Here is a 115343-nt window from a genome sequence, read left to right as displayed (position 1 = left end):
GGCATACACCATTGTGAGAAATACTCTGGTCGATTTTCAACTCATTCACAAACGAACACTTAAATGTAAAGTGTATATTCTCCTGGTCTTTCACCAGTGCTACCAAAGTAGCATATTCTTCTACGATTCCAGAAAACATAATTCTATTTACTATTTACGATTTTACAATTGAAAGTACTCTCTTAATGCAAGGGTCAAAGATACGAATAAGGAAGCAGCTTAGAAAATAAGAGCAAAAAAAAATGGGGCTTTTCACAAAGCTCCATTTTTCAGTTTTCAATAGGTATTAGTTTTTTTTTAAGGTAAAAAGATTGTTTTCAGGATAACGGTGCAAATATAGGCGGTTTTACCGATACTATCCAAATTATAAAACATGTCATATAACATCTTTTTGAAAATTCTTTGGATTTATTATCATTTGAAGCAAAATCTCCTGTAACTTGTCCGTTACAGGAGACAAATATAAGATAATTTTTTAAGGAGCCCTAATTTCTGTTTAAAAATCGGCAGAAAATTACTTTTCCGGGTAATTTTCATCGGTTTTTCCACGATGTTTTAACACTTTGGCATCAATGAAGAATACAATCTCCTCGGCAATGTTGGTAATATGATCTCCCGAACGTTCCAGTTTACGGAACACGCTGACCAAATCTACGCAAGTATGTACAGCTTCCGGATGTTCGATAATATAGTCTGAAAGAATTCCTGTCGCATCCGCATTGATTTCATCCAGCAAATTATCCTTAGCAAACACTCCTGCCGCCAAATCATTACTCTCTTCATTCAAGGCACGTTTTGCCAGTTCCAGCATCGACAACACCTCTGCCTGCATCTCTGCCAGGCGGAGACGAGACAACAGCTCTGCATCCAATACCGGTTCTTTGCAACGAAGTACAAAACGGGCGATCCCTTCCGCAAAGTCACCCAAACGTTCCAAGTTCGTATTGATTTTCAACATAGCCAACACAAAACGAAGATCAATCGCCACCGGATTATACAATGCGATAATATCTTCCACATCACTATCTATCTTCAATTCAAAAGCATTCACCCTGCGCTCGCGAACCATCACCTGTTGAGCCAGCTCCTTGTCAAGGGTCAACACAGCCTCTCCGGCACGGTCAAGCTGGTTGTACACCAAGGTCCACATTTCATCAATTTCCTTCTTCAATAGGATGAGTTCCGATTCTATAAACTTTACCATAGTCTATTATATATAAATGATTAATATTCTATCAATTGGGTTCCAGATACCCGGATTACCCAAAACGTCCCGTTATGTAATTCTGGGTAGCCTCTTTCTCCGGATTGGTGAATATCTTTTTCGTCTGATCGAACTCCACCATTTCTCCCATATAGAAAAACGCCGTCTTATCACTGACACGGGCCGCCTGCTGCATATTATGCGTAACGATTACAATCGTATAATCCTTCTTCAGTTCATGAATCAACTCCTCCACTTTCGCCGTAGAAATAGGATCGAGCGCAGACGCAGGTTCATCCATCAGCAATACCGAAGGAGAGACAGCCATCGCACGGGCGATACAAAGACGCTGCTGCTGTCCGCCGGACAGTGCATAAGCCGATTCCTTCAACTTATCTTTCACCTCATCCCAAAGAGCCGCTCCTTTCAATGTTTCCTCCACACGCTGGCGAATGAAAGCATTATCTTTTATTCCGTTCACACGAAGTCCGTAAGCCACATTCTCGAATATGCTTTTCGGGAAAGGATTGGGACGCTGGAACACCATTCCCACATTCTTGCGGAGTTCGTCCACTTCCACGCCTTTCGCATAGATATTATGTCCGTCGATACGGATTTCTCCCTCCAGACGGGTAGCAGGAATCAAATCATTCATCCGGTTGAAAAGCCGGAGGAAAGTAGATTTGCCACAACCGGACGGTCCGATAAAAGCAACAACCGATTTTTCCTCAATCTGCATGCTGATGCCCTTCAATGCATGAAAGTCCCCATACCAGAAGTTCACATCACGCGCATCTATTTTCACTGTATCCATATACTAATTTAGTTCGTTTTTACTCTTTTCTCAAAATACTTTCTCAAGGCATTAGCCAGCAGATTCACCAACAGGATAATCATAATCAATACCAATGCCGTGCCATAAGCCAGCGGCAGTTGTGCCTCCATATCCGTTCCACTGGTGGAAATCACATACAAATGGTAAGGCAAGGCCATACACTGATCCAAAATACCGGTAGGAAGTTGCGGCAGGAAGTATGCGGCACAAGTAAACAGAATCGGCGCCGTCTCTCCCGAAACACGTCCCAAGGCGAGAATCAACCCAGTGATAATGTTCGGCATACCCATCGGCAGAATAACGTGCCATATCGTCTGCAACTTCGTCGCTCCCAATGCCCGGCTACCTTCACGCATACTGTCGGGAATGGCTTTCAAGGCTTCCTCCGTTGTCCGGATGACCAAAGGTACGCAAAGCAAACCTAATGTCAAAGAACCTGCCAGAATACTATCACCAAACCCCATATAATTGACAAACAGCGCCATACCGAACAATCCGAATACGATGGAAGGAATACCGCTCAAGTTATTGGTCATCACCCGGATAAAGCGTACCAACCTGCCTTTCGGCGCATACTCATTCATATAAATCCCACTCATCACCCCTATCGGAAATGCAAACAGCGCACTTCCCACCATCAGGTAGAAGGTACCGACAATAGCCGGCCAGATACCGCCACCTGTCATTCCGTCCGTAGGAGCCGAAGTGATAAAATCCCAACTGATAGCACCGATTCCCTTATAGATGATAAATCCCAGAATCGCAAACAATATCAATACAATGCAAAGACTCAACAACCGGAAAATCCCGAAAGCAAATTTCTGCGAACGGTGTTTAGCTTTATTATTACTCCGTATTTCCATCTTATTTACTACGTTTTAATCCTTTAGAAGAAATATATTCCACACTAAAGTTGATAATCAATGTAATGAAGAACAGTACGACACCCAACAGGAACAATGCCTGATAGTGCGGACCACCTGCAGGAGCCTCTCCCAGTTCGGCGGCAATCGTAGCCGGAATGGTACGTAAAGGCTCAAGAATAGTTGTCGGAATCACAGCCGCATTACCGGTCACCATCAATACCGCCATCGTCTCTCCGATAGCACGTCCGATGCCAAGTACCACGCCGGATGTAATACCCGAAATAGAATAAGGAATTACGACCTTATATATAGTCTGCCATTGAGAAGCCCCCAACGCCAGACTCGCTTCCCGCATTGCACGCGGACAGTTACGCATCGCATCTTCCGTCACCGTTATGATGGTAGGCAATGCCATAATGGCCAGTACGATACTCCCTGCCAGGCCGCTCTCTCCCACCGGAAGATTAAACAACTTCTGAATCAACGGAACGATGACAATCAACCCGAAAAAGCCATAGACCACGGAAGGAATACCGCTCAACAGTTCGATAATCGGTTTCAGCCAGTTCCGCACTTTCGGGTTTGCCACTTCAGACATATAGATAGAAACCGAAAGCCCGAACGGCAAAGCAAAAAGAATGGCGAACAGACTCACCCACAACGTACCGGTAATCAACGGCAGGAAGCCGAATTGAGCTGCCGGAGTGGCCGTAGGAAACCATTCGGCACCCGCAAATACATCTTTCACGGAAATGGTGTTATCCTCTATGAAATGCACCGCGTCCGGATGAACAATAAACTTCTGCGGAACAAAAGCTACGATACCCGGTGTTTTCTCTACCAGTTCCGTAATCTTGTCGCCTGCATATTCATAAGCAGGTCCCAGCTCCTCCTCCGTATAATACTGCGTTATATCCTCCAAACGAAAAACCCGGATAGGGAGATCTTCCCCACCGAGTTCCTTCCAGTTTGTGATCTCCTCATCAAAAACATTTTTTATCTGTGCAGGGCTCAACACACTAACTTTGTTGCTCTTATTCAGCGCCAACACATATCCCTCTTCAATCACCTTACTCTTGAACAGCCCGAAAGCTTCCGTGAAAAGGAAGAGTACAATCAGCAGAATAGTAATACTTGTCACGAAACCGCTACAAGTCAACATTCCTTCTATAATCCTTTCAAATACCTTTTTCATACCTACTATGATTTCTGATGCAAAGAAAGCGTCTCTTTATTAAGGAGGTGTGACTAACGTTTGAAGGAAATGTTTCAATCATGTTACGTTTGTGTTACAAGTATCATTTCCATTCCGGATGAAATGGAAATGTAATATCCGATTGCTTAATTTGCAAAGTCAATAAAAAGAAGAAATATGAAAGTGAGAAGAAACTTATTAATCGCCCTTTCCTTACTCTCGCTCGGTGCCAACGCACAACGTATAAAAGGTAGCGACACGGTACTGCCTGTCGCACAACAGACAGCAGAGCGGTTTATGAACCAGCATCCGGATGCCCGTGTCACTGTAACCGGTGGCGGAACCGGTGTGGGTATCTCCGCTTTAATGGATAATACAACGGACATTGCAATGGCTTCCCGCCCGATCAAGTTCAGCGAGAAGATGAAAATTAAAGCGGCGGGAGAAGAAGTAAACGAAGTGATTGTTGCCTACGACGCCCTCGCCGTGGTGGTACATCCCTCTAATCCGGTGAAACAGCTGACCCGCCAACAACTGGAGGATATTTTCCGGGGGAAGATAACCAACTGGAAACAGGTAGGCGGAGACAACCGAAAAATAGTAGTCTACTCGCGTGAAACATCGTCCGGTACTTACGAATTTTTCAAAGAGAGCGTACTGAAAAATAAAAACTACATGGCAAGCAGCCTTTCCATGCCGGCAACAGGTGCTATTATCCAGTCTGTCAGCCAGACCAAAGGAGCTATCGGATATGTAGGACTGGCCTACGTGTCTCCCCGTGTCAAAACGCTTTCCGTGTCTTATGACGGAAGCCACTACGCCACCCCTACGGTAGAGAATGCCACCAACAAAACCTACCCTATCGTCCGGCCGCTTTACTACTATTACAATGTAAAAAATAAGGAACAAGTTAGCCCCCTGATTCAGTTTATTCTTTCATCCGACGGACAGGACATTATAAAAAAGAGCGGTTATATTCCGGTTAAATAAAAAAAATGTCCTACTTTTGTAACCTAAATACAGATAACATTAACCGTTATGACAGATATTAAAAACGAAGAAGCAGGCGAAAAGAAAAGCTTGAACTTTATTGAACAGGCAGTAGAGAAAGACTTGAAAGAAGGTAAAAATGGTGGAAAAGTGCAGACGCGTTTCCCGCCCGAGCCCAACGGCTATCTTCACATCGGCCATGCCAAAGCTATTTGCCTTGATTTCGGCATCGCAGAAAAACACGGCGGTGTATGTAACCTTCGTTTCGACGACACAAACCCTACCAAGGAAGATGTGGAATATGTAGAAGCTATCAAAGAAGATATCCAATGGCTAGGCTACCAGTGGGGAAATGAATATTATGCTTCCGACTATTTCCAGCAATTATGGGATTTCGCTATCCGCCTGATCCAGGAGGGAAAAGCATATATCGACGAACAGAGTTCCGAACTGATTGCACAGCAGAAAGGTACTCCTACCCAAGCGGGTGTGGAGAGTCCTTACCGGAACCGTCCTATCGAAGAGAGCCTCGAACTTTTTAAGAAAATGAATAGCGGCGAGATCGAAGAAGGCGCTATGGTGCTCCGTGCCAAGATTGACATGGCTAATCCGAATATGCACTTCCGCGATCCGATTATTTACCGTGTAGTGAAACACCCGCACCACCGTACGGGCACTACCTGGAAAGCTTATCCGATGTATGACTTCGCCCACGGACAGAGTGACTTCTTCGAAGGAGTGACTCATTCTCTGTGCACACTTGAATTTGTGGTACACCGTCCGCTTTACGACCTCTTCATTGATTGGTTGAAAGAAGGAAAAGACCTGAACGACAACCGTCCCCGTCAGACTGAATTCAACAAACTGAATCTAAGTTACACCCTGATGAGCAAACGTAACCTGCTCACACTGGTGAAAGAAGGATTGGTAAACGGATGGGACGACCCTCGTATGCCGACTATCTGCGGTTTCCGCCGTCGCGGTTATTCACCGGAGTCCATTCATAAGTTTATCGATAAAATCGGATATACCACTTACGATGCCCTGAACGACATCGCCCTGTTGGAAAGCTCTGTCCGGGATGATTTGAACAGCCGTGCTACCCGTATATCTGCAGTAATCAACCCGGTTAAACTGATTATCACCAACTATCCGGAAGGACAGGTTGAAGAACTGGAAGCAATCAACAATCCGGAAGATCCGGAAGCAGGAAGTCACTTGATCGAGTTCAGCCGCGAATTGTGGATGGAGCGCGAAGACTTCATGGAAGACGCTCCCAAGAAATATTTCCGCATGACACCGGGACAAGAAGTACGTCTCAAAAATGCTTATATCGTGAAATGTACCGGTTGCAAGAAAGACGAAAACGGTGTAATCACAGAAGTATATTGCGAATATGACGCAAATACCCGCAGTGGCATGCCGGATGCGAACCGCAAGGTGAAAGGTACGCTCCACTGGGTAAGCTGCAACCACTGCCTGCAAGCAGAAGTACGTTTGTACGACCGTCTGTGGAAAGTGGAAAATCCACGTGACGAACTGGCCGCCATCCGCGAAGCAAAAAAATGCGAAGCACTGGAAGCCATGAAAGAAATCATTAATCCGGATTCATTGAAAGTTCTGCCCAACTGCTACATAGAGAAGTTCGCAGCTACCCTGCCTCCACTCTCCTATCTGCAGTTCCAACGGATCGGTTACTTTAATATCGACAAAGAATCAACCCCGGATAAACTAATCTTCAACCGTACAGTAGGGTTGAAAGACACATGGGGTAAGATTAATAAATAACTAAGCTTTCAAGCTTAACTTTACAATGGGGCTGTGTCAAAAGGATCATCATCTGAACTTTTGCAACAGCCCCATCTTAGCAATTAAAAATCTAAAAGTAAAATGGGTAGAAAAAATTCGCCATCAGCAAAAAAGGAACTAGTCACACTAATCACAAACTACGAAGAAGCAAAAGCAGAAAACCGACAACTTTATCTGGATGCTGACCAATTGGCCGACATCGCCGACTGGTATGCCTCCGAGCGAAAATTTGAAGAAGCACAAGAAGTAATCACTTATGGACTTAAAATACATCCGGGAAACACAGATTTGCTTATAGAACAAGCATATCTTTACCTGGATACCCAAAAGCTGCAAAAAGCAAAAAAAGTAGCGGATTCGATTACCGAAGAATTTGATTCCGAAGTGAAACTGCTGAAAGCCGAACTATTGCTGAATGGAGGAAAACTGGAGGAAGCTCAATGGCTGTTAAGCACAATAGCGGATGCCGACGAGCTGGAAACAATCATTGATGTTGTATTTCTCTATCTGGACATGGGATACCCGGACGCAGCCAAAGAATGGCTCGACAGAGGTAAATCCCGTTATGCCGAAGATGAAGAATACATGGCTCTCACAGCCGATTATCTGGCATCGACCCATCAGGTAGAATCAGCCATCATCTATTACAATAAACTCATTGACAAATCTCCATTCAACCCTTCCTACTGGATGGGACTGGTGAAATGTTACTTTGTCCAGGAACAAATAGACAAAGCCATCGAAGCCTGTGATTTCGCATTGGCAGCCGACGATCAGTACGGGGAAGCTTATGCCTACAAGGCACATTGTTTCTTCTATCTGAACAATTCGGATGATGCCATCGAGAATTACCAAAAGGCGATTGAGCTCAAAGCCATTCCCCCCGAACTGGGTTACATGTTTATGGGAATATCCTACGGTAATAAAGAAGAATGGCAAAAAGCCGATGACTATTACGACAAAGTGATCGAACGTTTTGAAGAAGACGGAGACAAGCAGTCTATTTTATTGATAGACACCTATACCAGCAAAGCATTCGCCCTCTCTCACCTGGAAAGGTATAAAGAGGCGCATGAGTTATGCGAGAAAGCCAAAGAGATAAACCCGAACGAGGGATTGATTTATCTGACAGAAGGAAAACTATACCTGGCAGAGGAACTGGAAGACGAAGCTGCCATCTCTTTCGAAAAAGCGATAGAGATCAATCCGAACATAGAAATGTGGTATATGATTGCCTCTGCTTATTCGGAAAGTGACTATCTGATCGAAGCGAAAGAATACTTTGAAAAAGTGTACCAGATAAATCCGAAATACGAAGATGTGACGGAGAAATTGAGTGTTCTTTGCCTCATGCACGGTGAAATCGACAACTTCTTTAAATATAACAAGGAATGTGAACATCCACTGGAAGAAGACATGATCCTGGATCTGTTGAACAGTCCCGAACACAGAGAAGAAGACGAAAGAACTCTCAAAGAAGTGTGGGAACGCATGAAAAAAGAGAATAAGAAAAAAACAAAAGGAAAAAAATAAATCAATTTATAAATTCTATCCTCAAAAAACATGGAATCAGTAGCAGAACTTCTTAAATGGGTATTAGAAAACTTGAACTATTGGGTAGTCACTATTTTTATGGCTATCGAAAGCTCTTTTATTCCCTTCCCCTCGGAAGCCGTAGTACCCCCTGCCGCATGGAAAGCTATGGCAGACGACAGTATGAATATCTTTCTCGTTGTCCTATTTGCAACTATAGGAGCAGATATCGGTGCATTAGTTAATTATTACCTGGCACGTTGGTTGGGTCGTCCTATTATCTATAAATTCGCTAACAGCCGTTTAGGGCACATGTGCCTTATTGACGAAGAGAAAATACACCATGCAGAAGAATATTTCAGAAAGCACGGTGCAGCCTCTACTTTCTTTGGCCGTCTTATTCCGGCTGTACGCCAACTTATCAGTATTCCCGCAGGGTTAGCCGGCATGAAAATAGGTCCTTTCCTGCTTTATACAACTCTCGGCGCTGCTATATGGAACAGCATATTAGCTTTGCTCGGATACCTGATTTACCGTTTTACAGACCTCAAAACGACTAACGATGTCTATGTAATGGCCACCGAATACAGTCACGAAATCGGCTATGTCATTATAGCAGTGGTGGTAATTGTAATCGTTTTTTTGGCTTATAAAGGGCTGAAAAAAAGAAAATAAGTAGTAAAATACTCATTGCAAAGCCACAGAGGACGCAGAGAACACAAAGCAAGAACATAGAGTTACCGGGGCATCCATTATTGTAAATCGGCTATTACCCGTTAAATTCTTACTTCTTTGTGTATTCTACGTCCTCTGTGGTTTATTTTTTGTGGTAGATAAGAGCTAATTAGAAATTAAACTGAACTCCTACTCCCAATATCTCTTTAAATTGCACACGAGCACCTTTTGTACCATCCTTTTGCACGATTTTCACATCATCGTCATACATCAGGTTAGTAGTAAGTGTGGTTGAGAACCATTTATTGATAATCATATTTACTTGTACTTCCCAGTTCACATCTATATTCAGCGGCTTATGCAGATAATCGGAATATAGATCCAAACGTGAATATACCGTCATATTTTTCAAGAATTCATATTTGGCTTCTCCTTTCAAGTTAGCACCGAAGCTGGATAATAGATGTTTGCCCGGATCCACTCCATAAGCTCCTTCGTCAGAGAGACGGTCATTGAGTACAAATGTTCCGCGCCACGCAGCAGGAGACAATACAACGGTAAATATCTTACCCGGATCATACGTAAAGCCCAAACCGGTAGTCAAATAGGCAGGAGCCATAAATTCGGAGATAGCAATGTCTTTATTGACGGAGTAGTCATATCCTGGAGAAAACTGTGTCTGGAAAGTGGCGAACGCACTGGCATACCAACTTTTGGCAATAGCATAGCCATAATTCGTATTCAAATAGATTTTATCATTTGCTTTCCTGGTTCCGTCGTCACCGGTCTTATTTAATCCATAAGCCAGTTCGATACGATTATTCCACAGATGTTTTCCTTTCTTATAATTAATCTGATAAGTGCCCTGCAAGTCAAAGGCAACGGAGTTATCACCTCCGGCAGCCCAATTAGTGAGGCTCACTTGCGTTAGTTTCAGTCCGGCAAATCCTTCTTTTGTCCAGGGAGAAATTTGTGTACTATCGGCAGTTTGGGCCGACAAGGTTCCAACGCCCATACATAACAGGGCGATGAATAGAGTTTTCATTTTGTTCATGATAGTTGAGGTTTAGTGTAGAAAAAACACAACCTAACAAGAACGGAGCCTTGGCAGTTTACCAAGCCTTTTTACCAGTTCCCATTAGGTCAAAATCTTTAAGATAAGTAGCAGGCTTAAGTATTAAGTATTAGCCATATTCGTTTATTAGCTGCAACTAATAGTTAATACCTAATACTTAATACTCCATATTCTATATTACTTTACAGCAGCTAAGGCTTTGTCATAATCAGGCTCCTGGGTGATTTCAGGAACAAGTTCCGTATATGCAATTTTGCCATCTTTGCCAATCACAACTACCGCACGCGCCAAAAGTCCTGCTAACGGACCATCTGCCATACGCACTCCGTAACTTTCGTCGAAATCAGAGAAGCGGAAATCAGACAATGGAATTACATTTTCAATACCTTCTGTCGTACAGAAACGGCCGTGTGCAAAAGGAAGATCCTTAGAAATAGCCAATACTACCGTATCTTTCAATCCGGCAGCCATTTTATTAAACTTACGTACAGAAGTTGCACATACGCTGGTATCCAGACTAGGGAAAATATTTAAAATCACATTTTTACCATTTAAATCTTTCAGAGAGAAAGAAGATAAATCTGTTTTTACCAGCTCGAAGTCAGGAGCTACCTTACCTACTTGTATAAATTCACCGATCAGTTTCACCGGTTGTCCTTTGAAATTTGTTGTTGCCATAATGCATGTATATTTAAAATTTACTTTATATAGGAAACAACTATTCCCCCAAATATGTTCACGGAAAACCTTTTCTAAATTCAATTTGTTATTCCTCAACGAAATCACTCTAGTGTTCAATTTAAAATATAAAATGTATGGAAACTGTATTCAATGAGATTCAACATTCAGTAAAAAATTGGTGGACTTCTCTTCTTTTGGGAATCGTGTATATCATTGTAGCCCTTTGGCTCATGTTCTCACCCGTAAGCACCTATGTAGCTCTAAGTATCATTTTCAGTGTATCGATGCTGATAAGCGGTATTCTGGAAATCATCTTTGCTCTTAGCAACCGGAAAGGTGTCCCGAGCTGGGGATGGTATATCGTAGGAGGACTCATCGACCTCGTTCTGGGTATTTACCTGATTGCCTATCCGATGGTCAGCATGGAAGTTATCCCTTTCATCATAGCCTTCTGGCTTATGTTCCGAGGGTTCTCCTCCACCGGCTATTCCATCGACCTGAAACGTTACGGAACCCGCGACTGGGGCTGGTACATGGCTTTCGGTATTCTTGCCATCCTGTGCTCTCTTTTAATATTATGGCAACCCGCCATAGGAGCGCTCTACGCAGTGTATATGATTTCTTTTGCTTTCCTCATCATCGGACTTTTCCGTGTCATGCTTTCATTTGAATTAAAGAATCTGCATAAAAGAAAATAAAAAGCTTTCGGCACTTACTTTGGGATTTTGTTTATCTTTGTAGGCAATTTACATAAATCAATTAATTAAAAAAGAAGAAAATTATGGCAATGCATACATGGTTTGAGTGCAAGATCCGTTATGAAAAAGTAATGGAAAACGGAATGCAGAAGAAAGTAACTGAACCTTATCTTGTTGACGCACTCAGTTTTACAGAAGCAGAAGCACGGATTATTGAAGAAATGACTCCGTTTATCTCCGGAGAATTTACCGTTTCGGATATTAAACGTGCCAACTATAGCGAACTTTTCCCTAGCGACGAAGAAAGTGCCGACCGCTGGTTCAAATGCAAACTTATTTTCATCACTCTGGATGAAAAAAGCGGTGCTGAAAAAAAGACTTCCACCCAAGTACTGGTACAAGCTGCCGACTTGCGCGACGCAGTCAAGAAGCTGGATGAAGGAATGAAAGGAACCATGGCAGATTATCAGATCGGTATGGTATCCGAGACTCCGCTCATGGATGTATATCCTTACAGCGCCGAACCGAATGACAAACCGGAATTTGATCCATCAAAAGCATAAGTAACAATGAGTATTGCTGACAATTTAAAGCAAGTGCTGGCCGAACTCCCTCAAGGAGTCCGGCTGGTTGCTGTCTCAAAATTCCATCCCAATGAAGCGATAGAAGAAGCATATCAGGCGGGACAGCGTATTTTTGGAGAAAGCAAAGTGCAGGAAATGACAGCTAAATACGAAAGTTTGCCCAAAGACATTGAATGGCATTTCATCGGACACCTGCAGACGAACAAAATCAAATACATGATACCATACGTAGCGATGATTCATGGAATTGATAGTTATAAACTGCTGGCCGAAGTCAACAAACAAGCTGTCAAAGCGGGACGTACAGTGAACTGCCTGTTGCAGATTCACGTTGCGCAGGAAGAAACCAAATTTGGTTTCAGTCCCGAAGAATGTAAGGAGATGTTGAATGCCGGAGAATGGAAAGAGCTGACTCATGTACGCATCTGCGGATTAATGGGGATGGCCAGCAACACCGATTGCATTGAACAAATCAACCGGGAATTTGGTTTACTAAATAGGCTCTTTAACGAGATAAAAACAACTTGGTTCATCCACTCCGATACTTTCTGCGAGCTGTCGATGGGAATGTCACATGACTACCACGAAGCCATTGCCGCAGGAAGTACGCTGGTACGGGTAGGAAGCAAGATTTTCGGAGAACGAATTTATTAATCAGGAGTAAAAAACATATTGCTATGACCGATTTAAAAACTACTTTCGCAGGGCTTTCCCTTAGAAACCCTATCATTATCAGTAGCTCGGGGCTGACCAACAGTGCCGGCAAAAACAAAAAATTGGCCGAAGATGGTGCCGGTGCAATTGTTCTGAAATCACTGTTTGAGGAACAGATCATGCTGGAAGCAGACCAACTGAAAGATCCGGCTTTCTATCCGGAAGCCAGTGACTATCTGGAAGAATATATCCGTGAGCACAAGCTATCCGAATACCTGACTTTAATAAAAGAAAGTAAGAAGGTATGCCCCATTCCTATCATTGCCAGCATCAACTGCTACACTGATTCCGAATGGATTGACTTTGCAAAGATGATTGAAGAAGCCGGTGCCGACGCATTGGAAATCAATATCCTTGCCCTGCAATCGGAAGTGCAATATACATACGGTTCATTCGAACAACGCCACATCGATATTCTCCGCCACATTAAAAAAACAATCAAGATACCTGTAATCATGAAACTGGGTGATAACCTGACAAATCCTGTGGCATTAATCGATCAGTTGTATGCCAACGGTGCAGCAGCAGTTGTTCTCTTCAACCGTTTCTATCAGCCGGACATCAATATCGAAAAGATGGAGCATATTTCAGGCGAAATATTCAGCAATGCTTCCGACCTCGCCATTCCGCTTCGTTGGATCGGAATTGCGTCTGCAGTAGTAGACAAGATCGACTATGCAGCTTCCGGTGGTGTTGCCAATGCAGAATCAGTAGTGAAAGCTATCCTTGCCGGTGCTTCGGCTGTAGAAGTTTGTAGCGCAGTCTATCTAAATACAAATGCATTCATCGGAGAAGCCAACCGCTTCCTCTCTGCATGGATGGAACGCAAAGGGTTCAGGAATATAGCTCAATTCAAAGGCAAACTGAATATTAAGGATGTTCAGGGTGTTAATACATTCGAACGTACACAGTTCCTGAAATATTTCGGAAAGAAAGAATAAGGAAAAAGTATACTAAATCAATAAAGAAAACGGTGAACAAATTGTGCTATTTGCAACAGGATGTTCACCGTTTACTTTTTTAATCACTTATTAATTTATCTCGCTTAGCAGAGAAATCTGTTATAACAGGTTGCTTGCCAGTTCACTCAATTCACTTCGTTCACCTTTCAGCAAATTGACGTGTGCAAAGATATTCTGGTCTTTCATACGATCAATCATATATACCAAGCCATTGGACTGACTATCCAGATAAGGTTGGTCAATCTGCTGGATATCTCCCGTAAATACCATCTTCGTACCTTCGCCTGCACGGGTGATGATTGTCTTTATTTCATTCGGGGTCAGATTCTGCGCTTCGTCAATGATGCAATACATTTCGCTCAAACTACGACCACGGATAAATGCCAGAGCTTCAATCACCAGCTGCTCGCTTTTCTGCATATCTTCTATGCGCTTCACTTCGGTAGAGTTTGTAGCAAACTGACGTTTTATGACGTTCAGGTTATCAAACAACGGCTGCATATAAGGAGCTACTTTTTCCTGTGCGTCTCCCGGAAGGAAACCGATATCCTTATTGGAAAGCGCCACAACGGGACGTGCCAGCAAAATCTGTTTGTAATCCGTCAGCTTGCCCAAAGCAGCAGCCAAAGCCAGCAAAGTCTTACCTGTTCCCGCTTTTCCTGTCAGAGCCACCAGTTTGATGTTCGGGTCATTCAGAATCTCAAAAGCAAAACTCTGTTCCGCATTCCGTGGTTCGATTCCATAATTCTTACCCTTCATCACACGGATAATAGAATGGGTAAAAGGATTGTAGCGTGCCAATACACTATTCCGGTCACTCTTCAATACAAAACATTCATTGGGATGAATCAAATCCTTAAAGTCAAATTCACTCAAGTCAATGCCTTCCTTTGAAGAATAAATACGGTCGATCAATGCCGGATCTACATTTTCAAAAATCTCATTAGATTTCTCGAACACATCTACATTTACCACCTTATCCGTAATATAATCTTCGCAAAGCAGACCGATTGAACGGGCTTTCATGCGCAGATTCACATCTTTGGTCACTAAGATAGATTTCATTTTCGGATACTTGTCGGTCAAGTATTCGGTTGCCGCCAAAATCAAATGATCGGGTTTCTTTATAGGAAACGATTCCCACACTTTGGCAGCCGGCACATTACTTGTCACGACAAACAGACGTCCCAATCCTTCGCCAAGCTTCACTCCGTCGGAGAAAAGCTCGTCGCTTGTCAGCACATCCAATTCGCGCACGAACTCACGAGCATTGAAATTTATCTGCTCGTTTCCTTTTTTGAACTTATCCAGTTCTTCGAGTACAACAAGAGGGAGGTAAATATCATTTTCCTGAAAATTCTTCAAGCAATTGTAGTCGTGAAGAATAACATTTGTGTCTAGCACAAAATTTTTCTTAGTTCCCATGATTTCTTAGATTTAAATGTTGATATTTGCAATCTCATTCGCCAATCCCCCATTTATAGTCAGATTGACGGTTCTAAAGATAAACAAATTAGTGGGCAATAAAGATTGCCCGACGTTAAATATTATAAAACATGGACTATCAGAACACTTTAAAGTACTTATATGAGAGTGCGCCAATGTTTCAACAAATAGGAGGCAAAGCATATAAGCCGGGTTTAGAGACCACACACAAATTGGACGAACATTTTGGGCATCCTCATCAACAATTCAAGACGATACATATCGCCGGAACCAATGGAAAAGGATCCTGTTCACATACCATCGCAGCCGTATTGCAGTGCGCCGGTTACCGGGTAGGACTATTCACCTCCCCTCATTTAATCGACTTCCGCGAACGTATCCGTATCAACGGTGAGATGATACCGGAAGAGTATGTAGTCAATTTCGTAGAAGAGCATCGCTCTTTCTTCGAGCCGCTGCACCCTTCATTCTTCGAACTGACCACCGCTATGGCATTCCGTTATTTTGCCGACCAGAAAGTAGATGTAGCAGTTATCGAAGTAGGCATGGGCGGAAGATTGGACTGTACGAATATCATCCATCCGGATTTGTGTGTTATCACCAACATAGGCCTCGACCACACCCAATATCTGGGTGACACGCTGACGAAGATTGCCAAAGAGAAAGCCGGAATTATCAAAGAAGGAGTTCCGGTCGTTATCGGCAGAGCCCAAGGGGCAGTGAAACGTGTATTTACCATGAAAGCTAAAGAAAAGAATGCGCCTATCGAATATGCCCGTGAAAATGCCCGGTACTGGGACATGGAAATAGTTCCTTATTCGAAATTGCAAGAAATAAGACCGATGATGGACAACACAATTCAGAGCATGCACGAAATGATCGAAGCAATGGACGAACAATCAGAAGAAGAGGCAAACCAGATGCGGCAAGCATTACTCATGTTAGACCTGTCAGACAGTCTACGTACGCTAGACCAGATACTCGACAAAAGAAAAGATGCTATCAAAATCCACAATGAGATGTTTCCTTTCGGACTTTTCACAGAGTTGAGCGGAGCTTACCAATTCGAAAATATGTTTACCATCCTAAAAGCCCTTGCGACACTGACCCGTCTGAACTACAACATCAGATCCCAGGACTATCGCGCAGGTCTTGCAAACGTATGTCAGCTCACCGGTCTGATGGGGCGTTGGCAGAAAGTACACAGCTATCCGGATATTATCTGTGACACGGGACATAATGTTGATGGAATCGAATATATCCATGTACAGCTCAATGCCATTCACAAAACCTTCGATCAGGAGATCCATATTGTATTCGGCATGGTCAATGACAAAGACATCCGGGGGGTTCTGCGAGCATTGCCGAAATATGCCACCTATTATTTTACCAAAGCAAGCGTTAAACGCGCGCTTCCGGAAAATGAACTACTGGCATTGGCAGAAGAAGCCGGATTGAAAGGTACCACCTACCCCACTGTTGTAGAAGCTGTACAGGCGGCAAAAAAGAACTGCCCCCCCAAAGATCTGATCTTTGTAGGAGGCAGCAGTTTCATTGTCGCAGATTTGTTAGCGAACCGCGATACACTCAATCTCTACTAACGCATCCTTTGGCAGAGCTTTTACGGCAACCGCCGAACGTGCCGGAAAGGCTCCGTCAAAATACGTGGCATACACACCGTTCATCCCTGCAAACAGGGACATATCCTGAAGAAAGACAGTGGTTTTGGCAATGTTTCCCATTGTCAATCCTGCTTCTTCAAGAATGTGTTTGATATTCTCCAACGACTGGCGAGCCTGTCCTTCTATCCCTTCAGCCATCTGTCCCGTAGCGGCATCAATAGGCAACTGACCGGACACAAATACCATACCATTGGCTTCTATCGCCTGACTATAAGGGCCGATAGCCCCCGGAGCTTTCTCACTGCAAATTACTTTTTTCATATATATTTCTTTTTTCTGTTTACCGAATTTCAAAGATAAAAATAAATTTCGAGTAAGATTGACAAATCTGTTTCTTTTTATTATCTTAGCAGCTGATGAGCAAGCATAATTACGACATATTCATAAGTTACCGTAAAAGATGTTCGGGCGACAAGCCTGAAATGCTGCAACTGATGCTGGAAGAATCCGGATTCCGCAAAAGGGTGAGCTTTGATAAAGACAATTTAAACGGTCGGTTTGATGTTGAGTTGATTCGCCGTATTGATGAGTGCAAAGACTTCATTATGTTTATGGTGCCGGAGACGTTTACAACGATCCGCCCGCTCAATGAAGAAGCGGTCGAGACAGGCGAAAAAGCAACATGGGACATGGAAGAAGTGGCTTTCTACGAACGGATGGCATCCTTGACCTATGAAGAGTTTGAAACGGAAATTAAGCAGATCAGCCATACCGGAGAAATCGATTTTGTCCGGATAGAATTAGGCCGTGCGTTACACCGCCGGAGTAGAAACCCCAAACAGATAAATATCATTCCGATTGCTCCGCAGGAAAGTGAAAGCTATGATTTCGCCACCCTGCAACTACCACCGGACATTAGCGGATTAAAAGATTTTCAAGCTGTATTTTACAGTAACTCACGAGTAGCCCGATTCAAAGATATAAAGGGTGACCTCCTGAAACAAATGTTATCAAAACCTTCTTATGTATCTGCCAAATGGCTTGTGATGACTTTCATTGCTCTATCATTAATAGTAGCAGGAAGCAAAACTTATACTTCCATCCAAAGAACGGCAGAACAAAAACTGGAATTCAAGGATTGCCGCACTTATGACGATTATAGTAGTTTCATAAAGAAACACCCGGACAGTTCTTTGAAATCTACATGCGACTCCATCCTGCATGAATTCAATGCACTCCGGAATGACGGACGCGCTTCCGTAAACAACACCGGAAACAGGGATATAAAAGACAGAGAGAAAGAATGGGTAGACGTAAAATGGAATCCCACAATCACACTGCCCCAGCTCCGCTCCCTGGTGGACATGATGAATAATATGCTGCTGATTCCGGCCAAAAACAAAGAATTCATCATGGGGAAAACTATGGGAAAAGGATATGACTCACCGCAGCACACCGTTGTATTAAGTTCCGATTATTATATGTGTAAATACGAAGTAACACGTTCGTTGTGGTATGCCATTATGAATGACTCCATTGTTACGGAAGAAGGCATGCTGCCTATGACACATATAACGTGGAATGATGCAGAGGCCTTCACCAAGAAACTGAACAAGCTCACAGGTTTACCTTTTTCCCTCCCTACGGAGGCGCAATGGGAGTATGCAGCCGCCGGAGGCGAAAGCTATCCTTATGCCGGTTCAGACAACATTCGTGATGTAGCCTACTATGCCTCCAATGCCAATGAACGCCTGCATCCCGTTGGCGAGAAACGCGAAAACGGATTCGATTTATACGACATGTCAGGCAACGCCGCCGAATGGTGTACAGACTGGATGAGCCGGTATGAAAATACACGGGTCACAGATCCCCAAGGTCCGGCAGAGAATCCCGGACACCATAAAAAGATAGTGAGAGGAGGCAGCTACCTGGCCAACGAACGTGATATGGACATTCGCCATCGTAGCGTACAGACTTACGATACATCAGAACCACATATCGGATTTCGTGTGGTACTTAATCCTATTCAATAACACTATGAATGCAGAATAAAAATGAGCAGGAAAACTATTTTCAGAGTATTCATCCTCCTGTTTTTTTCCATCGGAGGGCAAATGAGTGCCAATGCACAGACAACGACACCCTTTGAAACGGTGTTCGACGCCTGTAAGAAAGCATGTGAAGCATTGGACGGCGGCTTTGCCAGTGGCGAACAACTGCTGGCAGTAAGCAAAACGCTGCGTGATGCAGCCCCTATCCCATTAACCGTCAAACAAACCAAGGGCGATGTCTTGAGCCTGAAAGGACATCTGGTATTTGACTACGAATTCATTCAAGCCTGCGTTGATAATGAAACAATCTATGAAATTGCGGACAAGTATGCAGCAGAAGCGAGGACGAGAGGCGATAAGGACTCCGCCAACAAAGTAAGATTAGATACCAAAATGGTGGCTGCCGGTCAGACCTGTACTTTCGAGATTCCGAGCTGTTCGGGAACCTCGCAGATAGGCTGTGTGGCAGAGGTGAATCGCTCTTTCAGTTGGAAAATAAAGACAATCGGTTATCAATCGAAAAGTGAACGGGAATACAAATGTAATGACAGCGTCCGGAAAGGTCTTCCCTTCCGAAAAGAAAAGGTTAGCTCGGATGAACGATATAAAATCATCGTCTCGATCACCAATAAAAGCAAGAGAGACGGGAGCTTTGCCTTGATCTTATTTTAATCCACTAAAATCTCTATTATATGCGACAATTCATTCTATCTCTATTAGCCTGTCTATGTCTGACAGCCTACTCACAGACTACAAGCCAAGCCGACCTACTAGTTGAAGAAGCTCAAAAACTAGAAAGTAAACAAGATTACCCAACCGCCATTACCAAACTGAAACAAGCGGACGAATTATATGTCAAAACGGGAAAGACACAGAGTGCGGAACGTGCTACCTGCCTGCACATTCTCGGCCGCTGTTATCTGAATCTGGAACGTCCCGAAGGACTAACCTATACACAAATGGCAGCAGATATGCGCAAGACCATACTGGGCGAAACAAATATCAAATACATTTCCTCCCTGAACAACACAGGACTCTACTACCTGACTGTTGCAAAAGACTATCCTAAAGCAGCAGAAATTCATGGCAAGACATGGGAACTGTGCAGTCGCATTCAGCCCCGTCCTGAACAGGCATTCATGTTTCATATCAATCTCGCCCGCTGCTACATAGCTTTAGGAGAAATGGACAAAGCAAGTGCCATCGTAGAAGAGGAAATAGCCATCAGTAAAAAGATGTATGGCGAAAAGTCCCTTTCAGTTGCCCGTCAACTCCAGCAGATAGGTTCGTTGTACTACCTGTCGGGACGTAAAGATGTAGGAGTCACTTATTATGAGCAGGCCTTCAACATCTTTCCTGACGATTCAAAAGAATACGAGCAACTTCTCGATTGGATATCATCCATCTACGTGGAACTGAACAATCAGCCGAAAGTATTAGAATACATGAAATTGGTAGAAGCTCACAATAAAAAAGAATTGGAAAAGCCTTGCGACGAACCTGATTGCCTGACCGAGCGTGCCCAGTATTTTGCCAGCATAGGTGACAACGATAAGGCAAGGGCACATTTTCTGGATGCTTTAAAGAAATGCGATGTGAATACTGATAAGGAGATTGTTTTTAAAGTACGCCACAACTATGCGCAATTTCTTTCCGGAATACAAGATCACGCATCTGCCGGCGAATACTACGAACTGGCAGCAGACATCCTTCGCAACAATCCTGCCGAACAGGCTAAATTTGCATTGGAATCTTATCTGGGCGGACTCAATTATAGCATTGCCGCCAAGTATGAGGCCTCCAATCGTATGCTCAACCAGGCACTGTCGGTTTATGCACAGATGTTGCCGGACAGACTGGACAAATATGTAGACGCCTCCGTTGCATTGTGCCGTAACTACGGATTCACCAAGGAGTACGGAAAAGCCCTCGAAATACTCACAAAAGCCGAAAAACTGCTTCCGACGGGTGATAAGTCAGATAAGATGGGGGAAATTCTGCGTTCCAGAGGCAGTATCTTATACCGACAAAAACAATATGCAGAAGCAGCAGCAAACTACCAACAGGCTGCAGACATTTACAAAATTCTTCCCGGCAGTGATGTAAAATATCAGGATGCACTTAGCAGTCTGAATCGTTGCCACACCATGATGGGCAATGAGACAGCAGCCAGGCAGACAGAACAGGATGCCGAACGTCAACGAATGGCGGTTTTAAACAGGCTATTGAAAGAGAATCTTGAACAATTGGACGCTTATCGCCTGCAATGGGGAGAAGACGGTTTGATGTATGTCTCCGCATTAGGGACTATCGCTGACATCTACTATACCCAAGGACAGACCGACAAGGCATTAGCCTATATGGAACCTTTCCTCTCCGGCGAAACAACCGCGCTGCGTAATCTTTTCCGTCTCTCGAAAGCCGATGAACGCCTGGCATTCTGGAAGGATATCCGTTCCTCACTGGACAGTATTCCCCTCCGTGCAGCCAATATCGCCGCAACAGGTACACCTGAACAAAAACAACGTTTTGCCCGGTTAGGTTACGATGCATTATTGTTTTCGAAAGGTATTATGCTCAATTCGTCTATTGAACTGGAGTCTCTGATCCGCGCTTCGGGAGATAAATCCCTGCTCGGCCAATACAACAAGGCTACCCTTATGGCGGAACAAATTTTATCCATGCAAAGTGAACTCCCGAATGCAACCAATCAGACGGAAGGACGGAAAAATATCATCCGCCAGAAAGAGGAGTATGAACAGTTGCAACTGGACTTGATGCGAAAATCTACTGATTTCGGCGACTATACCCGTTATCTTTCTGTCAAATGGCAAGACGTACAAAAGCATCTACATGGAAACTCCATCGCCATAGAATTTGCTCTCATAGACGATGAACTACTAGCTCCGGACAAACACCTGGCCGCTTTCGTACTTCGTCCGGGCGACACGTCTCCCACCGCAATCAAGTTAATGAGTCAGAAATTGCTATCGAAAGAGATGCAATCGCCTACGGCTTTCACCACAACCGAAAACGGGGCACATTTCTGGAAAGCGCTGGATGAATATATCAGCAAAGCGGATACTATTTATTTTTCACCTGACGGGATACTTCATCAGTTACCTGTAGAATATCTTCCGTATGGAGCGGGTAACCTGCCGTTAGCATTCCAGAAAGCCGTCTATCGTTTATCGTCAACAAAAGAAATCGCACTCGACAAAGCTTCACTGAACTACTCATCAGCCGCACTTTTCGGAGGATTAGACTACGAAATGGCTTCAACCAAAGTTCGCAATATTGTTTCTACAGATCATAACTCCGGGAAATTCCGTAACGGACAGAATGGGTATCATGAGTTACCATATACGCTCAATGAAGTAAATAACGTAAATTCCCTATTGAAAGAAAAGAAGATTAAAACCAATCTATTCGTAGGTGAAAACGGAACGGAAAAGCAGTTCCGGGCACTCGACGGCAAAGCTGTTTCGTTGATTCACATAGCTACTCACGGAGACTATAAAGAATTGAAGCAACGTGAAGCCGATGATGCGATGAAGCATTGCTTCCTGATTATGTCCGGCGCCAATGCCACGGAAGAGAATAACGACGGACTGCTCCGTGCAGATGAAATCAGTACACTAAACCTCCGCGGTTGTCGTATGGTTGTTCTTTCTGCCTGCAACACCGGTCAAGGTACTCTTGGTGCGGATGGTCTTTTCGGTCTTCAACGAGGCTTTAAGAATGCAGGAGTACAAACCATCCTCATGACACTTTCAGCTGTTGACGACCAGGCCTCCATGCTTCTCATGACTAAATTCTATGAGAACATCATTTCAGGATTATCCGAACGACAGGCTCTTATCAAAGCACAACAGTACCTTCGTGAGAACGGATATGCAGACAGTAAATATTGGGCACCATTTATCTTGTTGGATGCAGGCAGATCGCCTATTCCTCATCCTTCGAAATCTTGAACCCTAGTTTCATAATCAGTTTCAAGGTTTCCACCGAAGAATTTCTGTCGTACACCTTTTCTTCTTCAGGTAATTCTTCATACGGAACCAGGCACGGATGCTGCTTCAACACATCATCCCGCTTTTTTCCATACGTCCAACCTTGTTCTATTCTGGTTTTCGACCAGACTTCATGAACATTCTTAGCCATCTCTTCTACCAAATATTCCAACTCCTTCGGGAGTTGGATATGTCCTGTATCCACCGGATTGGGAATATACTCTTTCATTTTATGATTCATTATTTATATATTAGCGGAACAATTTCCAATCTATCTTTTTACCACAATGACTGCAATAGATTTGGTCCATAAAAATAGACGCACCACATTCACAGACTTTGGCATCACCTTCATTCTTCAATTTTCTCATCAGCTCATTATGAAGAGCCGTATCGCCCTGTTTGATAATACTATACCCCAGCTTTTTCATCAGCTTGATCGTATCAAACGCCATACGTCGATCATATTCTTTTTCCGAATAAGGAAGCATGGAATAAGGCACCATGTCCGGAGTCTCTTTCTTCTCGTCATCCCTCTGCGGTCCATAAGTCCATCCCTCTTCCTGGCGCTGGTCGGCCCAGACTTCGTGCGCATTTTCAGCAATGGCTTCACGCAATTCAATCAAATCAGTGCTCAATTCAACATCTTCCAGATCAATAGGCCGCGGATTATAATCCAGATCAGGCACTTTCACCCTCGCAAGATACGCTTTTGCATCATTCCATGCCGCAATAAAGTGATCCTTGGGATAGGCCGTACTTTCCTCTCCTGTTGCAGGATCATAAAGCATCACTTCCTCTTCATTTACGTCAAGCACTACTGCTGCATGATAAGCAATTTCCTCCTCACTATTTCCCGGCAACCGGCAACTATTTACCACAACAATCGCATCATGTCCGGCCTTGAGGGCACGTATGACACTGTCAATACTGGAACCATAACTGCGCATCACAATCAATCCGTGTTGTTCGAGCAGGCGGCCTACACTATGCAAAGGAGTTCCCCTCTCCCTCAACCAACTGTTATTCCTGGCCTCCTCCGAGAGTTCGTCCGAATTATATTCAATCTTTCTACGTTTCAAAATAAACTGTTCACACTGGAAATCACAAAGATTACCTTCCGATTTGGCTGCCATCTGCGCCATTGGCAGGAAGTCCGTTTCTTCATCATCAGCTCCCATCATGGCATCCAACTGTTGAGACAAGATAAATTCCTCTTGCAAACTTTCATCAGTCGCCAGATATTCAAGTACCAAAGCTGTTTCTTCAGCATTCGTCTTACCTTCTTCAAAAGCAGCCAACAATTCTTCGGTTATCATATTTTTATCTTTTGTTTTCATACTTCTTCTTATCATTCATAGCTAAGTGAGCCAATGCTGCCAGCGCACGCTTTTTAATATTGTACAGATTAGCAACAGTTATTCCCATAGATAATGCTAAAAATTCAGGTTCGACCTCTTTGAGTACTAATTCCCTGATGACCATCACATACCGCTTATTCGACATCAGATCGAACAAACGTTCCAAATCAATCTTTGCGGCTATTTTCGATTCAGAGTCGTCTATTTCTTCTTCATGATTCTGCTCATAAAGAGGCTCTTTACTCTCGTCTTCTATCATCTGTTCACGTTTTTTCTGTTCCCGGAAAAAACGGATTGCCACAATCTTAATCCATGTTCCAATGGTGCTACGTCCCTCAAAATTACGAAGAACGGCAGCATCATTCTTCATTAGATGATAGTAGAGTTCGCTGATACATTCATCGTAATCAACCTGGTAATCAAATATCAGCTTAATTACATTGATAAACAACGGACGATATTTTATGTTGAAAAACCAATCGGTGATTTTTTCATCCCGATTGATTAATCCGTCGACTATTTCCTGATCTGTCATATAGTTAGTTCTTTTTCAATCTAAAACTTAGCTCAACCACACACTGGTCATAAGGGATGGTTTCCGGATATTTACTTCTTAAAATATCATTATCGACGATGCATTTATGCTTCTTCTGCTGAAAGTCTTTATCTCCGTCACACGTTACAAATCCTTGCAGTTCCATACATGCATTCCAACGCAAATGTTCGCACTTACTCAAATTATCAAATAATGTACTGGAAACAACGTCACAAACCTTAGAATAGTTCAATGTATGGGCATCACGCTGCGTCAGCTCAACCATCTCTTTCAATCTTTCCTTATTATCTTTGCCATCCTCTCCCATGGCCCCAGCTAAAAACTTTTTGGTATCAATATGCCATACATTAGCCCTATCCTGCTCTTCCTGATAAGCCAATTTAATTTGTGCATCCAAGCTATGCTTGTCCTGCAATGCCTCTCTACGCGCATTCCATTCTTCTTCCGCTGTTTGCTTCAGGCTTTCCTTCGCTTTCTTCTTCTCTTCAATTTCCTTCTCATTCGTTTCAGGCATTGCGTCAATCATAATTTTCTGATATGCATAATAAAATTCCTTTGCCAATACTTCAAGCACATCTGTCGATACCACATCGTACGAGAATATTTCTTCCTGCGCTCCAAAAGTTATGATTACATCCCGGGTATTGCCATAAATATTAAAATACTCTTTTATTTGCTTCAGCTGAATGGTGTTGCAACTTCCATTGACGCGCAGATAAATCCTAAAATCATTGAAACAATCCTTTCTATATCGATAGGCATATTCGTAGAGATCAATCGCCAATGCCATCCCTTCATTATCATTTCCTATAGCAATTACAACATAGTTTAGATCATGAATGATTTCAGAAAATTTTTCCCAAAAACGTTCGGAATGGATAGACATTTCTTCACACCATTCCAACTCATTTTTCCTCTCCTTCAAGGCAGGTGCTTTCATTAAAAAATCACCTTTCAATTCATCTATATGTTCATCAACCACATATATTTTTTGAGGGTTCCTATTGCCATTTACATCGATCAATGCCCCAAACTCATATAGAAAACGAAATGCATCACGTCCGGTTTCTCCAAAGCCAATAATCATCGACGTAAAAGGTTTCTTTACACAAGCCTTCGATGTATCGACATCTACAAAATTCACGGGGTGATTCCTCACATTCTTTTTTAATTGCAATACAGCAAGATTAGACGAGTCGATGATATGAATCTGATGTTTCAACCCATCACATATTTCCAACTTCTGGTTCTGGTTGTTCTTACGCGCATGGCAATAAATCTGAACCTGATTATGGACTCTATCTTCTTTACATTTCGCTATTTCCTTAAAAACAGACACCGCCTCCAGATTCAGTTCTTCATTGGGAGACAAGAAATAGAAAGTTGCCTGCGGGTACTTCTTGATTAGGTTTCCCAATCTCCTCAATCCGAGATATTTGTATAAATCAAATTCCGATTTGACTTTATCTATAACCCGGCCTGTGATTCCAAATTTAGAGTTAACCAGTATGCCGTCAAGCTCTTCTATCTTTTCTATGAATTTTTCAGTTCCGTCATGAGACGAATTAAAGAAATGACTGAATGTGAACCGGCCATGAGAACTGCTTTCATTAGCAGAAAGCAACCTCACGAAAATGAACTTACAATTCTCCCATCCTTCTTCATTCTTCCCCTTTGGCTCTGCCGCTTTTTTTCTTATACTGTTAGCCAGCAATATCGCATTATCATTGACACCCCAGAAAATAAACAGCCGGCATTTCTTCTTTCTTGAAAGATTCGCCATACATAACCGCACCCATGAGATGAATCTGAATCCTAACAGTTTGATGATAAAAACCGCACTCACTATAACGGCCAGGAAATGTATCACAGAAAATATCGTCATGTAGAAAGGATCATGATGCAGATCTTCAGGAACCTCCAAAAGATCGGAATGCGAAGCGAACATTTCCATAGAAGACAGAGCAGACCTAAACGCCAACGCTATCGAATTACTGTCACTCCCTCCCTCATTAAAAGCGTACCAATATATCAGGAAACCTGCAATAAATACTGTACCTGCAATCCATTTCAGGTTATCCACTAAGAATTTCCGCTTCTTAAAAAGCAGGTATACTAAACCTATCCCGATAATGATTAACAAAAGGGTAGAATATCCCCATTGATTTAAAAAACAAGGGTCTGTCGCGTGCTGTGCATTGCATTCACCAGTTTGAGAGATTACTGTGCTTAACATATACATATTCGATAGATTGATTATTTATTCTACAAATTTATACAAAATATTGAATAACAAACAGATTAGTAACAAAAAACCTCCTGCAAAACGAATTTTGCAAGAGGCTTTCTTATTTCTTCTTTAATAAGATTATTCAGCTTTTTCTTTATTCTCCTCCGCTGGAGCTTCTGCAGGTGCGGGAGCATCCTCCACCGGCTTGTCAACTTTCACCTCTTCTCTTGAAACGTTTACAGTCACATTTACAGAAGCAGGCTGTGCCTGATATGGCATACGGTTTTTCGGATCTGCTCCGTAAGGATTAGGACCTACCGTACCATCTGCAAACAACATATACAATGCAAAAATCCAACCAATGATAGGCACACAGCACAACAAAATCAGCCAACCGGATTTGTTTAAGTCGTGCAGACGTTTCACACCCTGTGCCAAAGAGAACCAAATGGAAGCAATCATAGCAGCAAGACCGATCAATAAACCAAATACTGATCCACCGGCCGATCCGCTGGCAGCACCCAAAATAAATGTACCTACACCAAGTGCCCATGCAATACTGGAAACTATACCACCGATAATGCCCGACAGGAAATATTCAATTCTACGAATACGCCCGTCAAATGAGAAAGGAGCTTTGAACATAATTTATTAAATTTATATGAATAAATAAGTGAGTTTTTATCCGTGTTTCTCAATATGAAAGCAAAGATATAAAAAAAATTAAATAAAGAAAGAAATCGGGCAAAAAGATTGAAAAAATGCCCTATTTTCTGTAGAAATCACAATTTCACTCCATCCCAATGCATCACTGCCACCCATTCTGTCGGCTGACAAGTTCCGCAAGAACGATGCGGAACCGTAGCGACCACCAAGTCACAATGGGAAGACAGTACGATTCTTAACTCCTTCAGCAACATATCCAGCTGAATAATCAAATGAAGATATTTCGTCATACACCGGATCACCCGTACATACTGATAAATGCACATATCCTCTCCCCGCCTTATCTCCCCTAATGTTTTAGGAGAGATAGCGAATTCGCTTATGAAAAAACTGTTACTGAAAATACGATCCATATCCATTAAAGCCAATACCAAATTGCTTAAAAACTCATAAGGTTCCTGTTTTTCTTTTGCCATGTCATTCTATGATTAATAAATTATAATATTTCATTTTTTATTTGCTTTATCAAGTGCTATCCACATAGGGAAGCAACCCTATTTTTAATATCCCGACCTTTGTTCCCGTTATCTGATAGTCAGGTAGCTCAATCTTACAAAAACAATTTTATATGAAAGTTTTAGAAGAAATCAAAGTCTCGGTTTACGAAAATGTGTATTCAAAAAAGCCCCGAGTCATGTCTTTCCTTGAAGTCATTATTATGTGCATTCATCCGATCTATGCCTCCATCATAAACGCTATTCGGCGGTACTATGCAGAAGGAGACCATGCCGCGGCACAGAAGCTGAAAAACCAACTCCCCTGCTTCACTCCGGCAGGCACATTCGACGGAGCGCACGCTATCAAAAACTTTCTTCTCCCCAGCCATATTGTCGGACTTGATTACGATCATGTAAAAGATCGTCTTCAAGTCATCCAACGTTGTGCGGCAGATCCCCACACAGTAGCGGCAATAGAAAGCCCTACCGACGGAGTGAAAGTTTTCGCCTATGTAGAAGGTATCGAAAACCGCCATCGTGAAGGGCAGCAACTAGTGAGCCGCTACTACAATCAACTGCTGGGATTGGAGAGTGACCCGGCATGCAAGGACGAAAGTCGCATGTGTTATTTCAGTTATTCCCCCAACGGATATGTTGCGGCGCTCTATCAGGCATTTGTGTTGGAGCCACTTATAAAAGAAGAAACAAACACTTTCTCTGAAAATGAAGTGCTTCCTCCCTTTCCCCTTCAGGATAATACTCCGGAAAACGTGTCTGAAGAAGAAATCGCCCAATTTATTTCGTCCTATATTTTCTTTCATCCGCTAACAGCCGGTCAGCGCCATTCCAACGTCTTCAAACTTGCCTGCGAAGCCTGCCGCCGACACTATCCCCAGAAAAGCATATTACGCGAACTTACTGTATTTTTCGAGCACACGGATTTTCGTCCCGAAGAACTAACAAAGGTTTTATCGTCTGGATATAAACAAGTTAATGAACATGCACCCGCTTCCTCTCCGGCCAGCGCCCCTTCTTTTCAAAAGGACATAAGGACAAAAAGACAATATAGTACTGCAGAAAATTCCGATACCGACGACGAAGCCTATTGGCTGGGAGAAGAATTCCGAAAAGGAACTCCTTTATTTCCCCGCAGTTTGTACAATAATCTTCCCGACCTATTAAATGACTGTATCATTGAAGACGGAAGCGAACGCGAACAAGATGTCGCTCTCCTTTCCGATCTCACGGCCTTGAGCGCAGCACTTCCGCAGACTTTCGGAATTTATAATCATAAAAAATACTCCACGCATATATTCAGTGTCATACTTTCGCCTGCCGCCAGTGGTAAAAGCATCGCCCAAACCGGACGATACCTGTTGGAAGAAATACATTCAGAAATCCTGTCTACCAGTGAATCTATGATGAAAAACTACCAAACTGTACATAATAACTGGCAATCAGAATATCAAAAACAGAAAAAGAAAGGAGAAGCATGCTCCGAAGAACCGCAACGACCTCCTTTCAAAATGCTATTCATTCCTGCTACTACCAGCTATACCCGCATGCAAATGCAGATGCAGGACAACGGTCCACAGGGAAGTATCATTTTCGACACGGAGGCACAAACGCTATCCACAGCCAATCATCTGGATTGTGGCAATTTCGACGATATGCTCCGCAAGGCTTTTGAGCACGAAAATATAGATTCTTCCTACAAAGCCAACGGCCTCATTCCGATCTATATACGCCATCCCAAATTGGCTTTGTTGCTGACGGGTACTCCCGGACAAATAGACGGCCTATTGAGCAGCTACGAAAACGGATTGCCCAGCCGCACCCTGATTTACACTTTCCGCGAAGCTCCGCACTGGAAAGAAATGGGCGACGACTGCGTCTCACTGGAAGATTCTTTCAAACCGATTGCGCATCGTGTCTCCGAATTATATCACTTCTGTCTGGCTCATCCGGTTCTTTTTCATTTCAACCGCCTGCAATGGAACCGTCTGAATGAGATTTTCTCACGTATGCTGTCCGAGGTGGCATTGGAAGGCAACGATGACCTCCAAGCCGTAGTGAAACGCTATGCTTTTCTGGTGATGCGTATCAGTATGATCCAGACCCGTATCCGGCAATTTGAAGCAACCGATCTTTCTCCCGAGATTTATTGCACGGACGCTGATTTTGAGCGTTCTCTTCAAATCGTTCTATGTTGTTACGAGCATAGCCGGTTGTTGCACTCATCCATGCCGTCTCCTTCGGTCCGTCCACTGAAGAATCCGGACACTATTCGTAATTTTGTTCAAGAGTTGCCCGACAGTTTCACGACAGATGAAGCGATTCAGATTGGCGCAAAATACGATTTCAACCATCGTAAGGTAACACGTCTGCTAAAATCGCTTAATGGAGTAAAGATCAATAAGATATCCCATGGTTCCTATACCAAGATGAATGAGCAATAGTCACATCTGTCCTTTTTGTCCTTTTGTCCTTTTGGAGGGCCCGGAAAAACATCGGGAGATTTGAAAAAAACATCTCAATGATTGAAATCAAACATTGGGAAGTTTCGATACAAATCTCCCGATGTTTTTTCTTTTTATCTGTGCGCCTGTGTGCGTCATTATGCGTCATGCCGCTTTCCCGATGTAGTACTTTTGTCATGTAATCGATTACAAGGCAATTAAACAATTAAAAATTAATGATTTAAAATTAAAAGTTATGGCACAGAATTACACTCTCATGGCTCGTAAGAACCTGTTGAAACCTAGTGAAACTCCGAAATTTTATGCAGTGGCGCGTAGCGGTCGTAAAGTGACGGTCAAGGAAGTTTGTAAACGTATCACTGAACGCTCTTCTTATTCCAAAGGGGAACTGGAAGGTTGTATCGGTGAGTTTTTGCTCGAAATCGTCAATGTACTGGATGAAGGAAATATCGTCCAGATGGGTGACCTGGGTAATTTCCGTATGAGTATCAAGACCGGTACTCCTACCGATACGGCAAAGGAATTCAAGGCATCATGCATTGATAAGGGCAAAGTGCTCTTCTATCCGGGTAGTGATCTCCGCAAGTTGTGTAAGACATTGGATTATACATTGTATAAAAGTGATTCTTCCACTGATTCGGATAAAGATCCGCTTCCTGATGATGGCGGTGATGATAATCAGGGAGGTTCCGGCAGCGGGGAAGCTCCGGACCCGGCAGCTTAATCAACCGGTTGTTGACTGGTTCTTGAGTTCATAATGTATCAGTAGTATTTATTCTTTAATTCAAATTTATATGAAAAAGCAACTTTGGAAAAACATTCTCCAGTTTATTGTAACTATCGCGACTTCGATCATTTCGGCTATCGGTGTAACGTCCTGCGTGGGACATTAATCTCCTGCTGACCGATATGGAAAATTCAGAAGAAAACTATCTCCCACGTGAGATTAAGTTGTTGGTGATTCATTGCAGCGCGACGCGCTGCAATGTTTCCTTCACCGTAGAGCAGCTTCGACAATGTCACCTGCAACGAGGTTTCAAGGACATAGGGTATCATTTTTACATCACCCGTAATGGGGAACTTCACCATTGTCGCCCGGTATCAGAGCCCGGTGCACATTGCCGCGGTTTCAACCGGCATAGTATTGGAATTTGCTATGAAGGCGGGTTGGATGAAGCAGGTCGTCCGGCGGATACAAGAACACAGGCGCAGCGCTTCGCGCTACTTGACTTGTTGACGATTCTCAAACATCAATATCCGGATGCGCAAATCCTGGGACATTATCAGCTTAGTGCTTCGATTCATAAGGCTTGCCCCTGTTTTGACAGTCGAAAAGAGTATATGAATATATAAAAAGAACTACGGGAGCTCGCGAAAGTGCAGTCTCCCGTAGTTCTTTTTTATGTTTATATCATTTACAGTTCCCCCGGCTTTCCCAAGTAATAGGTAATAAGCCGCACTTCTCTCACAGAAAATGCCTTTGTCTTCGGATGAAAGTCAGTAGATAGTATTTCATTCATCAACGGCTTGCATCTCCTCATCCACCTCCGAAGTTTATTGACCGAAGCACGAATCGTCAGATCAGGAAAATACATCTGGGCTAACTCTTGTTTATTATAACATTTCACTACAAAGTCTGAATGTTCCATTGTTTCTTTATTACTGTTTTCTATGCTATAAAGTTACAAATATTTCAACATATAAACAAAGAAAACTGATATTATTATCCAGTATAATGAGAGTAAAAAATATCAACGATCTTCACAGACAGTTGATATAGTGGGAAATTCACATCGGCTTTAACCTCCGATGTCAGGGCGTAGATCAGAAATGTACCGTCGTACGATTTCCAATCCACAATGTAGGAGAATCATGCCCTTACAGCATGAAGCTAGGGACCTACATTTTTTTCATCTCACATACGAAACACTCACGTGTTTATTACATCTCAACATTTTATTTTATACCATTTCTTATTGCCATATCATTTAAATCTAAAATTTTCACATCTTCATACATAATTATAAAACGACATTGTAATCTTCCAACACGACACACCCTATATACAGTTAGCAATCAACCATAACTGATAAAAGCATATATGAGTACATTGAATTAGCTCATATTTATTGTAGATTCTACCACAAATTAGAGTGAGTTATTACATATTGAAAATTATTTATACTATAAAAACAAACTACCAACTTGCTAGTATACAAATACTTCCCCATCAAAACATAATTCTGTCTCTACTAAATAGACATCATATGAGTGCCTTTTATATAGTTCTCTCCTCCCTATGTACCTTTAATTCTCCTTTTACATGATTTTCATAGAATTATGCAAAAGGATCTTTATAACGCCCCAATAATTGCTTAGCAAAGTAGTAAAAGAAACAAACATCATCTATAAAATAACGTCTAAAAAGGCGTTTCGGTTCTCTTAGAAAACGATAAAACCACTCCATTGCCATTTTTTGGAATAAAATAGGAGCACGTTTTATATTACCAGCTTCAAAGTCGATAGTTGCTCCAAGAGCCATAAAAAGTTTTATATTGAACATCTGACTACGATATTTAGCTATCCACTTTTCTTGTTTTGGAGCACCAACTCCCACTAATAATACAGTTGCACCGGAAGCATTTATTATATCAATCAATTCCATGCATTCTTTTTCATTCTTCTCAAATCCAAAAGACGGAGAATGAGTACCAACAACAATCTGCCTCCCTACTTTCCTGTTTATATTTTCCATTGCTTTATTAGCAACTCCTTTAGCAGCACCCAATAAAAAGATTCTGCAATCAGGATCATTGGCATGATAATTGTAAAATGCCGGAAAGAAACTTGAACCAGGAATAGCTTCAGGTATCGGATGTTTTAACAGTTTGGATATCCAATACAAAATCCGACTGTCGGACACCACCCAATCCGCTTGCCGATAGCTCTCATAAAATTCCCGATCATGTTGAAGCTTTACTAAGTGGTCAATATTGGGAGTATAAAGAACTCCCTCATTCAACTCACACAAAAGTCTATTTTGTGTAAAAGGCTGAATATCAATATTTAAAAAACAGATTCTATTTTCAGCTATCATTTGCTTTGATTTTTCTTTTATCTTCAAATAATCTTTATTCTTTTCAAAATCAAGTGATATAGAAAAGCTATAAAATATGAAAGGACTAGTGAGATAATAGCTATTATCACGGTAGACATTCCAAACTGATGCATATAATAAGAAGTACAACTAAAGACCAATATATGCACTAAATACCATTCGTAAGAAATTTTGTTTGTGAATATAAATACATTATTAATGAACTTGATCTTTAGTTTGTAGATAATCAGTAATACAGATAAATATCCCATCATAGAAGGAACATCATTATATAGTTTCCATATTCCTCCTTTTAGCCCAGCAAATCCCGTAAGAATTATACCTATCATACAAATTGGAATCAACACCTTAAAGCTCGGTATACAAAATTTCGCCGAGTTAGATTTATAATATGTAGCCAAATGTATGCCTAAAACAAATTCCCATAAATACTGCAAGAAAAAACTGTTCCACACACGTATCTCATTCTTTCCCAATACCGCCACAATCGTAGCCCATGCCAGACTTACTAACAATGCGTATATCACACCCTTGGGCCTATTAAATAATTTCAACACCCAAAACCATACTATATAAAACTGAAAGAGTGTTGAAATGAACCACATTTGACCTCCTAAAGAACTCTCTAAGTCATTAAAAAACATCTTGAAAAAAAACAGATGGCTTAGTACTTGAAGTATTTTATTCGGTGATGTATCGTAAAATGGAATCATAGCACTTACCAATACAACAATCAGGTATGGCAAATACACTTTAGTAAATCGCCGTTTTATAAATTGGGAATATGTAAGCGGTTTGTTCAAATATGATAGACAAAGCCCAAACCCACTACATAAAATAAATATATGTACTCCCGCCCCTCCAAAAGAGGAAGCCTTCATGAAAAGAGGATTAATTGGATAGCTCTGTAGCAAGTGCATTAATACAATGGTAAAAATAGAAAAGCCTCGTAGAAAATCAATAATTTCTAACCGTTGTTTCATATTCTACTATTTATATCTAACTTAAACTTACTAATTGACTTAAAACACTTTAGATATACCATAAATTGATCCATCAATCCGCAAAAATATTTTACATTATTATTTAACAATAAATACTCATCTCTTATTTTACAATCCTTTTTTTCATTTGGCAATCAACATGCTTATATCTCTTTCATTTTACTTATCAACATTCGTGAGATTTCATCAGAGTCATATTGATGAGCAGTCTTTACAGCCTGTATTCTCATTGTATTTCGTTGTTCATCAGTAAGTTTATAAAAATAAGTAATCCTTTCCGCCAACTCATGACTATTGCCAGACTCAAATAAGAAACCTGTTATTCCATCCTTAATATATTCGGGTAAACAACCTATATTAGAACCAATTACAGGACACCCGCAAGCCATAGCTTCTATTCCTACAAGACCCAAACTTTCATAAAGCATTGTAGGAAATATCATTACATCAGATTGGTTATATAATTCATTTAACTCTTGATGTGTTTTAGGACCGAGATAACAACAGCAATCTGATAAATTAAACTCTTTAATCTTTTTATTTAAAAGTTCTGTTTGGCCCCCATAACCAACAAATAAAACTCTTTTTCCCGAGATTTCTCCACTCAATTTCAATTCCCCAATAGCATCAACTAAAACATCCCATCCTTTTCCTGCATCTATTCTTGATACATAAACAATTGTCCCTATTGACATTATATGACTATTTAAGCAAGTAAATACATTTTTATCTACACCTCCGGATGCACTCACAAACAATTGATTCAAAGAAATTCCCGGAATCTTATTTAAAACAATATTCTTGAAATATTCCGATGGTACTACTATCAAGTCGGAATTAATAAGCAGCGGAAATGCAAGGCTTAATAGCTTCTCTGATGTTTTATCAATCGTGACGATATCCCCCCCATGGATATTCATAACCAGTTTAAATTTCCTAAAGCACCTACAGAATCGTAATGCTGGAGCGGAATGTGTTATTTGATGATTATAAATAAAATCATATTTCGTAAAAAGCGTCTTATAGATGATGGCAAAATAAAAAATAATATACTTATATACTTTAACTATAAAGCTATTAGAACGACCTCGAATAAAACAGCAATCAAAAACGATATCATTCGTGTTATGTTCTATACTCTCCTTAAACATCTTTACAAATGTTCCATATGTTTTATCCTTTTCTGAAGGATACATATTTGAGATCAATAAAATTTTCATTGTTTCTTAAACATAGATGCCAATTTTACATAAATCAAAGCGATATAGTAATTAGGTAATTTTAATAATATTCTAAAAGGTAAAGGAAGACTTACAAAATACTTCCTATCCATTTTTTCTACCATTCCACGTGTAAAATAATAATATTCTTTATATCCCAGTCTGCAACACTTCACTAAATCACGCGCATAAATTTCCGCCTTAGAAAAGTTTAATGCATCTACATATTCAATACCCTTATCTTGGAAAAATTGCTCTAAGAGGTTCACAGAGATCATCACTTGTTCTGCAAGTTTAGGAGAATATGTAGCTGTATATGAATTATTATTTGTACAATTATAATGGTATAGTGCATCATTTATACTGCATACTTTTTGAGCATAAAAAGTTAACCTAGGCATCTGTTGATAATCTTCAGCATTATTTATTCCTTCAAGAGATTGAACATCATTATCAATATATAAGCATAGTCGTATAAGTCTTGCCCAAACACTTACTGGCACTTTTTTTCTTAATAACTGCAAAGTCATCTCTTTAGGAGTATTATATATAGGAGAAAACATTGTGGAGAATTTCCCTTTAGGCAGATGAACAATTGTATTGCATGTAACAATGTCAGCATCGTTTTGTCGTTGTGCACTAACAAGTTTTTCTACCATATCCAACTCTACAAAATCATCTGAATCTACCCACATTACAAATTCTCCAGACATCATACTAACAGCCTTATTTCTTACTGCTGACGAACCAACATTTACAGGTTGCCTTACTATTTTAACCTGCTGCATCCTAGCAGGATAATCCTCTAAAGTAGCTTTAAGTATACCAATACTATCATCTGGAGAATTATCATCAATAAATATATATTCTATATGAACATAAGTTTGTTCAAAAAGACTCCGGGCACAACGTTCAATATAGGACTCAACATTATATATCGGTACACCGATAGATACTAATGGATTCATAAATAAATTCTATTACAATGAAAGCCAAGAAGGAGGAAATATTTCAGGAATTTCATCTCCAATCCATTTCTTTGGCTTAATAACTAATTCTTTTTTATTTCCTAACATTGCCCCCCAAAAACTAAATGTGCTGTTGGCTATAATACTAGCCGTACATAAGGACATTAAATACATATCCAAATAACTATTCTCCTTCTTATTCCAATCTATATAATAAGCATTAGGTATATTCAGATTCACCTTAACCCACGGAATATCATCAGAAAACACAAAAAACACAGGTTTTTGGAACTTCTCTTTCATTACACTTATAGCCGACTCATAATATTGAGGCGTACAAGACTGTAAGAATAAGTCTTTACGACAACTATCGCAATAATCTCCTCTTCTCACATGCACTGATACTGAGTTCGTATTTCGTATCAAAGAGAGTATATCATCATTTTTCTTATTTAGAAATCCCTCTCTGAATCTCATTTTATCTACATTATTCTGGAAGTATTCTTTGTTTTGCCAATATCCGTCAAAGTAAACTTTCCAAGGCGAAAGTTGATCCTTCCCTATAAAATATTTTAATCCAAGCCCTCCCAAGGCTCTAATAAAAAAGGCAGAAGCATCACTTATAACAGTATGGGGCGGAAGTTGAATATCAAAAACCTTATCAACCTCAAGCCCATTATGTTTGTTGAGAATATTTCTGTTGTAATATCCATAAATATTTTGATTAGGATAGTTATCTCGAAGATATAAATAAAATAAATATTGAAACATCTGATTTCCGAGTCCAGGAGTAAATAAAACAATTTTCATGAGTGAATTTTATATTTATTATCGAAGCTAATTCCTACAATTACAATACCTGTTCTCCATATTACTTGCAGCTTGCATTTTTGGACTAAATATCAATGCATTCATCAAGGCAAATGGAATCCCCATAAGACCAGAGAACAGAAGATGTCCAGCGAAACATGATGCTGCAAGTATAAAAATATCCATTCCGAAAACAAACTTGGCATATTGACTTTTCTCCCTGTACCTAAAAGCTTTTACAATGAGAGAAAAATAAAATGAATAAACAATAATTAATCCAACGATTCCATAGTTGAGTAACGTATCCGCTTGATCCATTTCTACAGTTCTAGCTCCCCCCATTCCAAATAGTTTAACTACAATATTCCCTTCTTCCCACTCTACTCTCTCTTCCTCCCAAAAAGTATCACGTGAAGAATAGATGGCATTTACCCCATCTTTATCAAAGAAATACGTCCAACGATCAATTGCACCGCTATACTCAAGCAATGCATAACCACAGTATGATACCACGCATATTATAGAAAGTAAGACGATTAGCTTTATTTTTGACATTTTCAAGAAAGAACGAAAAATGCCATATTTCATGTGTACAAATGGAACTAGAATCAAACTTGTCAAAACAAGAAGTATGCCCGCCTTTGTTGTAACCAATAGAGCCGCTATTAAAAAAAGCAGGTTAACAACCAAAAGAATAATCTTCTTCGTAACATACCTATTATAAATAAAATAATAAGAAACACCATATAGAACAGCTTGCATTCCAGACATCTCATTGTGAGCATACATAAATCCCTTACACCCCCAACCTTCACCATAGGCATAATATCCTACTCCCAACAACCCACTATAAATATTCAACAAAAGTACAATAGAATTTATATAGAATATCACTTGTATATCCTTTTCTTGTATACTTTCCGATTTAAACACAACAACTGCAGCATAATATATAAAAACAACATTTACAAATTTCAGTAAATGGTTTATGGTTGGAACTATTTGAGAATCCGTATTAAGAATGACAAGTAATAAAAAAGCAGGAATATAAATTACAGTAAAAAACAGTAATCCTTTGAATCTTGGCGATGAACATAATATTTTAAAAGCAACTGACAAAATAAACGCCTTAAAAATAATGCCAATGGAAGATTCCATTCCCTTATTAAGAAAAAATCCGTTTATAGTATCCACTATAACCAAAAAGAATAATGGCTTCACTAGTAATTTACTGTCACATTTTATACTCATTATTCGTTCAATTCATTTTATTTTCTCTCGAAAAGACAACATCTTTTTCCAACAATATTACACACCCAATCAGTCATCTTATCAAAAACAGCATCCAACAAGTATCTCCTTATTAATTCAATATAAAAGTGACTAGAAGCATGATGATGGAATACAACAAAGTTCCAATCAAGTTCTTAAACATTTTTTTGCTCAACAAATTAACGAATTTATGAATATAAGGAGATATAAAGAAAATAATACTAACTATTAGCGCATGACAGCAGAAAGCATTTTACGTAAAACTTTCTTCATCCATTCAGGTAATATTGCTATAAGCTCCGACTTAACATTAAGAGGATATGTCAGAACCGTTTTAAAGAACGACTCCAAATCTTTTTCATCTAAACGCTTATATATTATATCACGCATATCGGGCCTTGGTGTGGGGGCAACCAAGTTTCTCTGGAATTTCATTACATCATTTAATGACACTTCTTCCATATCAAACAGACTCTTAAACATAGGTATAAGTGCCATGACATTAGGAGTGTTTAAAATAAGACAGGATACTCCTTTCTTTGAAAAAAAATCAGGAAGTATCGACTCTATACCCCAAAAATCACCAATTGTTACATCTCCTACACGCTCTGGTCTGCTATACGAACAACGGTAACAACATTCACGATATGTATCACCTTTAAGAAAATGATAATAATAAGGGTCTATGACACAACTTCTCGTTTTTGTTTTTGTTTTCGTTTTTATTTTAACATTTAATCCCCAGCCCGAACTTTTATCACGAAAATTAAAATCAATTATCGGCTCTCCATATCTATGCTCGAGCCATTGAATATAACTTTTGAAAAGTTTAATACTAGGAACCCCGTGGCATATCAGATCAATAGTCAACAGATTAGATTTGTCTACATTTCCTAAAAAAGAGTTCAATCCTGCGATTTGACATGGTGTACCACTATATAACACTTTAATCCCTTGACTTAAAAGACAACGAACCTCTGAATAAGTATGCAATGTATCGCTTTGAACATATTTTGAACTTTGAAGCGAAGGGAGATCATCCAAGCTCCTAATAATTTTATGCCCAACATTCCATCCTTTATAATAAGATGCTCCAACACATACTCCATTTTGTTCCAAAAAATATCGTGCCAATGCTGCAAATGCTCCTCCTGATGCACTTTTATAAAGCTCTTTATCATTTTTAGATTTTACAGCAAAAACCTTTTCGGATAGTGGGTAAACTTTCAAATTATTTTGTGGACAACGTCTTTGGCATAATCCACAATCCACACACTGATCTAAATCGATAAAAGGCTCAAGAAACCCTTCAGACGAAAATTTCATTGAAATGCAAGACTTCGGACATACTTGTTCACATGTTCTACATCCTGTACAAAATTCTGTTATATTCTCCATTATTCAATAGCTCTATAAAGAAAGTCATCCCCTATTCTTCTGTATCTCGCAAAAATAGCATTCACTTCTTCCCAATTGATAGGATCGTTCCCCATTACACGCCAATCTTCAGAGTTTATTACATGTAGCCGTTCGAGATTAGTTAATTTCAATAAGTCTTCTATAGCATGAAAAGAATCAGTTATCACATAATCTGCAAAAGCAATATAAGATGGAAAATCAAATGGTTCTGGCAAGAAAAGCAATTTTCCGCTTTTAAATATCTGATGGACATTAGCACCAAAACGAATCAACTTCAAACCTTTTTGGCGGGCGAAAGATTCTGCAAAGTCATTAAACCAAGGATGTTTATTCAATTGATAAACCAATACATAATGTTCTTCGGAAGGCTTTCGTATATACCTATGCCAAAAAGCAGCATCTAATTGTAATGTAGGATCCAAAACATGAACAGATCCTGAAATACCCAACTCCTCTATGATTTTCACCCCACTTTCTTCACGTAGTGAAATAGCAGCATATCTTAATAAATATTTTCGTATTTCTTCTTTTTCAGAATCTTCCAAAGATGTTTTTCCAAAACTGGCTGCGTATGATATCTTTTTAATATTATCCGGGCAAAAAGTCAAAAAATATGATTTCAAAATTCTCCCATACCATCCACTATTCCATGTCTGATCACTGCCGGTACAATAAATATCCGCATCTATCTGTAATTTATCAAAATCATCCTCACAATTTAACACAGGACCTCGAGAAGAAATATTATCATTACGAAACTGTCCAAAAACTTTATCCTGACGCCATAAATAAAAGAAATATAGTATCGATTTTATTGCCTTTTTAGCTAGACTGTCATTCCTGGTTGCCATCTGGACTCTTTTCCACAAACTAACAGAAGAAAGACGTCTATAATCAATAATATTAGTAATCAATCCCAGTCTCTTAAAAATTTCTTGAGTTGCAAATGTTTGAAGAACAGAACCATAATTAGGCACATCATGCAATGTTAAAATTGATATTCTTTTCTGAATCGACATAATAAAAATTTAAGTTCTATCTATAATGTTATATTAAACAATCTCGCCAATTTACACAAAAACAAATCTTTTAAAGTGTACTTCATTGGGTATATTGTTTCCGGTAACGACATTTTTTCAATCACAGAGCTATATGAGTCTATTTTATTAACCTCATTTGCAATGAGATTGAACATATTGTATTTATCCAATACCAAATTTCTTGCTACAGAGACAGCTTCTTTAGATGCTGAAAAGAGATCCTGATCTATTATTTTTTTAATAGCGCTTATCGTTTTTTCATAGTCTCTTATATCAACTTTCAGCATACTATCCTGCTTAAAATAATCGCTAATATTTGGACAACCATAATATATAGGATAACAACCCGCTAAATAAGAATCTGCCAATTTTTCTGTCCAATAATCCATACATTGCCCATTTTCAATAGCCAGCACATATTTATATTTAGACATCACTTCCAATTTGTCATCAACAGGATTATAACCATTGCCATATACATCAATAAAATCAATATGATTCTTTAATATTTTATTAGCAAAATTTACTCTATCTCGATGTCCCTTAGTAAACTTTTTATTTGACGTTATGAAACATACTTTATCTAATCGAGATTCTTTCGCTTCATAGTGTTTAAAATCCTGATAGGACATAAATGTATCAGGATCATCTTTAAAGACATTAGCTCCTATTTTACAACCTGCCATCCAAGCAAGAGTAGGCATTAATCTTCGCATAAGGCCTTTGTTAATCATCTTAGGCTGGCATCCAAAAACATAACCAAATTGTTCTCGAAACGCTTTAGGATATCGTTTCACATACGGCGGCTCTCCCAAAAAGCACAATCTTTTTTCTTTTGGACACAATGTTGGTAATTCTTTTTCAAGTCCCCATACAACAAGATAATCATATTCTTTAGGTTCTTCAAAATAAAATTCACAATTTCCCCATATACACCGCTTAGAATCAGGGAATTGACGCCAAATAGGAATAGAAAATGGTCCAGGAATATAAATTTTTATCATAATAATATTATAACTGTTTCTTTTGCTTAAAAACAAATTAATTCTGAAAGTTTATTGTTATTGTTTCATTATTGTATAAATCATTTCTCACTTATATTCTCTATTTATCTTGCAATAAAAATATTTTACCATATTTTTCACATATTCCTTTTCTATCATTTCCATTACAAAGAACCAAACACAAAATATGAAAACTATTAAAACGATAATTATTGTAATACAAATACTTAATGTGCTATTCCCCAATAAAGAACGGACTAATACCCCTAAAGCAACGGAAAACAAAAACGTTATATATGGTCTTTTTACATATCCATTAAAAAATGTTCTGATATTTAATCGACATATTTTTCTTGCAAAATATACAGTTTTTAGTTCATATATTATTCCCCATACAAAGAATGAAACAACAATATATGCCATAGGAGAATACCCCATATAAAATAATAAGATTAATAGAAGCAAGGGAAACATGTTGATTAATGAACTGTAGAAGCTGTTTCCTTTTATTTTTCCTGTAGCACCAATACTTGTCTCTAAAGGAAGTAATAAGCACTCATTCAAAGTTCTAAGAATCCCAACTAATGTCATGAGGTAAGCCCACTGTGGTACATTTACTAACCACCATACTAACAATTTATCAAGACATACCAATGCAGGAGCAGCAAAAAGAGCGAATATCAAAAAAGAATATTTACAACTATACATTGAAACCTGAAGCATATTTTCTCTATTATTCTCCCCTTCAGATTTTACAATAACAGGATTAACAGCTTTAATCATATTATTCGAGAATGCTTGTAACTGAGATATCACTTGACTTGCTATTGATATTGCTGCATTAATGACTGCTCCAAAATAATGGTTCATTAATAAACCCGCACCATAATTTCCTACCATACTTGTAAACTGTGTGGATAGTTTCCATGATGCAAAAGATGCCATCTGTTTCATTTTTTTCTTCGAAAAATATGTTACTGGCTTAAAAACACATTCAGGATAATGCTTATGGCAATATATTTGCATAGCCATCATAACAGCAATAGATAATGCCGCCATTAAAATACCGTATACAATCAATTTATCTCCAGATACAAATGTTGTAATATAAACCGCGATTGTTAGCTTTCCAAAAGAATCTATTATACCCACTATTGAATAGTATAACATATTTTCATGAGAATTAATTACAGCATCATATGGCACAGATAATACTGTAATTACTACACTAAACACCATAGAATAATAAACCACTTTTGCTGCATACAGCCTTTCAATAGGAATATTTATTATCTTATCAAAAAATAGATATGAAAAGGAACAAAGCAATATACACGCACAAACAGCAATAATAAAATGCAACATCATACTTACATTAAACACCTGTTTTTTATCTTCAAAATTACCAGATCCTTCTGAATAACTCATAAATCGTTGAGTAGTAGCCGCCATAGACGCAGACAAAAAGCCAAGCATATTAACTGCCCCACCAATCACTCCAAAGATACCATAATCCACGACTCCTAATGATTTCAGAACTAAGCGAGTGGTATAAAGTGTAAAAAATATAGTAATACACATCTTTCCATAAAGAAAAAATGTATTTTTAACTATTTTATTGGGATTACGGCTCATATTCTAATTGTAAAATTCACTCATCGATCAACAATGTCTAAAAATAGCAAGATTTATTAACATTGGATTTCTTTCATTATTAGTAATATAATTCGATATGGAAAGTAAAACTAGATTTCTGACAATCATAACATAATATGCTTCATAAACGCAAAGCCAAATAATTCATAATTTGTCCAATCCTGCTCTCATAATAATATTTGTAATTGGTTTGTAATTTCTTCTCTGGCAAACGATTTTGTTCATCATAAATAAGCTTTTCATGTTCCAATGTTTCCTCAACAGTAAATCTAAAGCCAATAATCTTAGCAGGATTACCAACCACAATACTATATGGTGGAATATTTTGGTCTCGTACAACTGTCCCTGCACCAATTATAGCACCACGACCAATATGTGCACCTGATAACAACATAACACCAGCACCAATCCAGACATCCTCCTCTACTATAATATCTTTCTCTAATAAATTACTGTTCCCAGCTTTACCAAATACTTCCCCTATTTTCGATTGATGTTGACCTGTTATAGCAGTTAACCCTTCAGCAACAATAGAATTTTCTTTTATTACCAATTTACCACCAGTAATATACAAAACACTACGGTAATCAATATATGCATAATCATGCAAAAAAATATTCTCTCTTTTACCCAAAAGAGTAGGAGGCAAATAATGTGAGTTTACTCCACATTTCCCCAAACAATCATTACGTGTCGAAAAATATTCATAATTAAGGATTCTCAACCCTCTAATGATTGCATTCCATTTTCCTATAATTTTTTTAAGCATAGACTTACAATCTTTTCTTCTTAAATCTTTCAGAATACTCCGATTCGGTCATTAAAATTACTTTAGCAGGAATTTTATATCTATCAAGTTTACCATTACAAAACTGTACTATTTGCTTTTTTGCCTCTGAAGGCTTCAATGGCTCCTTAAAAAGAACTTTTGCAACTACTATCATTCCTGTAATAAAGTTTTTTTCACCATAAACAATACAATCTACTAAATTCGGTATTTGAAATAATACTGACTCTACTTCAGAAGGCAAAACTTTCTCTCCACCAACATTGATTAACTCTTTGCTACGTCCAACTATTTTTATATAACCATCACTTGCTTCTTCTACCAAATCTCCTGTCTTAAACCATCCATCCTCGGTAAATCGTTCCATTGATGAATTTAGATATCCCATGACTTGAGTTTTACTACGAATCCATAGTTCACCTTTGACTATTTTTATTTCAGTATTTGGATCATCTATTTTTAAAAATGTACTATCAGATGATCTACTTGTAGTTTGACTAATACCTGTTTCACTCGTCCCAAAAGTTTGAAGAAACTTAACACGAGGAAAAGCTGTTTTTAATTTTAATAGTAAACTATCGGGCATTGGCTCCGTCCCGTAGGTAATCATCCGTAGAGAACTCATATTATAGCCTGAATTTGATTCACTTATCAACATTAAATTTAGGAATGTTGGGGATGCCGGAAGAATGTTAACCTTATATTTTTCTATCAATTCCGCGACATGTTCCGGTTCTCGATGTTCAGGGAAGACCATTGTTACACCCATCGAAAGACAATTTAACAAAGAGTTAAGTCCACCGATATGATCAAACATTAAGAAAATCAAAAATACAATGTTCTTGCCACGTTTCCCTTTATATGAGTCAACCAAATTATCGAGATTGTGAATCATCGCTTTTGGTGCTCCTGTAGAACCGCTACTAAAAAGAATAAGACCTGAATGATGATACTCCTGAAGCCTTATCACAAGAGGATGATCTTCGGTTTTCTCTGTTGTTTTATATATATTGAGCTTATCATCTATTTCAATACGATAATCACTATTTGCGACACGAATTCGGTCGACTATCTCTTGATTAATCTTTGTAGTAATTGGCACAATGATATTTCGATTCTCATACAATGCCAAAAAAAGCGCAATAGACTGAAAACTATAATCCGAAATTATTGAAACAATTTCCCCTCGATTGATTTGTTTACTAATTATTATATAATAATCCTCAATTTGTTCCACAAGTGCTTCATAAGTATATTCCTTTCCTTTGAAAATAATAGCATTCTTACTACCATCTTCTTTCATCTTTTCAACCAACCAATTCATAACAAACTCTTTTTTACAATTAAAATACGCCACCTAAATAAATTATTTGCCCTGTTATAAATTCACTCTCAGGACGAATAAAAAAATCTACGACATTTTTAACATCCTCAAAATTCCCAAGTCGCTTGATACATTGACGACTTTTCAGTTCTTCAATTTTATTTTCTGGAACATTTTTGATTAAATCAGTATCAATCGGAGTGGGACCAATAGTGTTAACAGTTACGCCACTTTCACCAATTTCACCAGCAAGCACTCTAGTTAACTGTTCTATTGCAGCCTTTGATGAAGAATAAACCAGTTCTCCTTGTAAATTAAGTGCAACAGCTACTGTTGAATAATTTACGATACGACCATTTTTCTGTCTTATCATGAACTTCGCACACTCACGGGACATTAAAAATGTACCCATAAAATTTGTATTAAATACCCTCTCTGCAGTCGTTTTTGGGGTCAACAGAATATGATTCATTGAGGCTATTCCAGCATTATTAATCAGTATATCAATTCGTTTTTGTTCTTTGTAAACATTACGAACAAAAGCTATCACAGCAGGTTCATCTGAAACATCAAGACGGGTATGATGATAATTTTCATGGTTGATTTCACATTCACGACGACTACACCCATATACAATGTCACCCTCGTTTAAATATTTCTCTGCTAGGAAATATCCAATTCCTTTCCTAGTTCCAGTAATAATTATAACTCGATTCATTATTCTTCCAAGCCCAATTGGCGAGCAATAAAGTTACACAATGATCCAATTGTTCGAAAAGGGCTTATACGACCAGACATTGCCGTTTCGGAAGTCAGTGAAATTTCTATATCTTCATCTAGGAAAGCCGTTTCAATATCCACAACGATATTTACAAGTCCCATAGAATCGAGAATACGAGCACTACCAATAAGAGGTGTATCTTTATCCAAGTCTTTTATTACCAAACCATTTGTAGCGCAATACTCTTGAATGACATTGATTACAATGTAGTTAATTTGATTTTTATCCATATTTTTTTGAATTTATATTATAATAAAAATATCCCATTAATCCAATACTATTCATCATGTTCTATAACTTACTAACATTTAACAGACTATCTTCCTCTAATATTATGTAATACAAACAAAACATTTTACAAACGTTTCCTAGTATGCATTCTTCTCTCCCATAATCACATTTGCTATAGTCTTGTAAATGATATATAAATCAAGCAATATTGTCCAATGCTCCATATACCAAATATCAGCCTTAACTCGTCCTTCCATTTGTGACAATTCTTTAGTCTCACCACGGAATCCATGCGTTTGTGCCCATCCAGTTACTCCAGGTTTTATAAAATGCCGTACCATATATTTATCAATCAGTCGTGCATAAGTTTCTGTATGAGCCAACATATGAGGACGGGGTCCCACTATTGACATATCCCCCTTAAAAACATTAATAAACTGTGGAAGTTCATCAAGATTAGAACGTCGGAGAAAGTCCCCAAATCGAGTCTTTCGAGGATCATTAGCCGTTGCCTGTTTACTATCAGCTTCCTCATTTACCTTCATAGAGCGAAATTTATAACATTTGAATTCCACTCCATTTAAACCAGTTCGCATTTGTTTAAAGAATATAGGACCAGGAGAAGTCAATTTTATAATACTTCCCACAATAAAGTAAATAAAAGGAAAAATAGTAATCAGGAAAATTCCTGATAATACAATATCAAATATCCGTTTTAGTACACGGTTTTCCATTTTACTTAAAGGTTCATATCGCAAATTCAGAATTGGCATATTACCAACCATACTGTGCCAGATACGCCGAGGGAACCCTTTACATACATTAGGAACACCATGAAAATAAAGCAAATGATTCTCACAATAATTCATTATGGAAAAATTATAACGTCCCTGATCCATTGATAATGAACAGAAAACGTGCTTTATTCCTGTTTTCACAGACATAAAATCGGCAAAACTGTCAGGACTGCCCAAATAAGGACATTGAGACGAAAGAGTATCATTAGGACAAATATCGAAATAGCCTACGACTTCATAAATAGATGCCAAAGAACTTTCCATTTCCTCATATAACATCTGCATATTATTGCCTCCACCTATAAAAACAGCACAACGTTTATGCTTACCTTTAGCGCAATAACCAATCAATGAACGACGAATAATAATACGATAAATACATAAAACGACAAAGAGAATAAAAAAATAATTAACAAAAAAGAGAGGAGAAAGAATAGAAATTCCACTAAAAGTCATAATACATGCCCAAAAGACAGAAAATGCTATTATATTCTTAAATACACGCAAAACAAGCTGATCCGCACGAATTTCTCTACTACTCCAAGCTTTTCCGCGAGATGCAGAACAAGCTAAATAACAGAGACTAAGTGAAGTCATCATCAAAGAAGCAGTACAAGAAAAAGGTGAATATATGAATATTTTTTCCCAAAAGGAAAGGAGCTGGAACAAACAAAAATTCAGAATGATCAGATCTCCTAAAACTACAATGAGTTCTACTACTTTATTTATTTGATTAGTTGATGCCATATCACTCCACTAATGACTTTAAATCTACATATTTTTAAACTCACTCAAGAAATCTTTTCCGAATAAATTCCAAGATATGACAATACATACAGATAAAAAGACAAAAGCCAAAACATATATTTTTTTACTGATTCCCGAAGGTAGCAATGGAACTACTGCAGGTTCTAGGACAGCAAATACAGGCTTTTCCTCCTGAATTTTAGCTCTGGCAACCTGAAGTTGGCTTGCCACCTGACTGTACATTTGATAGGCCAAACCCATATCGCTCTGTAACCTTTCCTGTTCTGTTCGGACACTCTGCAATATGATATTATCATGAGAATCCAGATAATCAGCATATTTTTTCTGGGCAGTATAGTACTCTTGTTGACGTTCCTTGAATAGTTTCTCCAAATAGATACAATCCTCTTTTGCTTTGGAAGTACGATAGCCTATGATATACTCCTGCAACTTCTTCACAACAGAATCAGCAACTACAGCAGCTACTCTAGGATTTTGTAAAGTCACAGTTACGGAAGTCATATATGTATTCTTATCTACAGTAGCAGTAATCTTTTTTTTCAACATACCAATCCGCTTCAACTCTTTTTTAGATAACTCAATTGTACCTTGATGGACTCCACTAAAAGCCATTGATTCATCATCTTTTTCGGTAAACAAAGACTTTATTCCCCCAATTACCATACTCGGAAATCCGATTATATAGTTCCACCAAGGAGATGATTCTTCATCTAAATAAGTATTCAAAGTCATATTTTCATCTTTCGACACAGGTATTTTCATTGTAGAAAGTTCCAATAAAAAAGGAGTAGAAGATACTATATCGGCAGACAAAGAAGCATTCAAAGCATCAGTACCTTCACTCATAGTAGCCCCACTCCCCAAGAAAGAGGCCGCTAACCCTGACAAGCCACCACCTTTAACATTACCCATCTCTGGAGAAAGAGTTACTTCAACCGTATACTTTTTAGGAATACTTATTGCAATGATAATACCAATCACCAAACCTATGCCAGCAGCCTTATAGATTGCTTTACGAATAGCAATAATCTTACGAAAAATATCCATCAGACTAATTTCTATCTCTTCATCCGTATGGTTATTCTGTCTCTGTTTCATTTCTTTTCCAAGTTCTTCTTCTAGCAGAGTAGCCATAAGAAGTATTCGTTATTTTTTTATTAAATTAGCTATAGAAGCAACCATCACTCCTAATGTGCTGAATGTAGTAGCGTAACCTAGAATATTACCCATATTAGTCTTCTTCTTAGCTTTACTTGGTATAATTATCTCGCAACCCGGTTCAATTTGCTTCTTACCACTACCTTTCACTTTAGTTACCTGACCATTCATATAAACGATGAATTTCTTACTCTTCTTCGCATTTTCAGAATAACCTCCTGCTTGATTCAGGTAATAATCTATATTCTTTCCTTCCATATAAGAAACCGTATTCGGAACCATCACAGCGCCATTGATTGTAACCGTATTATTGTTTTTCGGAATAGAAATTACATCACCTTCACGCAAGACAATATCTGCTGTACTTCCAGGATTCGCAAGTGCCTTTTCCAAATCAATGCCGACTGTAAAATGGTCTTCTACACGAACCCCCAAAGAATCCATCATAACCTCACCCAACTGTCTGCTCATCAAGCGGATCACATCACCCATGCGTTTCTTTTCACTTGCATTGGCGACACGAGTCAATTTGGCACCACGTAAGTAGGCATAATTCGTTGCACCTCCAGCTTTATTGATCAAGTCCGAAAGACGTTCTTCACGACTGGTCATTGCATAAGAGCCTCCGAACAGAATTTCACCTTCAACAATCACATTCTGTTGAGCCTGATAACCCGGACTACGACGTACATAAACTTCATCATAAGGTTGAAGGACAAAGCCGGGAGTTCCATCTACAATAAAACCTTCTTTTAGGGAGAATGTATATATCTGACCGATAGTATCGTTATCCACTGTACTACGAGGATTCTTAATCCTACGGGATACATCTACACGGACTACAGAAGCGGCTTCACGCAATCCACCTGCTTGAATGATCAAGTCTTCAAGGGTCATGTTATCCGCATAAGGATAAGAATCAGGTTTGGCTACTTCACCATGGATTACGACGTTGCCTCTGTCTTCCAGGTCATGAATACTAGGAATATAAAGGATATCGTTTTTCATCAGGATGATGTTTTGGGAAGTACCGTCCATGATAGCTTTAATGTCTACTGGAACAACTTCGGTAGTCAAGTCCTCACGCTGGCGGTAGAGAACGGCACGGTTCAAGAAGGCATCACCGGTCAGGCCTTGAGCTTCGTTTACCAGTTCACGGACTGTATTCAGTTTTCCATTCAACTGGTAGATGCCGGGACGATAAACGGCTCCACGGATTTCAAGTTTGTTGATGAAGCGGTTAAGGATGGCTTCGGCGGTCACAACATCACCGTTTCGCATTTTATAGACACTATAGTCAAGGTCTTTGACTGTGTTTACTTCATATTCCTGTCCATTCTGGCGTACGACACGTAAGGAACGGGTATAGGCGTCAGCTTCAAAGCCACCGGCATAGCTGATAAGAGTGGATAGGCTTTCATCCTTTTTCATTTCGAAACGCATTGGGCGTTTCACTTTTCCGTCGATCTTAACCAATACGTCATAGGCGGGGACTATTACTACATCCCCTTCCTGAAGCCGGATGTCATCCTGAATGTTTCCTTTCATGATAAATTGGTAGACATCGATCGTGGCGATATTTTTGCCGTTACGTACCAGCTGGACATTGCGAAGGCTTCCTATGTCACTGACTCCACCCGCACGGTAAAGTGCATGGAAAACTGTGGCAAAAGAAGAGAGGGAGTAAGTACCCGGTTGGACAACCTCACCCATTACATTGATCTGGATAGTACGTATGCTGCCCAAAGTCAGACGGATGTCAGAGGTGGGATCATTCGCATTATTAAGACCATTATATATCTTGTTTAATGTCTTTTTGAGATAGTCATTGGCTTCAGCAATAGTTAGTCCGTTCAGGTTGACAGGACCAATTTTCTGAATGTTGATCGTGCCGTCAGGAGAAATATGTTGGCGGATAGTGTTCTGGCTGGCTCCCCAGATGTCGATAATCACTTCATCACCGGGACCAAGACGATAATTTAAAGGAGTGGCGATGTTGACGCTCGGTTCAAAAGTCAGGTTACGGGTGTTGAAAATATTTCGTCCGAAAACCTGATTGCCACGTGCGAGGTCTTGAGTGCTCGGATGGTCTTCCAGCATATCGGAAGTGTTTTCTTTCATTTCCTCACGAAGGCGTGATTCATTGACATCGGTACCCGTTGCATTGGAAGCATTAACATTGTTTTGTTGTTCATATAGTTGCTTCACACGAGTTGCCTGTTCTTTGGTCACACCTCTACGTGCCAGTTCAGAAGCTAGTTGTTTCTGTTCTTTACCCTGGCGGATGCCATCCTTTACATATTCAAGAACTTGGGAGTCGCTCATGCTTTGAGCCATTAAAGGAGAAAAAACTCCCAGCAACAGAATGAATAGAAATACGTTAAATTTTCTTCGTGTTGTCATTGGTGATTTTTGTGGATTCTACATAACCGATTGGCATATCTACACAAGCACAGCCAAGCATATTTAAACGAACGGCAATCTTACTCTTCCCGCCTACAGTCACAAGTTCGCCAACAAGTCCACTCAAAGGACCTTTTATGACACGAACTTTCTCACCACGCGCTAGTGGAGTATCATTCATACAGACTGCTTCTTCGGAATAATCGAGCATGAAACGGAAACGGGCCATCTGCTCGTCAGGAATAACGGCAGGAGTGCTCTCTCCACGCATCACCATATAACGGCTGACCGTAGAAAATGAAAGGACTTCCATACGTTCTTTTGGATTGACATGTACAAAAACCATCATTGGGAGTAAGACTGTATCAACCATCTTACGACGGTCACTCCATTGATGAATTTGCTGCTGAACGGGAACAAAAGAATCAATTCCCATCTTAGATAAACGCTCGGCAACTTTCTTCTCGTGGTGCATTCGAACGAGTGCTACATACCAGCGTTTTGAGTGTGCTACGCCTTCCCCTGTCCCACTACTAGGCCCGGCATTTACTGATTTCGGTTTCGTTAAAATCATATTTTTTTACCCCATGTTCATCCGTTACTTCTTAGGTAACGGACAACACACATATAGAATACACATCGCTGTGAAAAAAGGAAAAAAATCGATTATGAGGGAATATAAAAGTGGGCACCTAACATTCAATATAAAACATTCTTGAATTTAGGTAATAAAAAGCCTTTGAGCATGAAGATGTTATCCTTCATGTTCAGATAGATTCATGTTGCATATTTTAGAGAAAAAGGAAAAAAAGAAGTTTATTGTTTGTTTGCTATTAATATTTTTACCTATCTTTGTAGCGAATATAATTCCGTTACCTAAGAAGTAACACCAGCATCAAGTCCCTAATCCATAATGCTTTAATAATATCAATCAGAGCGTTTTGAAATTGCAAACGTAAGAATAATTCAATTTATTTACTTTTGTTCTTTCTTCCAATTCAAAACCCTTTAAATATATCTGTGTTGTTTTAATAGATTTGTGTCCCAGTGATTCGCTAATCATTTCGATAGGTACACCTCTGTACTTAGCAGTCGTAGCCCAAGAATGACGAAGCGTATACGACGTGACGGGCGAATGTAGCCTTAATTTTCTGGACAGGCTTTTCAACTCATTATTAAAACGTCTCAAAGCTGACTGATACTCACGATAGGCTCCTTCTTCATTCCGCTTGTACGCTCCGCTTAATATCCGGAAAAGATAATCTGGATAGCCAGAACTCCGGGCGTCAGATTTATTATACAATCCCCCAATTGCATTCTGCGCTGACTCCAGTACTTCTATGCTCATAGGAGTACCGGTCTTGGTACGATTATACTTCAAAAGCCCCCGTTCCAGATTAGACTTTTCCAAATGGGCTAAATCAGAAAAAGGCATTCCACAAAACTGAAATAACAGATTGGCAATGGCCTGCGTCCGACGAAGCTTTTCCGATTGAGGATCTTTGTTTAATAGCATGTGAAGTTCGCCGATCGGGATAGCTTTCTTCTGACGTGTGTCCACCCCGGTAAAAACATCCCGGAACAAACCATGTACATAAGGAGCCTGATGCATATCGACACCACGATTGTAGATACTACGCAACATACGCATATACGTAGAAATCGTATTGGGCTTCAAACGGGAAGCCATCAGATAGTTGCTATACCTCTTTAGAGTTTCACGGTTTATCTTACTAAACGTGATGGATTGAGTTCCACAAAACTGCGAAAAAGAACGAATAGCGTGTTTATACACATGGGCCGTAGAATAACGACCCTCTTGTCGCAAACAATCGATGTAATTGTTTGCACAAATAGTAAATCGATTTTTTTCCATAAATTATAACTTATCTCATACGTGTTATTAAAAACGTGCGGAATATAGTAAGATTATAGATAAAATGAACCACAATTTTAAATTTACTTACTGTTTTAGATAGAATTTCGAATTATTTCTAAAAAAAATAAGTGAAGCCATGCAGTATTTTCAATAACCGTGCATTTAACTTATAAAAGAGGAAAAAAAGAGAAATCAAACCATATATCATTAAAACCTACAACCTGAGCTTAACAAGTGAAGTGGGGAAAAATAAAAAGAGAGAGAGTTTTTTATACAACGTCCCCAAAAACGAGGAATCCCTGCCAATTTTCGAGTTGGCAGGGATTCATTTTTTTTATCTTCAAGAAGATGATCTTTTTACTTGCAGTATTTGGTTATCAATTCATCTGCATTCGGATCACCCAATTCTTTCGCTTTCTTAAAGTTGCCGCAAGCTTCATCTGTCTTCTTCAGCTGTATCTGGCAAAGTCCCAATAAACGGTAAGCCTCACCATATTTGGGATCAGTCTTCAATATATTATTCAAAATCTGAATAGCTTCTTCATACCGTCCTACACGGAGGTTTATAACTGCATGCTCTGCCTGATAGGTGAGGTCTGTCGGATTCATCTCGATGGCCTTGGCAATATCGTCTAAAGCGCGTTGAAACTGACGGGCTTTCAAAGCTGCCTGTTCGCGATAATAATAGAACACGTCGTTCACTTCTCCCTTGACTGCCGTATGGTAAGCATCATAATCGAGCATTGCATTTCTTGCCTGGTCGGCATTCATATTCATCTGCGCACGTTCCAACAAGTATGGAGCAAAGTCGGCTGTAATTGGTTGCGGGCAACGGGCAATACAGCTATCCATTAAGGCCACCACTTCTTTCGGATCCCCTTTCAGCAGTTCCTTCGTTTTGGCAGCACTAAAGAAAGTGGCCGGAGAAGCAATATTGCTGGCATTTACCTTTTCATAAGCAGCCAAAGCACCGGCATAGTCTTGTTGGGCAAACAGTATATCACCTTCCATTTGAGTGTAAATTGGCAGCGGATCAATAGCGATTGCCTGACGGACATTCTTCAAAGCGGTATCATACGTCCAGTCTTTGTAAGTTTTCTCCGGCTTCGATAATTGATAAGCATACATTAGCTTACCTATATTATAATATACATCATCTTTCTTCTGGGCTACTTTCAGAGCCTGATTAAAGTCGGCAACGGCTTTATCATACCAAGTCTGGTCGTCTTTACCTTTAGATGCATAATAATTGGCACGACGGAGATAACCATCTGCATTGGCAGGGAACTGACGGATGAAGTCATCCAACAGCTTTTCATAGTCCTCGCCCGAAAGGCTCGAAGAGGCCATGAACAGATATACTAATGCCTGATCTTCCGTTTCGGGCAAACCTTTCCGGATACCAATGCTTTTCAAGGCAGCGTCTCCCAAAGAAAGAGCACTGATTTTCTGCGACATGGCAAAAGCTGCTCCCGCCGCATAGCAAGTAGTCACCGTATCGATACCGGATGATTTCTGCGCAATACCAAATACCTGACCTTCCGCATTCATCACCGGACAGCTCACCATCTTATCTTTCATATGCATGCTCAATGTATAATAATGGTATTCTCCGGCTACTTTGGAAACATCTTTCACCTTACCATTAACACAAGCAATACTTTTCTGCGTAGAATAAGGAAGCATCCATGCTTCGGCTCCTGCCACCGGGGCTGTTTTGGCAACAATCAGCGCAGGCACTTTCTTCTCGGTGATAGCCACACGGAACTTAATGACATCATACATATCATTCGCTCCAAGTATCAGGCTGACCGGCATCTGCTTGCCTTCGGAAGTAATCACTACCGCACGTTCAGCTCCTTTAAAAAGAGTATAATCTGATAAAGCCAATCCGTCTTCGGACACAAAGAATCCGTTTCCCGTATTCAGCATTTTATCATTCTTGTCATAAGTCACTATTGAGAAGACTGCACGTTTTGCCTTCTCTACCCATTTTGGGGTTTGTGCCATGCTTCCTTGTACCAGAAAGAAAAGCAGCAAAGGTAGAATTAAAATCTTCTTCATATCAGTCATTGTTTCTTTGTTTCACAGCTTCGTAAATCAAGATACCGGCAGCTACAGAGACATTCAAGGATTCGATAGTGCCCAGCATCGGAATTTTCACCCATTCATCACAGAGGGCAAGGTTTTCATAAGAAACTCCTGTATCCTCCGCTCCCATTATGATGCAGAGGGGACCTGTATAATCGGCCTTGGTATAGTCATAATCTCCTTTTTCGGTAGCAGCCACAATGCGGAAACCACTGTCTTTCAGATATTGCAGAGTCGAACGAAGGTTCTGTTCACGGCATACCGGAAGAGTATGTAGTGCTCCTGCCGATGTTTTCACGGCATCAGCATTGACCGACGCACTACCCCGGACAGGAATAATCACAGCATCGACAGCTGCACATTCGCAGGTACGTGCAATCGCCCCGAAATTGCGTACATCAGTCACTCCGTCGAGCATAACAAAAAACGGATTTTTTCCTTGCTCAAACAAGAAAGGAACAAGATCCTCCGCTTTCTGATAAGTCACAGAAGAAATGAAGGCGATCACTCCCTGATGATTTTTCCGGGTAATACGGTTGATACGCTCTACCGGAACACGCTGAACAGGTATCAGCGTACCTTTCAAAGCTGCAAAAAGCTCCTTGGAAAGATCACTTTGAATATCTTTCTTCACGAGGATCTTATCTATCTCTTTTCCAGCCTGAAGGGCTTCTATCACGGCACGAACGCCGAAAATCATTTCACTTTTATCTAACATCTGGTTGATTTTCTATTTTACTATTTACTATTTACTATTCACTATTTATCAGTTGCGGGCAAGCAGGGATTTGGCATTGCTAAGGGCAGCTTCGGTCAGAGTGGCACCACTAAGCATGTGAGCTATTTCCTCTACCCGTTCTTCGTCAGTGAGACGGCGGATATGGCTGTTGGTTTCCGTATCGCTATCTTTCTTGTATACCTTATAATGAGCACGCCCACGGGCAGCAATCTGCGGCAGGTGGGTGATACTGATTACCTGACGGTTGCGATCGCCCATCTCCTGCATCATGTCCGCCATACGGTCGGCTATTTCACCGGAGACTCCAGTATCTATTTCATCAAATACGATAGTCGGCAGCTTGACGGCTCCGGCAATCATTGCCTTGATAGAAAGCATGACACGGGCAATTTCGCCTCCTGAAGCTACGGAAGAGATATTCTGCAAGGTACCGTTCTTATTGGCGGAAAACAGGAAGTTGACTGTATCCTCTCCTTGCAATCCCGGCTCTTTCTTCAGTCCCATTTCTATCTGGAAACGAACATTCGGCATTCCTAATGGAATCAACCGGGCAGCCAGCTGTTTTTCTACTTCACGAGCAGCTTTCGTACGGGCTTTGGTCAGCACTTCTGCCTGTTGTTTCACTTGTTTATATTGTTCCTCTTTGCGAGCAGTCAGTTCGGCGATACGCTCATCATAGGAAGTGATGTCCGACAATTTGCTGCGGTATTCATCCGTTAGCGCTATCAATTCATCAAGGGTTTGTACCCGATGTTTCTGCTGTAAGGAATAAATCAGATTCAACCGTTCATTCACTTCGTCCAGACGAACCGGATTGAATTCAACGGAGTCACTTTGTAAAGAGACTTCGTGCGAAATATCTTTCAGTTCGATATAAGCGCTCTCCATACGTTCGGTAAGTTCCTTGGCCGGCTGATATACTCTTTGCAGATTATTCAGTGTATTCAGACTGTCTTTCAGATAAGAAAGCAAGCCACCTTCATCCGAAGCAAACGACTGCTCCACCCGGTAAAGTCCGGCTTTTATCTCTTCTGCATGACTTAATGTTTCAGCTTCCTGCTCCAGTTCTTCCTGTTCGCCTTCCACCAAACAGGCTTCTTCGAGCTGTTCGAGTTGGAAGCGGATATAATCTTCATCGGAGCGACTTTTCTCTGCCAGTGACACTAATTCAGCGAGTTCGCGATCTGTCTGTTTCCATTCGTCATAACACAGATGATATTTCGCCAATGCAGCGTCATTATGCGCCAGAATATCAAGCACATTCAACTGAAATCCTTCTTTATTAAGCAGCAGATTCTGATGTTGCGAATGTACATCTATCAGCTGTTCGCCCAGCTCTTTCACTTGTGCCAACGAAGCAGGAGTATCGTTGATGAATGCCCGGCTCTTACCGGAAGACTGCACTTCACGACGCAAAATGCACTCTTCATCATATTCCAACTCGTTTTCTTCGAAAAACGGACGCATACCATAGGCAGATATATCGAAACGTGCCTCTATGATACATTTGGAAGCTCCGTGGCGAATCGCTTTCACATCGGCACGCTGTCCTAACAGGAGTCCGATAGCTCCCAGAATAATTGATTTTCCGGCTCCCGTTTCACCTGTTATAACGGAAAAGCCTGTTTCAAAACTGATATCCAGTTTTTCTATCAATGCGTAATTCTGAATGTATAGTGAACGTAACACCTTCTATTTTAATTAAAGATTAAAAATTAAAAACCGGGAGACAGGGTGGCTACCAGACGGTCGATGATGTCTTGGGCTACTTCCGTCTTCGGCTTCAGAGGATAGTCTGTACGACCTTTCCTGTCAATGATACTTATTTTATTGGTATCATGGCGAAAACCGGCTCCAGCATCATTCAACGAATTGAGCACAATAAAGTCGAAGTTTTTGCGTTCGAGCTTTCCTTCGGCATTCTGCTGCTCATTATTGGTTTCGAGGGCAAAGCCAACCAATAACTGATTTTTCCCTTTCAGTGCTCCTAAATTGGCAGCGATGTCTTGTGTTGCCTGAAGATGGAGGGTTAGTTCCTCTTCTTTCTCCCGCTTAATCTTCTTGTCGGCCACTGTTTCCGGACGGTAGTCGGCTACTGCCGCACAAAGAATACCTGCATCAGCATCTGGAAAATAGATCTGTGAAGCCGCATACATTTCTTCTGCTGATTCCACATCTACACGCCGGATACGGGAATGTTTCGTTTTGAGCTGCACAGGACCTGTTATCAATGTCACCTGCGCTCCGCGACGGGCACATTCTTCTGCCAACGCAAATCCCATCTTTCCGGAAGAATAATTGCCTATGAAACGCACCGGGTCAATTTTTTCGTAAGTAGGTCCGGCTGTAATCATCACTTTCTTTCCGGATAGTTCATCACTCGAAGCGAAGAATTCATCCAATACCCGGATGATGTTTTCCGGCTCTTCCATACGTCCCTTTCCTACCAAGTGGCTGGCTAATTCTCCTGTTCCCGGCTCGATAATGTGATTACCGTAGGAACGCAGTATATCCAGATTTTTCTGGGTGGCGGGATGGGCAAACATATCGAGATCCATTGCCGGAGCAACAAACACGGGAGCTTTTGCCGAAAGATAAGTTGTTATGAGCATATTGTCGGCTATTCCATTGGCCATTTTACCGATAGTAGAGGCAGTGGCAGGTGCAATCAATACAGCATCCGCCCACAATCCGAGATCGACGTGGCTATTCCACGTTCCGTCACGCTGGGCAAAAAACTCACTAATGACTGGTTTGCTGGTCAAAGCCGAAAGAGTGATGGGAGTAATAAATTCTTTTCCCGCCGGAGTAATTACGACTTGCACTTCCGCTCCCTGTTTTATCAGTCCACGAATGATATAGCACGCCTTGTACGCGGCAATACTGCCGGTAATTCCAAGAATTATTTTTTTTCCTTTTAGCATTATTTTGTAATCAAATTACTCATTTCACGCAAACGGATTTTTGTCAATGCCGCCTTAGTGTTCAACGTGAAATCACTATTCAAAATCCAACTGTAATATCCGGGATCTTTCTTCAAAACCTCGGCTACAGACATTCCTTTATATTTTCCGAAGTTGAACACTTCCACCCCATTATCATCGTACACCATGCGTCCGGCAAAGTCTACATTCTTGCTGAAACTTGAATAATCTGCCAGGAACGCAATATCATTCTGAAGATCGGAGTAACGGTCGAGCTGTGCTTTCAGCACTTCGTAAGTGGCCCGTGTATCTGCTTCGGCAGTGTGTGCATCTTCCAGATTCTTGTCGCAATAGAATTTATAGGCAGCAGACAAGGTGCGTTGTTCCATTTTGTGGAAGATCACCTGTACGTCTACAAATTTGCGTTTCGTCATATCAATGTCCACTCCGGCGCGAAGGAACTCTTCAGCAAGGACAGGAATATCAAAACGATTGGAATTAAATCCTGCCAAATCGCAACCTTCAATGTCCCTGGCTATGTTTTTCGCCACTTCTTTGAAAGTAGGGCAATCGACTACGTCGGCATCATAAATGCCATGTATAGCAGAAGATGCTTCCGGGATATGCATTTCAGGATTGATACGTAATGTTTTTGCTTCTTCATTTCCATTCGGATATACTTTCAGATAGCAGATTTCAACAATTCGGTCTGTGTTGATATTGGTTCCGGTTGTTTCTAAATCAAAAAAAACAATGGGATTTTTCAGGTTTAATTTCATTTCTAATTATTTTTTCCACCACAGAGTAACACAGAGTTCTACAGAGCAATAAATACATAAAACACTCTGTGGAACTCTGTGTTATTTTGCGGTGATTACTATTAATCATTTAGCATCATCGGCATCAGCAGCATCAGCAGGTCTTCGTTTTCTTCCTGCTCTACCGGGATGATTACTCCGGCACGTGAAGGATCTGCGAGTTCGATGACTACTTCGTCTGCTGAAATATTGTTCAGGATATCGATGAGGAATGTCGATTTGAAACCGATGCTCATTGCTGCACCTGCATACTGGCAAACTTGTGTTTCTTCGGCAGAAGTAGAGAAGTCAATATCTTGTGCGGAAATCACAATCTGGTTTTCCTGCATACGGAGTTTAATCAAACTGCTTGCCTGCGATGAGAAAATAGACACACGACGCAAAGCTCCTACCAACTGTTGACGGTCTACGGTCACTTTGTGCGGGTTGTTCTGCGGAATTACCGAGTTGTAGTTCGGGTAACGTCCTTCAATCAGGCGGCAAACCATCCGGTAGCTTTCGAGCATGAATACAGCATTACGTTCATCGAATTCGATCGTCACTGTGCCTTGTTCTTTCGGCAAAAGATTCTTAAGCAAAGTAGCCGGTTTCTTTGGAAGGATGAAGGCTGCACGCTCGTTACCTTTGGCTGCCAATGTCTTGCAACGCACCAGTTTATGACCGTCTGAAGCAACCATTGTGATGTCTTCTGTGGTAATATCGAAATAAATACCGTTCATCACCGGACGAAGTTCGTCATCGGCAGTAGCAAACACCGAACGGTTGATACCTCCCAAAAGTACACTAGCCTCCATTTCTACACGGACTGCATTATCACCCAGTGTAGCCGATTGCGGGAATTCATCCGCATTCTGCCCCATCAGGCTGTATTTTCCGTTCTGGTACTGCACTGTTATTTCATAATTATCCGGATTGATTTCAAATGTAAGTGGTTGTTCCGGGATTTCTTTCAGTGCATCAAGCAATGTTTTCGCTACTACGGCAAAACGCCCGTTTGTATCGCTTTCATTCACTTCTACGGTAGTCACCATCGTTGTTTCACTGTCGGATACAGTCACAGACAATGTTCCGTCTTCCAATTCGAAGAGGAAACAATCGAGAATTGGCAGCGCATTTTTTGAATTAATCACACGGCTGATGGCCTGTAAATGGCTGGAAAGAGCAGTACTTGAAACGATAAATTTCATATATTTTCGTGTATTTAAGTTTTAAATGTTCTATCGCACAAAGTTACGAAAAAAGATTTGGGCTGCCCAATAAAACAAAAGAAAAAAACAGGCATTGTGTGAGGGATATTACTAAAAAATTGTAACTTCGCCCCAGAATTTAAAATTATCGCAATGGAATTTACAGGAAAAATCATCGCTATCCTCCAGCCCAAAGGAGGAGTTTCAAAAGCTACCGGCAACGAGTGGAAAGCGCAAGAGTTTGTTATCGAAAGTCACGACCAATATCCACGCAAAATGTGCTTCGAAGTATTTGGGGCAGATAAAATAGATCAGTTCAACATTCAAATGGGCGAAGAACTGACTGTTTCATTCGACATCGATTCTAACCAATGGCAAGACCGCTGGTTCAACAGAATCCGTGCATGGAAAGTAGAACGTGTCAGCGTAGGTGCCCCAATGGCTACAGGCGGTTCCGTTCCTCCCGCAGCTCCGTCGGCAATGCCGGAATTTACTCCGGGCGACGCAAAAGACGATCTGCCATTCTAAACCGAAAGTCATTCGTCGGACGAATAAGCATAAAAAAACTCCCGATAGAATTTAATCTGTCGGGAGTTTTTTTATAGAATGATTGTATATAAACCACGATTTTTATTCTGATTTATATTTCAAAACAATATTGGGATATACTACTCCATCGGTACAGGCAAACTGGACAAAGAGTGTAAAATTACGGAAAAAGTCTGCATTGCGCAGGAAGAAATCCGGTACGAAACGGACGTGATTTTCCGATTGCCGGAACACGTGATCGAAATCCGCCATCAGCATAAAATGATATGAATCAGACAGGTGATCCATACCCGTCTGATAAGCCATTGCCCCATTAAGCACTTCCCCTTTATCCAGTTGGCGAATATAATGCGACAGGCTATCCTCATCCGGAGCGAGTAACAAACGTCCGCCATAAAATGCTGCATACACATCCAAAGTCAGTTCAACAAAACTGGTCAGTTGTTTAAACAATGTTGTTTGAGGCAACCGATAGACCAAGTATGCCTTATTTACAGTATAACAAAAAGTAATACGGGGAGTTTTTCTTCCTTCATCTGCCGGAGCAGTATTGACAAAGGCACGAAGCATCCTTTCAGCTTCCGTCACATCTGCCACAGACAGGCTCAAGACTGCCGCTGCATCCTGCAACGTATCTTCACGCTGGAAGAGACAGACAACCAGGTCTTGCCCGGCATTTTCCATCAGATAGCGGGAAAATTCCTTATCTCTATTCTGCACTTCACTCGTGCGGACTGCCCCGTTCTGCTCCTGCGCATTTCCATAAGAAAGCAAAGACGCCCAGTCCGTAATCCCCTGTCTGCTAAAATAGAAAGCAGTGGAGGGTAGTGCTTCACCCGGGAAGCCTTTGACTGATTGCTGCTGGCGAAGTTGGTTTATAAATGCAAAGCAAGTGTCTGCATCATGTGTGATGCCGGAGAAATAGATAAAATCATCTTTCATCTTCATGTCAAATTCCGTCCATCCCATCATCCCTTTCATTCGGGCATAGATTGTGGCGGCCGCTACACTTTTTTTCGGAGCACGCACTCCTGTAAAGGTCGGATCATCCGCCAATGATTTGTCACTCTTATATGCATCAATAACGTTTTCAATCAGTTTTTTCTGAAAACTTAACGCCATAAAATCAGACGTCAGATAGCAGGCTAGAAAATCACCATCTGCCATCGGGTAAATGATTATTTCCTCTCCTTTGTAAACAAACGTTTTCGGTGGATAAAGCGAAGATATATATTTACGCACAAACCTGTTTACCAATTCCTTATCTCCATTTCCCAATCTGCAATAAAGTACCTGGTTCCGTTCGTTATCCGGTTCGTGGAAACTAATCAGCATCTGATTCATTTGCCGACTCAAGCCATGGGGAGTATCTTCCGAGAGGGCATAAAGGCTTTGTTTCAGATAAGAAAAAAGTTTGGATACATAAAGATATTGCTGATTTTTACTACAAGTCAGATCATCGACCTCCGCTACAAACTCGAGCACATCATCGGTAACAAATACGGCTGAAGTGGTGGATGGAACCAGTTCATAAAGATCAAAATCTTTCTGCCCTTCGGCCGCCGACAGTCTAAAAAAAGAGTACAATGCGAAACCTGAGCACAAAAGTACAACAGAAGACGTGATCGCTATTTTCACTATCGTACGAAGTTTCATAATATTCGCTGTTTATCGGCTAGGTGCAAAAATAATAATTTCTACAAAGAAAACAAAACTTTTGCTAAAAATTTCACCGATAATCAAAGATAGATATCCAATCCGTCGAATGCCAGGTGAATATTTTCCGGAAGGCTCTTTTCAACCTCCGCATGCAAGCCCATATCATGACTCATGTGTATAAAGTACGTCTTCTTTGCCTGAATGCGCTGCGCCACTGCCAAGGCTTCTTCCAAATTCTGATGAGTAGGATGCGTGGCAATCCGAAGTGCATTCACTACCAAAACATCTATTCCCGCCAATTGTTCATAGGATTCTTCGGGCATGGTCAGCATATCAGTGATATAACCTAATTGCCCGATACGATATCCCAGAATAGGCAATCGGCCATGCATCACACGTAAAGGAAGCACCTCCGTGTGGTTAACTGAAAAAGCCTGTCCCACCGAGATTTCCTGCAAAGGAATGTCGGGAACTCCCGGATAACGATGGTCAACAAAACAATAGGGCATACGCAAGCGCAAGCCTTGTGCCACATAATTTTCCGCATAAATAGGCACTGAACCAAACCGGCAAAACGGACGCAAATCGTCCAACCCACCCACATGGTCATAATGTTCATGCGTAATGAGCACACCATCTATCTTCTCAAAAGGAAGACGCAATACCTGTGTCCGGAAATCCGGACCGCAATCTATCAAAATTCGCGCATCATCTGTCTCAACAATAGCAGATGCACGCAATCGGTTATCTTTCGGATCGGTAGAAGTACAAACCGGACATGTACAGCCGATTTGGGGTACTCCCGTCGATGTTCCACTTCCAATGATTCTTACTTTCACTTGTTACTTCTCAATTTATTAAGTTAACTTCCGGGTGGATATCAATGCCAAACTTCTCATGAACAGAGGCTCGGACTGCATCTGAAAGCGCAAGAATATCGCTACCTTTTGCTCCACCAAGATTCACTAACACCAGCGCTTGTTTATCATGTACGGCAGCCGGACCTAAGGCCTTACCTTTCCAGCCGCATTGGTCGATCATCCATCCTGCCGGAATTTTCACCCGATCTTCTGCCAGCTCATAGTAAGGTATCCGGGGATATTCCTGCTGCAGGGCTTCCAGTTTTTCTTTCGGCACAATGGGATTCATAAAGAAGCTGCCGGCATTTCCCATTACCTTCGGGTCGGGCAACTTGCTCTCACGAATATCAATTATCACTTTCCGTACAACAGAAAGCGTCAATGCCGGATATTTTTCAAGCTCCTGACGAATGGTTCCATAATCTAACGTATAATGTTCTTTTTTACTAAGTCGGAAACGGACATAGGTGACAAAAGCCGACTTGTTTTCCGGGCGTTTAAAGATACTGTTGCGGTAGGTATATCCACACTCTTCCACCGAATAAACGCGTTCTTCAGCTTGAATGTTCACCGTTTCCACAGCTGTTATCAGATCTTTCACTTCAACGCCATAAGCTCCGATGTTCTGTACCGCGCTCGCTCCGACCTCACCGGGGATGAGCGACAGGTTCTCCGTTCCATACCATCCATGTTCTACGCAATATGCAACGAAGTCATCCCATACTACTCCCGCTCCCACTCGTACCGACACAGAGTGTTCATCTTCCTCCGTCACTTCGATTCCTTCAATGCGGGAATGGAGTATCAACCCGTCGTAATCTTTGGTAAACAGCAGGTTACTGCCGCCACCAATATGCAAAAAAGGTGTCACAATGGCACCTTGCACAATCAGCTTCTTCAGTTCTTCAACCGAAGAATATTCTAAAAAACGAGCGGCACTGACATCGATGCCGAATGTATTGTAGGGCAAAAGAGAATACATATATTTTTAGTTATAAGTTATACTGTTATAGTGCATCTTAACCTGTATCAGATACTTGTATCTTCAAACTTATACAATTCCCATTCTCCGGCTTTCCGGCGGAAATAAAGGATATTGGAAAAACCATTTCCGATACCTTTCAACGCCAGGATTTTCGTGGGCGAATCATCGTCATTCCGCTGTCCGTAATTAATATTAGAAAGGCGGTCGACAGGAAGTACCGGTTTGAAGGCGAACCACTGATTAAGATCGAGGGTTGTCTCCAAAATGGAGAAATCATCGTCCGGATCACTGGTTACAAAAGCCAACGGCTCCCGCACACGCTGACTCTGAAAAAGACTATCCGTTGCAAAATGTCCGAAAAACTCAACAAAGTTTTCATTATCACTTTGTTCAATGGGCCGCAGGTTGATTGCCTCCAGTATCCATGCACCTTTGATACGTTCAAAATAGTATCTTTTCACCATTCGTGTTTTCACGAACATCCACTCTACCTGCACAGAAGTGAGGGAGGTATCTCCTACTAAATCCATGTCTTCTTCTCTATCAAACAGCAGTGTATAATAATGCTGTTTGGTAAACAAGTCATCATGCTTCCAGTTGCGTTCCTCAATGTTTGACTTCTTATCTCCATTGTAGTAGGGCAATGGAAATTTCACACGCTGACGCTGTAACACATCATCGGAAGCAAAATTGTAAATAAAATCATCGAAAGATTCATCCGCCTGTATAGGCTGCGGATCTTCCGGCGATTTATCATGGTGGCTAGAATCGGCTATCTGCCGGACTGAATCCACCTCTTTAGTAATAGATGCGAAGGGGTCAATATTTGTTTTCTTGTTTCCACAAGAGCTCAATATACCGAGCAGTATGACCCCTGCAATTAGTTTTTTCATTATTTCAGTTTCTCTCTTAACTTTTCAAGCATATCCACCGTCATGCTTTCCAAATTGTAGGCCGGCTTCCATCCCCACTCTTCACGAGCACAGGTATCATCCAGACTATCGGGCCAGCTATCGGCTATGCGCTGCTTCAAAGGATCTATATCATAAATCATCTCAAACTGCGGCACATGCTTCTTGATAGCTTGATATATCGTTTCCGGATCGAAACTCATGGAAGCGATATTGAAAGCATTGCGGTGTATCAATCTTGCCGGATCGGCTTCCATCAGTGTGATTGCTGCATTCAGCGCATCCGGCATGTACATCATATCCATTAAAGTGCCTTGCTTAATGGGGCACACAAACTTTTCTCCTTTCACTGCCGAGTAGTAAATATCGACAGCATAATCGGTCGTACCTCCTCCCGGAGGGGTCACATTCGAAATAATGCCCGGAAAACGGACAGCACGGGTATCGACACCGTATTTATTAAAATAGTAATCACTCAATAACTCTGTCGTTACTTTAGTGACTCCATACATGGTACGGGGACGTTGAATGGTGTCCTGCGGTGTTTTCGTGTGAGGCGTACTAGCGCCAAACGAACCGATAGAACTCGGAGTAAACACTGCGCACCCTTGTTCACGTGCCACTTCCAGCACATTCCACAATCCATCGATGCCTATTTTCCAGGCCAGCTTGGGTTTCGACTCGGCAACTACGGACAACAGAGCAGCCAAATTATAAATCGTATCGATGTGATACTCTTTTACTACAGATGCGATCGCTTCTCCGTCCGTTACATCAGCAATAGCCGACGGTCCGGACTCCTTTAATTCCCCTTTAGGTTCTGCACCCGGAATATAACCTGCTACTACATTTGCATTTCCGTAACGTTTACGTAGCTCCATCGTCAGCTCCGACCCTATCTGTCCGGTAGCTCCAATAATCAAAATGTGTTCCATTTTTTCTTCTGACTTAGAATATCAAGCTTAAATAGTGCGCAAAGTAAGCACTTTTTTTTCAGATTTTAATCAAAAAGACATTGTTATTCCAAGAAAAATTGTGTCCTTTGCAATATAACTTAATCACCCAAACACTATGTACGGTAAAATGCAAGAATATCTCCGCCAAACATTGGCTGAAATTAAGGAAGCCGGACTTTATAAAGAAGAACGACTGATTGAAAGTGCGCAGCAAGCTGCCATCACTGTAAAAGGTAAGGAAGTATTAAACTTCTGCGCAAACAACTATCTAGGATTGTCCAATCATCCCCGATTAATCAAGGCTTCGCAGGAAATGATGAACAACCGTGGATACGGAATGTCATCCGTCCGTTTCATTTGTGGAACACAAGATATACACAAAGAACTGGAAGCTGCCGTCTCGGACTATTTCCAGACTGAAGACACGATTCTGTATGCTGCCTGCTTTGACGCTAACGGCGGTGTATTCGAACCACTTTTCTCTGAAGAGGATGCCATTATCTCGGACTCGCTAAACCATGCTTCTATCATTGACGGGGTACGTCTTTGCAAAGCAAAACGTTACCGTTATGCCAATGCTGACATGAAAGACTTGGAAAGATGTCTGCAAGAAGCGCAGGCACAACGTTTCCGTATTGTTGTTACGGACGGTGTGTTCTCAATGGATGGCAACGTAGCTCCGATGGATCAGATTTGTGATCTTGCCGAGAAATACGATGCGTTGGTAATGGTGGATGAATCCCACTCTGCCGGTGTGGTAGGTACCACTGGTCATGGCGTAAGCGAGTTGTATAAGACTCACGGACGTGTAGATATTTATACCGGAACGTTGGGTAAGGCTTTCGGCGGTGCACTGGGAGGATTTACCACCGGTCGTAAAGAGATTATCGATTTGCTCCGTCAACGTAGTCGCCCGTATTTGTTCTCCAACTCATTGGCTCCAGGTATCATCGGTGCAAGTCTTGAAGTTTTCAAGATGCTGAAAGAGAGCAATGCACTGCATGACAAGTTGGTTGAAAATGTAAACTACTTCCGCGATAAGATGACGGCTGCCGGATTTGATATTAAACCGACACAAAGTGCTATCTGTGCTGTTATGCTGTATGATGCGAAGTTATCCCAGATTTACGCTGCACGCATGCAGGAAGAAGGAATCTATGTGACAGGTTTCTACTATCCGGTAGTGCCGAAAGATCAGGCCCGCATCCGTGTACAGATTTCTGCAGGACACGAAAAAGCACATCTTGACAAGTGTATCGCTGCCTTTATCAAGGTAGGTAAAGAGCTCAACGTATTGAAAGCGGAATAACTCCGAAGCAAGGTTTCCTTGCGGAATCTATATTTTAGGCGCAGATTACACGGATTACACGGATCACACAGATTTCACGTATCTTACACAGTTGCTTTATAACAAGCTTCATTCTAGAAAACGTATAATACGTGAAATCTATGTAATCTGCGCCTAAATTCTCTTTTATAAAATGAATTTTGAACCGCTACTTGACTATAAAAAATAAATTATGGAAGAACTGACCCTCACTACTCCTGCCCTACTTTTCTCGGCAGTTTCATTGATTTTATTGGCTTACACCAACCGTTTCTTATCGTATGCCCAACTTGTGCGCCAACTGCGTGACCGCTACGTGGAGAACCCTTCGGATATCACTGAAGCTCAAATCGAGAATTTACGGAAACGGTTGAACCTGACCCGTACAATGCAAGGACTGGGTATTGCAAGTCTTTTTCTTTGCGTAGTCAGTATGTTTCTTATTTATATCGGACTGCAATTATTTTCTGCTTACGTATTCGGACTGGCACTGATTCTGTTGATAGCCTCTCTAGGCGTATCTTTCCGCGAAATACAGATTTCCACCCGTTCACTGGAGATTTACTTGGGAACGATGGAGAAAGGGAAAAACAAAAAATAACACGGTTGACAATCCCTCCTATTAAGTTTTATCAAGACACTACCCGGCAAGGAAGGATGACCGTAAAGCGACTTCCCTTGCCTACTTCGGATTTGAGTTCAATCCTTCCACCCAGTTTTTCTATAATTACCTGACAAATAGAAAGCCCCAATCCTGCTCCCTGTGAAAATTCGTTCTGTTTGTAGAAACGGCTGAAAATCATCCGTTGTTCTTCGCGTGGAATACCTCTCCCAGTATCTTCTACATAAATCCGCACATGCCCCTCATCCGGCAGATAAATATACCCTAATTTGATATATCCGGTTTCCGTAAATTTACTGGCGTTATTCAAGAAATTTGTTAGAACTTGTATCAAGCGCTCTCTATCCACATTAATTTCCAAAGGTATATTATCCACTTCTTTCAGGAATTCCAGGCGTGGAGCAATCAATACCTGGTGAGTCATATAAATGTCATCAATCAGCTCTCTCACCCTACATTTCTTAAACGAGAAAGACATATAGCCTGATTCGATACGAGAAAGCTCCAGAATATCGTTAATCAATTTGAGCAGCAACTCGCTGTTCTTATTAATAGTGCCGATGTATTCTTCGCGTTCTACGGAACTCAATCCATCTTCCAATGCCAGAATATTGGCAAAGCCAACAATCGAATTAAGTGGAGTACGTATCTCATGGCTCATATTTGCCAGGAATGATTGTTTCAATTCTGCCTTTTCAGCGAGTAAGCGTGCAGCTTCCAGTTCCTCCTCACGATCTTTTATATCTTGTATGTTGAGCAGCAAACCTGCTGTTTTATATTCACCACCCGAAAGCTGTTTAGTAGTATAACGAAACTCCCACCACTGATAGCCTTTACCGTCGAAGTTACAAAGCTCCTGCACAATTTTTTTATGAGCACTTTTCAGATTTCGCCAGTTGAACTTCACTCCCTCCCAATGATCGGGATGAATAAAGCTCATGAATTCCTTAAACGAAAGTTGTCTAGGATTTAACCCTTGCGACGCCCAGAATGCATCTTCAAAAACAAAACAACCCTTATCCAATCTCCAAGCATACGTCATTCCACCCTCAATGGCTAATGACAATGTTTCTTTTTCATCAGCCAATGCTATAAGAGCCTGTTTTTTCCTCATCTGTTCCCGAAGATATAGCCACCAAAGAGAAGCAAAAAGTAAAATCAGGAAAAGAACAAATGAAGCGACTAAGGCTCCCCACAAAAACGGATATTCATCTCTGAACGGAATATTGATAATACGATAGTTAGCAGGAATACTTTCCTTACTCAAACCAATTTGCGTCATTGTATTCCAGTCTACGACATACTCTTTCCGGCTTTCAACAATGGGTATATCCGAGGGACTTGCGCCATGCAATATGCGAACGGCAGTTTTCACCTCTTCTTCTACCTGAATAGGCAGCGAAGTGATGTATCCACCCAACAACTTCTCACCAAACCCAAAGGCTTCATTAATAGCTGTCAGACTAGGACTACCACAGATACTCCCAATATTAATAGTGGTGTAATCACGTTTCAACTGGATATAACATTGATCGCGGTAACTCCTGTTTAAAACCCACATAAAGGTAGCATCCGAATGATTTCTGGCATTACGCAAAGGAATAGCCATGAAACGGGTATAGCCTTCTTCCTGTGCCAAACGTATCTGTTCTTCAGGAGAAAGTTCGGGATTATCTATGAATCCGGTCACTTTATGTCCTTTAAACTGCTCCTTTGCATCTCTTCTGATTTGTCTGTCGATATAGGTAGTATCGAGCATGGTAAACAAACGAACGTGCTCACCGAAAAGCTCTTTTGCCACACTGATATTCTCATTAAAGGCTATCTTGTCATGGAAGCCTGTCACGTTGGGATGATGTTTCAGTAATCCCCAATTCGGATAATTGACACCACCAAAAACCACAGGCACTTCTTTCGCCAACTGAATTCCGCATTTCATCAATGAATAAGTAGCCTGGTCTTCATTCACCAGAATCACTTCCGGCCGCCAGTCTCTCGATACGGAATCAACCAGAAAGCGCATCCGTTCGAGTTCCGGTTCTTCCCAGTAGGATTCACAGTCTAAATAAACGGTACGAATATCAGCATCAATTTTCTCTTTTTCAAATTGCTCCGCTATCATCCGGTTAAATTCCGGATAAGCCGCATAAGTCTCCTCATAAGAGTGGATAACCAGAATACGCCGTTCTTCTTTTTGAGAACAACTACTCACCCCCAAAAAGAGCAATAAAAATACAGGGAGCAATCTAAAAATTCCTCTATTCACACCATTCATTTATAATAATCGGGATTAATTTTTCTCTGACTCGTAATACAAAGGTAGTTTATTTTCGAACATATAAGCCTAATAAGTGAAAAAAAAGAAGCTGTCTGAACAGAAATTCAGGCAGCTTCTATCTATATAAAGAACTATTTTTTCAGAGTAGCATCATTAACGCTGTCCCAATTGTGAATCTACAAAGAAAATTCCGGTATCACCAGCTTTCTTGATCTTGTCAACAATGCCTTGTGCTGTAGCTTCTTCTTCTACTTGTTCGCGAACAAATCCCCACAAGAAATCCTGTGTTGCTTTATCCTTTTCAGCAGCAGCTACGTCTACCAGCTTGTCCACCAATTGAGAAACATGACATTCATGCTTGTAAACGTGTTCAAACACTTCGAGAGGTGTACCCCATCCGTTAGGAACAACATCTATTTTATCCACTTTAGCAGTTCCTCCACGTTTGATGATATAATCTGCCATTGCATAAGCATGTCCCATTTCTTCCTGGGATTGCTTTTTCATCCAATGAGCAAAACCGCTGAAACCTTCTTTCTCAAAATAGAAAGACATTGCTAAATACAGGTTAGCAGACCACATTTCAGCAGTAATCTGTTCGTTAATTGCATTCTGTAATTTTTCTGAAATCATAATCGTATTTTTTATTAAGTTGTTAATGTAGTTTCTTTTTGAACTCATTACAAAAATAACAAGCTTTCAGTTAAAATTGTTCCATGCACCCTATATTTTTAAACTACATTCACATTTTGATTGTAGTGGTTCATTTTTTACTTACACCAGTTCGTCGGAAGTATATCCTTTCGGCAGTTCACGACAGTTGTATCCGGAAGCCATTATTTCACCATAAGCACCAGCAGAACGAAGGGCTATCAAGTCACCACGCTTCACTTTGTTCAGGTCAATCGCTTTTCCGAAAACATCCGACGATTCACAGATCGGTCCTACTACATCGTATGCCTCCAATGGTTCTTCGGAAGTAATATTTTCCATTTTATGGAATGCCTGATACAGAGCCGGACGGATAAGATCGGTCATACCTGCATCCAGGATGGCAAATTTCTTCCGTGTGCCTTGTTTTACATACAGAACCTTAGAGATTAAGGAACCGCACTGTCCTACAACTGCACGTCCCAATTCAAAATGCAAGGTCTGATAAGGACGTAATTTCAGTTGTCCGGCATAGGTAGCAAAGTAATCCTTGAAGTTCGGAATAGCCTGACGGTTGGGATGTCCGTAGTCAATTCCCAAACCACCTCCTACATTGATATGTTCTACCAGAATTCTGCGAGCTTCCAATTTATCCTGCAATTCATTGACACGATTACAGAGAGCTACAAAATCGCCCATATCCAGAATCTGTGAACCAATGTGGAAATGAAGCCCGATAAACTTTACGTTTTTCATCTCCTGCGCCACATCTATCACCTTGTCCATATCCTGCATGCTGATACCAAATTTATTTTCTGCCAAACCGGTAGTGATATTTGCGTGAGTATGTGCGCCTACATCCGGATTGATACGGAAAGCAACATTAGCCACCTTATTTTGAGCAGCAGCCAATTCATTGATTACTTCCAGTTCGGGAATAGACTCTACATTGAAACAGAAGATGCCGTACTCCAGCCCGAGGTTAATTTCCCAGTCTGCTTTACCTACTCCTGCAAAAACAACTTTATTGGCCGGAAATCCTGCACGGATAGCGGCACGAATTTCTCCACCGCTCACACAGTCGGCTCCCATTCCGCTCTCACGGATGATGGTAAGTACTTTCGGGTTAGCATTTGCTTTAACAGCGTAATGCACTGAATAATTAGGATATTTGGCAACCTCATGGTTAATAGCCGACAATGTATCGCGCAGCACTTTGGTATCGTAATAATAGAAAGGTGTCTGCAAAGTGCGGAATTTATCGATTGGAAATATTCCCTTCATAATTCGAAAAACTTGTTTAGTTGGTTAAAAAAGAGCGCTTTTATCAGTTCGGTAAAAGCGCTCGTATTATTTGTGGAATTATTTGCCGTTGAAAAGCATATCGCTCAACGATTGTAAAGCTACTTTCTTATCACACTCCCGAATGAGGAAGGAGATGTTATAGTTACTTCCTCCAAACGAGATCATTCGCACCGGTATATCGCGCATCGCATCGAGTGCTTTTGCTTCAAAACCGACATTTTCCCATTCAAGGTCACCTACAACGCAGATGATACACATTTCTTTATCAACGGTTACTGTTCCGTATTTCTTCAGGTCGTCCAGAATCTCATTAAGATGTTTCGTGTTATCTATCGTAACAGATACACCGACTTCTGACGTACAGATCATATCGATAGATGTCTGATAGCTTTCGAAGATTTCGAACACCTTACGCAAGAAACCATGAGCCAATAACATGCGGCTGGATTTAATCTTAATAGCAGTGATGTTATCTTTTGCAGCTACTGCCTTAATCTTGCCTTTTTCCGTATCGTTAGAAATCAGTGTGCCCGGAGCCTCCGGATCCATTGTGTTCAACAAGCGGACAGGGATATTGGCATATTTAGCCGGCTGGATACAAGTAGGGTGCAGAATCTTTGCACCGAAGTAAGCCAACTCGGCTGCTTCTTCGAAGTGCAGCTGGCGTACCGGAGCGGTCTTGTCAACAATACGCGGGTCGTTATTGTGCATACCGTCGATATCTGTCCAGATCTGGATTTCGGAAGCGTTCACTGCTGCTCCGATCAGAGAAGCGGTGTAGTCGCTACCACCACGTTGCAGGTTGTCTATCTCACCGTAAGCATTGCGGCAGATGAAACCTTGCGTAATGTAGATTTCCGTATCCGGATAAAGATCCAATTGAGCACGCAATTTATCCTTAATATATACGGGGTCCGGTTCTGCGTTCTTATCAGTACGCATGAATTCCAAAGCCGGAAGCAACACGGACTTCACACCGCATTCCTGCAGGTAAAAGTTTACCATCGCCGTAGAGATAAGCTCTCCCTGTGCCAAAACCACTTTCTCTTCGAACAAAGTGAAAAGGTCTTTAGTATAGGAGCGGATGTAGTCGAAGTGGGATTTGACAACTTCAAGACCTTTCTGTTTATATTCCTGGGTTGCAAAAAGCTCATCAATATGCTGTTTATATTTTGCTTCCAGCTTATTAATAATCTCGTTGGCACCCTCCGGATTCTTCTTATACAGATAGTCCGAAATTTCCACCAATGTGTTTGTTGTTCCTGACATAGCAGAAAGAACAACAATCTTCTGTTCACCATCGGTAATCAATTTGGCTACTTCCTTCATGCGCTGAGCAGAACCTACGGAAGTTCCTCCAAACTTTAAAACTTTCATTTTCGTTACTGTTTTAGTTATCTATATTTAAATCTATTTCTATTGTTCTCTGTCTGGGCATATATTCATCAGTCACATCTACAATCTGATGGTCGGCACAACGATATACCCTGCCCGGATAATCTTTCAACAGTTGCAAATTGTGCGTCGTCATCACTACCGATGAGCCGGATTCGCAGATATTGTGCAACAATTCAACGATGGCTTTACCTGTTTCCACATCCAGATTTCCGGTTGGTTCATCCGCCAGGATGATAGCCGGAGAATTGAGTACGGCACGTGCAATCACAATGCGCTGCTGTTCGCCACCGGAAAGTTCGTTCGGAAGTTTATAACCTTTGTTGGACATTCCCACCAGTTGAAGCACTTCTTCAATACGATCCTGTATCTCCTGTTTGTTTTTCCAGCCTGTGGCACGAAGCACAAATTCCAGGTTATTATATACAGTACGGTCTGTGAGCAGCTGAAAATCCTGGAATACAATGCCTAACTTGCGGCGCAATTGCGGGATATGCTTACGTTTGATAGATCGCATATTATAGCCCAGCACTTCCGCTTCACCGTCAATTACATCCAGTTCGCCATAAAGAGTCTTGAGCAGACTCGTTTTTCCCGAGCCTACTTTTCCGATCAAATAGACAAACTCTCCTTTGTGCAATTCCAGATTTACATCACTTAGCACACAGAGTTCCTGTTGATGGATTTCTACGTTCTTATATTGTATCAACGCCCCGTCATCCATGCCGACTCCCGTTTTAATTTTTAATTTCTAATCTTTACTTATTAATGCTTCTTCCAGGTACTGCTATGTCTTTCCTGCAGTTCACGTGCAAGATCTTCAATGCGATAGCCTTTTGAAGCAAGCAATACAATCATGTGATAAATGAGGTCGGCTCCTTCGTAGATCAAACGTTCGTCAGTACCGTTCGTTGCTTCGATCACTGTTTCCACAGCTTCCTCACCTACTTTTTGAGCTATCTTATTGATTCCCGACTCAAACAGGCTGGTTGTATAAGAACCTTCGGGCATTTCTTCGTGACGTTTGTCTATAAAGTCCTGCAATGCTTTCAGGAACATGACCGGTTCTTCGTTTTTCTCCCCCCAACAAGTATCTGTGCCTGTATGACACACAGGACCTACCGGTTCTACTTGAATCAATAATGTATCATTGTCACAATCAGCCTTTATAGATACAACATGAAGGAAGTTACCGCTTTCTTCGCCTTTTGTCCATAAACGATTCTTCGTACGGCTAAAGAATGTAACTTTTCCGGTTTCCACCGTTTTATCATAAGCTTCTTTATTCATGAAACCCAGCATCAAGACCTTACGTGTCTCGTTGTCCTGTATGATAGCCGGAACGAGTCCGTTCATTTTATCGAAATCCAATTCCATTTTTATATAAGTTCTAATTACTATTCCAATTTACAATTACTACCTATTCGCCTACGGAATTCTTTTGCAGACAGTTCCTATATTTATCTGACTATATAATCCATCCGCAGGAAAACCCGGCCGGGGTGCCTCACCCCCTGATGGTAATTCCTTCGCCGCAAAGATACGATTTTAATTCGGGAATTTTAATTTCTCCGAAGTGAAAAACACTGGCAGCCAATGCAGCATCTGCCTTTCCCTGTAAAAAGACATCACGGAAGTGCTCCTTACAGCCCGCACCTCCTGAAGCTATGATGGGAATGGAGAGTTGATCCGCTAAAGCGGCAAGTGCTTCATTTGCATAACCGGCTTTTACACCATCGTGATTCATGCTTGTGAAGAGTATTTCTCCTGCTCCGCGTTCCTGTGCTTCTTTAGTCCACTCGAACAGATCTTTATCCGTTTCGATGCGTCCTCCGTTCAGGTAACATTTCCAACCGTTTTCGGTCTGTTTGGCATCTACAGCCAACACACAAACTTGTGAGCCGAAATTCTTTGCTATCTCGTCAACCAACCGGGGATTACGGATAGCGGAAGAATTGATAGAAATCTTATCTGCCCCTGCATTCAGCAGACGGTCTACATCACTTAATTCATTGATTCCACCACCTACGGTAAATGGGATATTGATATTAGCAGCAATCCGTTTTACCAATTCCGTAAAAGTCTTACGTCCTTCATGGCTTGCAGTAATGTCCAGGAAAACAAGTTCATCTGCTCCCTGTTCACTGTAAGCACGGCCTAGCTCCACCGGATCACCAGCTTGACGCAAGTTGACAAAATTCGTTCCTTTCACGGTTTGTCCGTCTTTTATATCCAAACAAGGTACTATTCTTTTTGCTAACACAATCCTATTTTATTTATTGTTCAACAATTTATAATCTATATTCCTGAAGCTCGATTCTTATCTTCCTTATAATAAAGGTATCTTATTTATTCCGATACGCTCATTATAGAAAGATTCTCAAATCTTGTAAGGTGATATGTCCTTCGTATAATGCCTTACCGAAAATAACTCCGGGAACACCGGCCTCATCCAAGGCAACAATATCATCCATCTTGCTCACCCCGCCACTAGCCATCAGATAAAGGTCAGGGAATTTTGCCAGCATCTCTTTATACAAATCGATAGAAGGACCACTCAACATTCCGTCACAGCTAATATCCGTACAGATTACTTTTCGTATACCTTTATCTATATAATTTTCGAGAAATGGAAAAAGTTCACAGGCACTTTCATCTTTCCAACCATTGACGGCTATCTTATGTTCTTTTACATCTGCCCCCAAAATAATCTTCTCACTGCCGTATATTTCCAGCCAATGACAGAATAATTCCGGATCTTTCACTGCAATGCTTCCTCCGGTTACCATCTGCGCACCGCTCTCAAAAGCAATTTTCAAATCTTCATCACTCTTTACTCCTCCACCAAAATCTATGACAAGAGAAGTGCGTACAGCAATCTGTTCCAACACCCGATAGTTAACGACATGATGAGAAGCAGCACCGTCCAAGTCTACCACATGGAGCCTGCGAACACCGTTCGCTTCAAACTCCTTTGCAACTTCCACCGGGTTCTCATTATACACCTTTTTACTATCGTAATCTCCCTGGGAAAGGCGTACGCACTTTCCATCAATAATATCAATGGCTGGAATAATTTCTATCATCTATTTACTATTTGTATCTTAGAGGTTTAAAAAGTTTGTCAGAATCTTCTCTCCTGTCTTACCACTTTTTTCCGGATGGAACTGGGTAGCATAAAAGTTATCTTTATGGAGCGCAGCACTGAACGGGTGAATATAGTCAGTTGTAGCAGCAGTAAAGTCGCAGGTCGGCACATAGAAGCTATGCACAAAATAGACAAACTCTTCTTCGGTGAACCCTTCAAACAATTTGCTATTCGTTTTTCCAATGGTGTTCCATCCCATGTGCGGCACTTTATCCTCATGTTTCTGCGGGACAAAACGTTTCACATCCACATCAAAGATATTCAAACAATCGACTTCTCCTTCTTCGGAATGCCGGCACATCAACTGCATGCCGAGACAAATTCCAAATACAGGCTGACGGAGATTCTTAATCAGTTCGTCCAGTCCCGTTGCCTTCAAGTGGTTCATGGTAGTTTCCGCCTCTCCCACTCCGGGAAAAATAACTTTATCGGCCGATTGGAGTTCTTCTTTATCAGCAGTAATCACCGCTTCTACCCCCAACCGCTTTAAAGCATAATCCACAGAACGAATATTGCCGGCATTGTATTTTACAACTGCTACTTTCATCAGCTAAATATTACTGTTTTATTTTTATAAGCTAAAACTTTGCGCTCGATGTGCTTCTGCACTGCACGCGAAAGAACGATTTTTTCCAAATCCTTTCCTTTATTTACGAGGTCTTCAATAGCATCTTTATGAGTAATGCGCACTACATCCTGTTCAATAATCGGTCCGGCATCCAGCTCTGTCGTTACATAATGACTAGTTGCACCAATAATTTTCACCCCTCTCTGGAAAGCTGCGTGATAAGGCTTCGCCCCTACAAACGCAGGAAGGAAAGAATGATGAATATTGATAATCTTATTCGGATAAGCATTAATCATCTGTTCGGAGATCACCTGCATATAGCGTGCCAATACAATAAATGTAATCTTATGTTTGGCAAGCAATTCCATCTCTTTGCGCTCCTGTTCTTCTTTCGTCTCCTTGGTGATAGGGAACAGATAGAAAGGAATTCCGAAACGTTCTGCTACGTGCTGCAAATCCGGATGATTACTTATAATAAGAGGTATCTCTACATTCCACTCTCCTGCCGTATACCGGGCTAACATATCGAAAAGACAGTGTGACAGCTTGGATACGAAAATAGCCATACGTGGTTTTACATCAGAGAAATAAAGACGAAAATCCATTTCATATTTTTGCCCGTAGAGTGTTCTGAAATAATCTTCAATTTTTTCCTGTGGAACCAGAAAATCTTTCAGTTCCCATTCAATACGCATGAAGAAGATGTTCTCTACATGATCTACATACTGATCCAGATAGATAATATTTCCTTTGTTTACCGTAATAAAGTCTGTCACTTCCGCTAGGATTCCCGGTTTGTCGGGACAGTGCAATAACAGTTTGGCTGTTGTCATCATTCTTTCTACTAATTAACGATTCTAGGCAGATTATTTTCTACCTTTCTAATTTTAGTCCGCAAAAATAACGATTTATTGCAAAATTACGAATTATTCAAGCAGAAAGTTGATATAAAAACGGTGATTTCTTACAGATAGAAAGATATCGAGAGTTATTTTCAATGAAAAGAATGACAAACTTTAGGATAGTGATGCCATTACCTTCGGATAGTGACGGTATTCCATCGTGATAGCGTCACTATAACGATCAGATACCGTCACTATCCGAAGAGAAGAAAAACGAATATTTTTTTTCATTACAAAAGTACTCAAAATGAGACACTAAGCATTTTTCTTGTTTTTTCTTGAAAAAAACTTTTCTCAAAACGCTTGCAGGTTTACAAAAAACAACTACCTTTGCACCCGCAATCGAGAGAGATGCAGATTAATAAATTGAAATTCTGGTGCGTTAGTTCAGTTGGTTAGAATACATGCCTGTCACGCATGGGGTCACGGGTTCGAGTCCCGTACGCACCGCTTCTTTCACTAAGAAGCAGAGAGAAATAGAAATGAGTTAATCCAATTAAAATTTGGTGCGTTAGTTCAGTTGGTTAGAATACATGCCTGTCACGCATGGGGTCACGGGTTCGAGTCCCGTACGCACCGCGAAAGCAAATAGTAAATTAAAGCAAAGCTCTGAAATTCAAGAAATTCAGAGCTTTTTTCTTTTTCTTCAGTTCATTTAAAACAGAGTTTAAGTAGGCGATAGATGTGCCCATTCAAACTCTACAATGATTTTTTAACCAATCATTTTATTCAAATGTAACATTACATCTTCAATTAAAGGTACCTATACTAAGCATCTGTTTATAATTGAACAGAGACTACAACTGCATGTGTAAAATAGGATATTCCTTACCTTCTCCGTCCAAATTCGACCTTTTATATATGTTAAAACCCATATATTTATAAAAACCGACAGCTTGAACATTTTGCTCATTCACATCAACTTTAGTTACTTGCAAATTATCTATGGCATAAGTTATTAATTTTTTTCCGATTCCTGCGCCTCGATACTTATTGTCAATAAATAACATTTCAAGATTTCCTTCTGCAATTCCCATAAATCCGATTAAGATTCCCTCTTGTTCAAATCCGAATAGATTAACATACTGAAAATATACCGGAAGTCGTTCCTTATAATATAAAAAATCTTCCTCTTTAAGAAAATCATGTGTACTCAATACTGCACTTTCCCAAATTTCCATCAAACGTGGATAATCCGTAACTTTAATTTTTCTAATCATACTTGTAATTGCAATTTAAAGCCGCAAAGTTCGTTACTTATACATTCAAAACACTGAACCCAAGTTAAAAAATACGTTTACGGATTCTGCTTAGTGCTTGCGGTGTGATACCCAAATAAGAAGCTATATCTTTTAATGGTATATAGTTTAATGTAATACCATATTCTTCCATCATCTGTAGATAATACTGTTCAGGAGAATATTTAATCAAGTCGATATTTCTTTTCAAAAGTTTATTCAACAATATAGCATTTAAATCTTCAAATACAGTTTTTACTTTAGGGATAGCGGTATATAGTTCATTTACTTGCTTCTTGTCTATTCGGTAAATAACACTATCTACAATTGTTTGCACATTAAATGCAGACCTAGTTTGTAATGTAAAAGATATGTTTGACATTGAAAACGTACCCTCTTTACAAAACCAGAAAGTTTGTTCTTCCCCGTTATGATTTAAAAGCCAACAACGTAATATTCCATCAAAAACGAAATAACTATACCTCTCTGTTTCTCCTTCCTTAATCAAAAATGTACCTTTACTAACTAATATTCGTTCAAAATATTGGTCGAATAACTTAAACTCCTCCCAATTAAAAATATTAGTACTAAAATTAAATTCTTTAAGTAGTTTTTCTAAAAGCATAATCTAAATATGATTCGTAATATACTTACTCATTTAATATATTCACTATTACTTCCGCCCTATTTAACTTCTCATATTTAGTGAATATATTTTCAGTAGCCATCTTTATATTACTCCTTTCGCCCACTCTCCGGCCTGCTTGACACTTCCGTTCAACAATCGGCTTTCTCCCCATACGATTTTTGGATAAAGTTTCTTGAGTTGTTTTACACTATTAGTTATTGAGCTTCCTCCGGAAGTAGCAAATGGAATAACGGTTTTACCGGAGAAATCATATTTCTCAAGGAATGTATTGACCGGACGCGGACATAAATTCCACCATATCGGGTAACCAAGGAATATCACGTCGTAATCTTTCAGATTAAGCGCTTCTCCCCCCAATTCCGGACGTGAATTTTCAGTCGTCATTTCAATTGAACTACGGCTACTCTTGTTGTTCCAGTCGAGATCTGCCGAGGTATAGGCTGTAGCGGGAGTTATCTGATAAAGTTTGCCGCCAACCGTTTTTGCAATGGCATCGGCGGCTTTTTCTGTAGTTCCAGTACAAGAGAAATAGGCAACCAGGATTTTCTTATCGGACTGTACATTAGTATCCGCTGTCTGATTCTGCGCTTTTGATGAGCAGCTAAAGCAAAGGAGACTCATAAATATGAATATAATCTGTTTCATTTTATTTTGATTTTAAATATTTCTTATCATTAATTAGTTTAGACATTATCACGATGGAGTAACCCCACAGGCGTTTTCATTCTTCCATTACTTTGATAATTGCCCATATCGTCCATCAAACGATGTATTTCTTCTGTATTAAGCGCTTTGCGCGTCTTTACATATTCCTTAAAATTCCTCGGTAGTCATATTATTTCCTTTCAAAAGATAAAGCAGGATTAGCAAAAATCATCGTTTAGTCTGTTCGAGTTTGTTATACTCGTCATCTGTGACCGGCTCAAGCCACTCATTGGAAGTGTTTTCACCGGAAACTTCGAAAGCCAGATGAGCAAACCAACTGTCGGCAGCAGCTCCGTGCCAGTGTTTCACATTGGCAGGAATATGGATAACCGTACCAGGCAGAATCTCTACCGCCGGTTTACCTTCTTCCTGATACCAGCCTCGACCGGCTACACCGATAAGCATCTGTCCGCCACCTTTCGTTGCACGGTGAATATGCCAGTTATTGCGGCAACGTGGTTCAAAAGTAACGTTAGAGATATTCACCTGCTCGCGCGAAACCGGAGCAAGATAACTGTTACCAATAAAATACTGTGCATAGGCTGTATTGGGTTCACCAATAGGGAAAATCATCTCACGCTGGAAAGCTGTTTTGGCATCCTCACCAACAATATCTTCAGACCATACTCCTTTTGCCAAATTGAACGCTGCCCACGCTTTCGGCCAACCTGCATAGAAACCTATATGAGTGATAATCTCTGCGATCTCCGTGCGGGTGATGCCGTTCTTCTTCGCCGACTGAAGATGATAAACGAGCGAATTGTCCGTGATTCCCATACTGATAAGGGAGGTAATGGTTACTAAACTGCGGTCACGCAGACCGAGTTTGTCAGTGCGGCTCCAAACTTCTCCAAAGAGAACATCGTCATTAAGTTCCGCAAACTTAGGGGCAAACGTTCCTAACTGGTCGCGTCCTGCCGTCTGTACTATCTTTTCTTGTGCCATAACATTGAGTGTTAAAATACTAAATACTGAAAATAAAAGGAGTTTATTCATAATCATTTCGTTTATTGAATGAAGTTATTAATGCAATTTGCGGGGTTAAGCGGCATTTGGTCAGAGAGTACGAGAGTCTTAACCATGTGCAGCGTTCCTTGCTTGTACTTTTGAAAATGCTCCGATGCAATATGAGATTTATAAGCCTCCTGACTCGCGTAAGTTTCAAGAATAGTTATCCTGCCAGGATTCTCTTTTTCGCTGACGGCATACATAGTCAGCACTCCCGGTTCAGTACGCAAGGAGACTTCACCCACTTCGGTCGCATATTTCATATATTCTTCAAGATACTCCGGATAAACCTCGATTTTTGATAGCCGCACAATACCGTCAGCCGCCATAGGTAATTTGGCGCACATACCAGGCTGCTGTTTTATATCCTTTTTCCCTGTCATACTGCATGATAACATAACGAATAAAGACAAAACACTTAGAATTGTTTTTATCACCATCTTCTATCTTTTCATTGTTAAACTTCTGATTGCAAATTTACTGCGATAAAACGAATGGAATTGTATATCAATTACGGATTTTTGTACCCAAATCCCCGATTCTGCAATAAAGAACCGTACATAATTCGAATGAAATGAATTATATTGCCAATAAAAGAATTAAATATACTACGATTTAGAACGTAATCATAAATGATGACCCCAAAGTAAGCATATTCATATACTCACCACTGTTTCTGCTATGTGACGGAAGCAAGTTATAATCGAGAAAAAAACGGATTCCATAATATTCCTTTGCTTTGAACGTCAAGGAAACCCCACTTCCCATGCAGAAACCACTTCTTGAAGAAACCGACCGGTCAGTTAATTCCAATTGTGGATAATGCACGTATCCACCCAGAAGTTTACTGCCTATCAGCCATCGTGAAGACAACGGATATGAAAAATAGCTTCCTCCGCAAAGCGATATCGCATCAAAGGTGTTATTCTCTGCCCGTTCTTCATTGACAATAATCAAAGTATTGGAAACTGTGAATCGTCCTCCAACGCCTACATACGGATTAAAAAAATAGGCCCCCTCCACACCGGCCGAACTGCCTGATGAAGTACGGAACTCCATTTCTTCGTTGATATCATAACCACTCAACGGAATATTCAACCCGAGATACAAACTGACAAATGAAGGCTTGTCCATCCTGTCGAACATATTTTCATTCGCAAACCTATTGATCCCTTTTTCCCTGAATATCAGATCAGCAAAGTAATACCCCACTTCCGTTGACAATATTCCGATTCCTGCACCCGTCAATACATCACTTAACCAATGCTTGTTGTTTGCCATCCGCATAAGACCGGTTGCAGTAGCCACACTATATGCTCCGACACCTACCCACGGACTTTTATGTCCGTATTCCTTAGTAAACATGGTAGCAGTCATAAATGCCGTAGCCGTATGTCCGGATGGAAAAGAGTGTTTGTTTGAGCCATCCGGACGCTCGACATTCGTCGTTTGCTTCAAAGTATTTACCACACCACCCATCAGCAGTGCAGAAAAAGCGTCGGAAACGAGCATTCTACCCCATGAACTGCGACTTTGTACTCCAGCTACTTTCATACCAAGCATCACCGCAGCAGGGGCATATTGCATATAATCATCCAAATGACGATTGAAACGGGGCAGATATTCGTTACGTAAACCTCAAAAATGATCGTCCTCCCTTTTTACAATCAAGCCACCAACAATTAACGGAACGCCGATATACGTCATCTGATAGAAACGGGAAGATGAGAATTTATCAAGCCTTCTACTAAAATTGGTTGTTGTAGAGATACGCAAACTATCCCCTCTTTCTGCCATTACATTATCTGCCGAATTTTGAGCCGATAAGAAAGAAAAGCTACAAATGCCAACAATGCATATTACAATCCTTTTCATGCTATCGTAATTTCTTTTGAATTAGGATACAAAGATAACAGGCAACTTTGTAGAAAGTTTGAAGATTTACAAAAATATGACTATAAATTCTATAGTTATGAGTTACATTACAACTTTTACGGGGAAGCATTTCGACCCCATCCATCCTGTTCCTGAAAAAATTGATATGAAAGACATCGCTCATGCCTTGTCTTTGATCTGTCGTGCAAACGGTCATACCCGTTTCTTTTATTCTGTTGCCCAACATTCTATCGCGTGCTGCAAAGAGGCTAAAACACGAGGACTTTCCAACCATATACAGTTGGGATGTTTGTTGCATGACAGCTGTGAAACTTATATGTCAAATGTGACACGTCCGATAAAAGCCAAACTTACAGAATATCTCAAATTCGAAGATCACCTGCAAAATATGATTTGGAATCATTTTATTAGCGAATCCCTCTCGGATACAGAAAACTAAATGGCACGCGGACTCTATTTTTAAAACCGATAAGATACTTTTCTCATCAGACTCTTGACAAAGGACTTTTTATGTTGTATCTTTGAGAAAAGAAAAAGTATAAGCAACATGAAAATAGTAAGAAATAATCATACATAAATCATAAATAACCTGGTATTTTACAATACCACTCCTATACGATATGGGGCAATAGTCGAATGATTATTGCCCCATTTTGTTTATAATTCAGCTTAAAATCTCTCGTCTGATTCTAAAACTGTTCTACAATAGTTTATAATAAACTCGAATACCGTTTTACTAAAACTATCAAAAAGTTTATTATAAACAGAATCCGGGTTTATTAAAAGCCACGTTTCCTTTTGTCAAAAATAGAGTAAACAAGATTTCTAAGATTCACCATAAAAGATCTGCTACAACCTTACAAGTAATATAAGCATACAATCATTCATTTACTTCTTTATTTACACAATCGTTTTCCTCCCTCACATTCCATCTTTCTTTTTTCCCAATTCGTTAATTAAACCCAAAACTTCAATTACGATTTGCCGTATCTACCATATTTTTACATACATTTGCGTCTGACACAGATGTCAAACACGAGGTCTAATTTAAGATATTTGGTATATGAATGTATATAAAGTGGGTTTAGATATAGGCTCTACTACCACTAAGATGGTAGTATTGGATAAAGATGGAACTACAGTCTTGTTTTCCGGATACAAAAGGCATCAGGCAAAAATACAAGAATGTTTACTCGGATTTCTTTATCAAATAAAGGAACAGTTGGGTGATATTCCTTTATCTTTCCACATTACGGGCTCTGTTGGAATGGGAATTTCAGAGAAATGCTCTCTGCCGTTTGTGCAAGAGGTTGTAGCTGCAACAAACTATGTGTGCCGGGAGCATCCGCACACAGCCACTATGATCGATATTGGAGGAGAAGATGCGAAAGTTGTTTTCTTTCAGGACGGACAGGCTACAGACCTGCGCATGAATGGAAATTGCGCCGGCGGAACCGGGGCTTTCATTGACCAGATGGCTATTCTGCTTGGAGTCTCCATCGACGAATTGAATGAACTAGCACTTCGTTCCAATCAGGTATACTCTATCGCTTCACGCTGCGGAGTATTCTGCAAAACGGACATACAGAATCTGATAGCCAAAAATATATCTAAAGAAAATATAGCAGCTTCCATTTTCCATGCAGTAGCCGTACAGACCACTGTCACACTTGCACGCGGTTGCAATATCGTAGCTCCGGTATTACTCTGCGGTGGCCCATTGACTTTTATTCCGGCCCTTCGAAAAGCATTTGCCAACTATCTGAATCTGTCACAAGATACAGATTTCATATTACCGGAAAAAGGAAATCTGATCCCTGCCTGGGGAGCAGCATTGGCAGAGAACAATGAAGAAAGTATTCATCTCTCCAACCTGATACAGGTAATAGAAAACAAACTAAGTGTTACCTCACCTTTCCAGAGTGATCTTTCTCCTATATTCGACAGTGAGGAAGAATATCGGTCATGGAAAAAAGAAAAAGACCAGTATAAAATTCAATATGCCAGTCTGCGTCCCGGATTACAGGAAGCAACTATCGGCATAGACTCCGGCTCTACTACCACCAAAATCGTAGTACTCGACAACAATCATCGTATCCTTTACTCCTATTATCACGACAACAACGGAAACCCTATAAAAACAGTAGAGAACGGCTTGCAGAAACTATATGAAGAATGCCGGAGACGAGGAACTACCCTGCGCATAAAAGGAGGATGTTCTACCGGTTACGGAGAAGATCTGATAAAAGCGGCTTTCCACATGGATGCGGGAATCATTGAAACCATCGCTCATTATGCTGCTGCCAAACATATCAGCAAAGAAGTTTCTTTTATCCTGGATATTGGAGGGCAGGATATGAAAGCCATCTTTGTGAACGACGGAGTAATCAACAGAATCGAAATCAATGAAGCCTGTTCCTCCGGTTGCGGTTCTTTTATCAGCACATTTGCGCAATCGCTGGATTACAGTGTGGAGGACTTTGCCAAAGCAGCTTGTTTTTCGCAAGCACCATGTGATCTGGGTACACGTTGCACAGTCTTCATGAACTCCAAAGTAAAACAGGTACTTCGGGAAGGAGCGTCCGTAGCGGATATAGCTGCCGGATTATCTTATTCCGTTGTTAAAAACTGCCTGTATAAGGTTCTGCAATTAAAAGACACGGAGATACTTGGCGACCATATTGTCGTGCAGGGAGGAACCATGCGTAATGATTCCATCGTACGAAGTCTGGAAAAGCTGACCGGGAAACAAACCTTCCGCAGTAACTGTCCTGAATTGATGGGTGCTCTTGGTTGTGCCCTATATGCCAAACAAATCGAAAATGCCCGGGTGACGGAGCTGAACGAGATGCTCCAATGGGCGCAATATACTTCCAAGCAACTTCAATGCCGGGGGTGCGAGAACCAGTGCGCCATTATGCGATATACGTTCAACAATGACAACCATTACTTCTCCGGCAACCGATGTGAAAAGGTATTTTCCAATAAAGGAAGCCATGCGGACAAAGGCATCAATACGTATGATAAAAAGCTGGAATTATTATTCGACCGGAGCGCAGACATTCCACAACCCCTATTTACCATAGGCATTCCACGTATTCTGAATATGTATGAGGAATACCCTTTCTGGCATACCTTATTTACTGCTTGCGGCATTCAGGTACAGTTGTCGGACCCCTCTACATTCAGCAAATACGAGACTGCTGCCGGCATGGTGATGTCTGATAACATCTGCTTCCCTGCCAAACTTGTGCACAGTCATATCCGTAACCTGACACTGCAAAACGTCAACCGGATATTTATGCCGTTCGTTGTTTTCGAGAAAAAGGATAAGCAACAGCAAAACAGCTATAATTGCCCCATCGTTTCCGGTTATTCGGAAGTCATCAAAAGTGTACAGGAAGAGAATATACCGATAGATGCTCCGACTATCACCTTCAAAGATGAAGCATTGCTGTATAAACAATGCTATGAATATCTGAAATCTTTGGGTATCAGGGATGAGGTATGCAAAAATGCCTTCTCACGCGCATTACAGGAACAATATGCTTTCGAAGAAAAAATTGCTGCCTATAATCAGGAAGTTCTGAACGAGGGACGGGAAAAACACAAACTGATTATCTTACTCGCCGGACGCCCTTACCATAGCGATCCACTGATACAGCACAAGGTTTCGGACATGATTGCTGCGATGGGAGTTTATGTGATAACTGATGATATTGTCCGCCAGCAGGAGATTTCATTGGAAAAGACTCATTACCTCTCTCAATGGGCATTTACCAACCGTATTCTGAAAGCAACCAAGTGGGCGGCAATGCAAGAGGGTGACATACAATATATGCAGATGACTTCTTTTGGCTGCGGTCCGGATGCTTTCCTTATAGATGAAGTACGTAACTTGCTGAAACGATACGGCAAGAATCTTACTTTGCTCAAGATAGACGATGTTAATAATATCGGCTCCATCAAATTACGAGTCCGCTCGTTGGTGGAAAGCTTGAATTTCAGTTTGAAACATTCTCAAGCGAAAGATCCCGAGCCATTTGTTTCAACTGCTCCTTTCACCAAGAAAGACAAAAAGAAGAAAATCCTCGCTCCATTCTTTACGCCTTTCATTTCACCACTCATTCCATCCATCATGAAAGTGGCCGGATATGAAATGGAAACGTTACCGTTGAGCGACACCGCATCTTGCGACTGGGGATTGAAATACTCCAATAATGAGGTATGTTATCCGGCAACATTGATTGTCGGCGACATAGTAAAAGCCTTTAAAAGCGGACGTTATGATCCTGCCAATACGTGCGTTGCCATCACACAAACCGGTGGACAATGTCGTGCCAGCAACTATATTTCACTGATAAAAAAGGCATTGATTGAGAATGGATACACCAATACACCGGTGGTATCACTTGCTTTCGGCAGTGGTATTGAAAATGAGCAATCCGGTTTTAAAGTAAACTGGCTCAAGGTTTTGCCAATCATACTTGCGTCTGTGTTATACAGTGATTGTATCGCTAAATTCTATTATGCAGCCGTCGTTCGTGAGAAAGAACGGGGACAGGCCGCCCGTCTGCGCGATCTTTATCTGGATACAGCACAGCCCATCATCCAGAAAAATAAACCGGAGGACTTGTTGAGTTACTTATATCTCGCTGCCAGAGACTTCAACAAAATCTGTGAACAGAGATCCTGTCACAAAGTAGGTATTGTTGGAGAAATATTCCTGAAGTTCAACCCTTTTGCTCAAAAGGACGTCACCTCATGGCTCATCAACCAGAAGATCGAAGTGATTCCGCCACTGATAAGTGATTTCTTCATGCAGGGATTTGTCAACCTGAAAGTGAGACAGAACCAACACTTGCAGCGAAAACTCACTCCCGACTTTGTTATCGACTGGTTATACAAGAAAGTCCAGAAGCAGATTAATAAAGTGAATGAAATCGGCAAAAATTTCAATTACTTCACGCCGTTCGAATCAATCTTTGAAAAGGCAGAAAAAGCTAAACAAGTCATCTCCCTGGGCACCCAGTTTGGAGAGGGTTGGCTGATATCCGGTGAAATACTATCCTTTGCTTCCCAAGGAGTCAATCATGTCATTAGCTTGCAACCTTTCGGATGCATTGCCAATCACATTGTAGAAAAAGGAATAGAAAAACGTATAAAATCGCTGTGCCCTCAAATGAATATACTATCTTTAGACTTTGACAGTAGCGTCAGCGATGTGAACATAACAAACAGATTATTACTTTTTATTGACAACATAAACAACTAAAATTATGGCTACAACGGAACATAGCGATTTAGAGCAGCAAATAATAAAAACTGCCCAACAACTTTTTATAGAAAAAGGATTTGTGGAGACCAGCATGAGTGATATTGCTGCAACGGTAGGAATCAACCGGCCCACTTTACATTATTATTTCAGAACCAAAGATAAGATGTTCAAAGCCGTGTTCGGCTCGATAGTCATGTCTTTAATGCCGAAAATACAGGATATAGTAAAACAGGATATCCCATTTATGGAGCGACTAAGCATGATTCTGGATGAGTATATTGAGCTTTTCACAAGTAATCCCTGTCTTCCCAGATTCATTTGCGGAGAAATACAGCGTGATGTAAACCACTTGCTTGCCACTGCAAAAGAACTTCAGTTCGGAGATGCTTTATCCCAAGTGAAAGACAGTATACTGACAGCAATGGAAGACGGTAAACTTAAAAAGGTTCCGATACATATTGTATTTCTGACTGTCTACAGCCTATTGAGCTATCCATTTCTTGCCAAGAACCTGATAGTATCTTTATTCTTGGAAGATGAAGCCGCTTTTGCTGACTTCCTGCAAGAATGGAAACAAAACATCATCAACCAATTGCAGAACTTATTGTGTTATGAGAAATAGTATAGACACTATAAACAAAAAGAGACTGAATATTCAGTCTCTTTTTGTTTATTACCATTCCAATCACCCCATCTTGCACCTTATTCGACCACAAAATCTTCCGATTTAAAATTACTATAGAAACGTCCTGAAATAGCAGTAAACTTCAATACACAGTAATCGGGATCCGTCACTCCCTCCGGATAATACATGGTATCTCCCTCCTGCCAGATCATCTCTTTACTGGCACTATCCGTCAAGACGTCCATCATACCGCGTAGCATGACCCCTCTAAAGAATCTCGTATCGCAGAAGTAGATACATGCATGGTTGTTCTCCCGGTATTGCGCCACACGCATGGACGAAGTATTTGTTGTCAGATAAATCGTTTTTATCCCCTCTCTTTTTCTGGGTTGCAGCATTGCTTTGATGGTAGGAAATCCTTCACCGTCTATCGAACCGATAAAAGCTGTTTTCAGCTTATCAATCATGTTGCCTACTGTTTTTTCCGCGTCTCTCATCATTTTACTTTTTATTATTGGTTTATTATCTGATGCGAAAGTAGAGAAATGCCAGGAAAGCAATGCAATAAAAAGAAAGGTAGAAATAGCACTTTTTACGGTTTGTGTGCTTTACGATACAATAACGGAGTTTTTCCCGTATGCTGTCGGAAGCTACGGATAAAATAAGAAACCGTTGAAAAACAGAGTTCAAATGCAATATCAGCTATAGGAAAGTCCGTATAAACAAGCAGCCTCTTGGCCTCTTCCATCACCTTGCCCTGAATATATTGTTTTGCGCTGAACCCCATGGTCGAGGTTATCATCTCATTGAGATAGTTAGGAGTAATGCAGAGCTTATCCGCATAATATTGAACCGAATGTTGCTCTTTTGCATGTGTCGCAACCAAATTCATGAATTTACTTACATGATTATTGAAAACTTCCCTACTTCTGCCCTCCTCCATCGAAATCATTTTAAGATAAGCACGATCCAGCAACATCAGGACTTCATAAAGCAATGCTCTCAAAACGTGTACATCGCCCTGTTGATACGAATCAATCTCCATCTTTATATCATGCAAGGTTTCAAGTATGCGTGTATAAAGCTCATCAGACAAATGTAGTAGCGATGAAGAACTTTCTATCTGAAAAAACGAAAGATGCTGTACAAACAAAGAATCTTTAAAGAGGAAAGACAAAAACTCTTCTTCGAAAATCAGAGCATACCCATTGATGATATGATGAATATCCCAGTTCCGGATTTCCCCCGGTTTAGAAAAAAGGACGTCACATGGAATTGCTTCATAGGTTTGGTTATCGACTGCAAAAGCTCCCTTACCTTCTGTTATAAAAGTAATATCATAATAATTTAGAGTGTGGACAGTACTTTTAGTCAGGAACTTCTTCACATACTTCAGTTCTACTACATCGACCAAAAGTTCACTCCCATACTTATGCTTATAAAAAGTATATCGAGGTATTGAGTTTTTCATTCAGAATACAAAAATAGTATTCCTTACCAAATAATCCAAAGACTTTTCAAATTCGATTCGATTGAATAAGCCATGAACCATCTGATAAGGAATACATAGAAAAATATGTCTAGGTTATATTTCCTATTTAGAACTTCCGGCCAGATATCCCAAACTGGTCACATCTGCCCCCAAGTAATGATTAATGTGCTTCAATGGCACCCTGTACAGAATATCTGGAATTTCCGCCAATAAAGAGAGGTACCTTTCCCTTACTGTCAGCTTGCGGGCATTCATATCCTCTTCCTCTTTAAAGTAAAACTGATACTCCATCAGTTGACGGACCAGATTCGCAAATGAAATTGAAGATGCACACAACTCTTCAATCTCCTCTTCACTGATGTAATAAGCAGCACATTTCGTCAGTGTCTTGATAGAATACTGACTTGAATTATAGCATAACACAGCATCACCCGCAGAGAAAAACCGATTGGTTCTCTCTTCTCCTTCATGAGTGGTATATGTATGCAAAATACCGGAAACAATAATGTACAAGCTCTGCTCTGGCAATGTGGCAGAAGCAATCGTTTCTCCTTTATCCAGATACACCATTTCCATTCGAGCCAACAGCTCTTTCACTTCTCTTTCATCCACCTGATACTCAAAACAGAGTTTCTTCAAATAAGCTTCCATACAAAATAGATTTTAGTTAATATATGTCACTTAAAAACACCTAATTCGACATAGCAGGCATCATTGTGCCACTCAAATATAATTTCCTTTGGGTATATCGTAAATACCAGATACAGATCAATAATGAAACGACCGTTGAAATGGGTGGAGCAAATCCCATGATAAACAGCGACGAGCTATCTATCTGGCTGAACCAGTATGACAACGGTATACGGAACAGGAAAGTGGCTATCAGACTGTGAATCATCGGGAATAACGAGTTTCCTTGTCCGCTGAAATAAGAATTAATGCAGAACACGAAACTAACCACGATGCAGTCGATGCTATACCCTCGCAAATAATCTGCCGCCATTGCCACCACAGCAGCATCTTTCGTAAAGAAAGCAGTAAGAGTCTCCGGCAGGAATTGCGAATACACGCAAACCGACACACCGAAAACAAGAGCAATCCCAATCCCCGAAGCCAGACATTTATTCATTCTCTTGATAAGTCCCGCTCCATAGTTCTGTGCAGTCATGGTTGCCACAGCCGATGATATAGCCATCGGAGGCAGCATAGCAAACACAATGATTTTCTCAACAACACCCAGGGAAGCAGATGCAATGACTCCCATCTGATTGACAATGACAGTGATAATCAGAAAAGAAACATTGATTAAAGCATCCTGCAAAGCAATAGGTGCTCCCAACACCAAGATCTTTTTAGACAGATTCCGGTTCAATCGAATATCTTTCCGTGAAAAGTCAAAATGGAATCCGTGCCGGTATAAGAACCAGAGCGCTATTCCAAAGCTGACTCCTTGTGCAGTTACAGTAGCGATAGCCGCTCCCGTAGCCCCCCAATGGAAATAACCGACCAATATAAAATCGAGCACTATATTTATCACACATGCCAGCCCAACAAAATAAAGTGGTGTTTTAGAATCACCCAATCCACGCAAAATACCACATACAACATTATATCCTACTATAAACAGAATACCCAGAGAGCATACCAAAATATAGTTTTTCGTATCTACCATCGCTTCGACAGGAGTATGCATCAGTTCTGCTATCCGACTATGAAAAAGCACCATGACCAAAGTTAGCACTACGCCGGTTATTGAAAACAACCATACGGAAGACCCGATAGTAAAAGCTACTTTCCGATTGTCTTTAGCTCCGATAGCAATAGCAATCAGCACTGTTGTCCCGGTAGTAATACCCAGAATAATACCTGTAATTGTCTGCATCACCTGACTACCAATAGCTACGGCTGCCACACTTGCCGAATCATCATATTGTCCGACAACGAAAAGGTCAGCTCCGCCATAAAGTGCCTGGAGCACATTGGCAATCAGAAAAGGTACTGCAAACTGCAACAATACCTTCGGTACGCTTCCTTGTGTCAAATCTAACTCTTTCATAGTTTCTTCGATACTTTTCCTCTTTATCTTATTTTGTTACAACATAAAAAAAGTGCCGGACAAGCGAATGATTTGCACCATTCATCTTATCCAGCACTATAATTATTATTATAGCACCCTCCGATGAGGATTTTTATGCCTGTCCCTATTTCAGGGCTGCAAATATGGGCTTTGTTTTCATAATTACCAAATTTTAACCGGCTTTTATTTTCTTATGAAGATGTAACTAGCTATATATCAACTATTATCAGACGAGGTTTGGTCTATAGGATCTCCGTTAGAAAAACGAAAGAAAGCTGCCAACCGATCCGGATTCAGCGTATAACGTGCGCGTTCTTTTAATAAGGGTTCCGCATTCATTACGGCACAAGAATGAGAAACCACGGACATCATCGGCCAGTCCTTTAACGAATTTCCTACAACTAAAGTGTGTTCAGAAGCTAAACCCAAAGCCTTACATAACTGAAGCACCCCCTCTTTTTTACTCGCTTCAGGATGAATGACTGTTATCAGCGGAGCTTTATGAAAGACCTGGCAGGGATTTTCTTTCAACCGGGTAAGAATAGATTCTCTCTGTTCTTTATCACGTACCAATATACTATACTTGTAAACCACTCCTTCATAACTATGAATAGTAACTTTTGACGATTCTCCATATACCTCCGGATATACTTTCACCGGCAAACACTTAATCTGCCGCGAATAAGATAATAAACCTCCATCTGCAAACACTCCTCCCCTGAATAAATCGAAAAGAGCCTTTCCCAGCTTTTTCTTCGCCTGCTCCATCGACAGAGAAGTGGCAAGATATAAGGAAACGGACTGTGCCATATATCGCAAAGCGTTAGCATAACTTTCTGGAACTTTTCCCTGTGAATCAGCCAGTGTTCCATCCACATCGAAGAAAACAGTCGTAATAAGTGGCTTGTCCGGTATTCGCCAGAATGCCCCTTCTCCCATTATTCGATGTAAAGGGTGATTGTTCAGGTTACTAAATGCAATATAACAGTCACAAACCTTCCTCTTGCAAGATAACGGCACAACAGCTCCATCACCTTGATAAAAATTACCTATCTTCACCCGGCTTCGGGGACAAGCATACATATCCCCTTTCCAATCGATAAAACAATTATCCCTTCCTCCTGCGCAAACTTCCCATTGTGCCGGAGCATTCTTCAAGTCATACTCAAAAAGATTATCCAGTTGACTGAAAAACTGAATATCTTCCTGACTTAATGGTGCCTTTAACCCTTGCATAGCATTAATGAATAAATAAATATCCGGCAAAAGAGCATTCCGTAAATCATTGAGTACGGCCTTTGCAGAGGGACTTCCTACCGCTCCGGCACATACCTGTATTCCCGCATGATGGAGTATATGAATCTGATGCGCAAATTTCTCTACCGAAGTCATCTCAGGATGAAAACTAGCCCAAAGCCTTATCTTACTTATCACAGTGGGAGCCACACGAATCTCATCAAGCCAGTGTTTAGCCGGAAAAGAAAGGTTAGTCTGACAGGAAATTCCGGCCACCTGTGGCAATGCCGCCAAATGCACCATTCCTTTCCGATAATAACGATGGATCAATACTTCACCGTAAGGAATAATAAATAACTGCAACGGCTCCCCTTTCCATTGTTCAATAGCTGCTATAAAACGATTCCATATCTGTTCATCCTGTGTCGTATCTGCCAGATGCGACTTCTTGCCGAAAGGGCAATAAGAACAGGTATAGTTGCAGCTATTCAATTTGCCGCGATAATATATATGCCTGAAGGAAAGTAAAGAGCTTTCGTTTTCCATTTCTATTTCGTTCAATAAGAATAAGTTTCCATCAGTTCTCTTATTTCAGGAGTAATGAACAACTGACCAATATAATCGGAGTATGCCATTCCGTCGGAAGTCAGACAAACACGACCGTTATCCGTATTTTCTATCCATTGCCGTTCAGCTAACTGTCGGAACAACATCACATTATCCGGTGATTCTCCAAAGCGACGCTTATATTCGGCCTTATCAAGCCCCATATAATACATCAGATTTTTAATGATGAAACGTTGTCGCCGTTCTTCCTGAGAAAGAATAAATCCATTACGAGCCACTGTAAAATCAGTAGTGCCCATATAATCATCTATCTCTCCGGCAATACAACGCTGGCAAACAGTATACCGGGTGGCATAATGCAAATTACCCAGGTAACTGCGTCCGCCGGAGCCACACGACAGCATCACTTCATCCCCACATGAGATTTCCGCATCAGTAGACGGATGATGAATAAAACGTCGCATCGAAGTTTGTAGAAAGCCTCTGTCTTTCAACAAATCACAAGCGGCACAATACATCTGAAAACAGACATCATCGGATTCCCGCTCTGTGATAGCCGTTCCCGGTCGCACATATAGCGGATAGATAAAGAGTTCGTTAGGCTGAAACAGAAGAGCCTGTTCCAATGAATAAAGAAAGCTGGCCACAGTTTGTCTTCTGATTCCGTAAATCAAATCAATATTAAAAAACGGGAATTGTCTCTTCCGAATAGCCTCCAGCGCCTGATTAATCATGTCTCGCCGGGGACGTCTTTTCAAAGCAGTTAAATCTTCGTCAAGGAAACTCTGTACGCCAATACTCACACGAGCCACTCCTGCTTGCTTCAATAAGTCCAAACGGGCAGGATCGGCATATTCCGGCGATGTTTCTACGGAAGTAAAGGTATGTGAAGGATGCACTCCGAATAAGGCAGCTGTATCCAGTAAGTATTCCAGTTGAGGAACAGTGAGGAGCAACGGTGTGCCTCCTCCAATGGCGAAACTATCAAATGCCAGTCCGGTAGTGAGTGGAGACAACTGTTGCGCCTGCTTGTGAAGAGTTTCCAAATAAGTTGCGATATAATCCGCACGATTTGTTTGCAGAGAAAACAGGTTGCAATATCCACATTTATGACTACAAAAAGGAATATGGAAATAAAGCGATGCTTTCTGTCCTTCCACCTGTTTCAGGTAAGGAACCAGCGAAACCGGGGACGGAAAAGAACGATAAGCAGTTTTATGTGGATAACTATACATATAGTCTACATATCGTGGTAGCGGTTGATTCATTTTTTCGTTAAAATAAAGTGTTTGTAAGGGACTGTATAAACCGTTTCGTGAGATATGCAATGATATTCATATCCATCCTCTCCATAGCAAGTGCCATGATCGGAAAGAGCAATCACCAGCGTATTTCCCCGCTTCTGAAAGGCCTGAAATAAACGGGGTAGCTGACTGTCGACATATTGCAGCGCGGCAGCGTGTGATTCCTTATCATCCTTCATTTTGCCTTCCACATAATGACAGTTCGGATAATGAATAGCAGAAAAATTGATATACATAAAAATCCGTTTGTCCTCCGGATAGTTTTCGAGTTTCTTCAATGCAAAATCAATTTGTTTTTCAGTACTATCGGGTGCCGTGCATCCAAAGGTCGGCAGCCAATAACTTTTAGTAAAGTAACCGGGAAACACACGCCCCAGTTCATTACGCTTGCTGAAGAAGTTCACCCCTCCTATACAAATCGTTTCATAACCTACATTGGCAAGGCTTTGCACAAAAGTTGCTTCCGTAAACGGATAACTTCCCGCAGGCGGAATACGTCCCGTACCAGCTTGCACAGGGAAAAACAACCACTTACGGCTGCGTAGCGAATGAGGTTCCGCCGGAGAAGGCAGAAATCCTGCAAAGATGGCAAAATGAGACGGGTAAGTAAAATTTCCCGGCGCATGTCTTTTTTCCCATTCTCCTCCGTGACTGTTCAGTACCGGTGTTCTTCCTGCCTCTTCTTCCTCCTTGCTGACATCATAACGCAAGGTATCAAAGCAAAGCATCAATATATCATGAGTACCCACCACCTGATTCATATCCAGATCCGGATTTTGGGTCTGTTCGCCAGCCGGCAGTTCATCTATTTGCATGGTTATATCTCTTTTTTATGTTTTTTATCTGTTGAATATAAATAGAATTATGAGCAAACATATCCTGATACACATGATCTCCCTGTCCGTTGACTTCTATTATATAAGGAATATCTGTTCCTCTCTCTATCAGTACATCCACTCCGGCATACTGCAAATCCAAAGATTGAACCGCTTCCTGACACTGAAAATAGATTTGTTGCCGCACTACTTCCGGCAAAGACAATTCGTTCCACCAATGTGCCTTATTGTTCAGATGCAGATTGGTTATGCTTCCTTTACTGCATCTCACAACGATATAATCAATTTCAGATTCCCGGCACACTACCCGGAGATCATAATTCTCTCCCTGCAACTGCTCTTTAGGAATCCATTCTTCTAAAATAGCTTCTGTTTGCATCACCGCTTCCGCCAACGGGATCATCTCTTTTTCCGTACTCAAACGGTGGATACGTTTGGTGTTATGAATGACTCCATCCACTTGTTGCAAGGTAGTATAGACTACCCATTTATTCCGGTTGGGTTGATAGCGAACAGCCATAACGCCTCCCGCCCCCGAACCGTAACGGGGTTTTAAAAAGCATCCTCTCCCGCAACCGGTAAGAAGCTCTCTCAACTCATCAAAAGAACGGGGAGAAGGTAACATCGGAGTCACTTTCAACCCTCTGTCCATCAACACTTGTTTAGTTTCCTTTTTATCAAGAGCACGTAATAAAGCATGGGGAGTATTCAAAAAGCACACGTCATCAGATAACCTCATCTCGCCTAAACGTTGCAGTGTCTCCTTATATGCCTGATTCAACAGCGCATATTTCAGGAAATTCGTTTCATCGCTTACACAAGGTTCCAGTTTGATAACTGCCTGCCGTAGTTGCGGCAAGCAGTTAAAAAGTTCCCCGTAAGTCATAAAACGAACTTCCACCTGCAAGTGTTTGCCTGCTTCAATAAAGTATTCTATACGTTTGGACAGAGAGTTGCTGACAACGATTATCTGCATCTCCTATTCTGTAATCATCGGGTAATACCACAATTCACCATCATATTCATCTGCCTCTTCAGTTTCAGCAATATCTATTTTCATAGGGAGACTCTGCAACTGTTTCTTCATCTCCTTGCTCAAATAATTATAGCGCATATTGATAAACTTCAAATGAGCGATCTTATCCATATTATCCAGCAATAATTGGGCACCTTCATCTTTGAGAGTACCAGCCGAAACATCCATTGTTTCAAGTTGGGGAAGAATATCTGACTCCAGGAACATTTCTACAATCTTGTCCTGTTCTTCAGAGTTGACGATCCCCAGATAAGTCAGCTTCGGGAAACGTTCTTTGGAGAACAACGGACGGAATATCTCAATATCAGCTTCAAATCCATAATCTTCCACACCAACATATAGAATCAGTTTTTCCAGATTGGGGAAATCAGAACCAAAAATATCTTCTACCACTTCGGTAGGCAGGCCACCACTGATAATTTCGAGTGACCGCAACTCCGGCCGTGAAGTCTTTCCCAAACGCAGATTATTGGTTCCTTTGATTTTCAGATCTTTCAATTTAGGCATGGCATCGAGCAGCGGACTAATATCAGCTTGTTCAATCCATGAAATCTCCTGTTCTTCCTGCTCAATATCTCCCCAGAACAAGCCTTCTATTTGTGCGAACTTCTCCTTATTTTCAATCATTCCCTGTAATAAGGCAGAACAGTCGCCACCCTCATAATCCCAACAACCGATTGTTATTTGTTTATATTCAGAGAGATGTTTATCTTTCAATATCTTATCCAGAAGATTCACATTGTTTTCATACTCATCATAACTCAAAGTATATTTCTTGGCTTCCACTTTCATTTCACGTGCAGTTTCTTCAGCAGTTTCTACATACCCTTTTTTGGTCTTTTCCGCAATCAGTTTGCTGGCTGCTTTTTCAGCTTCTTCAGTCGTTGCGTAGTTTTTCACTTGTGTTTGTCCGTCGGTCCCCAACTTACCATAATTTACAGTAATATCTGTTCCGACTACCTCTATGCTCCAGAATTTCTGCGATTTAAAATCTTGAAAAACGAATACTCTCTTCATAATACAGTTTTTAATGGTTGATATTTGCACACTCAACACAGAACGCGCATGAACAATACCTGCAAAAATAACCATTTTATGTAATGTACAAAGAAATCTGTTTACTAAACTTTCAGAGTATTCAAAAATACAACCCAAGATATGCAACAAAGGCTGCCTTTTGGGGCAGCCTTCATTATTCTATTTCTGTAATATATCAGTTTAATCTTCAATAGTACATATACTTACACGGTTCCAATCCGGTTCAGTAAACATATCGCCTACACCCTGACCTTCAGCAGTGATACGAGATGCACTGATTTTATACTTGTTGACCAAGATCGTTTTTACAGCTTCTGCACGTGCTGCGGCAATTCTGGCATTCACTTCAACACTACCTTCCGGAGAAGCGTATCCCTTAATAACCACTTTAGAATCAGCATATTTCTTCAGGTAAGAAGCTACACGTTCCACATTAGGAAGTTGTGAAGCGTCAACTGACGATTTACCTTGTCTGAAAGTAATGATAGATTCGGGTACACGGGCGGTTTTCACTACAGTCTCCACCGGAACCACTTTTGTGCGGCATGCTTCAAGTTCTTCCTGCAATCCGTTGATACGTTGGTTTGCATTGCTGATCTCACCATCTTTGTTGTTTACATCTGCACGAAGTGCATTGATTGAAGAGTTCAGTCCGTCAATTTCGGCTTGATTATATACTCTCACTTTGGCAAAATGATGTGTTCCGTTACTTGTCTTAAAGTGATATGTCAATCCGGCTGTCAACTCAAAACCTGCGTTATTAGCATTGAAACGGCTCTTTGTTTCAGGGTAAGTACCTTGCATATCATACACAATGGCAGGTTTGATTCCTAATGTCCATGCTTTACTTTCACCCAAGTTGAAATTGAAATTCAATCCCAAACGCGTAGACCAGGAGTTCTGATCGCCATCGCCATTCACATAATAATGTAACCAACCCATTCCGGCCACAGCTTCCACTTCAAACAAACGAGGTTCGCCCGTGTAACTTGCAAATAGATTCATCAAATTGACTTTACCCAATACGCTGACATCCGAAGCATCGAAAGCCGTTTTACTGGATGTGGTATTGATATATCCCATTCCTTGGAATCCCAAACCGAAGATAGGAGTTAATTGCTTTGAGACTCCCACTCCAAAAGTGGGACGCATACCTTTAAAGAAAGCACTGTGAGTAAGGGGAGTAACTCCACCGGCATTTACTCCGACAGACCAATTATCTGTAAGTTTGGTACCTTCTACAACTGATTGGGCATTTGCTACTGTAAAGCCACCCAATATAAAAGCTAATAAAATAATAGATTTTCTCATATTCATAAGTTTTAAATGTAATGTTTTATCTGCTAAATCATTAGAAATGTATTGTTTGTTCATGTCTAACTTTCTAGTTCATTTTTTAATTCGTTATTCACTTTAAACAACATATCATATCAAAAATTAGTTCGCAAGCCATGAGCCCTATTAACATCTATTATGCTTTCGAAAAATCTAAAATATGGAAACATCAATGCAAACGCCTCATTCCCTGAAGAGAAAGGGATCCCAACATCGCTAACCATTATGCATCTTGTTTCATTATTCTACACTTTCATTCATCCATCAGGCAGGAAATACATAAACCGGACTCTACTAAAATGCGAAGAATAGAACATAAACGGAAAGTTATCAGGTTGTTAATGCCATATATCGTTCTGATAAAGAGCGAATATTTTTCTTCCTTTTCAATTGGAATCTTGATTTAATTTCTAACTTTGCCGCCAACATCGGTTTCCGGAATGGCATTATCACCAGACGGAATTAAAAGGGAATCCAGTGAAAATCCGGAACTATCCCCGTAGCTGTAAGTTTTATCTCTCTCATAAAAAAGAGAAATGTTATGGCATTCATTTGCCACTGATTCATGAAACGGATCGGGAAGGCGCCACAACAAAAACAAGTCAGAAGACCTGCCGATAAAATTTCCGTTATTCCAGGCTTTCGGGTGAAAGGCAATAGAACGAATCGTACAGGTCCATTTTATTACAAGTCTCCAGAAATTGTCGTGCATGAATAACTATGTAGGCACTAAATCTATTTTGTTAATTCTTAAAATATAGGTATGATTAGTTCGGAGATATTCATTATCAAAAGAGACGGGAAAAAAGAAGCTTTTTCCCTCGACAAAATCAAAAATGCCATATCCAAGGCATTTTTATCAGTAGGTAGTTTTGCTACACAAGATGTGATAACCAATGTGTTAAGCCGTGTCAGTATCAGTGACGGAACAAACGTAGAGGAAATCCAAAACCAGGTGGAAGTCGCCTTGATGGCAGAACATTATTACAGCGTGGCCAAAGCGTATATGCTGTATCGTCAAAAACATTTGGAAGACCGTGAAGTCAGAGACAAACTTAAATTCCTCATGGATTATTGCGATGCTTCCAACCCTGCCAGCGGTAGCAAGTACGATGCCAACGCCAATGTGGAAAATAAGAATATCGCCACACTGATAGGAGAACTGCCCAAATCCAATTTCATCCGCCTCAACCGCCGCCTGCTGACAGACCGTTTGAGGGATATGTATGGTAAAGAGGCTTCCGACCGTTATTTGGAACTCCTGAATCATCACTTCATCTACAAAAATGATGAAACCAATCTGGCGAACTACTGTGCCAGTATTACCATGTATCCCTGGCTGATAGCAGGAACAACAGCAGTAGGAGGCAATTCTACCGCCCCGACCAATCTGAAATCCTTCTGCGGAGGATTTATCAACATGGTATTTATCGTATCCAGTATGCTAAGCGGCGCATGTGCCACTCCTGAATTCCTGATGTACATGAACTATTTCATTGGTTTGGAATACGGACAGGACTATTATAAACATCCGGATAAACTGGCAGACTTGTCTCTGAAACAAAGATCGATCGATAAAATCATCACAGACTGTTTCGAGCAAATCGTATATTCCATCAACCAGCCTACGGGTGCCCGCAATTTCCAAGCAGTTTTCTGGAATGTGGCTTATTATGACAAGTATTATTTCAATAGCCTTTTCGAGCACTTTGTTTTCCCCGACGGAAGCAAACCCGACTGGGATTCGCTTAGCTGGTTGCAGAAGCGTTTTATGAAATGGTTTAATAAGGAGCGTACACGCACCGTTCTGACATTCCCTGTAGAGACAATGGCACTCCTGACCAAAGACGGCGATGTACTGGATAAGGAATATGGCGACTTCACCGCTGAAATGTATGCCGAAGGACATTCATTCTTCACCTATATGAGTGACAATGCCGACTCTTTGAGTAGCTGCTGCCGTCTGCGTAATGAAATACAGGACAATGGCTTTAGCTATACATTGGGAGCCGGAGGAGTCTCTACCGGTTCGAAGAGCGTGTTGACCATCAATCTGAACCGTTGTATACAGCATGCTGTAAAATCAGGTATTCTCTACCCTTTCTTCCTGGAAGAAGTAGTAGACTTGGTTCACAAAGTACAGCTTGCCTATAATGAGAACCTGAAATTATTGCAGGCAAAGGGTATGTTACCTTTGTTTGATGCGGGTTATATCAATATGAGCCGCCAATATCTGACTATCGGCGTGAACGGACTGGTGGAAGCAGCCCAATTTATGGGAATCGACATCAACGACAATCCGAAATACGAGGCTTTTGTGCAGGAGATTCTCGGCATGATTGAGAAATACAATAAGAAATATCGTACCAAAGAAGTACTTTTCAACTGCGAAATGATTCCTGCCGAAAATGTGGGTGTGAAACACGCAAAATGGGACAAGGAAGCCGGATTCCAGACTTACCGCGAATGTTACAACAGCTATTTCTATATTGTAGAAGACAAATCGCTGAACATTGTCGATAAATTCCGCCTGCACGGGCATCGTTATATCGAGCATCTGACGGGTGGTTCGGCTTTGCACATGAATCTGGAAGAGCATCTTAGCAAAGAGCAATACCGGCAGTTGCTTCGTGTTGCCGCTACCGAAGGTTGCAACTACTTCACATTCAATATTCCGAATACAGTATGTAACAAATGCCATCATATCGACAAACGGTATTTGCATGAATGTCCCGAATGTCACAGCGAGAATGTGGATTATCTGACCCGCGTCATCGGATATATGAAGCGTATCAGCAATTTCTCCCAAGCACGGCAAAAGGAGGCCGATTTAAGATATTATGCTCCGGTACGCTGATTATGATATTGTTTTTCAGGAGATACCGGATGAGGTGACATTAGCCATCAACCTCTCCAACTGCCCCAACCATTGTAAAGGGTGCCACAGTGCATATCTGATGGAAGACGTAGGAGAACCATTGACGGAAGAAAGTCTTTCTACCCTGCTCGGTAAATATGGAAAAGCGATCACCTGTGTCTGTTTCATGGGCGGTGATGCTTCACCCGCAGAAGTGGAACAATTAGCTGCTTTTTTACACAAGCAGACCATCACTCCGGTAAAAGTCGGATGGTACTCCGGGAAGAGCAAGCTGCCGGAGCACTTTGATGTATCTCATTTCCAATATATAAAGTTAGGACCTTACATCGAGTCTCTGGGAGGATTAAAATCTGAAACGACCAATCAACGGTTGTACCACATAGAAAATGGAATAATGGAGGATATAACTTATCGTTTTCTCCCCCATCATTCCAAAAAGATTTCTTAATAAGAGAAACGCTCAAACGGAGTATGTTATATTTACCGTTTGAGCGTTCTTTTTTCTAACTACTTCTTTTCATTCGTATTTATGATTTCAGTACCCGCTTCAATCTGTTTAATCCTTCTATCAACCGCTGTCGCGGACACGCAATATTGATACGGATAAACCCTTCACCAGTCTCTCCATACAGACTGCCTTCGTTCACCCAAAGTTTTTCTTTCTTCAACAAGTCTTTTACTATTTCTGCTGACGTTTGATTCAAGACCGAGCAATCCACCCAAACCAGATATGTACCTTCCAACATCATTACGGGAAATTCCGGAAGATATTCATCAAAATAACCTTTTAAATAGATGTAATTCGCAAACAAATAGATTTTAAGTTCTTCCAGCCATTCTTCGCCCTCATTGTAAGCAGCCATCAACGCCTCCACTCCGAAAGGATTCACATCACAAACTTCATTTATATTAATCGCTTTATCTATTCTCACCCGTACATTTGCATCTGCAGAAATAATATTGGCTATCTGAAGCCCTGCCAGATTAAAAGCCTTGCTAGGCGAAACAAAGGTTACCGAATTCATAAGAAACTCTTCTGATATAGAAGCGAAAGGAGTATATTCATGCCCCAGAAAAACCAATTCACAATGAATTTCATCAGCAACCACAAACACATTATTCCGAATACAAATCTCACCTATCCGCCTTAACTCTTGTTTGCTCCACACTCTTCCGGCAGGATTGTGCGGATTACATAACAACAGAAGTTTGACCTTCGGGTCTGAAGCTTTCCGCTCCAAATCATCAAAGTCAATCTGATAGCCCCTGTTTCTATATACCAAAGGATTGGCAATCATCTCGCATCCGTTATTACGGATAGAGGAGAAAAAACAGTTATATACAGGTGTCTGCACCATTACTTTATCTCCGGACAGTGTCAACGCTTTAATAACAGCAGATATTGCCGGCACAACACCGGTGGTGTAAATAATCCACTCTTTTTCTATCCGCCAGGCATGTCGTCGAACAAACCAATTTACAACTGCCTCGTAGTATACATCAGGTACACGTACATAACCGAAAATCCCATGTTCCACCCGTTTCTTCAGTGCCTCCACGACAGGGGGAGCCGTACGGAAATCCATATCAGCTACCCACATCGGCAATACATCCGCATCTTCAGCCGAATCCCATTTATAAGAATTCGTTCCTCTGCGTGGAATAATTTCATCGAAATTATACTTCATATTTCAATTAAAACAGGTTAGATCGTCCCAAAGTTTCAATTCGCAATTTGCTGGTGATTTAATATTTTCGTCCAAAATGATTGCTCCGAAACTTTCGGCAACAATACTTCCCGTACGAGGATTTTTTACGCTATGAACGGGACTTTTAATCGTTGCCTTCACACTACTGTGTTCAAAAGCAAGGTCAGCATCTTCTGCCATCGTACAATTTTCCATCACCAAATCATGTGCGTAGCAAAGCGGTTGAGTCCCCGAAATCCTGCAATTTACCAAACGTAAGTTTTTAGAATGCCATCCCAGATATTCTCCGTTCAACTCGGAATCATAGACTGTTACATTTTCCGTATTCCAGAAAGCATCTTTGGAGTTGATAACTGCATTATGGATTTCTACATTCTTGCAATATTGGAACGAATAGTTCCCGTTTTGGGCATAGTTTTGTATCTTAATATTCTCACTGTGTATAAAAAGGTAATCCGCTTTATCAATCTGTACGTTCTTCAGCTCTATATTACGACAATACCAAAACGTTTCCAAAGCATTAGGCAACTGCACGTTTTCGAGTTTTATTCCGTCCATTTCACGGAACATCTTCGGTGCTTCTACCAAGGTATCTGCCATTTGCAGACTTTGAGAGTACCATAGAGCAGCACGGGCTCCCTCTGTAAAGAGACAGTTTTTCACAATGAATCCGTTGGTATGCCAAAAAGGATATTTTCCTTCAAAGCGACAGTTGATTGCTATAATATTACTACATTCTTTCAATGCAGATTCACCGGCGTGAATTGTTACATCTTCCAGTTGAAGGTCGTGGGTCGCGAACAGAGGACGTTCGCCTCCATATTCTTTATTTCTTATTTGTTCCATTAGTTTATTCTTTAATCTGTTATTTCAAAAGTTACATTTACGCCTCCTGAACCAAGGGCGGAGGCCAGTCCTGAAGGATTTGTTATACGTCCTAAACGGGTATAATTATATGAAGTGGAAAAGGTTTCATAAAATAGTACCACACAAGTGGAACCGTAAAGCATCAAGTCACCTGTCCGAATAGTCCCGGGATTGGACGACGCTGTCGGCAAACCCTTCGACAGATAATAATATTTTTCATTACCATGCAGTTCGGACATATCCACTGTCATAGGGAGTAGTCTCTTAAATGCTTTCGCTGTCTCATTATTGTCCAATGTGGCATTGAATGAAACAGGTCCGATTGTTATTTTAAGATTATTGCTCACTGGGGTATCATCGTTATTGTCGTCATTATCATCGGGATTATTACCATTATTGTTACTGCCATTATCACCGGAACCAGAACCATTACCCGGAGTCACTTGTTGACCTGTTCCCTGTATAGGTTCATCTTCGCTACATGATGCGGAACCGACCGATAATGTCAGCATAGTAAGAATTGCTATTATATAGTATCTCATATTTATAGTATTAAAACTTATTTCTTTAGATATTCCTTAAAGAAGGATTCCAGTTTATTAAATGGAATAAGGCTCACACGATCGTAAAGATCTACGTGTCCGGCACCGGGTACTATATACAGTTCTTTAGGTTCGGCGGCCAATCGGTAGGCGTCTTCACTAAATTCACGTGAGTGGGCATTTTCACCGGTGATGAAAAGCATAGGGCGGGGTGAAATAGTCTCAATATCTTCGAAAGGATAGAAATTCATAAATTTCACATTGCTTGAAAGTGTAGGATGAGTGGTGGTCATAGGAGTTGCTCCGTCGGGGGTAAATTCTCCTCTTTGTGTACGGTAGAACTCATAGAACTCCCGTTCAATCGGACTGGACTTTTCTGTCAGTTGATGTACAGTGCCACCGGTATATTTAGTTTCTCCACCTAAAAATTCAGCATAACGCTGTTCTGCCGCTTCAGCCATTATTTGCTTTCTCTGTTCCAATGTCAATGAGTGTTTTAACCCGTTACGGCTAGCCGTACCCATATTGTACATACTGATTGTCGCAATGGCTTTAAGGCGAGGGTCTATTTTCGCTGCACTGATAGCAAAACTTCCACTACCGCAAATACCGATTACTCCAATTAGATTCCGGTCAACAAACGGACGGGTACCTAAAAAATCAACTGCGGCACTAAAGTCTTCCGCATAAACTTCCGGCAGAACAGCATTACGCGGCTCGCCTTCACTCCCACCCCAAAAAGACAGGTCTATGGAGAGTGTTACAAAACCCCGTTCGGCCATTTTCGTTGCGTAAAGGTTCGCGCTCTGTTCCTTGACAGCTCCCATTGGATGTCCGACAATGATTGCAGGATATTTGTCCCCTTCTTTCATATTCTTAGGCAGAAACAAATTTCCGGCTACCTTCATTTTATACTGGTTGGAAAAAGAAACTTTCTCCACACTTACCAAATCACTTTTATAAAAGTTATCCGCATCTGTCTGTGCAGAAGAAAAACTAGTTCCAAGCATCATCATAAATACAGTTGTTAATAATAAAATTCGTTTCATATCTCTTATTTTTAATTATTAAAGAATTGATTGTCTACTTTCTACATTGCAAAAATACGATGAAAGAAAGAGACCGTTTGTAGATGAATTACTGACATAATAACCCCAATTACGGATTATATTTTTTTATTATTCTGTTACAATATTGATATTAGCCTGCTTCCGGATATGTGCTACGCGAACCCGCAGATAAACGAATACAATACTCGCAATCAGGAAAAGCAACGAGCCGAAAACAGAATATCGTGTGCCCATCTCTGTAATAAAAGCTCCGCATATAGCTGTGCCAATCGTCGTTCCTAAATTGGCTGAAGTCAGAAACATTCCATTGGCAAAGTCTGGAGCTTCGGGAGCGGCATCTGTTATCATATATTGCATATTATTACTTGCTATACCCGCCAATACGCCTAAAATAAGGATGACAATTACCATAGCTCCAATCCATTCTCCAACGATGAACAGACAGATATATGAAACCAATAATGCAAAAGGCATGAGGATAATTGAACGTTTGGCGTTTATTGATAGTAGTTTTCCCGCCATCACATTACCCACAATATTTGCCAAACCATATACGAGCAACACTGCACTTATCACATTATATGGGACCTCCGTTACTTTTTTCAGGTAATCCGACATATAGCTAAAGAATCCGAACATAGCTCCATTAATTAAGGTAACAGCAATAATTGAATACCACATCGTTGTTTTCTTCAATACGCTAAGCTGTGCACCATAAGATACTTTTTCTTTTACAGGCATGGAAGGGATAAACAGAATCGTAGCAACAAAGACTAATGCGTTTACAACAGTGAAAAACAACATCGCCATGGAAAACGAAACTTCGCTGGCAATAAAACTGGTCACCGGAACGCCCAGCACCATGCCGGCGGACACACCGACAAAGACTTTAGAAACAGCCTTGGGAGCCTGTTCCTTGCTGACAGACGCCGCGGCTACTGTAAAAGCCATAGAGACATATACCGGATGCAGGAAAGCGGGAAGTATCCGAGCAATCAACAATACTGTGAAATTAGAGGTGAACATGGATATTACATTACTTATTGTAAACAATCCCAATGCCAGCAACATTACTTTCTTCCGGTTAATCCCCGAAAATAATAAAGGCGTCACAGGGGCTGACGCAGCCACCACCAATGCAAAAACACTTACCGTCCAGCCGGCTTGAGGTACGGAAACATTAAAAGTTGTGGCTATCAAGGGCAGGATCCCCACTACTCCCATTTCGGTGTTTATAATTCCAAATACACCGACCGTAAGGATAAAGACGAGCAAACCGCCCGAATTGAGTTTTAATTTATTTTTTTGTTCCATAGTTACTATATGCTATTTATAATTCCAATCCCATTTTATAGGCGTTTTCAAGATGTACTTTATCAATCTGCCGTGCCAGTTTCTCGCATCCGGTACAACCGCCGGCACAATATAATCCCACTTCATTCCAACCTAACGCCTGATTGAGAAGACGAAAATATCGTATGGGCTGTTCGAAGGTCGTATCATTATCATCACCGGCTGTCATCAGCAATACCGAATCTTTTTGAGGATATTTATCATCGACAGAAATGGCATAAAGTCTATCAATGAACGATTTCAGCTTTGCTGTAATTGTCCAAAAGTAAAGAGGAGAAGCCATAACCACTGTATCACATTCCGCAAACAAAGGATATATATCCTGCATGCCGTCGCGAACAGCACACTGATGTGCAAGACGCTGGCACACTCCACATCCCCGGCACCCTTCTATCCGCATATTACCCAGATAAACCTTCGTCACAGAATGTCCGCGCTCTACCAATCCTTTAATGTATGCATCGGTCAGTCGGTCTGTATTGCCGCGTTTTGTGCCTGCACTCATTATTACAAGTATCTTTTTCATATTTCCCTGATGTATTTTATCGATTAGCGAAGGAAGCGAAGCGTCTGTCGTTTCTTTACTATTCAAACACCGATAAATAGTCGTACCACCTAATAGTACGCCTCCGGTTGTTAGTAACACGCTTTTCAAAAAATGCTTTCTATCCATATTCTCTCTTTTATTAATTTCCTCTGATTCATCAAGTTTTATTTAACATGGCAAAGGTCAGAAGAATATAAAGAAGCCGTTGTAGACGGATTACGGGTATGATAACCCCAATTACAGATTAGTCATTTCCCTACTATGAAAACAGAACATTTATCTGTATCTTTGTTACCGATTCCAAATACCAAAAGCCATGGATAAAGTTATAAAACTAGAGAATGTAAATCAGTATAACGAACTGTACGGACTGGAAACATTGCATCCTTTGGTTAGTGTCATCGACTTGACCAAAGCAACGAAAACAGTTAACCATATCCAGATGAACTATGGTCTTTATGCTCTTTTCCTAAAAGAGAGCAAGAGCTGTGACATTAAATATGGTCGTCAGTATTATGATTACCAAGAAGGAACCATTGTCTGTTTTGCCCCAGGTCAGACAGCCGGTGTGAGTACCATTGAAGATGAAATCAATCCGGCTGTTTATGGTATTATTTTCCATCCGGACCTGATTCGCGGCACCTCACTTGGAAAAGATATTAAGAAATATACTTTCTTCTCTTATGCAGTAAACGAGGCTTTACATCTTTCAGATCAGGAAAAGGAAATAGTCATGGATTGCCTGAAGAAAATCAGTATCGAACTTGAGCATGGTATCGATAAACATAGCAAAGCATTAATCGCCATGAATATCGAACTGTTACTGAACTACTGTATGCGTTTTTATGAACGGCAGTTTATCACCCGGAACAGTGCCAATAAAGATGCTCTTACAAAGTTTGAACAACTTCTGGATGAATATTTCCAAGATCAACTTCCCATACAAAACGGGTTACCTTCCGTGAAGTACTTTGCTGATAAAGTCTATCTCTCCCCCAACTACTTTGGTGATATGGTAAAAAAAGAAACAGGAAAAACTCCACAGGAACATATTCAGACCAAAGTAATCGAACTAGCCAAAGAACGTATTGTCGATACGGAAGAAACCGTCAGCCAGATAGCTTATTCGTTAGGATTCCAATACCCGCAACATCTCTGCAGATTATTCAAAAGACGCGTCGGATGCACGCCTAATGAATACAGAAATCAGGCTTTAGCATAAAAATATAGTCCCTCAAATAAGGGAACTGTAATATAGGTAAAACAATCCGTAATTCATATACAAACAGATTTCAAATCCTGCTGTATCTTTGCAGTGTCATAAAGAAATAAGTAAAAACATTATTTAGAAAAACTGTTTGATATGTATTTAGAAAATATTTATTCTCCTGCAGATGTTAAGAAACTGTCGGAAAAAGAGCTAAACGAATTAGGTGGAGAAATCCGTGCAGCACTCCTGCAAAAATTAAGTGAGCATGGCGGGCATTTCGGACCTAATTTCGGAATGGTGGAAGCAACGATTGCTTTACATTATGTATTCAATTCGCCCAAAGACAAAATTGTATTTGACGTATCGCACCAGAGTTATGTACACAAGATGCTGACCGGTCGTAAAGATGCGTTCCTTCATCCGGAAAAATACGACAACGTATCAGGTTATACCGAACCGCAAGAAAGTGAACATGACTTCTTCATCATTGGACATACTTCCACTTCTGTCAGTCTGGCCAGCGGATTGGCAAAGGGACGTGACCTTACAGGCGGCAATGAAAATATCATAGCCGTCATAGGGGATGGTTCTTTAAGCGGAGGTGAAGCTTTCGAAGGATTGGATTATGTAGCAGAGCTTGGTACTAACATGATTATTATTGTCAATGACAATCAGATGTCTATTGCCGAAAATCACGGTGGACTATATAAGAACCTGAAAGAATTGCGTGACAGCAACGGTCAGTGCGAATGTAACTTCTTCAAGGCTATGGGTCTGGATTATATATATGTAAATGACGGTAACGATGTACAGGCGTTGATTGAAGCATTCTCCAAAGTGAAAGATATTCAGCATCCGATAGTAGTACACATCAACACTTTGAAAGGTAAAGGTTATGAACGTGCCGAACAGGATAAAGAGACTTATCACTGGCGCACTCCATTCAATCCGGAAACCGGAGAAGCAAAAGTCAGTTATGAGGAAGAAGATTACAGCGAAGTAACCGCTCAATATCTGCTGAAAAAGATGGAAGAAGATTCTCGTGTGGTGACAATCACTTCGGGTACTCCTGCCGTTCTCGGATTCACTCCGGACCGCCGCAAGGAAGCTGGCAAACAGTTTGTAGATGTCGGCATTGCAGAAGAACACGCAGTAGCTCTTGCTTCGGGTATCGCAGCCAATGGCGGAAAACCTGTTTACGGAGTGTATAGTACATTTATCCAACGTTCATACGATCAACTTTCGCAAGACCTCTGTATCAATAATAACCCGGCTGTTTTGTTGGTATTCTGGGGAACACTGTCCGGAATGAATGATGTAACTCACCTCTGCTTCTTCGATATTCCGCTCATCAGCAATATTCCTAATATGGTTTATCTGGCACCGACTTGCAAAGAGGAATATCTTGCTATGCTAGAATGGAGTATCCGCCAAAATGAATACCCGGTTGCTATCCGTGTACCGGCAACAGATGTAATTACTTGTGGGGAACCGGTGGAGACTGATTATAGTGTTCTCAATCGCTATAAAGTGACGCATCGTGGATCAAAAGTAGCCATTCTTGCTTTAGGTTCGTTCTATGGATTGGGACAGTCGGTTGCATCACTTCTGAAAGAAAAAGCCAATATTGACGCAACACTCATCAATCCGCGTTACATCACCGGTGTAGACAACGAACTGATGGATGAACTGAAAGCAGATCACGAATTAGTGATTACGTTGGAAGACGGTGTATTGGATGGCGGTTTCGGTGAAAAGATTGCCCGTTATTATGGTGCTACAAACATGAAAGTTCTGAACTTTGGAGCTAAAAAAGAATTTGTTGACCGATATGATATACAGGAGTTTCTCCGTGCCAATCATCTGACGGATGAACAGATTGTAGAAGATATCACAGCAGTGATCGGTTAAAATCAAACCCATTCACTATATATTCAGGTAGGTTGATGTATACGGTCTTTAAGGACAGTTGAGTTGCATCAACCTACTTCCATTTTCATTCAAATCAGCCAACTTATTATTTAAATTCATTATATTCACTATTCAGTTCAGTAATTCCCCATTCAGTTCAGCAATCCTTTCCGTTCAAATCAATAATCCTTTCCGATAATTCAACGGGGTCTGTCCCGCATTTCTTTTAAAGAACTTACAAAAACCGGCTGCATCACTAAACCCCAGTTTAGCAGCAATCTCGCCAACCGTAAATTTGGTAGAACTCAATAAAGTACGCGCTTCCATTACTAACAATTCATTAATAAGGCTATTGATAGTCTTACCTGTTCCAAGACGTACAATGCGTGCCAGGTACTGTTCACTAATAGCCAGTTTATCCGCATAAAAGCTCACAAAATGTTCTTCCCTGAAATTACGGGTAACAAGTGCATGAAATTCTTGCAGAACGTGGTCTTTACGACTGATCTCTTTTTTGATAACGGTCTTTCGGGAAAGAAAATCTGCTATATCCAAAAACAGAGAATTGCACGCTGCCTGTATACGCCGGAAAAGGAAATGATGTTCAATATTCATCAGATGCATCAATACTTCCAGCTCCTTATGGATGATTTGAGCTTCATACTCTGTCAACTGAATC

Annotated in this window: 105 protein-coding genes, 2 tRNA genes, 2 pseudogenes and 1 riboswitch (1 of these 110 running past the window's edge); of the genes and pseudogenes, 28 read left to right on the top strand and 81 right to left on the bottom strand. The window is 40.7% G+C overall.

Annotation, left to right across the window (positions count from 1 at the left end; translation table 11 throughout):
- The 5 genes from AB5217_RS13705 to pstC form a co-directional block, all read right to left on the bottom strand.
- Positions 1 to 139, bottom strand: the start of a protein-coding gene (locus AB5217_RS13705) for a riboflavin synthase (RefSeq protein ID WP_004303876.1). Its footprint begins 464 nt before the window's first position; 139 of the gene's 603 nt are visible here — the first part of the coding sequence; it begins with the start codon at positions 137 to 139; the stop codon falls past the left edge of the window.
- 375 nt (positions 140 to 514) lie between these two features.
- The gene (gene phoU / locus AB5217_RS13700) at positions 515 to 1204 is read right to left on the bottom strand and encodes a phosphate signaling complex protein PhoU (RefSeq protein ID WP_004296659.1); all 690 of its coding nucleotides are present in this window, start codon (positions 1202 to 1204) and stop codon (positions 515 to 517) included.
- Between the two features lie 55 nt (positions 1205 to 1259).
- Positions 1260 to 2018 (bottom strand): phosphate ABC transporter ATP-binding protein PstB, encoded by a 759-nt coding sequence (gene pstB, locus AB5217_RS13695; protein ID WP_004296658.1) that lies wholly within the window; start codon positions 2016 to 2018, stop codon positions 1260 to 1262.
- Between the two features lie 8 nt (positions 2019 to 2026).
- Positions 2027 to 2902, bottom strand: a complete 876-nt coding sequence (pstA, locus tag AB5217_RS13690) for a phosphate ABC transporter permease PstA (protein WP_004321179.1) — start codon at positions 2900 to 2902, stop codon at positions 2027 to 2029.
- 1 nt (position 2903) lies between these two features.
- Entirely contained in the window at positions 2904 to 4100 is a 1197-nt protein-coding gene (pstC, locus tag AB5217_RS13685) for a phosphate ABC transporter permease subunit PstC (RefSeq protein ID WP_118032911.1), read from the bottom strand.
- A 177-nt stretch (positions 4101 to 4277) separates the two neighbouring features.
- Here pstC and AB5217_RS13680 point away from each other — a divergent pair, with 177 nt between their 5' ends.
- From AB5217_RS13680 to AB5217_RS13665, 4 genes are all read left to right on the top strand, one after another.
- Positions 4278 to 5090: a PstS family phosphate ABC transporter substrate-binding protein gene (locus tag AB5217_RS13680; RefSeq protein WP_004310267.1), complete on the top strand. Its 813-nt coding sequence runs from the start codon at positions 4278 to 4280 to the stop codon at positions 5088 to 5090.
- A gap of 48 nt (positions 5091 to 5138) precedes the next feature.
- Complete coding sequence (locus AB5217_RS13675; RefSeq protein WP_004327222.1) at positions 5139 to 6878, top strand: glutamine--tRNA ligase/YqeY domain fusion protein; 1740 nt, start codon at positions 5139 to 5141, stop codon at positions 6876 to 6878.
- Between the two features lie 102 nt (positions 6879 to 6980).
- Positions 6981 to 8432: a tetratricopeptide repeat protein gene (locus AB5217_RS13670; protein WP_195647504.1), complete on the top strand. Its 1452-nt coding sequence runs from the start codon at positions 6981 to 6983 to the stop codon at positions 8430 to 8432.
- Between the two features lie 30 nt (positions 8433 to 8462).
- Positions 8463 to 9107 carry a DedA family protein gene (locus tag AB5217_RS13665; RefSeq protein WP_004296652.1) on the top strand — a complete coding sequence of 215 codons (645 nt, stop codon included), beginning with the start codon at positions 8463 to 8465 and terminating at the stop codon, positions 9105 to 9107.
- A gap of 169 nt (positions 9108 to 9276) precedes the next feature.
- Here AB5217_RS13665 and AB5217_RS13660 read toward each other — a convergent pair whose 3' ends face one another.
- Both AB5217_RS13660 and tpx read right to left on the bottom strand, forming a co-directional pair.
- Complete coding sequence (locus tag AB5217_RS13660; protein ID WP_004296651.1) at positions 9277 to 10161, bottom strand: DUF3078 domain-containing protein; 885 nt, start codon at positions 10159 to 10161, stop codon at positions 9277 to 9279.
- A 198-nt stretch (positions 10162 to 10359) separates the two neighbouring features.
- Positions 10360 to 10860 (bottom strand): thiol peroxidase, encoded by a 501-nt coding sequence (gene tpx, locus AB5217_RS13655; protein ID WP_004296650.1) that lies wholly within the window; start codon positions 10858 to 10860, stop codon positions 10360 to 10362.
- Positions 10861 to 10997: 137 nt separating this feature from the next.
- Here tpx and AB5217_RS13650 point away from each other — a divergent pair, with 137 nt between their 5' ends.
- The 4 genes from AB5217_RS13650 to AB5217_RS13635 all read left to right on the top strand — a co-directional run bounded on the left by AB5217_RS13650 (position 10998) and on the right by AB5217_RS13635 (position 13800).
- Complete coding sequence (locus tag AB5217_RS13650; protein ID WP_004296649.1) at positions 10998 to 11561, top strand: HdeD family acid-resistance protein; 564 nt, start codon at positions 10998 to 11000, stop codon at positions 11559 to 11561.
- Positions 11562 to 11644: 83 nt separating this feature from the next.
- The gene (locus AB5217_RS13645; RefSeq protein ID WP_004296648.1) at positions 11645 to 12124 is read left to right on the top strand and encodes a DUF4494 domain-containing protein; all 480 of its coding nucleotides are present in this window, start codon (positions 11645 to 11647) and stop codon (positions 12122 to 12124) included.
- Between the two features lie 6 nt (positions 12125 to 12130).
- Positions 12131 to 12799 (top strand): YggS family pyridoxal phosphate-dependent enzyme, encoded by a 669-nt coding sequence (locus AB5217_RS13640; RefSeq protein ID WP_004296647.1) that lies wholly within the window; start codon positions 12131 to 12133, stop codon positions 12797 to 12799.
- A gap of 23 nt (positions 12800 to 12822) precedes the next feature.
- Positions 12823 to 13800: a dihydroorotate dehydrogenase-like protein gene (locus AB5217_RS13635; RefSeq protein WP_004296646.1), complete on the top strand. Its 978-nt coding sequence runs from the start codon at positions 12823 to 12825 to the stop codon at positions 13798 to 13800.
- Between the two features lie 120 nt (positions 13801 to 13920).
- Here the strand turns inward: AB5217_RS13635 and AB5217_RS13630 are convergent, their stop codons facing one another.
- On the bottom strand, positions 13921 to 15246 hold the full coding sequence (locus tag AB5217_RS13630) for a PhoH family protein (protein WP_004296645.1): 1326 nt from the start codon (positions 15244 to 15246) through the stop codon (positions 13921 to 13923).
- A gap of 131 nt (positions 15247 to 15377) precedes the next feature.
- Between AB5217_RS13630 and AB5217_RS13625 the strand changes: the two genes are divergently transcribed.
- Positions 15378 to 16868 (top strand): bifunctional folylpolyglutamate synthase/dihydrofolate synthase, encoded by a 1491-nt coding sequence (locus AB5217_RS13625; RefSeq protein WP_004303885.1) that lies wholly within the window; start codon positions 15378 to 15380, stop codon positions 16866 to 16868.
- On the opposite strand, the gene AB5217_RS13620 is transcribed toward AB5217_RS13625, so the two are convergent.
- Positions 16836 to 17210, bottom strand: coding sequence for a RidA family protein (locus AB5217_RS13620; RefSeq protein WP_004303886.1), 375 nt, complete (start codon positions 17208 to 17210; stop codon positions 16836 to 16838). The two genes, AB5217_RS13625 and AB5217_RS13620, sit on opposite strands and share 33 nt — an antisense overlap.
- Positions 17211 to 17305: 95 nt before the next feature.
- Between AB5217_RS13620 and AB5217_RS13615 the strand changes: the two genes are divergently transcribed.
- The 3 genes from AB5217_RS13615 to AB5217_RS13605 are packed head-to-tail and all read left to right on the top strand — an operon-like array spanning position 17306 to position 22914.
- On the top strand, positions 17306 to 18922 hold the full coding sequence (locus AB5217_RS13615; protein ID WP_004321203.1) for a formylglycine-generating enzyme family protein: 1617 nt from the start codon (positions 17306 to 17308) through the stop codon (positions 18920 to 18922).
- A gap of 21 nt (positions 18923 to 18943) precedes the next feature.
- Complete coding sequence (locus AB5217_RS13610) at positions 18944 to 19612, top strand: hypothetical protein (RefSeq protein ID WP_061448578.1); 669 nt, start codon at positions 18944 to 18946, stop codon at positions 19610 to 19612.
- 20 nt (positions 19613 to 19632) lie between these two features.
- Positions 19633 to 22914 (top strand): CHAT domain-containing protein, encoded by a 3282-nt coding sequence (locus AB5217_RS13605; RefSeq protein ID WP_175353563.1) that lies wholly within the window; start codon positions 19633 to 19635, stop codon positions 22912 to 22914.
- Here AB5217_RS13605 and AB5217_RS13600 read toward each other — a convergent pair.
- The 6 genes from AB5217_RS13600 to AB5217_RS13575 all read right to left on the bottom strand — a co-directional run bounded on the left by AB5217_RS13600 (position 22889) and on the right by AB5217_RS13575 (position 28242).
- Positions 22889 to 23182, bottom strand: coding sequence for a RyR domain-containing protein (locus AB5217_RS13600; protein WP_004303891.1), 294 nt, complete (start codon positions 23180 to 23182; stop codon positions 22889 to 22891). The two genes, AB5217_RS13605 and AB5217_RS13600, sit on opposite strands and share 26 nt — an antisense overlap.
- Before the next feature lie 22 nt (positions 23183 to 23204).
- Positions 23205 to 24272, bottom strand: coding sequence for a RyR domain-containing protein (locus tag AB5217_RS13595; protein WP_138343475.1), 1068 nt, complete (start codon positions 24270 to 24272; stop codon positions 23205 to 23207).
- 4 nt (positions 24273 to 24276) lie between these two features.
- Positions 24277 to 24849: a sigma-70 family RNA polymerase sigma factor gene (locus AB5217_RS13590; protein ID WP_115485079.1), complete on the bottom strand. Its 573-nt coding sequence runs from the start codon at positions 24847 to 24849 to the stop codon at positions 24277 to 24279.
- Between the two features lie 4 nt (positions 24850 to 24853).
- Complete coding sequence (locus AB5217_RS13585; protein WP_122138442.1) at positions 24854 to 27112, bottom strand: hypothetical protein; 2259 nt, start codon at positions 27110 to 27112, stop codon at positions 24854 to 24856.
- Between the two features lie 126 nt (positions 27113 to 27238).
- A complete protein-coding gene (locus AB5217_RS13580; protein WP_004303897.1) occupies positions 27239 to 27745 on the bottom strand; it encodes a DUF805 domain-containing protein in 507 nt (168 codons plus the stop codon).
- 137 nt (positions 27746 to 27882) lie between these two features.
- Positions 27883 to 28242 carry a hypothetical protein gene (locus AB5217_RS13575; RefSeq protein WP_004303898.1) on the bottom strand — a complete coding sequence of 120 codons (360 nt, stop codon included), beginning with the start codon at positions 28240 to 28242 and terminating at the stop codon, positions 27883 to 27885.
- Positions 28243 to 28394: 152 nt separating this feature from the next.
- Here AB5217_RS13575 and AB5217_RS13570 point away from each other — a divergent pair, with 152 nt between their 5' ends.
- The 4 genes from AB5217_RS13570 to AB5217_RS13555 all read left to right on the top strand — a co-directional run bounded on the left by AB5217_RS13570 (position 28395) and on the right by AB5217_RS13555 (position 32096).
- The gene (locus AB5217_RS13570) at positions 28395 to 30722 is read left to right on the top strand and encodes a DUF3987 domain-containing protein (RefSeq protein WP_138343469.1); all 2328 of its coding nucleotides are present in this window, start codon (positions 28395 to 28397) and stop codon (positions 30720 to 30722) included.
- A 256-nt stretch (positions 30723 to 30978) separates the two neighbouring features.
- Positions 30979 to 31467, top strand: coding sequence for an HU family DNA-binding protein (locus AB5217_RS13565; protein WP_004296631.1), 489 nt, complete (start codon positions 30979 to 30981; stop codon positions 31465 to 31467).
- A gap of 70 nt (positions 31468 to 31537) precedes the next feature.
- A complete protein-coding gene (locus AB5217_RS13560) occupies positions 31538 to 31636 on the top strand; it encodes a smalltalk protein (RefSeq protein ID WP_004303901.1) in 99 nt (32 codons plus the stop codon).
- A gap of 16 nt (positions 31637 to 31652) precedes the next feature.
- Positions 31653 to 32096, top strand: coding sequence for an N-acetylmuramoyl-L-alanine amidase (locus AB5217_RS13555; RefSeq protein ID WP_118032945.1), 444 nt, complete (start codon positions 31653 to 31655; stop codon positions 32094 to 32096).
- A gap of 62 nt (positions 32097 to 32158) precedes the next feature.
- Here AB5217_RS13555 and AB5217_RS13550 read toward each other — a convergent pair whose 3' ends face one another.
- The 26 genes from AB5217_RS13550 to dnaN form a co-directional block, all read right to left on the bottom strand.
- Positions 32159 to 32392: a DUF4248 domain-containing protein gene (locus tag AB5217_RS13550; protein ID WP_004296628.1), complete on the bottom strand. Its 234-nt coding sequence runs from the start codon at positions 32390 to 32392 to the stop codon at positions 32159 to 32161.
- A gap of 689 nt (positions 32393 to 33081) precedes the next feature.
- Positions 33082 to 33840, bottom strand: a complete 759-nt coding sequence (locus AB5217_RS13545) for a WecB/TagA/CpsF family glycosyltransferase (RefSeq protein WP_052587855.1) — start codon at positions 33838 to 33840, stop codon at positions 33082 to 33084.
- 23 nt (positions 33841 to 33863) lie between these two features.
- Complete coding sequence (locus AB5217_RS13540; RefSeq protein WP_115485077.1) at positions 33864 to 34844, bottom strand: acyltransferase family protein; 981 nt, start codon at positions 34842 to 34844, stop codon at positions 33864 to 33866.
- 164 nt (positions 34845 to 35008) lie between these two features.
- Positions 35009 to 36085, bottom strand: coding sequence for a glycosyltransferase family 4 protein (locus tag AB5217_RS13535; RefSeq protein ID WP_004296624.1), 1077 nt, complete (start codon positions 36083 to 36085; stop codon positions 35009 to 35011).
- Positions 36082 to 37053: a glycosyltransferase family 2 protein gene (locus AB5217_RS13530; protein ID WP_004296623.1), complete on the bottom strand. Its 972-nt coding sequence runs from the start codon at positions 37051 to 37053 to the stop codon at positions 36082 to 36084. Before AB5217_RS13530 ends, AB5217_RS13535 begins: the two co-directional genes overlap by 4 nt.
- Before the next feature lie 12 nt (positions 37054 to 37065).
- The gene (locus AB5217_RS13525; protein ID WP_004296622.1) at positions 37066 to 37863 is read right to left on the bottom strand and encodes an alpha-1,2-fucosyltransferase; all 798 of its coding nucleotides are present in this window, start codon (positions 37861 to 37863) and stop codon (positions 37066 to 37068) included.
- A gap of 27 nt (positions 37864 to 37890) precedes the next feature.
- On the bottom strand, positions 37891 to 39021 hold the full coding sequence (locus AB5217_RS13520) for an O-antigen ligase family protein (protein ID WP_167560851.1): 1131 nt from the start codon (positions 39019 to 39021) through the stop codon (positions 37891 to 37893).
- A gap of 342 nt (positions 39022 to 39363) precedes the next feature.
- A complete protein-coding gene (locus AB5217_RS13515; RefSeq protein ID WP_070275893.1) occupies positions 39364 to 40533 on the bottom strand; it encodes a Coenzyme F420 hydrogenase/dehydrogenase, beta subunit C-terminal domain in 1170 nt (389 codons plus the stop codon).
- The gene (locus tag AB5217_RS13510) at positions 40533 to 41573 is read right to left on the bottom strand and encodes a polysaccharide pyruvyl transferase family protein (protein ID WP_368112638.1); all 1041 of its coding nucleotides are present in this window, start codon (positions 41571 to 41573) and stop codon (positions 40533 to 40535) included. Before AB5217_RS13510 ends, AB5217_RS13515 begins: the two co-directional genes overlap by 1 nt.
- A 20-nt stretch (positions 41574 to 41593) precedes the next feature.
- Positions 41594 to 42598: a glycosyltransferase family 10 domain-containing protein gene (locus AB5217_RS13505; protein ID WP_004297012.1), complete on the bottom strand. Its 1005-nt coding sequence runs from the start codon at positions 42596 to 42598 to the stop codon at positions 41594 to 41596.
- Between the two features lie 87 nt (positions 42599 to 42685).
- A complete protein-coding gene (locus tag AB5217_RS13500; protein WP_004297013.1) occupies positions 42686 to 44233 on the bottom strand; it encodes a hypothetical protein in 1548 nt (515 codons plus the stop codon).
- Positions 44234 to 44375: 142 nt separating this feature from the next.
- Positions 44376 to 45023 (bottom strand): acyltransferase, encoded by a 648-nt coding sequence (locus AB5217_RS13495; RefSeq protein ID WP_004297014.1) that lies wholly within the window; start codon positions 45021 to 45023, stop codon positions 44376 to 44378.
- Positions 45024 to 45027: 4 nt separating this feature from the next.
- Positions 45028 to 46365: an ANL family adenylate-forming protein gene (locus tag AB5217_RS13490; RefSeq protein ID WP_052587870.1), complete on the bottom strand. Its 1338-nt coding sequence runs from the start codon at positions 46363 to 46365 to the stop codon at positions 45028 to 45030.
- A 19-nt stretch (positions 46366 to 46384) separates the two neighbouring features.
- Complete coding sequence (locus AB5217_RS13485) at positions 46385 to 47083, bottom strand: SDR family NAD(P)-dependent oxidoreductase (protein WP_004297016.1); 699 nt, start codon at positions 47081 to 47083, stop codon at positions 46385 to 46387.
- Positions 47083 to 47376: an acyl carrier protein gene (locus tag AB5217_RS13480; protein ID WP_004297017.1), complete on the bottom strand. Its 294-nt coding sequence runs from the start codon at positions 47374 to 47376 to the stop codon at positions 47083 to 47085. Before AB5217_RS13480 ends, AB5217_RS13485 begins: the two co-directional genes overlap by 1 nt.
- Positions 47377 to 47514: 138 nt before the next feature.
- A complete protein-coding gene (locus AB5217_RS13475) occupies positions 47515 to 48921 on the bottom strand; it encodes an undecaprenyl-phosphate glucose phosphotransferase (protein WP_059365513.1) in 1407 nt (468 codons plus the stop codon).
- 24 nt (positions 48922 to 48945) lie between these two features.
- Entirely contained in the window at positions 48946 to 50076 is a 1131-nt protein-coding gene (locus tag AB5217_RS13470; protein ID WP_004297020.1) for a chain-length determining protein, read from the bottom strand.
- A gap of 12 nt (positions 50077 to 50088) precedes the next feature.
- Positions 50089 to 52503, bottom strand: coding sequence for an SLBB domain-containing protein (locus AB5217_RS13465; protein ID WP_004297021.1), 2415 nt, complete (start codon positions 52501 to 52503; stop codon positions 50089 to 50091).
- Complete coding sequence (locus AB5217_RS13460) at positions 52481 to 53077, bottom strand: UpxY family transcription antiterminator (protein WP_004297022.1); 597 nt, start codon at positions 53075 to 53077, stop codon at positions 52481 to 52483. Before AB5217_RS13460 ends, AB5217_RS13465 begins: the two co-directional genes overlap by 23 nt.
- 357 nt (positions 53078 to 53434) lie before the next feature.
- Positions 53435 to 54379, bottom strand: coding sequence for a tyrosine-type recombinase/integrase (locus tag AB5217_RS13455; RefSeq protein WP_052587871.1), 945 nt, complete (start codon positions 54377 to 54379; stop codon positions 53435 to 53437).
- Positions 54380 to 54739: 360 nt separating this feature from the next.
- Entirely contained in the window at positions 54740 to 56446 is a 1707-nt protein-coding gene (locus tag AB5217_RS13450; RefSeq protein ID WP_009000042.1) for a serine protease, read from the bottom strand.
- Position 56447: 1 nt separating this feature from the next.
- Positions 56448 to 57191 carry a 23S rRNA (guanosine(2251)-2'-O)-methyltransferase RlmB gene (rlmB, locus tag AB5217_RS13445; RefSeq protein WP_004297025.1) on the bottom strand — a complete coding sequence of 248 codons (744 nt, stop codon included), beginning with the start codon at positions 57189 to 57191 and terminating at the stop codon, positions 56448 to 56450.
- 48 nt (positions 57192 to 57239) lie between these two features.
- The gene (gene recN / locus AB5217_RS13440) at positions 57240 to 58901 is read right to left on the bottom strand and encodes a DNA repair protein RecN (RefSeq protein WP_004297026.1); all 1662 of its coding nucleotides are present in this window, start codon (positions 58899 to 58901) and stop codon (positions 57240 to 57242) included.
- Positions 58902 to 58927: 26 nt separating this feature from the next.
- Entirely contained in the window at positions 58928 to 60136 is a 1209-nt protein-coding gene (gene coaBC, locus AB5217_RS13435; protein WP_004297027.1) for a bifunctional phosphopantothenoylcysteine decarboxylase/phosphopantothenate--cysteine ligase CoaBC, read from the bottom strand.
- Positions 60136 to 60915 (bottom strand): 3'-5' exonuclease, encoded by a 780-nt coding sequence (locus AB5217_RS13430; RefSeq protein ID WP_004297028.1) that lies wholly within the window; start codon positions 60913 to 60915, stop codon positions 60136 to 60138. Before AB5217_RS13430 ends, coaBC begins: the two co-directional genes overlap by 1 nt.
- Positions 60916 to 61016: 101 nt before the next feature.
- Positions 61017 to 62141, bottom strand: coding sequence for a DNA polymerase III subunit beta (dnaN, locus tag AB5217_RS13425; RefSeq protein ID WP_004297029.1), 1125 nt, complete (start codon positions 62139 to 62141; stop codon positions 61017 to 61019).
- Positions 62142 to 62294: 153 nt separating this feature from the next.
- On the opposite strand from dnaN, the gene AB5217_RS13420 reads away from it, so the two are divergent.
- A complete protein-coding gene (locus tag AB5217_RS13420; protein ID WP_004297031.1) occupies positions 62295 to 62669 on the top strand; it encodes a DUF3127 domain-containing protein in 375 nt (124 codons plus the stop codon).
- Positions 62670 to 62771: 102 nt separating this feature from the next.
- On the opposite strand, the gene AB5217_RS13415 is transcribed toward AB5217_RS13420, so the two are convergent.
- From AB5217_RS13415 to AB5217_RS13395, 5 genes are all read right to left on the bottom strand, one after another.
- On the bottom strand, positions 62772 to 64346 hold the full coding sequence (locus AB5217_RS13415; RefSeq protein ID WP_004297032.1) for a DUF3352 domain-containing protein: 1575 nt from the start codon (positions 64344 to 64346) through the stop codon (positions 62772 to 62774).
- An 83-nt stretch (positions 64347 to 64429) separates the two neighbouring features.
- On the bottom strand, positions 64430 to 65188 hold the full coding sequence (locus tag AB5217_RS13410) for an MBL fold metallo-hydrolase (RefSeq protein ID WP_004311496.1): 759 nt from the start codon (positions 65186 to 65188) through the stop codon (positions 64430 to 64432).
- Positions 65189 to 65198: 10 nt separating this feature from the next.
- Positions 65199 to 66191, bottom strand: coding sequence for a UDP-N-acetylmuramate dehydrogenase (murB, locus tag AB5217_RS13405; RefSeq protein ID WP_004297035.1), 993 nt, complete (start codon positions 66189 to 66191; stop codon positions 65199 to 65201).
- A 47-nt stretch (positions 66192 to 66238) separates the two neighbouring features.
- Complete coding sequence (locus AB5217_RS13400) at positions 66239 to 67087, bottom strand: DUF4348 domain-containing protein (RefSeq protein WP_004297036.1); 849 nt, start codon at positions 67085 to 67087, stop codon at positions 66239 to 66241.
- Positions 67087 to 68040 (bottom strand): NAD-dependent epimerase/dehydratase family protein, encoded by a 954-nt coding sequence (locus AB5217_RS13395; protein ID WP_004311497.1) that lies wholly within the window; start codon positions 68038 to 68040, stop codon positions 67087 to 67089. Before AB5217_RS13395 ends, AB5217_RS13400 begins: the two co-directional genes overlap by 1 nt.
- Positions 68041 to 68176: 136 nt before the next feature.
- Between AB5217_RS13395 and kbl the strand changes: the two genes are divergently transcribed.
- Together kbl and AB5217_RS13385 are read left to right on the top strand one after the other, a co-directional pair.
- On the top strand, positions 68177 to 69370 hold the full coding sequence (gene kbl / locus AB5217_RS13390; protein ID WP_149952523.1) for a glycine C-acetyltransferase: 1194 nt from the start codon (positions 68177 to 68179) through the stop codon (positions 69368 to 69370).
- A 211-nt stretch (positions 69371 to 69581) separates the two neighbouring features.
- The gene (locus AB5217_RS13385) at positions 69582 to 69989 is read left to right on the top strand and encodes a DUF2721 domain-containing protein (protein ID WP_004304023.1); all 408 of its coding nucleotides are present in this window, start codon (positions 69582 to 69584) and stop codon (positions 69987 to 69989) included.
- Positions 69990 to 70020: 31 nt separating this feature from the next.
- Here AB5217_RS13385 and AB5217_RS13380 read toward each other — a convergent pair whose 3' ends face one another.
- From AB5217_RS13380 to purU, 10 genes are all read right to left on the bottom strand, one after another.
- Positions 70021 to 72285, bottom strand: coding sequence for a sensor histidine kinase (locus tag AB5217_RS13380; RefSeq protein WP_074638459.1), 2265 nt, complete (start codon positions 72283 to 72285; stop codon positions 70021 to 70023).
- A gap of 156 nt (positions 72286 to 72441) precedes the next feature.
- Positions 72442 to 72921, bottom strand: coding sequence for a ferritin (locus AB5217_RS13375; RefSeq protein ID WP_004304025.1), 480 nt, complete (start codon positions 72919 to 72921; stop codon positions 72442 to 72444).
- A gap of 141 nt (positions 72922 to 73062) precedes the next feature.
- Entirely contained in the window at positions 73063 to 74223 is a 1161-nt protein-coding gene (gene lysA, locus AB5217_RS13370; RefSeq protein ID WP_004304026.1) for a diaminopimelate decarboxylase, read from the bottom strand.
- Positions 74224 to 74301: 78 nt separating this feature from the next.
- Positions 74302 to 75621: an aspartate kinase gene (locus AB5217_RS13365; RefSeq protein ID WP_004304027.1), complete on the bottom strand. Its 1320-nt coding sequence runs from the start codon at positions 75619 to 75621 to the stop codon at positions 74302 to 74304.
- A 13-nt stretch (positions 75622 to 75634) separates the two neighbouring features.
- Positions 75635 to 76363, bottom strand: coding sequence for a cell division ATP-binding protein FtsE (locus AB5217_RS13360; RefSeq protein WP_004304028.1), 729 nt, complete (start codon positions 76361 to 76363; stop codon positions 75635 to 75637).
- Between the two features lie 41 nt (positions 76364 to 76404).
- Positions 76405 to 77016, bottom strand: coding sequence for a bifunctional phosphoribosyl-AMP cyclohydrolase/phosphoribosyl-ATP diphosphatase HisIE (gene hisIE, locus AB5217_RS13355; protein WP_004297045.1), 612 nt, complete (start codon positions 77014 to 77016; stop codon positions 76405 to 76407).
- Between the two features lie 130 nt (positions 77017 to 77146).
- On the bottom strand, positions 77147 to 77902 hold the full coding sequence (gene hisF / locus AB5217_RS13350; RefSeq protein ID WP_004297046.1) for an imidazole glycerol phosphate synthase subunit HisF: 756 nt from the start codon (positions 77900 to 77902) through the stop codon (positions 77147 to 77149).
- A 103-nt stretch (positions 77903 to 78005) separates the two neighbouring features.
- A complete protein-coding gene (hisA, locus tag AB5217_RS13345) occupies positions 78006 to 78725 on the bottom strand; it encodes a 1-(5-phosphoribosyl)-5-[(5-phosphoribosylamino)methylideneamino]imidazole-4-carboxamide isomerase (RefSeq protein ID WP_004304030.1) in 720 nt (239 codons plus the stop codon).
- A gap of 18 nt (positions 78726 to 78743) precedes the next feature.
- Positions 78744 to 79334: an imidazole glycerol phosphate synthase subunit HisH gene (gene hisH, locus AB5217_RS13340; protein WP_004297048.1), complete on the bottom strand. Its 591-nt coding sequence runs from the start codon at positions 79332 to 79334 to the stop codon at positions 78744 to 78746.
- A complete protein-coding gene (purU, locus tag AB5217_RS13335) occupies positions 79334 to 80191 on the bottom strand; it encodes a formyltetrahydrofolate deformylase (protein WP_004297049.1) in 858 nt (285 codons plus the stop codon). The genes hisH and purU overlap by 1 nt, the downstream gene beginning before the upstream one ends.
- Before the next feature lie 442 nt (positions 80192 to 80633).
- Between purU and AB5217_RS13330 the strand changes: the two genes are divergently transcribed.
- Together AB5217_RS13330 and AB5217_RS13325 are read left to right on the top strand one after the other, a co-directional pair.
- Positions 80634 to 80707: transfer RNA gene (locus tag AB5217_RS13330), tRNA-Asp, on the top strand.
- A 55-nt stretch (positions 80708 to 80762) separates the two neighbouring features.
- Positions 80763 to 80836: transfer RNA gene (locus AB5217_RS13325), tRNA-Asp, on the top strand.
- 218 nt (positions 80837 to 81054) lie between these two features.
- Here AB5217_RS13325 and AB5217_RS13320 read toward each other — a convergent pair.
- The 8 genes and pseudogenes from AB5217_RS13320 to AB5217_RS13285 form a co-directional block, all read right to left on the bottom strand.
- On the bottom strand, positions 81055 to 81477 hold the full coding sequence (locus AB5217_RS13320) for a GNAT family N-acetyltransferase (protein ID WP_004326689.1): 423 nt from the start codon (positions 81475 to 81477) through the stop codon (positions 81055 to 81057).
- Between the two features lie 64 nt (positions 81478 to 81541).
- Complete coding sequence (locus AB5217_RS13315) at positions 81542 to 82120, bottom strand: Crp/Fnr family transcriptional regulator (protein ID WP_004321275.1); 579 nt, start codon at positions 82118 to 82120, stop codon at positions 81542 to 81544.
- Positions 82121 to 82225: 105 nt separating this feature from the next.
- Positions 82226 to 82789 carry a flavodoxin gene (locus AB5217_RS13310; protein ID WP_004304033.1) on the bottom strand — a complete coding sequence of 188 codons (564 nt, stop codon included), beginning with the start codon at positions 82787 to 82789 and terminating at the stop codon, positions 82226 to 82228.
- Between the two features lie 98 nt (positions 82790 to 82887).
- Positions 82888 to 82962, bottom strand: a pseudogene (locus tag AB5217_RS13305) (sugar O-acetyltransferase); the annotation flags it as partial.
- A 55-nt stretch (positions 82963 to 83017) separates the two neighbouring features.
- Positions 83018 to 83845: a carboxymuconolactone decarboxylase family protein gene (locus AB5217_RS13300; RefSeq protein ID WP_004304034.1), complete on the bottom strand. Its 828-nt coding sequence runs from the start codon at positions 83843 to 83845 to the stop codon at positions 83018 to 83020.
- Between the two features lie 11 nt (positions 83846 to 83856).
- A pseudogene (locus AB5217_RS13295) lies at positions 83857 to 84225 on the bottom strand (putative quinol monooxygenase); the annotation flags it as partial.
- 247 nt (positions 84226 to 84472) lie between these two features.
- The gene (locus tag AB5217_RS13290) at positions 84473 to 85444 is read right to left on the bottom strand and encodes a phosphatase PAP2 family protein (protein ID WP_004326685.1); all 972 of its coding nucleotides are present in this window, start codon (positions 85442 to 85444) and stop codon (positions 84473 to 84475) included.
- Between the two features lie 51 nt (positions 85445 to 85495).
- Positions 85496 to 85732, bottom strand: a complete 237-nt coding sequence (locus AB5217_RS13285; protein ID WP_229036717.1) for a hypothetical protein — start codon at positions 85730 to 85732, stop codon at positions 85496 to 85498.
- Between the two features lie 97 nt (positions 85733 to 85829).
- Between AB5217_RS13285 and AB5217_RS13280 the strand changes: the two genes are divergently transcribed.
- The 3 genes from AB5217_RS13280 to AB5217_RS13270 all read left to right on the top strand — a co-directional run bounded on the left by AB5217_RS13280 (position 85830) and on the right by AB5217_RS13270 (position 91653).
- Positions 85830 to 86192 carry a hypothetical protein gene (locus tag AB5217_RS13280; RefSeq protein ID WP_004326683.1) on the top strand — a complete coding sequence of 121 codons (363 nt, stop codon included), beginning with the start codon at positions 85830 to 85832 and terminating at the stop codon, positions 86190 to 86192.
- Between the two features lie 624 nt (positions 86193 to 86816).
- Positions 86817 to 91028, top strand: a complete 4212-nt coding sequence (locus AB5217_RS13275; protein ID WP_175353872.1) for an acyl-CoA dehydratase activase — start codon at positions 86817 to 86819, stop codon at positions 91026 to 91028.
- A 4-nt stretch (positions 91029 to 91032) separates the two neighbouring features.
- The gene (locus AB5217_RS13270; protein ID WP_032846567.1) at positions 91033 to 91653 is read left to right on the top strand and encodes a TetR/AcrR family transcriptional regulator; all 621 of its coding nucleotides are present in this window, start codon (positions 91033 to 91035) and stop codon (positions 91651 to 91653) included.
- A gap of 80 nt (positions 91654 to 91733) precedes the next feature.
- Here AB5217_RS13270 and AB5217_RS13265 read toward each other — a convergent pair whose 3' ends face one another.
- From AB5217_RS13265 to AB5217_RS13220, 10 genes are all read right to left on the bottom strand, one after another.
- Positions 91734 to 92156, bottom strand: coding sequence for a pyridoxamine 5'-phosphate oxidase family protein (locus AB5217_RS13265; RefSeq protein ID WP_004326681.1), 423 nt, complete (start codon positions 92154 to 92156; stop codon positions 91734 to 91736).
- A 92-nt stretch (positions 92157 to 92248) separates the two neighbouring features.
- Entirely contained in the window at positions 92249 to 93127 is an 879-nt protein-coding gene (locus tag AB5217_RS13260) for a helix-turn-helix domain-containing protein (RefSeq protein ID WP_032846569.1), read from the bottom strand.
- A 123-nt stretch (positions 93128 to 93250) separates the two neighbouring features.
- Positions 93251 to 93799, bottom strand: a complete 549-nt coding sequence (locus AB5217_RS13255; RefSeq protein WP_004297054.1) for a Crp/Fnr family transcriptional regulator — start codon at positions 93797 to 93799, stop codon at positions 93251 to 93253.
- 40 nt (positions 93800 to 93839) lie between these two features.
- Positions 93840 to 95204, bottom strand: coding sequence for an MATE family efflux transporter (locus AB5217_RS13250; protein ID WP_032846571.1), 1365 nt, complete (start codon positions 95202 to 95204; stop codon positions 93840 to 93842).
- A gap of 237 nt (positions 95205 to 95441) precedes the next feature.
- A complete protein-coding gene (locus AB5217_RS13245) occupies positions 95442 to 97007 on the bottom strand; it encodes an STM4011 family radical SAM protein (RefSeq protein WP_032846576.1) in 1566 nt (521 codons plus the stop codon).
- An 11-nt stretch (positions 97008 to 97018) separates the two neighbouring features.
- A complete protein-coding gene (locus AB5217_RS13240) occupies positions 97019 to 98296 on the bottom strand; it encodes an STM4012 family radical SAM protein (protein WP_032846573.1) in 1278 nt (425 codons plus the stop codon).
- Entirely contained in the window at positions 98293 to 99147 is an 855-nt protein-coding gene (locus tag AB5217_RS13235) for an STM4013/SEN3800 family hydrolase (protein WP_004304043.1), read from the bottom strand. The genes AB5217_RS13240 and AB5217_RS13235 overlap by 4 nt, the downstream gene beginning before the upstream one ends.
- The gene (locus tag AB5217_RS13230) at positions 99134 to 100144 is read right to left on the bottom strand and encodes an STM4014 family protein (protein ID WP_032846575.1); all 1011 of its coding nucleotides are present in this window, start codon (positions 100142 to 100144) and stop codon (positions 99134 to 99136) included. Before AB5217_RS13230 ends, AB5217_RS13235 begins: the two co-directional genes overlap by 14 nt.
- Positions 100145 to 100147: 3 nt before the next feature.
- A complete protein-coding gene (locus AB5217_RS13225; RefSeq protein WP_032846577.1) occupies positions 100148 to 101221 on the bottom strand; it encodes an STM4015 family protein in 1074 nt (357 codons plus the stop codon).
- A gap of 201 nt (positions 101222 to 101422) precedes the next feature.
- Positions 101423 to 102559 (bottom strand): OmpA family protein, encoded by a 1137-nt coding sequence (locus AB5217_RS13220; RefSeq protein WP_008774604.1) that lies wholly within the window; start codon positions 102557 to 102559, stop codon positions 101423 to 101425.
- Between the two features lie 430 nt (positions 102560 to 102989).
- A riboswitch (cobalamin riboswitch) is annotated at positions 102990 to 103211 on the top strand.
- A gap of 129 nt (positions 103212 to 103340) precedes the next feature.
- Here AB5217_RS13220 and nrdD point away from each other — a divergent pair.
- A complete protein-coding gene (gene nrdD, locus AB5217_RS13215) occupies positions 103341 to 105434 on the top strand; it encodes an anaerobic ribonucleoside-triphosphate reductase (RefSeq protein ID WP_004297063.1) in 2094 nt (697 codons plus the stop codon).
- Positions 105418 to 105903, top strand: a complete 486-nt coding sequence (nrdG, locus tag AB5217_RS13210; RefSeq protein WP_004297064.1) for an anaerobic ribonucleoside-triphosphate reductase activating protein — start codon at positions 105418 to 105420, stop codon at positions 105901 to 105903. The genes nrdD and nrdG overlap by 17 nt, the downstream gene beginning before the upstream one ends.
- Before the next feature lie 79 nt (positions 105904 to 105982).
- Here nrdG and AB5217_RS13205 read toward each other — a convergent pair whose 3' ends face one another.
- The 6 genes from AB5217_RS13205 to AB5217_RS13180 all read right to left on the bottom strand — a co-directional run bounded on the left by AB5217_RS13205 (position 105983) and on the right by AB5217_RS13180 (position 111669).
- Complete coding sequence (locus AB5217_RS13205) at positions 105983 to 107143, bottom strand: MalY/PatB family protein (protein WP_115484059.1); 1161 nt, start codon at positions 107141 to 107143, stop codon at positions 105983 to 105985.
- A 3-nt stretch (positions 107144 to 107146) separates the two neighbouring features.
- A complete protein-coding gene (locus AB5217_RS13200; RefSeq protein ID WP_004309705.1) occupies positions 107147 to 108010 on the bottom strand; it encodes a DUF3737 family protein in 864 nt (287 codons plus the stop codon).
- An 11-nt stretch (positions 108011 to 108021) separates the two neighbouring features.
- Positions 108022 to 108573: a cyclophilin-like fold protein gene (locus AB5217_RS13195; RefSeq protein WP_032849003.1), complete on the bottom strand. Its 552-nt coding sequence runs from the start codon at positions 108571 to 108573 to the stop codon at positions 108022 to 108024.
- Positions 108574 to 108590: 17 nt separating this feature from the next.
- A complete protein-coding gene (locus AB5217_RS13190; protein ID WP_004326669.1) occupies positions 108591 to 109622 on the bottom strand; it encodes an alpha/beta hydrolase in 1032 nt (343 codons plus the stop codon).
- A gap of 129 nt (positions 109623 to 109751) precedes the next feature.
- On the bottom strand, positions 109752 to 110957 hold the full coding sequence (locus AB5217_RS13185) for an MFS transporter (RefSeq protein ID WP_032844246.1): 1206 nt from the start codon (positions 110955 to 110957) through the stop codon (positions 109752 to 109754).
- Positions 110958 to 110973: 16 nt separating this feature from the next.
- A complete protein-coding gene (locus AB5217_RS13180; RefSeq protein ID WP_050486389.1) occupies positions 110974 to 111669 on the bottom strand; it encodes a flavodoxin family protein in 696 nt (231 codons plus the stop codon).
- Positions 111670 to 111859: 190 nt separating this feature from the next.
- On the opposite strand from AB5217_RS13180, the gene AB5217_RS13175 reads away from it, so the two are divergent.
- Positions 111860 to 112765: a helix-turn-helix domain-containing protein gene (locus tag AB5217_RS13175; RefSeq protein WP_004297072.1), complete on the top strand. Its 906-nt coding sequence runs from the start codon at positions 111860 to 111862 to the stop codon at positions 112763 to 112765.
- Between the two features lie 141 nt (positions 112766 to 112906).
- On the top strand, positions 112907 to 114664 hold the full coding sequence (locus tag AB5217_RS13170) for a 1-deoxy-D-xylulose-5-phosphate synthase (RefSeq protein WP_032844247.1): 1758 nt from the start codon (positions 112907 to 112909) through the stop codon (positions 114662 to 114664).
- A gap of 174 nt (positions 114665 to 114838) precedes the next feature.
- On the opposite strand, the gene AB5217_RS13165 is transcribed toward AB5217_RS13170, so the two are convergent.
- The coding region (locus AB5217_RS13165) for a helix-turn-helix domain-containing protein (RefSeq protein WP_368117367.1) at positions 114839 to 115343 on the bottom strand (505 nt) is incomplete at its 5' end.

This window comes from Bacteroides sp. MSSM.1001136sp1_RTP21357st2_D2_RTP21359_211015, from assembly GCF_040913205.1.
Classification (GTDB): Bacteria; Bacteroidota; Bacteroidia; order Bacteroidales; family Bacteroidaceae; genus Bacteroides; species Bacteroides ovatus.
The sequence above is the reverse complement of the archived record's forward strand: the minus strand, read 5'-3'. Positions and strand labels throughout refer to the sequence as shown.

Excerpts from the sequence above, each read along its gene's own strand:
- phoU (WP_004296659.1), bottom strand. The coding sequence starts at position 1,204 with ATGGTAAAGTTTATAGAATCGGAACTCATCCTATTGAAGAAGGAAATT.
- pstB (WP_004296658.1), bottom strand. The coding sequence starts at position 2,018 with ATGGATACAGTGAAAATAGATGCGCGTGATGTGAACTTCTGGTATGGG.
- pstA (WP_004321179.1), bottom strand. The coding sequence starts at position 2,902 with ATGGAAATACGGAGTAATAATAAAGCTAAACACCGTTCGCAGAAATTT.
- pstC (WP_118032911.1), bottom strand. The coding sequence starts at position 4,100 with ATGAAAAAGGTATTTGAAAGGATTATAGAAGGAATGTTGACTTGTAGC.
- AB5217_RS13680 (WP_004310267.1), top strand. The coding sequence starts at position 4,278 with ATGAAAGTGAGAAGAAACTTATTAATCGCCCTTTCCTTACTCTCGCTC.
- AB5217_RS13675 (WP_004327222.1), top strand. The coding sequence starts at position 5,139 with ATGACAGATATTAAAAACGAAGAAGCAGGCGAAAAGAAAAGCTTGAAC.
- AB5217_RS13670 (WP_195647504.1), top strand. The coding sequence starts at position 6,981 with ATGGGTAGAAAAAATTCGCCATCAGCAAAAAAGGAACTAGTCACACTA.
- AB5217_RS13665 (WP_004296652.1), top strand. The coding sequence starts at position 8,463 with ATGGAATCAGTAGCAGAACTTCTTAAATGGGTATTAGAAAACTTGAAC.
- AB5217_RS13660 (WP_004296651.1), bottom strand. The coding sequence starts at position 10,161 with ATGAACAAAATGAAAACTCTATTCATCGCCCTGTTATGTATGGGCGTT.
- tpx (WP_004296650.1), bottom strand. The coding sequence starts at position 10,860 with ATGGCAACAACAAATTTCAAAGGACAACCGGTGAAACTGATCGGTGAA.
- AB5217_RS13650 (WP_004296649.1), top strand. The coding sequence starts at position 10,998 with ATGGAAACTGTATTCAATGAGATTCAACATTCAGTAAAAAATTGGTGG.
- AB5217_RS13645 (WP_004296648.1), top strand. The coding sequence starts at position 11,645 with ATGGCAATGCATACATGGTTTGAGTGCAAGATCCGTTATGAAAAAGTA.
- AB5217_RS13640 (WP_004296647.1), top strand. The coding sequence starts at position 12,131 with ATGAGTATTGCTGACAATTTAAAGCAAGTGCTGGCCGAACTCCCTCAA.
- AB5217_RS13635 (WP_004296646.1), top strand. The coding sequence starts at position 12,823 with ATGACCGATTTAAAAACTACTTTCGCAGGGCTTTCCCTTAGAAACCCT.
- AB5217_RS13630 (WP_004296645.1), bottom strand. The coding sequence starts at position 15,246 with ATGGGAACTAAGAAAAATTTTGTGCTAGACACAAATGTTATTCTTCAC.
- AB5217_RS13625 (WP_004303885.1), top strand. The coding sequence starts at position 15,378 with ATGGACTATCAGAACACTTTAAAGTACTTATATGAGAGTGCGCCAATG.
- AB5217_RS13620 (WP_004303886.1), bottom strand. The coding sequence starts at position 17,210 with ATGAAAAAAGTAATTTGCAGTGAGAAAGCTCCGGGGGCTATCGGCCCT.
- AB5217_RS13615 (WP_004321203.1), top strand. The coding sequence starts at position 17,306 with ATGAGCAAGCATAATTACGACATATTCATAAGTTACCGTAAAAGATGT.
- AB5217_RS13610 (WP_061448578.1), top strand. The coding sequence starts at position 18,944 with ATGAGCAGGAAAACTATTTTCAGAGTATTCATCCTCCTGTTTTTTTCC.
- AB5217_RS13605 (WP_175353563.1), top strand. The coding sequence starts at position 19,633 with ATGCGACAATTCATTCTATCTCTATTAGCCTGTCTATGTCTGACAGCC.
- AB5217_RS13600 (WP_004303891.1), bottom strand. The coding sequence starts at position 23,182 with ATGAAAGAGTATATTCCCAATCCGGTGGATACAGGACATATCCAACTC.
- AB5217_RS13595 (WP_138343475.1), bottom strand. The coding sequence starts at position 24,272 with ATGATAACCGAAGAATTGTTGGCTGCTTTTGAAGAAGGTAAGACGAAT.
- AB5217_RS13590 (WP_115485079.1), bottom strand. The coding sequence starts at position 24,849 with ATGACAGATCAGGAAATAGTCGACGGATTAATCAATCGGGATGAAAAA.
- AB5217_RS13585 (WP_122138442.1), bottom strand. The coding sequence starts at position 27,112 with ATGTATATGTTAAGCACAGTAATCTCTCAAACTGGTGAATGCAATGCA.
- AB5217_RS13580 (WP_004303897.1), bottom strand. The coding sequence starts at position 27,745 with ATGTTCAAAGCTCCTTTCTCATTTGACGGGCGTATTCGTAGAATTGAA.
- AB5217_RS13575 (WP_004303898.1), bottom strand. The coding sequence starts at position 28,242 with ATGGCAAAAGAAAAACAGGAACCTTATGAGTTTTTAAGCAATTTGGTA.
- AB5217_RS13570 (WP_138343469.1), top strand. The coding sequence starts at position 28,395 with ATGAAAGTTTTAGAAGAAATCAAAGTCTCGGTTTACGAAAATGTGTAT.
- AB5217_RS13565 (WP_004296631.1), top strand. The coding sequence starts at position 30,979 with ATGGCACAGAATTACACTCTCATGGCTCGTAAGAACCTGTTGAAACCT.
- AB5217_RS13560 (WP_004303901.1), top strand. The coding sequence starts at position 31,538 with ATGAAAAAGCAACTTTGGAAAAACATTCTCCAGTTTATTGTAACTATC.
- AB5217_RS13555 (WP_118032945.1), top strand. The coding sequence starts at position 31,653 with ATGGAAAATTCAGAAGAAAACTATCTCCCACGTGAGATTAAGTTGTTG.
- AB5217_RS13550 (WP_004296628.1), bottom strand. The coding sequence starts at position 32,392 with ATGGAACATTCAGACTTTGTAGTGAAATGTTATAATAAACAAGAGTTA.
- AB5217_RS13545 (WP_052587855.1), bottom strand. The coding sequence starts at position 33,840 with ATGATAGCTGAAAATAGAATCTGTTTTTTAAATATTGATATTCAGCCT.
- AB5217_RS13540 (WP_115485077.1), bottom strand. The coding sequence starts at position 34,844 with ATGAAACAACGGTTAGAAATTATTGATTTTCTACGAGGCTTTTCTATT.
- AB5217_RS13535 (WP_004296624.1), bottom strand. The coding sequence starts at position 36,085 with ATGAAAATTTTATTGATCTCAAATATGTATCCTTCAGAAAAGGATAAA.
- AB5217_RS13530 (WP_004296623.1), bottom strand. The coding sequence starts at position 37,053 with ATGAATCCATTAGTATCTATCGGTGTACCGATATATAATGTTGAGTCC.
- AB5217_RS13525 (WP_004296622.1), bottom strand. The coding sequence starts at position 37,863 with ATGAAAATTGTTTTATTTACTCCTGGACTCGGAAATCAGATGTTTCAA.
- AB5217_RS13520 (WP_167560851.1), bottom strand. The coding sequence starts at position 39,021 with ATGGAATCTTCCATTGGCATTATTTTTAAGGCGTTTATTTTGTCAGTT.
- AB5217_RS13515 (WP_070275893.1), bottom strand. The coding sequence starts at position 40,533 with ATGGAGAATATAACAGAATTTTGTACAGGATGTAGAACATGTGAACAA.
- AB5217_RS13510 (WP_368112638.1), bottom strand. The coding sequence starts at position 41,573 with ATGTCGATTCAGAAAAGAATATCAATTTTAACATTGCATGATGTGCCT.
- AB5217_RS13505 (WP_004297012.1), bottom strand. The coding sequence starts at position 42,598 with ATGATAAAAATTTATATTCCTGGACCATTTTCTATTCCTATTTGGCGT.
- AB5217_RS13500 (WP_004297013.1), bottom strand. The coding sequence starts at position 44,233 with ATGAGCCGTAATCCCAATAAAATAGTTAAAAATACATTTTTTCTTTAT.
- AB5217_RS13495 (WP_004297014.1), bottom strand. The coding sequence starts at position 45,023 with ATGCTTAAAAAAATTATAGGAAAATGGAATGCAATCATTAGAGGGTTG.
- AB5217_RS13490 (WP_052587870.1), bottom strand. The coding sequence starts at position 46,365 with ATGAATTGGTTGGTTGAAAAGATGAAAGAAGATGGTAGTAAGAATGCT.
- AB5217_RS13485 (WP_004297016.1), bottom strand. The coding sequence starts at position 47,083 with ATGAATCGAGTTATAATTATTACTGGAACTAGGAAAGGAATTGGATAT.
- AB5217_RS13480 (WP_004297017.1), bottom strand. The coding sequence starts at position 47,376 with ATGGATAAAAATCAAATTAACTACATTGTAATCAATGTCATTCAAGAG.
- AB5217_RS13475 (WP_059365513.1), bottom strand. The coding sequence starts at position 48,921 with ATGGCATCAACTAATCAAATAAATAAAGTAGTAGAACTCATTGTAGTT.
- AB5217_RS13470 (WP_004297020.1), bottom strand. The coding sequence starts at position 50,076 with ATGGCTACTCTGCTAGAAGAAGAACTTGGAAAAGAAATGAAACAGAGA.
- AB5217_RS13465 (WP_004297021.1), bottom strand. The coding sequence starts at position 52,503 with ATGACAACACGAAGAAAATTTAACGTATTTCTATTCATTCTGTTGCTG.
- AB5217_RS13460 (WP_004297022.1), bottom strand. The coding sequence starts at position 53,077 with ATGATTTTAACGAAACCGAAATCAGTAAATGCCGGGCCTAGTAGTGGG.
- AB5217_RS13455 (WP_052587871.1), bottom strand. The coding sequence starts at position 54,379 with ATGGAAAAAAATCGATTTACTATTTGTGCAAACAATTACATCGATTGT.
- AB5217_RS13450 (WP_009000042.1), bottom strand. The coding sequence starts at position 56,446 with ATGAAGAAGATTTTAATTCTACCTTTGCTGCTTTTCTTTCTGGTACAA.
- rlmB (WP_004297025.1), bottom strand. The coding sequence starts at position 57,191 with ATGTTAGATAAAAGTGAAATGATTTTCGGCGTTCGTGCCGTGATAGAA.
- coaBC (WP_004297027.1), bottom strand. The coding sequence starts at position 60,136 with ATGCTAAAAGGAAAAAAAATAATTCTTGGAATTACCGGCAGTATTGCC.
- AB5217_RS13430 (WP_004297028.1), bottom strand. The coding sequence starts at position 60,915 with ATGAAATTAAACCTGAAAAATCCCATTGTTTTTTTTGATTTAGAAACA.
- dnaN (WP_004297029.1), bottom strand. The coding sequence starts at position 62,141 with ATGAAATTTATCGTTTCAAGTACTGCTCTTTCCAGCCATTTACAGGCC.
- AB5217_RS13420 (WP_004297031.1), top strand. The coding sequence starts at position 62,295 with ATGGAATTTACAGGAAAAATCATCGCTATCCTCCAGCCCAAAGGAGGA.
- AB5217_RS13415 (WP_004297032.1), bottom strand. The coding sequence starts at position 64,346 with ATGAAACTTCGTACGATAGTGAAAATAGCGATCACGTCTTCTGTTGTA.
- murB (WP_004297035.1), bottom strand. The coding sequence starts at position 66,191 with ATGTATTCTCTTTTGCCCTACAATACATTCGGCATCGATGTCAGTGCC.
- AB5217_RS13400 (WP_004297036.1), bottom strand. The coding sequence starts at position 67,087 with ATGAAAAAACTAATTGCAGGGGTCATACTGCTCGGTATATTGAGCTCT.
- AB5217_RS13395 (WP_004311497.1), bottom strand. The coding sequence starts at position 68,040 with ATGGAACACATTTTGATTATTGGAGCTACCGGACAGATAGGGTCGGAG.
- kbl (WP_149952523.1), top strand. The coding sequence starts at position 68,177 with ATGTACGGTAAAATGCAAGAATATCTCCGCCAAACATTGGCTGAAATT.
- AB5217_RS13385 (WP_004304023.1), top strand. The coding sequence starts at position 69,582 with ATGGAAGAACTGACCCTCACTACTCCTGCCCTACTTTTCTCGGCAGTT.
- AB5217_RS13380 (WP_074638459.1), bottom strand. The coding sequence starts at position 72,285 with ATGAATGGTGTGAATAGAGGAATTTTTAGATTGCTCCCTGTATTTTTA.
- AB5217_RS13375 (WP_004304025.1), bottom strand. The coding sequence starts at position 72,921 with ATGATTTCAGAAAAATTACAGAATGCAATTAACGAACAGATTACTGCT.
- lysA (WP_004304026.1), bottom strand. The coding sequence starts at position 74,223 with ATGAAGGGAATATTTCCAATCGATAAATTCCGCACTTTGCAGACACCT.
- AB5217_RS13365 (WP_004304027.1), bottom strand. The coding sequence starts at position 75,621 with ATGAAAGTTTTAAAGTTTGGAGGAACTTCCGTAGGTTCTGCTCAGCGC.
- AB5217_RS13360 (WP_004304028.1), bottom strand. The coding sequence starts at position 76,363 with ATGGATGACGGGGCGTTGATACAATATAAGAACGTAGAAATCCATCAA.
- hisIE (WP_004297045.1), bottom strand. The coding sequence starts at position 77,016 with ATGGAATTGGATTTCGATAAAATGAACGGACTCGTTCCGGCTATCATA.
- hisA (WP_004304030.1), bottom strand. The coding sequence starts at position 78,725 with ATGATAGAAATTATTCCAGCCATTGATATTATTGATGGAAAGTGCGTA.
- hisH (WP_004297048.1), bottom strand. The coding sequence starts at position 79,334 with ATGAAAGTAGCAGTTGTAAAATACAATGCCGGCAATATTCGTTCTGTG.
- purU (WP_004297049.1), bottom strand. The coding sequence starts at position 80,191 with ATGATGACAACAGCCAAACTGTTATTGCACTGTCCCGACAAACCGGGA.
- AB5217_RS13320 (WP_004326689.1), bottom strand. The coding sequence starts at position 81,477 with ATGATTAGAAAAATTAAAGTTACGGATTATCCACGTTTGATGGAAATT.
- AB5217_RS13315 (WP_004321275.1), bottom strand. The coding sequence starts at position 82,120 with ATGCTTTTAGAAAAACTACTTAAAGAATTTAATTTTAGTACTAATATT.
- AB5217_RS13310 (WP_004304033.1), bottom strand. The coding sequence starts at position 82,789 with ATGAAACAGATTATATTCATATTTATGAGTCTCCTTTGCTTTAGCTGC.
- AB5217_RS13300 (WP_004304034.1), bottom strand. The coding sequence starts at position 83,845 with ATGAATAAACTCCTTTTATTTTCAGTATTTAGTATTTTAACACTCAAT.
- AB5217_RS13290 (WP_004326685.1), bottom strand. The coding sequence starts at position 85,444 with ATGCAATATGCCCCTGCTGCGGTGATGCTTGGTATGAAAGTAGCTGGA.
- AB5217_RS13285 (WP_229036717.1), bottom strand. The coding sequence starts at position 85,732 with ATGAAAAGGATTGTAATATGCATTGTTGGCATTTGTAGCTTTTCTTTC.
- AB5217_RS13280 (WP_004326683.1), top strand. The coding sequence starts at position 85,830 with ATGAGTTACATTACAACTTTTACGGGGAAGCATTTCGACCCCATCCAT.
- AB5217_RS13275 (WP_175353872.1), top strand. The coding sequence starts at position 86,817 with ATGAATGTATATAAAGTGGGTTTAGATATAGGCTCTACTACCACTAAG.
- AB5217_RS13270 (WP_032846567.1), top strand. The coding sequence starts at position 91,033 with ATGGCTACAACGGAACATAGCGATTTAGAGCAGCAAATAATAAAAACT.
- AB5217_RS13265 (WP_004326681.1), bottom strand. The coding sequence starts at position 92,156 with ATGATGAGAGACGCGGAAAAAACAGTAGGCAACATGATTGATAAGCTG.
- AB5217_RS13260 (WP_032846569.1), bottom strand. The coding sequence starts at position 93,127 with ATGAAAAACTCAATACCTCGATATACTTTTTATAAGCATAAGTATGGG.
- AB5217_RS13255 (WP_004297054.1), bottom strand. The coding sequence starts at position 93,799 with ATGGAAGCTTATTTGAAGAAACTCTGTTTTGAGTATCAGGTGGATGAA.
- AB5217_RS13250 (WP_032846571.1), bottom strand. The coding sequence starts at position 95,204 with ATGAAAGAGTTAGATTTGACACAAGGAAGCGTACCGAAGGTATTGTTG.
- AB5217_RS13245 (WP_032846576.1), bottom strand. The coding sequence starts at position 97,007 with ATGGAAAACGAAAGCTCTTTACTTTCCTTCAGGCATATATATTATCGC.
- AB5217_RS13240 (WP_032846573.1), bottom strand. The coding sequence starts at position 98,296 with ATGAATCAACCGCTACCACGATATGTAGACTATATGTATAGTTATCCA.
- AB5217_RS13235 (WP_004304043.1), bottom strand. The coding sequence starts at position 99,147 with ATGCAAATAGATGAACTGCCGGCTGGCGAACAGACCCAAAATCCGGAT.
- AB5217_RS13230 (WP_032846575.1), bottom strand. The coding sequence starts at position 100,144 with ATGCAGATAATCGTTGTCAGCAACTCTCTGTCCAAACGTATAGAATAC.
- AB5217_RS13225 (WP_032846577.1), bottom strand. The coding sequence starts at position 101,221 with ATGAAGAGAGTATTCGTTTTTCAAGATTTTAAATCGCAGAAATTCTGG.
- AB5217_RS13220 (WP_008774604.1), bottom strand. The coding sequence starts at position 102,559 with ATGAATATGAGAAAATCTATTATTTTATTAGCTTTTATATTGGGTGGC.
- nrdD (WP_004297063.1), top strand. The coding sequence starts at position 103,341 with ATGATTAGTTCGGAGATATTCATTATCAAAAGAGACGGGAAAAAAGAA.
- nrdG (WP_004297064.1), top strand. The coding sequence starts at position 105,418 with ATGCTCCGGTACGCTGATTATGATATTGTTTTTCAGGAGATACCGGAT.
- AB5217_RS13205 (WP_115484059.1), bottom strand. The coding sequence starts at position 107,143 with ATGAAGTATAATTTCGATGAAATTATTCCACGCAGAGGAACGAATTCT.
- AB5217_RS13200 (WP_004309705.1), bottom strand. The coding sequence starts at position 108,010 with ATGGAACAAATAAGAAATAAAGAATATGGAGGCGAACGTCCTCTGTTC.
- AB5217_RS13195 (WP_032849003.1), bottom strand. The coding sequence starts at position 108,573 with ATGAGATACTATATAATAGCAATTCTTACTATGCTGACATTATCGGTC.
- AB5217_RS13190 (WP_004326669.1), bottom strand. The coding sequence starts at position 109,622 with ATGAAACGAATTTTATTATTAACAACTGTATTTATGATGATGCTTGGA.
- AB5217_RS13185 (WP_032844246.1), bottom strand. The coding sequence starts at position 110,957 with ATGGAACAAAAAAATAAATTAAAACTCAATTCGGGCGGTTTGCTCGTC.
- AB5217_RS13180 (WP_050486389.1), bottom strand. The coding sequence starts at position 111,669 with ATGGATAGAAAGCATTTTTTGAAAAGCGTGTTACTAACAACCGGAGGC.
- AB5217_RS13175 (WP_004297072.1), top strand. The coding sequence starts at position 111,860 with ATGGATAAAGTTATAAAACTAGAGAATGTAAATCAGTATAACGAACTG.
- AB5217_RS13170 (WP_032844247.1), top strand. The coding sequence starts at position 112,907 with ATGTATTTAGAAAATATTTATTCTCCTGCAGATGTTAAGAAACTGTCG.